Here is a 115,343-nt window from a genome sequence, read left to right as displayed (position 1 = left end):
ACCGGGGCCCCGGCGGCACTCTCCGCGGCCGCACCGCCATGCCGCCGACCGGGTAGTCCAGACTGGAAACGAGTACACACTACTGGTTTCCAACGGGCAGCTTTAGGGGAGCATGGGCCCATGAGAAGCTACGTCCTCGAAGCCAGGTCCTTGGAACATCGCTGCCAATGCTGCGGTGACTTTGCCGCAGCGGTGTTTTGCGAGGACTGCGATCCGCACGTGCCCCTTGGGGCTACGTCCGCCCGCCAACCCTCCGGCGCGCCGGTCACAAAGAGCGAACCCGCCCGCTAACCAGGGCCCGTGTTTTACGAGCCCGTGTTTTACGGGACCGTGTTTTTGCGGGACCCTGCCTCCACGGCGCCGTGTCCCTCGGCGGCGCTGGTGCCCGCCGCCGTAGGCTCAAGGGATGGATGCACACCCGATGGCGGAGCTGGACGGGCAGACCTCGATCAACGAGCTGCTTGACGAGCCCGTGGGCGCGTCGCCGGTCCAGTTGACGCTGCCAATCCACTTTCAAATGCCCGCAATCCGGCGGGAAAGTTCCGGTGCCTTCAGTTAAGGGAGCCTGCTCGGTCCGCTGGGCCGCTGCGGCACGCGCATAGACTGCGTGTTATCGACGAGAGCTACGTCGCCACGTCGACGATCACGATCGGTGCCACGCCGGAGCGGGTCTGGTCCGTGATCACAGATCCCGCGGCGATCAAAGAATTTATGTTCGGCACGGATGTTGTGACCGGCTGGACGGTGGGCGGACCGATCCGCTGGCGCGGAACCTGGCAGGGCAAAGACTACGAAGACAGGGGCGAGATTCTCGAACTGAAGCCCGGCCGCAGTTTGGTCACAACGCATTTCAGCCCGCTGACCGGCCAAGCCGACGTTCCGGCGAACTACCACACACTCACGTGGACGCTGGAGGGAGCCGCTGGCTCAACCCGGCTCACGCTCACCCAGGACAACAACGACAGTCCTGAAGCAGCAGCCCATTCCCAAGGCATGTGGGATAGCCTCGTGCGGGCCGTGAAGGCGATCGCCGAACGCGGCTAAGGCGACACCACACGATCCCGGAACGCCGCCAAGAGCGGTCAAATCCACAAATGCGGGCGGCTGGCTGGTAGCGGTCCGCCGGGCAGCCTGCTTTAGACCCCGTCCGGGAAGGTGAACGCCGCCGGCATAGGTGACGGCGCCACACCGTGGTGGAGGACGATTTCGTCGTGGGCTTTCAGGACGACGGCTTGGACGGGGGCTTCCTGCTTGGTGCCGTTTACGGTGACTGACCAGTCGGCGATAGCCGAATGGGCGGACCCCGGGGTCTGGTCGGTGCCGTCCAAGACGCCCCATTCGGCAAGCAGCTGGCTGAGCCGGTAGGTTTCGCCGGCGACCGGTGCCTCAATGTGGATGATGCCGGACTCGTCATGGGTGTGCAGGGACGAGATGCCGTCCGGTTTGCCGTCAGCGCTGAAGCTGAAACCGATGTCCGCGGGGATCGTAACGGGCTTGCCGTCCACATAAATATCCAGGTGGGCGTGGAAATGCTCGGCCGCACCTTCGGCGTTCAGCACTTCCAAGCCCGATGCGTTGATCCGATCGGCGCTGCCCTTTCTCTCCAGCTCCCAGCCGGTGGCTGCTGCCGCGGCGGCGGGGGACCCCGGTGTGGCTGCCTCGCCGGTAGTGGATACCGCAGTTCCGGGTGGGGGAGCCGCGGTTGAACAGCCGGAGACGGCAAAGGCGATGCCGGCCAGGGTCACTGCGAGCGGGCGGAAGTTCTGCACGGGACTGCTTTCGGTCGGGACCAGGGACGGACGCCCCGTGATCGTCCCGGCCCGGGCGGGTCGGACGAACATCGCGGCGGTCTGTGCGGGCCGGAAACGGCGTCGTTGGGACAACGGTTAGGGCCAGGTTCCCAGTATTGCCGGGTTTTGCCCCTGAGCTGATCCCCGGGGGCCAAGTCGGGCAAAAGAAAACCCCGCCCTAACGGCTTTTGGCCAGTTAGAACGGGGTTTTCTCGGTGGTGCACCCCCCGGGACTCGAACCCGGAACCCATTGATTAAGAGTCAATTGCTCTGCCAGTTGAGCTAGAGGTGCAGCTGTTGTTGGTGTTCATTGCGGGGTTTTTGTTCCCGCGTTGTTCTCCGCAACGACATGAAACTCTACACGACTTTGGGCAGGGTGTGAAATCGGCTGGTGTGGTGCGTCCCGGGGCTAAACTGGCAGCGCCAAAACCAGCACAAAGTCGGGGTTTTTATTGTTGCTGAGCACCCAGAGGCGGCCGTCCGGAGCCAGGGCGACGTCCCTGATCCTCCCGTACATCCCCGTGAAATAGCTCACAGGGTCGCCGGCGAACTCACCGTTCAGCGGCACCGCCCACACCCGTTGCCCCCGCAACGCGCCCAGATAAGCCGTCTCGCCGACGATTTCGAGCCCGCTGGGAGACGAATCCGCCGTCGAGGGCCACACCACCTTCGCGTCCAGGAAGCCGGCACGGTGCGGGGAGCCGGTGACCTCCGGCCAGCCGTAGTTGCCGCCGGGCACAATCAGGTTAAGTTCGTCGTCGACATCCGGGCCGAATTCGCTCGCCCATAGCCGGCCGGAGCTGTCCCAGTCGAGTCCCTGGACGTTGCGGTGGCCGAGGCTGTACACCGGGTTGCCGTCGAAGGGATTACCCGGGGCCGGTCGTCCGTCGGGCGTGATGCGCAGAATCTTGCCTCCGAGGGCCTTCGGGTCCTGCGGCTGGCCGCGGCGCTGCGAATCGCCGGTGCCGACGTACAGCTGGCCGTCCGGTCCGAACCGGATCCGGCCACCGTTGTGTGTGCTGGCCTTGGGAATTCCGGTGAAAATGACTTCCGGGACACCCAGCCGCAGGGCTCCGGTGTTGCCCTCAATTCGCAGCCTGGCGATCCGGTTGTCACTTTCGGCGGTGAAGTAGGCGTAGAGGTACCGGTCCCTCGCGAAGTCCGGTGACACAGCCAGGCCCAGCAGCCCGCCTTCGCCGCCGGGTACGACGTCGGGCACTTTACCCAGCGTGCCGGCCGGCCCGTTTCCGGCCCCGGGCGCGATGGTCCGCAGCAGGGCAGTGTCCCGTTCGGAAATGACGGCGGTTCCGTCCGGCAGGAAGACCGTGGACCACGGCAGCCGGAGCTCGGCGTTGAGCTGTCCGGCAACCGTCGGCTGGTCCGTTGTGGGCAGGGGCCCTGCCGGGCCGCTGCCGGCCGGCAGGCTGGAGCTGGACAGGGGAACCGTGCCCGCGGGAGCGGTAGGACCACTGTGGCCGGGCGTGCAGCCGCTCAGCAGGACCGCGACGCCCGCAGCCAAGGCCGCCCGATGCCATCCATGCCGTGGGCGGGCGGCCGGCGGAGCGGGGTGAGCGTACAGGAGTGCGTCCCGCCACACGCCGATCGCCGTCATCTGTGCCCCTGGGCCGGTTCCCTGCTTCTCACGTGCCCGGAGCTCGCTAGTGCCGAGTCCGTCGCGGAGCTCGGAAACCGGCCGCTTCGGCGTGCGCCGGGGACAGGAACCAGACCTCGGCGACGGTCTCCTCGAAGGACGGGCTGGTCTCGTCGTGATAGACCATCGACGAGGCGTTGCCCTTAACCGTGAAGCCCTCCGGGCCGCTGCCGTCCGGAGCCGGCGCTGCCGATCCCTCGCCATAGGGCTGATCGACAGCGAGATGGCCGGCTGGTTCGGCGCCATGGCCGGCAGCGGTTTCCGAGGCGGCCGAAGATGCTGCCGACTGGCGGGTGTCGGCCGCAGAAATGCCGGTGTCGGCCGCGGCAGTTAGGGTGCTGGCCTCGGCAGCAGGGGAACCGGCCGTTGACTGCGCAGGCGGCACTGCCGCTGGCGCCGGCACGGTGTGTGCCTCGGCTGCCTCGACGCTTGCCTCAGTTGCCTCAGCTGCCTCGACGCTTGCCTCAGTTGCCTCCGCCGGTTCCGCCGATTCAGTTGCTTCCGCCGCGGCCGACTCGGCGCCGGGGAGGGTAGGCGCGTGGGGTTGGGTGTATTCAGGGTGGTGCACGGGCAGGCTCTCGGCGACAGCCGAAGCCTGCGCGGCCAGGTGCTCGGACCTGGCACCTCCGGCTGCGTCCGGGTGCACCATGCTGTGCGGCTCGGCCGGCGGTGTCTCTGACCATTGGGTTTCCCAATCCGCGCCCTGCTCGGCCGGGACTGTTTCGGCGGCAGCTGCGGGCAGGTCCGGCAGCGCCGGCTTGGGGGAAGCCGGAGCGGGCTCCGCTGCTTTCGACCCGGCGGCTGCGTCGCCCTCGTTGGAGGCTGCAGCCGGCGCTGCGGTGGCGGAGGCTGCAGCCGGCGTTGCGGTGGCGGGCGCATTGCTGGCGGGCGCATTGACGGTGGCGCCGGACTTGCCGCGCGAGCTGTTGCGGCCAAGCAGCCACCAGACGATCGCGACAATAACTGCAATGACAACAAGCCAGATAATCCAATCCATAGCAGAGCCTTTCTGTCCATAAGGCAAGGTTGCCGTTGCTTGACGGTACGTCGGCCCTGAGGCGGCTGTCCACCCGCCAAGCCGCCGGCCTGTAGCCTCTTTTCATGGATTTCAAGAGACTGCGTATTCTCCGTGAGCTCGCCGACCGCGGCACTGTCGGAGCCACGGCCGAGGCGATGAAGGTGACACCCTCTGCCGTCTCGCAGCAGCTCAAGACCCTGCAGGAGGAGCTGGGCGTGGTCCTGGTCGAGAAGTCGGGCCGGGGAGTGCGCCTCACGGAGGCCGGCCTCGCGATGGCGGGGGCAGCTGCAGAGGTATCAACGGCCCTCGCCCGGGCCGAAGCCACCATCGACACCTACCGGCGCGGCTGGCAAACGCACGTCAAGGCAGCATTCTTTCCAAGCGCCGCCGAGATGTTCCTCCCGGGTCTCCTGCACCGGGTAAAAGCCATCGACGGGCTCCGCTTCCAAGCCCATTTCGAGGATCCCAACGTGGCCGGGTTTGCGGGGCTGACAGCCGACTATGACATTGTGCTGGCGCACAGCGTCGATGGTCCGGATGTTTTTGCCCGGCTGGGCCTGACAGTGGTGCCGCTGCTGGAGGAACCCCTCGACGTTGCCATCCCCGAGGGCCATGCGCTCGCAGGCAAGGCGACGCTGCGGGCGGAAGACGTTATCGGCTTCCCCTGGATGGGAGTGCCGGAGGGGTTCCCTTTTGATACTGTCCTCCGCCAGATCGAAGTGCAGGCCGATTCCCCCGCCGACCGCGCCCAGCTCTTCCCCGACCTGCGGGTCCTTGAGGCCCTGGTCAGCGCCGGGCACGGGCTGAGCCTGCTGCCGCGTTACACGGCGCTGAAGAACCAGGGCAGGGGCTTCGTTCTGCGTCCGCTGGAGGGGGTCAAAGCCAGCCGCAGCATCGTTGCCCTCGCGCGTCCCGACGTTGCTGTCCGGACCACCATCCGGCAGGTGCTCACCATGCTCCAGGCCGAGGCGCAGTCAGTCGCCGCGGCCCCGGAGCTGCGTGACGCCGCTCACCTCAACTGATGCGCCATGTCCCGAGTATCCGCATAATGAGACAGCGGTCCATTATTTGGTCGCAATATTCCTGTTTTTAGGCTTAATGCGCTCTTTCGGGTCGTTGGGCGCGGCGGCTGAGCCCTAGACTTTGACCCATGAGTGAGGACACCCAAACAGCAACAGCCACCAAGCCGGATATCAAGCCCCGCAGCCGGGTCGTCACCGACGGGATTCACGCCGCCCCTGCGCGCGGTATGTTCCGCGCGGTCGGGATGGGCGACGACGACTTCGCCAAGCCCCAGATCGGCGTCGCGAGCTCCTGGAACGAAATCACTCCCTGCAACCTGTCGCTGAACAGGCTCGCCTCAGCCGTTAAGGAGGGTGTCCACGCCGGTGGCGGATTCCCGATGCAGTTCGGCACCATCTCCGTCTCGGACGGCATCTCGATGGGGCACGAGGGGATGCACTTCTCGCTGGTGTCCCGCGAAGTCATCGCCGACTCCGTGGAAACCGTGATGCAGGCCGAGCGCATCGACGGCTCAGTCCTGCTTGCAGGCTGCGACAAGTCACTGCCCGGCATGCTGATGGCTGCCGCCCGCCTGGACCTCGCCGCCGTCTTCCTCTACGCAGGCTCCATCATGCCCGGCTGGGTCAAGCTGGAGGACGGCTCCGAAAAGGAAGTCACCCTGATCGACGCGTTCGAAGCCGTCGGCGCCTGCGCCGCCGGCAAGATGAGCATGGAAGACCTGACCCGCATCGAAAAGGCCATCTGCCCGGGCGAAGGTGCCTGCGGCGGGATGTACACCGCCAACACCATGGCCTGCATCGGCGAAGCGCTGGGCATGTCCCTGCCCGGCTCGGCAGCACCGCCCTCGGCCGACCGCCGCCGCGACGCCTTTGCACGCAAGTCCGGCGAGGCCGTCGTCGAGCTCCTCCGGTTGGGCATCACCGCGCGGGACATCTTGACCAAAAAGGCTTTCGAGAACGCCATCGCCGTCACCATGGCCTTCGGTGGATCCACCAACGCCGTGCTGCACCTGCTCGCGATCGCCCGCGAGGCCGAAGTGGAGCTCTCGCTGGAGGACTTCAACCGCATCGGCGACAGGATCCCGCACCTGGGTGACCTGAAGCCGTTCGGCCGCTACGTGATGACCGACGTCGACAAGATCGGTGGTGTGCCGGTCATCATGCGCGCGCTGCTCGACGCCGGCCTGCTCCACGGGGACTGCCTTACCGTCACGGGCAAGACCGTTGCGGAGAACCTTGCCGAGATCAACCCGCCGGACCTGGATGGGAAGATCCTCCGGGCCATGGACAACCCCATCCACAAAACCGGCGGCATTACGATCCTGCACGGCACGATGGCTCCCGAAGGTGCCGTCGTGAAAAGCGCGGGCTTCGATGCCGACGTCTTTGAGGGCACCGCCCGCGTTTTCGAACGCGAACAGGGGGCCCTGGACGCGCTCGACAAGGGCCAGATCCAGGCCGGCGACGTCGTTGTTATCCGCTACGAGGGCCCCAAGGGCGGACCGGGCATGCGCGAAATGCTCGCGATCACCGGTGCCATCAAGGGTGCGGGCCTTGGCAAAGACGTATTGCTCCTGACCGACGGCCGCTTCTCCGGCGGAACAACGGGACTCTGCATTGGCCACGTCGCCCCGGAGGCCGCCGACGGCGGCCCCATCGCCTTCGTCCGGGACGGCGACCGGATCCGCGTTGACATTGCGGCCCGCAGCTTCGACCTGCTGGTGGACGAAGCCGAGCTCGAAGCCCGCAAGGTGGGCTGGGAGCCGCTCCCGGCCAAGTTCACCAAGGGTGTGCTGGCCAAGTACGCCAAGCTCGTGCACAGCGCCTCCACGGGTGCGTACTGCGGGTAGCAAGCACGTTGAACACCTGAACCCAACTAGCTCGCAGCTGAGGTCGTTTTGGACGCTCAAAACGGTACTTAGCTGCGAGTCAGTTGGGAGAATGTTCAGCAGGTGGACAACGATGTCCACATGGTGAGACAGTGCCCGGACTCGTTGACACGTGTCTCACTCAGAGGGAAAACTGAATGCATGATCGCATTCGTTACCGCTGGCGCCGCTGCAGGTGTCGTCGTCCTTACCAAGCGCGTGGCTCCATAGCCTTCACTGGTAACGAACCGTCACGCGCGAACCCCTCGAAGAGCCATCCGGCTGAGGGGTTTTTTTATTTCCGCACCACCAGATCACCGAAGATCCAACCGAAGATCCACTAAGGAAGAGTCCGATGAGCAAAGGATCGCCGATCAGCCCCTCGCTGATGGCCGCTAAGTCCGCTGGAGCCACCAAGGCTCCGGAACGCGTCGAACGCCCGGCCGACGCCGGCGTCGACACTGCTGCTGTCTCTCCTGTCCTTGGACCGAACAACGTCGTACCCCCGACGGTGATGACCGGTTCACAAGCAATTGTCCGCTCGCTCGAAGAACTCGGCGTGGACGATATTTTTGGTTTGCCCGGTGGCGCGATCCTGCCCACCTATGACCCCTTGATGGCTTCAAGAATGAACCACATTCTGGTCCGTCACGAACAGGGAGCCGGCCACGCCGCGCAAGGCTACGCCATGGTTACCGGACGGGTTGGCGTTTGCATCGCCACCTCGGGTCCGGGTGCCACCAACCTCGTTACCGCCATTATGGACGCCCACATGGACTCCGTGCCGATGGTGGCCATCACCGGCCAGGTTTCCAGCGGGGTGATCGGCACCGACGCCTTCCAGGAAGCTGACATCGTTGGCATTACCATGCCGATCACCAAGCACTCCTTCCTGGTGACCGACCCCAACGACATCCCGCACGTGATGGCCGAAGCCTTCCACCTGGCTTCGACCGGCCGCCCAGGTCCCGTGCTGGTCGACGTTGCCAAGGACGCCCAGCAGGGGCAGATGACCTTCTCCTGGCCGCCCAAGATCGACCTGCCTGGCTACCACCCGGTGCTCCGGGGCCACAGCAAACAGGTCCGCGAAGCCGCCCGGCTGATCGCGGCGGCCAGCAAGCCCGTGCTCTATGTAGGCGGCGGTGTGGTCAAGGCGCACGCCTCGGCGGAACTGCTGGAGCTCGCCGAACTCTCCGGTGCCCCCGTGGTTACCACCCTGATGGCACGCGGCGTTTTTCCGGACTCGCACCCGCAGCATGTCGGTATGCCGGGTATGCACGGAACGGTCTCCGCCGTGACCGCCCTGCAGCAGTCGGACCTGCTCATCACGCTGGGGGCACGCTTCGACGACCGGGTCACCGGTGTGTTGAAATCGTTCGCGCCAAACGCCAAGGTCATCCACGCGGACATCGATCCGGCCGAAATCTCCAAAAACCGCACGGCCGACGTACCGATCGTGGGGTCGGTCAAAGAGATCATCCCCGAACTCAGCGATGCCCTGCGCGCCGTGTTCGCCGCCTCCGGAGCCCCGGACTACACCAACTGGTGGGCCTTCCTGAACAACCTCAAGGAAACCTACCCGCTGGGCTGGACCGAACCCGATGACGGCCTCAGCGCACCCCAGCGCGTGATCGAACGGATCGGAGCCCTGACCGGGCCCGAAGGCGTCTACGTGGCCGGCGTCGGCCAGCACCAGATGTGGGCCTCGCAGTTCATCAAATACGAGCGTCCGCACGCCTGGCTGAACTCCGGCGGTGCCGGCACCATGGGCTACGCCGTACCGGCCGCCATGGGTGCAAAAGTGGGCAACCCGGACCGCGTGGTGTGGGCCATCGACGGGGATGGCTGCTTCCAGATGACGAACCAGGAACTGGCCACCTGCGCGATCAACAACATCCCGATCAAGGTGGCCATCATCAACAACTCCTCGCTGGGCATGGTGCGGCAGTGGCAGACCCTGTTTTACGAGGGGCGCTACTCGAACACCGACCTTAATACCGGCCACGGCACCATCCGGATCCCGGACTTTGTCAAGCTGGCGGATGCCTACGGCTGCGCGTCCTTCCGCTGTGACCGCGACGAGGACATCGACGCCACCATTCAGAAGGCCCTTGCGATCAACGACCGCCCGGTGGTCATTGACTTCGTGGTGAGCCCCAACTCCATGGTCTGGCCGATGGTCCCTGCCGGAGTCAGCAATGACCAGATCCAGGTTGCCCGCAACATGACCCCGGAATGGGAAGAGGAGGACTGAACATGACCCGCCACACACTGTCCGTTCTGGTCGAAGACAAGCCGGGTGTGCTAACCCGCGTCGCCAGCCTCTTCGCCCGACGGGCCTTCAACATCAACTCCCTGGCTGTCGGGCCGACGGAAGTCCGGGGGATGTCCCGGATGACCGTCGTCGTCGACGCCGACGGCGAGCTGATCGAACAGATCACCAAACAGCTCAACAAGCTGGTCAACGTGATCAAGATCGTTGAGCTCACCGCCGAATCCTCCGTGCAGCGCGACCACATCCTGGTCAAGGTACGGGCGGATGCCGCAAACCGGCTGCAGGTCACCCAAGCGGCCGACCTGTTCCGCGCATCAGTGGTCGACGTCTCTACGGAGTCAGTAGTCATTGAGGCTACGGGCCACCCCGAAAAGCTCGCCGCACTGCTTTCGGTGCTTGAGCCATTTGGCATCCGGGAAATCGTGCAGTCCGGCACCCTCGCCGTGGGGCGGGGATCCCGCTCCATGAGCGACAGGGCCCTGCGCAGCGCGTAAGGCCCCGCGCAAAACACACCCCGCGGCCCGCCCGGGCCGCGGACAGGCCTTGCCGCAGCACCACCAGCTTTCAAGATGTTCCACCGACAAGCACCACCCTAGATTCCACTCAAAAGGAGACACCCCAGTGACTGAAATGTTCTACGACGACGACGCCGACCTGTCGATCATCCAGGGCCGCACCGTCGCCGTGATCGGTTACGGCTCCCAGGGCCACGCCCACGCCCTTAGCCTGCGCGATTCCGGTGTTGACGTCCGCGTCGGCCTCAAGGAAGGCTCGGCGTCCCGCGCCAAGGCCGAGGCCGAGGGCCTGCGCGTCCTCAATGTCGCCGAGGCCGTTGCCGAAGCCGACCTCATTATGGTCCTCACCCCGGACCAGGTCCAGCGCCACGTCTACGCCGAGGACATCGCTCCGAACCTGCAGCCCGGAGACGCACTGTTCTTCGGCCACGGCTTCAACATCCGCTACGGCTACATCAAGCCCCCGGCCGACGTCGACGTCGCCCTCGTTGCCCCCAAGGGCCCGGGCCACATCGTCCGCCGCGAGTTCGAAGCCGGCCGCGGCGTGCCGGACCTGATCGCCGTCGAGCAGAACCCGTCCGGCAAAGCCAAGGAACTGGCACTCTCCTACGCGAAGGCCATTGGCGGCACCCGTGCCGGCGTCATCGAGACGACCTTCACCGAAGAGACCGAAACGGACCTCTTCGGCGAGCAGGCCGTTCTCTGCGGCGGGGCCTCACAGCTGGTCCAGTACGGCTTCGAGGTTCTCACCGAGGCAGGTTACAAGCCGGAGGTCGCCTACTTCGAGGTGCTGCACGAGCTCAAACTGATCGTGGACCTGATGGTTGAAGGCGGCATCGCCAAGCAGCGCTGGAGCGTCTCCGACACCGCTGAGTACGGTGACTACGTTTCCGGCCCGCGGGTGATCACCCCGGATGTGAAGGAAAACATGAAGGCTGTCCTGGCGGACATCCAGGACGGCACCTTCGCCAAGCGGTTCATCGACGACCAGGACGCCGGAGCCCCGGAGTTCAAGGCGTTGCGCAAGAAGGGCGAGGACCACCCGATCGAGGCCACCGGCCGGGAACTGCGCAAACTGTTCTCCTGGATCAAGAACGAGGACGACTACACCGAAGGCTCAGTGGCCCGCTAGGCACTGACCGGCAGGGGAGCCGGACACCATTTCTGGGGTCCGGCTTCCTTGCTGTACAGATTCACCCGATTCACCAAAATCCCCACCTGAATACAAGAGAGCTAAAGAGGTCACCGGTGACAAGCACCAAACCTGTAGTACTCCTCGCTGAGGAACTTTCGCCCGCCACGATCGAGGCCCTGGGCCCGGACTTCGAGATCCGGCAGACCGACGGCGCCGACCGTTCCCAGCTGCTCTCTGCGATCGTCGACGTCGACGCGATCCTGGTCCGCTCGGCCACCCGGCTGGACGCCGAAGCCATCGCCGCCGCGAAGAACCTCAAGGTGATCGCCCGCGCCGGCGTGGGACTCGACAACGTCGACATCAAGGCCGCCACCCGGGCCGGCGTGATGGTAGTGAACGCACCCACCTCAAACATCGTCTCCGCCGCGGAGCTCACCGTCGGGCACATCCTGAGCCTCGCCCGGCACATCCCGCAGGCCAGTGCCGCACTCAAGGCCGGGGAGTGGAAGCGCTCCAAGTACACCGGCATCGAACTCTTTGAGAAGAAGATCGGCATCATCGGCCTGGGCCGGATCGGCGCCTTGGTCGCCGCCCGCCTCAAGGGCTTCGACACCAAGATCCTCGCCTACGATCCCTACGTGACCTCGGCCCGCGCCGCCCAGCTTGGTGTGCAGCTGGTGACCCTGGACGAACTCCTTGCGCAGTCGGACTTCATCACCATCCACATGCCCAAGACCCCGGAAACGGTCGGTATGCTCGGTGCCGAGGCCTTCAAGAAGATGAAGAGCACCGCGTACGTCGTCAACGTCGCCCGCGGCGGTCTTGTTGACGAGGAAGAGCTCTACGCAGCACTGGAGTCCGGCGAAATCGCCGGCGCCGGCGTCGACGTTTTTGTCACCGAACCCAGCACCGGCCTGCCGTTCTTCAAACTCGACAACGTGGTGGTCACCCCGCACCTGGGCGCGTCCACCGACGAGGCGCAGGAAAAGGCCGGCGTGTCGGTCGCCAGGTCGGTCCGCCTGGCCCTGGCCGGGGAACTGGTTCCCGACGCGGTAAACGTCGCCGGCGGCGTGATCGCCCCCGACGTCCGCCCGGGCATCGCCCTGATCGAAAAGCTGGGCCGGATCTTCACCGCGATGACACACGCCTCCCTCACCCAGTTCGACGTCGAGGTCGCCGGGGAAATCTCGTCCCTCGACGTCAAGGTCCTTGAACTCGCGGCCCTCAAGGGTATCTTCGCCGACGTTGTGACCGAACAGGTCTCCTACGTCAACGCCCCCGTTATCGCCGAGCAGCGCGGCATCAACGTCCGGCTGATCACCACGCCGGAAACCGAGTCGTACCGCAACGTCCTGACCCTGCGCGGCGCCCTGAGCGACGGCAGCCAGATTTCCGTCGCCGGAACCCTGACCGGGCCCAAGCAGATCCAAAAGCTGGTGGGGATCAACGGCTTCGAGGTGGAGATCCCGATCAGCGAACACCTCGTGGTTGTTGCCTACTCGGACCGCCCCGGCGTGATCGGAACCATCGGCCACATCCTGGGCATGAACAACATCAACATCGCAGGAATGCAGGTTGCGCGGCAGGACGAGGGCGGCCAGGTGCTGGCCTTGCTGACCATCGACAGCTCCGTTCCGCAGCAGGTGCTGGACGCCATCAAGGCCGGAATCGGCGCTGACGTGGTACGCGAGGTCGACCTCGAGGATTGATGACCTGAGGGTGCTCACGGCGGCGGTTCCGGCCGCCGCCGTGGCCACAAACACATGGCTGGCCTGCGTACAATGGCTAGGTCCGACTTTCGGATCCGGCCGGCAGTCCGGCCCTTACTTTTTTTGCACACCCGGCAGGGGACGCCTTCACTTCCGCAGGGAATGAACTTCGGTGTGCGCACGCAATCCAGCTTTCAGGAGCCCAATGAACGCCGTCCAGAGGTTCATCAGAAGCCGAGTGCTTCTGCTGACCGCGTCCATTTTGATCGTGGCCATGTGCCTTTCGGTCCTCGTGCAGGGACAGTCGCAGGCTGCCTTGAACCGCACCGTTGACCAGAACTCGCGCGGGCTCTATGACGTACTCGTCCAGGCCAAGGCTGACGATAACGGCGGGCTGATGCAGCCGGATATCGCCACCGGCCAGGGCGGCATCAGCTTCGAGCAACTGGACGCGCTCCGCAAGCTCACCGGAACCTCGGTAGCGGCCCCGATCAGCCTCGTCTCACGGGTCACCCAGAACCTTGAGGCCCCGCGCCTGGATGCCACCGACTACCTGGGCTACAACGCCGGGCTCGCCGGCACCGCCGGAGACCCCAGCGCCACCGATCCGAGCAAGTGGCCGGCCGCGGAATCGGTCCTGCCCGGCACGCCGAAAAAATACCGGCTCACCGCCAGCGCCGTCAGCTCCGACGGGCACTCCGAGGAGACCCTGTTCAAGACCACCGCCGAGGGATCCCTCGGCAAGGCGAAGCTCGTCGAAGAGGTAGTCGCCGGCGGCAAGAACGTCCGCATCGCAGGCCCCGCGGGTGAAACCGGCATCAAGTTCCCGGCCCCGGCTGGCGGTTCCGAGCACAGCCTCTTCGATCTTTCCGTCTCGCTGCCCGCCGCGCCCCAGGTGACGGAGTCCGTCGTCGCCGTTGACCCCGTCGCCGAACGTGCCCTGCTGGGCAGCGCCGGCGACTTCCTTGCTCCCCTGGAGAAGGCCCCGCCCGCCGACGCCCGCAATGCCGGCGCCATCGGCCGCCACTTCGAGAGCCTCTTCACCACCGGTATCGGCATGGACGAACTCAAGGAAGGCCCGGACTTCCTCGGCGTCAAGCTCAAGTACTGGGCCCCGCTGATGAGCCAGTACCAGCAGGCCAAGCGCAACGGACTGCTGACCGCGGACTCGCAGGCGATCCCGCTGATTGTCCGCTCCGGTACCTCCCTGGACCTCAAATACTCCGTCAAGATCGAAGAAATCGACGCCGCCGGCAACGTCACCAAGGACGTGGGCACCGCGACCCGTTCCCTGGACAAGGACTATCTCCCGTTCGTCTCCAAGGCGCCGTTCGCGCTCGACTGGCCCGGCTCCAAGGACCTGTCCCAGCTGCTCGGTGACACCGGAAGCTTCAGCCAGGGCCTGTACAACCCCGCCACCTGGAGTACCGACTTCGCCGCGGCCCCCAAGTACAAGGACGGTGCCACCGCCGGCAACGGCGCCGTGGACAAGACCGCGATCCCCGGCGACTGGGTCACCGTGAACCGGCTCCCCGAAAAGGCCGCCGACGGTACAGCGGTGGACCAGACGCAGCGCAAGCCCGTCGATGAGCGCTCCTACCGCGAGAACCTGGAGACCGGCAAGAAGCTCGCCACTCCGCTGGCGATGGTCTACGGCACGTTCGACGCCGAGCAGGTCAAGGCGGCCGCCGGCGACGTCAACCGCCTGCCGCTGGGCGGCTACGATCCCACGCCGTTCACGCTCACCAAGGATGCTGCCGGCAAGGACGCCGGGAACACCGAGCTGAAGCCTTCACTGAGTGCCACGGGCCTGGCGAGCCAGTCCGCCGGCGCCATCACCGACTACTACGGCCTCGCCGCCGCACGCGGCTACGAGGACAACGCCTCCGTCATCGACGCCGTGCGCATCAAGGCCAAGGCCCCCGGCAGCTGGAAAGAGGCGCAGCCGGAGGTGGAGAAGCTGGCCAACGAGATCCGGGACATGGGCCTGCAGGCAACAGTTGTGGCCGGCTCGGCCCGCGAGGACGCCAGCATCTTCGTCCCCGGCTACTCCAAGGACGACGCCGGCAAGGAGTCCCCGCTCGGCACCGTAGAGCAGTCGTGGGTGCGCCAGAACGCCGCGGACGCCGTCTCCGGCTCCCTCACCGCCACCAACCTGACGCTGCTCTTCCTGACCCTCTGCGGTGCCGCACTCCTGACCGGTGCCTCCACGGTCAGCTACGTGCGCAAACGCCGCAGCGAGGCCGGAACCCTGCGTGCCATGGGCTGGACCCAGCGCCGGATCCGGACCTGGGTGCTGGCCGAGTTCGGCGTCGGCGCCGCCCTCCTGGCCGTCGCCGGAATCGTCCTGAGCCTGCTCAGCTGGAATGCGGCCACCGCGATTGTCTCCGGCTCCGTGCTGGTGCTCTACGCAGGTGCGGCTTTCTTCGCCGCCCAGCAGTTGCGGCACCGCGAGGTGGTGGACCAGGAACCGCAGCACGATGAACGGCTGATCGCCGTGGACTCGCCGCTGACCTTCGCCAACCGGCAACTGAGCACCAACAAGTTCAACACGATTTCGCTGGCCGTCGCCGTCGGCGTCTTCGGTGCCGCGGTCGGCGGAATGGCCGCGCTGCTGATCGACATTCCCCGCGCCGCGGGGGCGAGTGCGCTCAGCGGCCTGGCCGCCGCCAGCATCGCTACCCCGAGCATCATCCTCGGGCTCTCCGGGGTGGCCGTGGGCTTGCTGCTGACCATGGTGACCGGCCGCTTCGAACTGCAGGCAAAGCGCCAGTACCTCGGCATCCTGCAGGCCATGGGCTGGAACCCGGACATGCTGGGGCAGGTCCGTTTCTTTGAAAATGCCATGGTGGGAACTGTCGCGCTGCCCCTCGGTGTCCTGGGTGCCCTGGGCGTGGGCCTCCTCCTGGCTCCCTATGCCGCGCTGTGGGCCGCTGTCGCCGGCTTTGTGGCTGTACTTTGCTGGATTCCAATTGCAACGAAAGTGGTCCGATGAACAACGACCTGAACCTTGACCGTGAGGCTCACGAGCGGATGACGGCGAGCACCCGCCGCGGTGCCCACCAGACGCGCGCCAACACGATCGTGAAGGCCGCGGACCACGCCACCCCGCTGGAGCTCAGCAACATCACCATCCACTATGGCGGCGGCAAAAGCGGTGCCGACGCTGTGAACGTGGTGGACGACTTCAACCTGACCCTGCACGCCGGCGAAATGCACTGCGTTGCCGGCCGCAGCGGTTCGGGCAAGACCAGCATCCTGACCGTCGGCGCGGGCCTGACCCTGCCGACGTCGGGCCGGGTGTTCTGGGAAGGCGACTCCCTCGAGACCATGGGCGACGACGAAATCGCCGACCGCCGCCGTGCCCTGATTGGCTACGTCGACCAGGGCGGTGCCTTGATCGACGGCATGAGCGCACTGGAGAACGTGCTGCTGCCCGCCGTGCCCGACGGCGAAGTGGACAAGCGCCGCGACATGGCCAAGGACCTCCTCGACCTCGTTGGCCTGGGCCGGCGGATGCGGCACCGCCCCGCCCAGCTCTCCGGCGGTGAGCGCCAGCGTGTGGCGATCGCCCGGGCCCTGATCCTGGGCACCCGCGTGCTGGTGGTCGACGAACCGACGGCCAGCCTGGACCGGTCCTCGGCCAACCGCATCATCAGCATCCTCAAGGACACCACCTCTGACGGAATCGCCGTCCTGGTTGCTTCGCACGACCACGAGCTTGTCCGCCAGAGCGATTCCCTCACCGAACTGATCTAGGCTGAAAACTGTGACAACTTCCGGGAAGACTCCCTTCTACATCACCACGGCCATCAGCTATCCCAACGGCGTGCCGCACATCGGACACGCCTATGAGGTCATTGCCACGGATGCGATGGCGCGCTTCAAGCGCCTGGACGGCTTTGACGTGTTTTTTATGACCGGCACGGACGAGCACGGCCTCAAGATGCAGCAGACGGCCGAGAAGGAAGGCATCCCGGTCAAGGAGCTGGCCGACCGCAACTCCTCCGCCTTCCGGCAGATGAGCGATGACCTCGGCATTTCGCTGAGCCGCTTTATCCGCACTACGGACTCGGATCACTACGCCGCCGCCACGGCGCTGTGGCAGCGGATGGAAGCCAACGGGGACATTTATCTCTCCAAGTACGCCGGCTGGTACTCCGTCCGGGACGAGCGGTACTTTGTGGCGGATGAGACCGAGGTGAAGGCCGACGGCGTCCGCTACGCCGCCGAGACCGGAACCGAGGTGACCTGGACCGAGGAGGAAAGCTACTTCTTTAAGCTTTCCGCCTACCAGGACCGGCTGCTGGCCCTGTACGCGGACCACCCCTCCTTTGGTGCCCCGCACAACCGCTTCAACGAGGTGGTCAGCTTCGTTAAGGGCGGACTGGAGGACCTGTCGATCAGCCGCACGTCCTTCGACTGGGGTGTCCCCGTGCCGGGCAACCCGGAGCACGTGATGTATGTCTGGGTGGATGCGCTGACCAACTACCTCACCGGCGTGGGCTTCCCCGACACCGAGTCGGAGGCGTTCCGGAAATACTGGCCGGCCGACGTGCACGTCATCGGCAAGGACATTTCCCGTTTCCACGCCGTCTACTGGCCGGCGTTCCTGATGTCCGCCGGGCTGGCACTGCCCAAGCGTGTGATGATCCACGGATTCCTGCACAACCAGGGCGTTAAAATGTCCAAGTCGCTGGGCAACGTTGTGGCGCCCGCGGACTGGGTGGCCCAGTACGGCCTGGACCAGGTGCGCTTTTTCCTGCTCCGCGAGGTGCCCTTCGGCGCGGACGGTTCCTACAGCCACGACGCGATCGTGGGCCGGATGAACGCCGACCTTGCCAACAACTTCGGGAACCTGGCCCAGCGATCGCTGTCGATGGTGGCAAAGAACTGCGACGGCGCCGTTCCCGTTCCCGGGGATCTCAGCGCTGCGGACGCAGCCCTGCTGGAGCAGGCCAACGGCTTGCTGGAGATCTGCCGCGCCGCGTTCGAAAAGCAGGAGTTCAGCCGCGCACTGGAGGCGGTGTGGGCTGTCCTGGGGGACACCAACGCCTACTTCGCCGAGCAGGCGCCGTGGGTGCTGCGCAAGACCGACGTCGAACGGATGAACACCGTCCTGTACGTAACGCTCGAGGTGCTCCGGATCGTCGCCATCCTCGCCCAGCCGGTGATGCCGGCAGCAGCCGGGGCCATCCTGGAGACCCTCGGCCAGCCCGAAGGGGAAGCTCGGGAATTTGCAGCGCTGGGCACCCCGATCGAAGCCGGCACCGCACTGCCCGCCCCGGCTCCGGTCTTCCCGAAGTACGAGGAGCCCGCCGAGGCGAAAGTCTGACCCCCTCCCGACGCTCCCGCAGATCCTGCGGTCATCGGGCCGACGCTCCCGCAGATCCTGCAGCAATTGGGGCAACGCTCCCGCAGGTCCTGCAGCAATTGGGGCAACGCTCCCGCACCTTCTGACCCGGAAGTGCGGGAGCGTTGCGCTTTCTCCTGTCGGAAGTGCGGGAGCGTTGCTGTTTTTCCTGCTGGAAGTGCGGGAGCGTCAGAAGAAGAAGAGGGCCGTTCGGATAATGAGACAACTTGACCAGCATGTGGATGACTTGGCTACGCTGGCACTATGAGTGCATCCACGATTGATCTTGCCGTTATTCCGGGCGATGGCATCGGCCCCGAGGTCACCGCCGAAGCCGTGAAAGTCCTAGAGAAGGCTGCCGCCGCCGAGGGCATTGTCCTGCGGCAGACGCAGTACCGGCTCGGCGCGCAGCACTGGCTGGAAACGGGGGAGACCCTGCCGGCGGAGATCCTTGCCGATCTGCGGACCCGCGATGCCATCCTCTTTGGTGCGGTGGGGGCGGCCCCGGGCGACACCAGGATCCCTTCGGGCCTGATTGAACGTGAACTGCTGCTCAAGCTGCGCTTCAGCCTGGACCACTTTGTGAACCTGCGTCCGTCCCGGCTGTACCCGGGGGTCGGCAGCCCGCTCGCTAGCCCCGGCGATATCGACTTTATTGTGGTCCGTGAGGGCACCGAAGGCCCGTACGTGGGCAACGGCGGGACCCTGCGCGCCGGCTCCCCGCACGAAGTCGCCACCGAGGTCTCGCTCAACACTGCCCACGGCGTGGAGCGAGTGGTACGGGATGCCTTCCGCCGGGCCAACGACCGCCCCCGCAAGAAGCTCACCCTGGTGCACAAGCACAACGTCCTGGTCTTCGCCGGGCACCTTTGGAAGCGCACTGTCGAGGCAGTGGCCCAGGAGTTCCCCGACGTGAGCCACGACTACCTGCACATTGATGCCGCCACGATCTTTATGGTCACGGACCCTGCGCGCTTCGACGTGATCGTCACTGACAACCTCTTTGGCGACATCATCACCGACCTTGCCGCAGCGGTCACCGGAGGCATTGGGCTCGCCGCCTCCGGAAACATCAACATGGAGCGCACCAGCCCGTCCATGTTCGAACCCGTCCACGGCTCGGCGCCGGATATCGCCGGCCAGCAGAAAGCAGATCCGACGGCGGCCATCCTCTCCGCCGCACTCCTGCTGGACCACCTCGGCTACGGCACTGCTGCCCGCAAAATCGAGGCGGCAGTTGTTTCCGACATCGCCGGCCGCGGCACCGCAGCGCGCAGCACCAGCGCGGTCGGTGACGCCATCGCCGCCGCCCTGTAGGCGCCCCCGGCCGGGCTCGGACGCGCCCCCGGCCCGGCCGGGTGGCTCCGCCAACGGGCGTAAGCTTGTTTCGAATCACCCATATGCTGCCGTGGTCCGACGCTGAACCACGTTCACACGCCAGGCAGCCGACCGTGGAGGAACCATGACTCAGACTGCCCATGGCGTCGAATTCACCCAGCAGCTCTCGGCAACCCCGAAGTCCGCTGAAGAACGTGCTGCCGTCCTGGCGAACCCGGGATTCGGCGACTATTTCACCGACCACACCGCCATCGTTGACTACAGCGTCGACGCCCAGGGCCAGGGCGGCTGGCACAATGCCCGGGTTGAGGCTTACGGTCCCATCTCCCTGGACCCCTCCGCGGCGGTGCTCCACTACGGCCAGGAAATTTTCGAAGGACTCAAGGCCTACCGGCACGCCGACGGCTCCGTGTGGACCTTCCGTCCCGAGGCCAACGCCGCCCGGCTGAACAAGTCGGCCCGGCGCCTGGCACTGCCGGAGCTTCCGGAAGAGTACTTCCTTGGCGCCATCCGCGAACTCGTCTCCGCGGACAAGGAATGGGTTCCCTCCGGCGACGGCGAAGCCCTCTACCTGCGACCGTTTATGATCGCCACGGAGGCCTTCCTCGGTGTCCGCGCCGCCCGTGAGGTCTCCTTCCGTGTCATCGCGTCCCCGGCCGGCAATTACTTCGGCGGCGAGCTCAAGCCGGTCTCCATCTGGATCTCCCGCGAATACGCCCGGGCGGGCCGCGGCGGAACGGGAGCCGCGAAGTGCGGCGGCAACTACGCCGCGTCGCTGATCGCGCAGCAGGAGGCCGAGTCCCACGGCTGCAAGCAGGTATTGTTCCTGGACCAGTTCAACGACAACGCCGTCGAAGAGCTCGGCGGTATGAACGTGTTCTTTGTGATGAAGGACGGCTCGCTGGTCACCCCGGCGCTGAGCGGAACCATCCTCGAAGGCATCACCCGTATGTCCGTCATTCAGGTGGCCAAGGACATGGGCCGGGAGGTCACCGAACGCAAGATCACGCTGGACGAGTGGCGCGACGGCGTAGCCTCCGGGGACATCGCCGAGGTCTTCGCCTGCGGGACCGCTGCCGTGATCACCCCGATCGGTGTGCTCAAGGACGAGACGGAGTTCATTGGCTCCGAGGCCGCCACGGCGGGTGTGACCACCATGGCCATTCGCGAGCAGCTCCTCGGCATCCAAACGGGCACCATCGAAGACACCCACGGCTGGCTGACCCGCCTCGCCTAAGCGGTAGCTGTCAGGCAACACGCAGCGTTCGACGGCGGCCCCCACCTTCCGGTGCGGGCCGCCGTCGGCGTTCACGGGCAGGCACGGCTGCGCCTCTGGCTGGGACTCGTAAGCGGCACGGTTCGGTGGCAAGATGGTGCGGTGATCCCGGACAACCCGCGCGCCATCGTGCGCAGCTCAGAGCTGACCCGCTTCAGGCTGGCCCCCAACCCGGGGCCGATGAGCCTGCACGGGACCAACTCCTACGTGATCGCCGGCCCCGGAGCGGCCGGCACTGTGGTGGTGGACCCCGGCCCGCTGGATGAGCCGCACCTGCAGGACCTGGCCCGGGCCGGCGCCGTCGAACTTATCCTGATTACGCACCGGCACGCGGACCACACGGCAGCCGCCGGCCGGTTCGCGGAACTGACCGGAGCCCCGGTGCGTGCCATGGATCCGGCCCACTGCCACGGTGCAAGCCCGCTGGTCGACGGCGAAGTTATCCACGCCGCCGGGGCGGAGGTCAGGGTGCTGGCGACGCCGGGCCACACCTCGGACTCGGTCTGTTTCCATTTGCCGCACGACGGCGCCCGGGGCTCGGTCCTCACCGGCGACACGATCCTGGGCCTCGGAACCACGGTCCTGGACTACCCTGACGGCACCTTGGGGGACTACCTGGCGTCACTGGACCGGCTCGAACGCCTGGGCCCGGCGACCGTCCTGCCGGCCCACGGACCCACGCTGCCTGCCCTGGACACGATCGTCCGCGCCTACCGGGACCACCGCGAAGACCGTCTCGGGCAAATCCGTTCGGCCCTCGAGAACCTGGGCCCGCACGCCGGCGTGGGCGAGGTGGCAGACGCCGTGTACGCCGACGTCGATCCCGCCGTGCGGTCCGCCGCGGAACTCTCCGTGGCGGCCCAACTCCACTACCTGCGCAGCTCACCCAACTAGCTCGCAGCTAAGGTCGTTTTCAGTCCTCAAAACGACCCCTGCTGCGAGTCAGTTGGGAGATGGCACGTGCGGCACCGTGACGAAGGGCGCGCGACCCGGCCTGCCGGAGACGGTACGCTTGGAGCCATGCGTATCGCCCGGTTTGTAGTCGATTCTGATCCCCTCTACGGCATTGTTGAAGGTGAGCCCGGCAGTGAGGAAGTCACTGTTATTAACGGCGACCCGTTCTTCAACGGCGTGGAACGAACCGCCGTCCGGCATAAACTGGAGGATGTGCGCCTGCTGGCCCCGATCATCCCGCGCAGCAAGGTCATCGGCGTCGGCCGCAACTACGCCGAGCACGCCAAGGAACTTGGCAACGAGGTCCCTGAGCAGCCGCTGCTCTTCCTGAAGCCCAACACATCCGTCGTCGGGCCCAATGACCCGATCGTGCTGCCGGAGTTCTCCGAAGAAGTCTCCTTTGAGGCCGAGCTCTGCGTTGTGATCGGCCGGATCTGCAAGGACGTCCCGGAGGAACGCGTCGACGACGTGATCTTCGGCTACACCTGCGGCAACGACCTCACCGCCCGCGACGTCCAAAAGACGGACCTGCAGTGGGCCCGGGCCAAGGGCTTCGACACGTCCGCACCGCTGGGGCCGTGGATCGAGACCGAGCTGAACACCGAGGACCTGCAGATCCAGGGCCGCCTCAACGGCGAGTTGCGCCAGGACGGCAGCACCAGTCAGATGATCCGCGGAGTCCGCGAACTCGTCTCCATCGTCTCGCAGGCCTTCACCCTGCTGCCGGGCGACGTTATTATGACCGGCACCCCTGCAGGCGTCGGGCTCGTGGAGGCAGGCGACCGTTTCGAGGTAGAGATCGAGGGCATCGGCCGCCTCTCCAACCCTGTGGTCCGCCGCTAGCCGGAGCTGAAACGCCGCGCTCCTAGACGGCGGACCAGCCGCCGTCGGAGGCCAGGACGGCGCCGTTGAGGTTGGTGCCGTCCTCGCTCAGCAGAAAGGTGATGGATGCGGCCAGCTGGGCTGCGGTGGCGGGCGCGGGAATGTTCGCACCCATCAGCGGCCCGAGGCGCTCGGCGGCCAGCTGGGAACCCCAGATGGCTTCTATGTTGGTGAGGGTGGCGCCGGGCGCGACGGCGTTGAAGCGCAGTCCCTTTGGCCCGTACATCACGGCGGAGTTCTTCGTCAGGCCAATAACGGCGTGTTTGGACGCGGTGTAGGCGGCTCCGGCGGCGGAGCCGCGCAGGCCGGCCTCGGAGGCGACGTTGACCACGGAACCGGAGCCTGCTTCCAGCATCAGGGGCAGTACGGCCCGGGTCAGGCGCATGGTGGCGGTGACGTTGATGCGGAAGACGCGCTCCCAGATGACGTCGTCCACCTCGTGGATCGGGGCGAAGTTGTCCATGATGCCCGCGACGTTGGCCAGGGCATCCACCCGGCCGCCCGCGGCAGCGACGACGGCGGCCACGGCTTCGTTCGTCGAGATGTCACCGGCCACCGGGACCAGGTCCAGGCCCGGGTTCCCGGCCACCAGGGCATCCAGGCGCTCGGTGCTGATATCCGCAGCGACAACCCTGCCGCCCTCCCTGCCGATGCGCAGGGCGGTCGCCTGGCCGATCCCGGATCCTGCCCCGGTAACGATCACCGTCTTGCCCTCGAAGCGGCCTGCCGTGATGGTTTCCTGCCATGATGCGTCGTTGCTCATGCTGTCCTCCCGGACGTCGATGGATCGCAATACCACCCACTTTATGACACGCTGTGTCATTATAAAAGGGTGAATACTGGTGTGATGTCCGGGGAAAAAACGCAGCCTGCCGTGCCGCGTTCCAGCGGGCGTCCCGTGCGGATCGACCCGGAGGCTGTCGCGGCGATCGCCCTGCGGCTGTTCGCCGGGCGGGGCTATGAGCGCACTTCCATGGAGGACATCGCCCGCGAGGCGGGAGTGGGCCGGAAGAGCCTGTACCGGTACTTTTCCTCCAAGGCCGATCTCATTTGGGGCGGAATGGAGCCGGTGGTCGAGGCGTCGGGACGGGTACTGGAACGGGCCGGGGCACTGTCCCCGTCCGACGGCGACATCCTGGCCGGGCTGCGGGCGGCCGCGGTCGCCGGGGTGGCGGTGATTCCGGATCTCTCCGTCTCGCGCGGGCGCCTGCGCCTGATCGCCGAGCACACCGAACTGGCAAGCCGGAGCTATGACTGCCTGAAACCCCAACGCGAGCGGGCACGGCTCTACCTCGTCGCCCGCGGCGTCCGCGCGGACACGGCGAACTATCTGAGCGCCGCCTACCTTGGTGCGACCTTTGAAGCGTGGATGCAGTGGGCGGCAGGAACTGACCCCGATCCCGTCCCGTATCTGCTCTCCGCCCTGGACGTACTGCGCTTGCCTGCCTAAGAATCACACCCGGTGGAGCCGGCAGCACCAGCGTTGGGTTGGTACCGAGCCAATCTCAACCAGTAATGTTGATAACACTATGATTACTCCCTCCGCGCCTGACGCCGTCTCCAGCTCCGCCCCCAGCGTGACCAGCGAAGTCACCGCAGACACTCCGGTCCGTGTCCGGTTCTGCCCGTCGCCCACCGGTACCCCGCACGTGGGCCTGATCCGCACCGCCCTCTTCAACTGGGCCCACGCCCGGCACACCAAGGGCACCTTCGTGTTCCGCATCGAGGACACGGACGCGGCGCGCGACTCCGAGGAGAGCTACCAGCAGCTGCTCGAGGCCCTCAAATGGCTCGGCATCACCTGGGAGGAGGGCGTGGAAGTCGGCGGACCGCACGAGCCGTACCGCCAGTCCCAGCGACTTGAGCTGTACAAGGACGTCGTTGCCAAGCTCGTCGAGGCCGGCTACGCCTATGAGTGCTACTCCTCACCGGACGAAGTCGAGGCCCGCCACCGCGCCGCCGGCCGCGACCCCAAGCTTGGCTACGACAACTTCGACCGCGAACTCTCCGCGGAGCAGCTGGCCGCGTTCAAGGCTGCGGGCCGCCAGCCCGTGCTCCGCGTCCGGATGCCGGACGAGGACGTCACCTTCACCGACATGGTCCGCGGCGAGATCACCTTCAAGGCCGGCAGCATCCCGGATTACGTGATCGTCCGCGCCGACGGCTCACCGCTGTACACCCTGGTCAACCCTGTCGACGACGCGCTGATGGGCATCACCCACGTGCTCCGCGGCGAGGACCTGCTTTCGTCCACACCCCGCCAGGTGGTGCTGATCCGCGCGCTGATGGACATCGGCGTCGCCAGCTACCTGCCGGTCTTCGGCCACCTGCCCTACGTGATGGGCGAGGGCAACAAGAAGCTCTCCAAGCGTGATCCGCAGTCCAACCTGTTCCTGCTCCGGGACCGCGGCTTTATCCCCGAGGGCCTGCTCAACTACCTCTCCCTGCTCGGCTGGAGCCTCTCCGCCGATGAGGACATCTTCACCGTGGAGCAGCTGATCGAGCACTTCGACGTCAACGACGTCCTGGCCAACCCGGCCCGTTTTGACATCAAAAAGGCCGAGGCCATCAACGGCACGCACATCCGAATGCTCGACGCCGAGGACTTCCGCTCCCGGCTCGTCCCGTACCTGCGCACGGCCGGGTTCGTCGGCGAGACCCTCACCGCGCGCCAGGGGGAGATCCTCGCCGAGGCGGCCCCGCTGATCCAGGAGCGCATCTCGCTGCTGGGCGAGGCCCCCGAGATGCTCGCCTTCCTGTTCAAGAACGACGACGCCATCGACGTCGCCGACGACGCCCGCAAGGGACTGCCGGAGAACCTCACCGAGGTGCTCGACGCCGCCCTGGCCGCCCTGGAACCGCTGGCCGACTGGACCGCCGATTCCATTCAGCCGGCGCTCAAGGAAGCCCTGGTGGAGGGACTTGGGGTTAAGCCGCGGCTGGCCTTCGGTCCGGTCCGCACGGCCATCTCCGGCCGCCGGATCTCCCCGCCTTTGTTCGAATCCATGGTGATCCTGGGCAAGGACTCGTCCCTGGCCCGGCTGCGCGCTTTCCGCGGCTGAAAATGAGCTCGCCTGAGGCAATCACCGGCGCCCGGACAGCCGCCCTGGCCGCCGGCCTGGACGGCATCCGCGGCGTACTCTTCGACATCGACGACACCCTCGTTGACCTCGAGTTCGCCATGACGGCAGCCCTTCGCGACGTCAGCGAACATCTGTTGCCCGCACTGGACCAGGCCGGGTGGGAGAAGTTCGGGCGGATTTTCACCCGCGAGACCACGCATTTTTACGACCGGTACCTGGCCGGGGAACTGACGTTCAACGAGCAGCGGCTGCTCCGGGGCCGGGCTGCGCTGGGACATTTCGGCGTGGAGCTGGCGGAGGGGGAGCAAGCCCACCATTGGGTCAGTTCCTACGCCAGCCGGCAGCACGGCTACATCCGCGCCTTCGACGACGTCACCCCGGTCCTGGATGCGCTGGATGCCGCCGGGATTCCGTACGGGGCAGTGAGCAATAACGTCCACGACTACCAGCGGGTCAAGCTGGACGCTGCCGGCCTGGCGCGCATCAGCGTGCTGGTGGGGACGGACACCGTGGGTGCGGCGAAGCCGGATCCGGCGATCTACCTGGAGGGGGTCCGGCGCCTCGGCTCCGGCGCCGGCGAGACGCTGTATGTGGGGGACAACCGCCTCCTCGACGCTGACGGTTCGACGGCGGCCGGCCTCTTGGGCGTCTGGCTGAACCGCGGCGGGGAGCCTGCCCCGGGCTTTGCCGGCCGCGAAATCGGGACCTTGCTGGAGCTGCTCGCGTAGCCGGCTCCCGCTAATTGCGGGAGCCGGACGGCCCGATTTGTACAGACGGAAAGTCTCGGGTAAAGTAATTACTCGTGCTGAGGCGCCGGGAGCGCGGGTTTTGACCCAAGGATCCGGCCCGAAAGTTCCATTGGGATATGGTGTAATTGGCAACACTACGGTTTCTGGTACCGTCATTCTAGGTTCGAGTCCTGGTATCCCAGCTCTGAAAAATCCTCGGAAATCCGCGGATTATCAGGGGTTTTGAACCGGTACGGCCGGTTTGAAACACTTGCTGAGTGTATGAAATAATTGCTTAGCGCGAACGGCAGCAATGCCGTTCTGGAGAGTACGCGGCCCCATCGTATAGCGGCCTAGTACGCTGCCCTCTCACGGCGGTAACGCGGGTTCGAATCCCGCTGGGGTCACAGATAGAACGGTCCCGGGCAACAGCCCGGGGCCGTTTTTCGTTGTCCGGGGCCCCAGCATCCGGGTAGCAAGGTCGGATGACTTGCACACGCCATGGCACGCCTACTTATATTTTGCAGGCTGTGGGTCCAGTTGTTGTGGGAGCTATGAGCCCACGTACTCTGACCGATGGTGGGCCCTCCGGGGGCCAGGCTGCATTGTTCGGACGATGCTCGTTCCAGACATTGACAACAGGGCAGACTTCCTTCCAAGGCGCGTATGATCCTGTCCGCTCTCATGCGCCGGCGTCCACGGGATGGCCGTGCGTAACCTAAGATTGAATGTTGCCGACGAGCCCGAGCTTGGTCGGTCTGTTCTCAATGCATGCGTTCCAGGAGCGCAGGTCAATCGTGTGTTGAGCAGTCTTGCTCACTTTGATGTTCTGTCATGTCAGGCGATCCCCTCAAGAGCTGGCTCCGTACGTCGAGCCGATATCGGGGAGAAGCCACTTCTGTCGGTGACGGCGGGGAGGTGGGTGAGGATGCCGCCTCAAAATCGCGATGTAGGTGCCAACTTCTGGCCTCGGCTATAAACAACGGCATCGCCCGGTGGCCGATCCGTGATCAATGGTCCAACGCGCGACCCGCAACCGTTGGCATGGCGTCAAAGCAGCGCCACTGTGGGGCGTTGAAGATATCGCGGTCGCCTCCCCATTTTCTATGGGACCCCGGCCCTCACGCTGTCGCACATTTGGCGCTGACTCGCGACGATTGGTCCGCTTCGCTTCGTAGCGTCCAGAGGGCAATGGCCAGTGTTGCGGCTCACCATCAAGAGCCGTCGCCACGGACAGTGTTTGGTCGCTGGTAGTCGGTCGGACGCGTGGGAAGCCCTTCCGGACCTACTTAGCTGGGTTCTCAGGCATCAGGGACTAGCCTGAGGAATCGTTCAATCGTCTGGCCGATGACGACGTCTGGTTTGATCTCCTCAATGAGCGCCCAATCAAAATCTGGACGCCAGACATGGTGAAATTCCTTGAAGAACTGCTTACCCCACCAAGCGAGTTGCCCCGGTAAGTCTCCACCTCCGAAGAATGAATTTCCGAAAACCAGCACTTTGAGCCGGCTGGGCGCAGAATCATTGGTCCATGAGAAACGACGCCCGATAAATCCGGTCGGCGGGAAGTACCGTTCCGTCACGGCAAGCTCGCGGTTGAAGTCCTCGAACTGCCCCGGGCTAGGATCCAATTTCTTCGAATATAGAGGCAGACCATAGAAGCGTTCGCCTAAGTCCCCGGTGCAGTAGCTGATCTCGTCCATGACGATGGCCTCCAGGAGGGGAACTACTGTGGGGTCAACAACGAGAGTCAATGAGGTGAACATCGCCTTCGCACCCGCCGCCGAGAAGTGCGTGTCGGTCGCCAGGAACGGGTCGTCTTTGTCTGACCACGACTCAAACGGCTCCACACCGCTGACATACCAGCTTTGGCCGTTTAGATGCTTCTCCAACTGGCCGTATAGGGGAGTTGGCCCGTCGACTTTCACCGGTGAACTTTCTCGCATCGCCGTCAACTTCTCCGGGATGACGGTTTGTACGAATCTGACTCCATGCGTCCGACAACCCTCTTCCCGGGTGGCAAATACGTCAAGCCACCTCGCCAGAGTGCCTTCCAGGCCCCCGTGACCGTAGTCGTAGTCGGAACCGTATTGAGCGAGCAGTGAGTTGCTGCCGTCCACAAGAAACAGATGCCCGTTTCTGCCGATCAGTGCCGACCCGTCCTCCGAACGCACGCCGACTGGGATCAGCATTGGCGACATTTGTCCGGCTGCGACGCCGTTTTGTACGGCCTCGACGTCAGCTCTGACTCGAGCGTCAACTCGAGGTAAGACAGGATAATCTGGGGACTCTGCCAGTAAGCCTTCAATGGCTGCATTAAGGAGCACCTTGCGGCCATTGACAGTTAGCTTCAATTTCAAGGACGAATCGCCATGTACAGCCCTGACTTCTCCGCGCCCGGATACGAAATCCAGCGCACTGATCGGCTCCGTACAATGGATCGTGAATAGTTCGCTCCCTGGCACAACCCGTTCTAGGTCTTCGCGGCTGCCAGTCGGCTTGGCCGAACCGATTCTGCTGCCATTCAGGTAAGCAACGACGGTGGACGCATGTAGGGCCCAACCGCTGATCGTCCCGTCGCTAAAGTTGAAAACCTCGGTGTATCCATTCACGCTTGCAGCTTAACCCGAAAACATGCCGGTTTTCTGACGGCCGCTACCTGGGGACAAAGTTCCGTCCGTGCCACTCGTGCTCCGACTCGGACGGTCGAGGCGTTCCACCACGAAGGTGACTTCGTTTCAACGCGGCGGTCGGCGCTCCCTTCCCCTGTATTGTCACGGATACGGCGTGACGCTGCCTTAGTTCCCAAAGTAAGTTGGCAATTGTCTGGTGTCAGCCAGATCTCGCGTGCTGTCTCAGCCATGGAGATACAAATACTTACGCCGATCCGACGCCTGCTCGCGGGTTCTATGCCCTCCTTGGCATTCGAGAACCATGATCGGTTGCAAGACAGAGCGCAGGCAAGGTCCTGTCAATGCAGAGTGGTTGGGAGCAATCGGGCCGCCCGGGGCGTCCTTGAACGAAAGTGTGGCCTTATGGTCACATGAAACCAGGTCAGGAACGCCGAGGCCGGGACGCGCCTGAACTGGCATGATGAAACCGTGAGCTCCGACAATACCTCCGGCCCGGCCATTGAACTGCTGGAAGCCGTCCGTCGCGGCCTGGCCGCGACGGAGCTGCCGCTGGCCCTGCCCGGCGCCGATGACGCCCGGCGTGACATCCGCAACGCCCTCGCCCAGCTCGAGGACTACATCCTGCCGCGCTACCGCAGCCTGGACGCGCCGCTCCTCGCCGTCGTCGGCGGGTCTACCGGTGCCGGGAAATCGACGCTCGTCAACGGGCTCGTGGGCCATGCCGTCACCCGCGCCGGGGCCATCCGGCCCACCACCCGCCAGCCCATCCTGCTGCACCACCCCGGGGACGGGCGCTGGTTCGAGGACCAGCGGGTGCTGCCGAGCCTGAGCCGGATCCGCGGCACGCTCAACCCTGCGCCGCTGCCCGCCACTCAGGCCGGTCCCACCCCGGACGCCGCAACGGTCAGCTCCCTCGTCCTGCTCGCCGACACGGCGGTGCCGCAGGGAATCGCGCTGCTGGACGCGCCCGACGTCGACTCGATTTCCGCTGAGAACCGCAAGCTGGCCAGCCAGTTGCTGGCGGCCGCCGACCTGTGGGTCTTTGTCACCACCGCCAACCGCTATGCCGACGCCGTCCCGTGGCGCCTGCTGCTGGACGCGGCCTCGCGGGACATTATGGTGGCAGTGGTCCTGGACCGGGTCCCGGCCCCCGCCGAAGCCGAGGTCAGCGCGGACCTGCAGTCCATGCTCAGCCGGGAAGGCCTCGGCGGGGCCCGCCTCTTTGTTGTACCCGAAGCGGAACTGGACCGGATGGGGATGCTTCCGGCCGCCGCCGTCGAGCCATTGCGGCGCTGGCTGCAGGAAATCGCCGCGGACGCCGCCGGGCGCGCCGGCATCGCCCGGCGGACCCTCAACGGGACTGTCAAGGCCCTGGCGGACCGCGTCGAGGCGGCGGCGCAGGCAGCCGAAGGCCAGGACCATGCCGCTGACGTCCTGGCAGGTGACGCCAGTGACGCCTACCGGGACGCCGTGGCCAGGATCCTGGAGGCCACCCGTGACGGCGCCCTGCTGCGCGGCGAGGTCCTGGCCCGCTGGCAGGACTTTGTCGGCACCGGCGAGTTTTTCCGGGCGATGGAGCAGAACATTGGCCGGTTCCGTGACCGGGCCACCGCGTTCTTCCGGGGCGAACCGGCACCGGCAGTGCGGGTGGAGACGGCGATCGAGACCGGCTTACAGGCCGTTATTATCGATGAGGCCGCCAACGCCGGCGATGACGCGGACGGGCGCTGGCGCTCCGATCCTGCCGGCCGCCAGCTGCTGGGCAGCGATGACCTCTCCGGCACTTCGGATGGCTTCGCCGAAAAGGCTGCTGCCGAAATCCGTGCCTGGCAGGGGAGCCTTATGGAACTGATCCGGACCGAGGGCCAAGGCAAACGCACGCAGGCCCGCTGGTTGTCCTTTGGCATCAACGGGCTCGGCGCCGCCCTCATGATTGTGGTGTTCTCCATGACTGCAGGGCTGACCGGGCTGGAGGTCGGCGTCGCAGGCGGTACTGCCATAGCCGGGCAGCGGCTGCTCGAAGCGGTGTTTGGCGAAGACGCCGTCCGCCGGCTGGCCAAGACGGCCCGGGAGGACCTCCACGCACGCTGCCAGGTCCTGCTCCGGGAAGAACAGCAGCGATTCCTGGACCGGCTTGACCTCTCCGGCGGAATCGATCCCGCGGTGCTCGCCGGCCAGGCCGCGGCGCTCCGCCGGCTGGCGGCCTCCGCATGAGCCGCCACGGCGCGGCCGCCGAGGCCACCCGGCTGGACCGCAGGCTTATGGCATTGAACGAAGCGCGCGAACTGGCAGCCGGGGCACTCCCCGAGGAGGTCCTGGACAGTGTGCTGCAGGTGCTGGAGCGGGCGAGCTCCCGGCGCTCCCTCTCTGTGGAGCACACAGTGGTCGGATTCTTCGGAGCGACAGGCAGCGGTAAGTCCTCCCTTTTCAACGCGGTCAGCGGGGAGGAAATTGCGACGGCAGCCGCCCGGCGGCCTACGACCTCCGAACCGCTCGCCGGCATCTGGGGAGCCGAGGGCAGCGAAGAGCTCTTGGACTGGCTGGAGGTCCGGAATCGGCACCACGCCAGCCCGGTCCCCGGTTTCGCCGACGAGGGCACGGGCCTGATCCTGCTGGACCTTCCGGACTTCGACTCCACCCGCGCTGCCAACCGTCAGATCGTGGAGCGGATGGTGGGACTCGTCGACGTCCTCGTTTGGGTGCTCGATCCGCAAAAGTACGCGGACGCCGCGGTGCATAACGACTTCCTCAGCCCCTTGGCCTCCCACGGCGCCGTCACCCTCGTGGTGCTCAACCAGATCGACCGGCTCCCGGACCGGGACATTGCCCCGGTGCTGGAATCACTCAAAGGCATCCTGGCGCGGGACGGGCTGGGGAAGGTGCAGATCCTTGGCGCCTCCGCCGTCGTGGGCACCGGTGTGGACGCAGTCCGGGCCGCCATTCGGCAGGTGGCCACGCAGCGGCAGGCCCAGTCGCAGCGCCTCGCCGCGGACGTTACGCGGGCAGCAGCGGTGCTTGCCGAAGCATCCGGGCAAGGCGGGGCGGCCGGGGTCAAGGCTGCGTCGACGTCCCGGCTGGCGGCGGAACTGGCAGTTGCCGCTAACGTCCCGGTCGTCGTGGACGCCGTCGTCCGGTCCTACCAGCTGGAGTCGACCCGCCGCACGGGCTGGCCCGTCACCCGCTGGCTGGTCAGGTTCCGGCCCGATCCGCTCAGGCGGCTGAACCTGCGCCGGGAGGGCGCCAGGCCGGATGTGAACCGCACCTCGCTGCCGCCGGCGGGCGCCCCGGAGCGGGCCCGCACTGATGCCGCGGTCCGCGAATTTGCCGATGCAGCATCCGACGGCGCCCCCGGCCCCTGGCGGGCCGTCATCCGCGGCGCGGCCCGTGAGGGCCGGGACCGGCTTCCGGACGCGCTGGACCAGGCCATCGCGGGAACCGAGCTGAAGGCCGGACGCAAGGCCTGGTGGTGGGTGCCGTTTAACATCCTGCAGTGGCTGGCATTGCTGATGGCGCTCGGCGGGTTCGCCTGGCTCGGCGTGCTCGCTGCGCTGGGCTACTTGCAGCTTCCCGTGCCGGCGGTTCCGCTGGTGCAGGGCTGGCCGGTGCCGACCGTGATGATCGCCGGCGGGGCGCTGCTCGGGATTGTCCTGGCCATCCTGGCGAAGTTCATCGCCGGCGCTGCCGCACGGGCGCGGGGCTCAGCGGCGCGGAAACGGCTCGAAGCTGCCGTCGCTGCCGTGGCGGCGGATCTGGTTGTTGAGCCCGTGGAACTTGAGGTTAGCCGACTGGGGTCTTTTAACAAGGCACTGCAGGCCGCGGGGCGCTAACCTAGTTCGATGGTTACGCCACCGCGCGAGGAGCATGCCGCCACCAGTCGTTGACTTCTACAGCACAGCCCAAGAAGCCGCCTTGCGAATTCGCGTTTGGCCTGTTGTCTGGTCGACGCAGGACGATCCGTTGCGGCCACCAATGGAAGCCCCGTAGACCGGACCCCGATATTCATGTGTGACTTCCGTGTTGCCTGTTTGTACAGGGGGGTTGGCGTTTTCGACTGGAGCGTCTTGGTAATAAATGTCGATGTTGACATTTGTGTAAGCACCGACGTCGGTGCCAACCGTGGTTGCCGAGTTAGTTCGCCAGGCTGCCTGCCCGCGTGAACATGTGACATTGCTGATATAGACATTCTTGGTAACGGTCTGCCTCGTGTCCAACTGAATGCACTGATTGGTGGATGATGCCGAGTCGAGGAAGCCGCCGGTCACACGAATGTCGCTCACTCCGGTCAAGGAATTGTCGGTACCGTCCTTGCCGATGAACATGGTGCAAGATTTGGTGTCCCTGAAATTGGGATTGGCGATGTCGAAGTGCCTTACGCCGGACAGGTAGAGAGCGATGTGAGCCGAGTACGACTTGTTCCGTTTGCGGACGACTGGAGCTACGAGCGCTACATTCTCACAAAAACCGTAGCTGAACTGGCTGAAGGCATTGATTCCGACTGCGCTTGTGTTCGAGTCTTCGGCCAAGCAGTTGATGTAGCGAATGTTGGAGTGCCAGTGGCCCACCACTCCCAAGGCTTTGAAGGCGCCGCCGCCGGTGGAGGCGTTCCCAGGTGCGTTTCCGGGATTGCGGCTGATGCAGTTGTTGTATGTGATATCAGTGACCGAAAATCCACCACCGATCCGGTAGGAATGTTCCGGGGCGCCGTCAACAGTCCAATCGTGGAACCGAAGACCATAAGTGTTGTAGTCGGCCGTGGACTCAATAAGCAACCCGTTCATGCCGTTATACGGTCCGGCTGAGGACGCCGCCGATGTGCCCGAGACAGTGGCGCGGGGGAAGCTGACGTTGGAGACGTTGTTTTGCAAGTACACGCCGACAATGAAGTTTCGAATATCGATGTTGGCGATGCACGAGTCCGCGAGGTTCAGTATCCGAACCGGGCGCTGGAAACCCGTAACCTCCAGCCTGTCGATACAGACGTTCGTGCGGGACGCAGCCGTCACGGCTTGAGCATTGCCGATCACAACGCCATTCAGGCCTGGGGTGTCGCCTTGTGAGGACACGACGCGGAGGTGGCCGATGTGCACATTGCTGCCAGCGACATAGACGCCTTGATCTGTTGCCGTGGCGTGTCCTGGGGTCTCGACATCCAAAACGGTTGCCTTGAACCCATCGTTCGTGATCAGAGCCCAAGCGCCGATGGTGTTCTTAACTATCCTTGAGCCATTGGACACCAACGTCATGTTCTTCGGCGCGTTGATGGAGGAAGAGATGACATACGTCTTTTCCTTGCCCAATACGAGGGTCGTCCCTTGCGCAGCTGTAAATGCGCTCTGCAGCGCAGCTGTGCCCTGCGCAGTTCCGTCACCGGCGCCGGCATAGTCATCCGCCGAGATCCCGTTCCCAGTATTAGCTACAGCGGCGGGGCGAACGGCCTGTATGCCGTAAGGGGCGGCACTTAGCCCGAGACCTCCGAAAATAATGGCACTTCTCCGTGTCACTGACATGATGTTCAGCCTTTCCCCGGCTACCGGCAATCCATGGCCATATTGGACCTGCGAGGTTGGGAAAACCTGTGGCTGTATCGGCCTTAGTCGCGCATCGGCTCACGAATGCTGCCTCGATTGCTTCCACGGACGTTGCCGCCGCCGAAGTCCCGGAGTCGTCTGAGATTCTTGATATATAAGTGGATCAGGTCTCCTGGGATGGTCGACTTCCAAATTCTGCAGAGGAGTTTATGAAGCGGAAGAGAGGTAGCCCGGGCCCGACGGTCAGACAGGCGAGCGCGGGCCTCTAATGCTTGGCCAGGGCTTTGCCGACGTGTGGAGCGTTTCAGATGCAAGCCGACCGTGACGCAGAGGGAAGCTCAGCCGCGCGGGAGCGCAGCGCCACGATCCGCCCCGCTGTTCGGGCGCGCGTGAGAAGACTTGGCGCCATACCGACGTCGCACTAATTGCCGTACAGACCGTAGCCGGTTGTTTCACAGCCGCCGGCAAGTACGGCTCGTAGTGTTCTGCTGCCGGTGCTGGGTCTGGCACTCCGAGAGGATCCGGCGGACGAGTTTCAGTCGCGGTTCAGAGGTGAGATCTACTGACGTGTGGGTCAGGTAAGTCCTGGGCCTCCAAACCGGAAGCCCTAACCCTTCACATCGCTCAAGGCTGCATACAACTTCCGTCAGAACTGCACCTAGTGAACGAACTCAAGTTGGAGAATCTCTTGGGAAAGCCAGACGGCGAATGCTGATTGCCCTGCGTCGTTAAGGTGGAGTTCGTCGAAGAATAGATGAAATTTGCCATCCAAATGTTTGGCGGCATCAATCAGCGGTACACCAGTGCGTGCAGCGACTTCTCGAACCTTTTCGGCGAGGAGCGCGCGGCGAGCTAGGACTGTGTGGAATACGTCTCCCTCAAGGTGATTGTCGAGCCAAGGATCCTCCCCGCAGGCAGCGGAACGGTATGGGGAGGTTGCCAGCACAAGGTTCATTCCTAGACTACGAGATGCCCCAACGATAATTTCCAAGATTTGCGCCGTTGAATTGAATCCACGCAACATTTGTGTAGCTTCTGGGGCAATCGGCGGCATGATTGGCGCATAGCGGTCAGTCGGATGCCAGTATGTGGCAGGGGCGCCAAAAATGTGAACGTCACTCTGTGGTGCAAACAAGATCACCGTGCCGCCCGCACCCACGAGTGGGTAGACCTTGTTAATCAAAACGTTCAGCAGCTGTAGCGTCGTGGCTCCGGAATACCCCCCATTTCGGCACGAGAAGTGGAAGCCGGCTTCATCGAGCAAATTCTCCGCACGGGAGACAAACCGACTCGCTTCGGCATTAAACATCGATTCCACGAACGAATCACCGAGAAAAACCATTGCTGGGTGGTTCTGCCTGTTTGGGTTGCCAGTCTCGATGAATCCATTGTGATCAGTCCGGCAAGTGAAGGGTCCCTTAGTGAGTGAGCCATCCGTCCCCCCCCAAATACGAGGCTGACGGACTTTGCTGCTTGTCGGTTGAGGGCTGGACCTCCTTAAGGCGTATGTAGCGTCCTGTAGCCATGATGCTCCGATGAATTGTGAAGTGACGGTTCCACTGAGAGTATCGCCTGAGGCAACATGTGGAAAAGTGCCATATGAGTCACGCTTCGCGTAGCAACGCGGACTGTGCGTGTCCCCCGCATCGTTTCGGATAGGACAATCGGCCGGTCTCAAAATTAGCTCAGATACTTGCGGCGGCGTCGCGGACCTTGATCATGGTGCGCAGGTTGCGCGTGGTGGTGGAGGCCTTGTACTTCGGCTTCGCGGACAGCTTGCTGAACGGACTGTCCAGGGTGCCGCCGGCGGGTGCCAACCACGCCAAGGCTTCCGGTCCCAGCGCGGTTAGCTGTGCGCCGTCCAGGGCCTGGCCGGCCTCATGCAGCTCGGCAAGCACCCCGAGGTCCGAGCCCAGCGTGAGATAGGTATGGGTGGATGCGTCGTCCGCGGGGTAGGGGCACGCCGCCACCAGCTCGCCCACGCGGTCCGCTGGCAAAACCACCACCCAGGCGTCATAGCCAAACGCCTCCCGGAGGCAGGCCTCGAATTCCGTTTTGACGCCGGCGGCGGGCAGCTCGCTTGAGAGCACAACATTTCCGCTGGCCAGGAGCGTCTTCACGTCCGAAAACGGACGGGACGCGAGGGCCTGCTTCAGCTCGGCCATTTTTATGGTGATGCCGCCGACGTTGACCCCGCGCAGGAACACCGCATAACTGCTCATGCGCACAGCCTATGCCGCTAGTCGCTGGTTTTGCGCAGCGCCTCGGTCAGCACCCGGGCGGCGTTGCAGACCACCTCGGCGTGCAGCCGACCGGGCTGGCGGGTCAGGCGTTCAATCGGACCGGAGATCGACACTGCCGCGATCACCCGGCCGGACGGACCGCGGACGGGGGCCGAAACGGAGGCCACGCCCGGCTCGCGTTCGCCGAGGCTCTGGCCCCAGCCGCGGCGCCGAACCCCGGCCAGGACGGTGGGGGTGAAACGGGCGGCCTGCAGACCTTCAAGGAGCCGGTCATGGTCCTCCCAGGCGAGGAGCACCTGGGCGGCGGAACCGGCCTTCATGGACAGCTGGGTGCCGACGGGAATGGTGTCGCGCAGGCCGATGGGCCGTTCGGCGGAGGCCACGCAGACGCGCCACTCACCCTGCCTGCGGAAAATCTGGGCGCTCTCACCGGTGGCGTCGCGCAACTGCATCAGGACGGGCCCGGCGGAGGCGATCAGGCGGTCCTCACCGGCCGCGGAGGCCAGCTCCACGAGGCGGCTCCCGAGCACAAAGCGGCCCTGGATGTCGCGGCTCACCAGCCGGTGATGGACCAGCGCCAGCGCCAGCCGGTGCACGGTGGGCCGAGCCAGTCCCGTGGCGGCAACAAGCTGCGCCAGGGTGGTTGGGCCTGCCTCAAGTGCGTCAAGCACATGGGCGGCTTTATCGATGACACCGACTCCACTAGAATTGTCCATGTAATGATATTGCCGTCTCATTATCTGAGATGCAAGTCAACGCGCTGGCGCAGGGCGCGGGCGGGCTGATTCAGTGGTGGGAACAAGCAGTTACGTACGAAAATACCGCAGTGAAGGGAGCAGGCCGTGGCAAAGACACTGGCCGAGAAAGTCTGGGGCGCGCACGTGGTGCGCAAAGGCGACGGCGAAGGAGTCAACGCCCAGCCCGACCTTCTCTTCATTGACCTCCACCTGGTGCACGAAGTGACCTCCCCGCAGGCCTTCGAAGGGCTCCGGCTGGCCGGGCGTCCGCTTCGCCGGCCCGATCTCACCATCGCCACCGAGGACCACAACACGCCGACGCTGGACATCGACAAGCCAATTGCCGATCTCACCAGCCGCACGCAGATCCAGACCCTGCGCAACAACTGCAAGGAATTTGGTGTCCGGCTGCACTCCCTGGGGGACGCCGAACAAGGCATCGTGCATGTGGTGGGCCCGCAGCTGGGCCTCACCCAGCCTGGCATGACAGTGGTCTGCGGCGACTCGCACACCTCCACCCACGGGGCCTTCGGCGCCCTGGCGATGGGCATCGGCACCTCCGAGGTGGAACATGTGATGGCGACCCAGACGCTGTCCCTGAAGCCGTTCAAGACCATGGCCATCAACGTCGAGGGCACACTGCGCCCCGGAGTGTCCGCGAAGGACATCATCCTGGCCGTCATCGCCAAGATCGGCACCGGCGGCGGTCAGGGCTACGTGCTCGAGTACCGCGGCTCCGCAATCCGGGCACTGTCCATGGAAGCCCGGATGACCATCTGCAACATGTCCATCGAAGCCGGCGCCCGCGCCGGACTCGTCGCCCCGGACCAGACGACTTACGACTACATGTTCGGCCGTCCGCACGCACCCCAGGGCGCCGAGTGGGATGCCGCCGTCGACTACTGGAACACCCTGCGCACGGAGGATGACGCGAGCTTCGACCTCGAAGTGGACCTCGACGCCGACACCCTGGAACCGTTTGTGACCTGGGGGACCAACCCGGGCCAGGGCGTATCCTTGTCCGCGAAGGTGCCCTCGCCCGAGGACTTCGGCGACGAGAATGCCAAGGCTGCGGCGGAACGTGCGCTGCAGTACATGGGCCTGGAAGCCGGCACCCCGATGAAGGACATCCGCGTCGACACGGTGTTTTTGGGATCCTGCACCAACTCCCGGATGGAGGACCTCCGTGCGGCCGCGGACATCATCCGCGGCCGCACCAAGGACCCCAACATCCGGATGCTTGTGGTGCCCGGCTCCGCCCGCGTCCGCCTCGAGGCCGAGGCCGAGGGCCTGGACAAGGTCTTTAAGGACTTCGGCGCCGAATGGCGCTTCGCCGGCTGCTCGATGTGCCTGGGTATGAACCCGGACCAGCTGGAACCGGGGGAGCGCTGCGCCTCCACCTCGAACCGCAACTTCGAGGGCCGGCAGGGCAAGGGCGGACGCACCCACCTGGTCTCCCCGGTGGTGGCGGCCGCCACCGCCGTCCGCGGCACCCTGAGCTCGCCGTCGGACCTAGAACCTGCGCCCGGGTCCGAGGCCCTGAGCGCCGATGCCGCGTAGCTTCCGACAGTCACTGATCCACACAGCCTAGAAGGATCCGCCATGGAAAAGTTCACCACCCACACCGGAATCGGCGTCCCGCTGCGCCAAAGCAACGTCGACACGGACCAGATCATCCCCGCCGTCTACCTCAAACGCATCACGCGCACCGGTTTCGAAGATGCACTCTTTGCCGGCTGGCGCAAGGACCCGGCGTTCATCCTCAACCAGGAACCTTTTAATGCCGGTTCGGTGCTGGTGGCCGGGCCTGACTTCGGTACCGGGTCCTCCCGGGAGCACGCCGTCTGGGCACTTAAGGACTACGGCTTCAAGACCGTACTTTCCTCACGCTTCGCCGACATCTTCCGCGGCAACTCCGGCAAGCAGGGCCTGCTCGCCGCCGAACTCGCCCAGGACGACATTGAACTGATCTGGAAGGAACTGGAGAACGCGCCCGGCACCGAAGTCACCGTGGACCTTGTCTCGAAGACCGTGATCTGCGGCAATATTGTGGCCCCGTTTGAGATCGACGACTACACCCGGTGGCGCCTGCTTGAGGGTCTGGACGACATCGGGCTGACACTCAAGCACGAGGAAGACATCACCACTTTCGAGGCGACCCGTCCCGCGTTTATGCCCAAGACCTTGCCGGCCAAGATGTCCTGACACGCCGAGCCCGACGCCGGATTCGAGTCCGGTGAACGGTGTGGCTGGGAAGGTGCGGCACACCCCGTATTTCAGATCGGTAACGCAAGCTCCTATGCTTAGCAGGTGCCTTTGGAAGGTTTTGGGGGCGAGTAGTCGTGAGGAAAGCCGTATATGAGTAGTGTTCTGACAATCCGCGGAGGCGTCCCGCTGACTGGCCGCGTCACCGTTCGCGGGGCCAAGAATCTTGTCCCCAAAGCAATGGTGGCTGCCCTGCTGGGCAATGAGCCATCCGTGCTGCGCAACGTCCCCGAGATCAAGGACGTTGAGGTTGTCACCAGCCTGCTCCAACTCCACGGCGTCACGGTTGAGAAGGACCCCATCACCGGGGACCTGACCCTCGACCCGAAGGGTGCCAAAACCGCCTCGAGCACCGCCATCGACGCCCATGCCGGCGATTCACGCATCCCGATCCTGCTCTGCGGGCCCTTGATCCACGCGATCGGCGAGGCCTTTATCCCGGACCTGGGCGGCTGCAAGATCGGCGACCGGCCCATCGACTACCACCTGAACGTGCTCCGGCAGTTCGGCGCCGTGGTGGAAAAGCGTCCCGGCGGCATCCACATTTCAGCGCCGGACGGTCTCAAGGGCGCCAAGATTTCCCTGCCGTACCCCTCCGTTGGGGCCACCGAGCAGGTCCTGCTGAGCGCCACAAGGGCCGAGGGCATCACCGAGCTTTCCGGTGCTGCCACCGAGCCGGAGGTAGTGGACCTCATCGCCGTGCTGCAGAAGATGGGCGCCATCATCAGCGTCCAGACCGACCGCACCATCCGGATCGAAGGCGTCCCGGACCTTGGCGGCTACAACCACCGTGCCCTCTCGGACCGCAACGAGTCGGCCTCTTGGGCCTCAGCTGCGCTGGTGACGAAGGGGGACATCTTCGTCGAGGGTGCCACCCAGCGGGACATGATGACGTTCCTGAACACCTACCGCAAGGTCGGCGGCGGGATGGACATCGGCGACGACGGCATCCGGTTCTATCACAAAGGCGGCAAGCTCAACCCGCTGGTCCTGGAGACGGACGTGCACCCCGGGTTTATGACCGACTGGCAGCAGCCTCTGATCGTTGCGCTGACCCAGGCCGAGGGCGTGTCAATCGTGCATGAAACCGTGTACGAGAATCGTTTCGGCTTCACCGACGCGCTGATCCGGATGGGCGCCAACATCCAGGTCCACCGCGAATGCCTCGGCAGTGTGCCGTGCCGGTTTGGCCAGCGCAACTTCCTGCACTCTGCCGTCATTTCCGGCCCCACCCAGCTGACCGGTGCCGACATTGACGTCCCGGACCTGCGGGGCGGATTCAGCCACCTGATAGCGGCGCTGGCTGCGAATGGCACTTCGCGGGTCACCGGAATTGACATTATTAACCGCGGCTACGAGCGCTTCACCGAAAAGCTCGCCGGCCTGGGCGCGGACTTCGACATCACTTCAGCCGGGTAGCGGGGACCACGTGAAGGAAACCGCCAAGAGCCACACCACCTTTGTCCTTGTTGCCGGAATTGTCCGGCCCGTCATGAACCTGTTGATGCGCAAGCAATGGATCGGGCTGGAGAAGCTTCCCGCCGGCGGCTTTATCGCGGCTCCCAACCACTGCACTGAAATCGATCCGCTGGTGGTGGGGCACATGCTCTACAACCAGAAGCGGATGCCGCACTTCCTGGCCAAGGCGGGCCTTTTTAAGGTGCCGGTGCTGGGATTCGTGCTGCGCGCCACTAAACAAATCCCGGTGGAACGGTCCTCGGCTGGTGCCAACCGCTCGCTGCAGATTGCCCGGGACGTTGTGAACGAGGGCGGTGCCATTGTGATCTATCCCGAAGGAACCCTGACCCGGGATCCTGAGTTGTGGCCGATGAAGGGACACACCGGCGCGGCGCGTATGGCGCTGGAAGGCGGGATACCCGTGGTGCCCATGGCTCATTGGGGAGCCCACGAGGTCCTTCCCCGCTACGCCAAGCGGTTTCATGTCTTTCCGCGGAAGACCTCCCGCCTGGTGGTGGGCGATCCCGTGGACCTCAGCGCCTTTGCTGGGCGGCCGCTGGACAAGGCCACCCTCGCGGAGGCGACCAACGTGATCATGGACTCCGTTACGGAACTCCTGGCCACCCTCCGCGGCGGGCAGCCCCCGCTGGTCCGCTGGGATCCTTCGGCGCATAACCAGACCGCGCACGGCCGCTTCGTTGACGGTGGCGCGGCAGGCAGCCGACCCGACGCCGGGACGTCCACCGACGCGGACGGCGCCGCATGACGGCGGATGCCCGCGCCCTGTCTTCCGCTAGCCGGGTGGCTGTCCTCGGAGCCGGATCCTGGGGGACCACGTTCGCCAAGATCCTCGCAGATGCCGCCTCGGCCTCCGGCGTTGAGCGGGAAATCCGGCTGTGGGGCCGCCGCAGTGCGGTGGTGGAACAGATTAACCTGAAGCATCGCAATGAGCAGTACCTCAAGGAAATTGCGCTTCCCTCCAGCATCACCGCGTTTACCGACGTAGCAGAGGTCCTCGCCGGCGCGGAGCTGGTGGTCCTGGCCGTACCCGCGCAGACGCTGCGGCCGCAGCTGCGCGAATGGGCGGCCCTGATACCGCCGGGCGCCCTGGTGGTGTCCCTGATGAAGGGACTTGAGCTGCACTCCGATGCCCGGATGAGCGAAGTAATCTCTGCTGAACTCGGCATTCCCGCGGACCGGATCGCTGTGGTCTCCGGCCCCAACCTGGCGATGGAGATCGCCCGGGAAGAGCCCACCGCCTCGGTGGTGGCCTGCTCGGACGCGGCGGCGGCCGGCTGGATCGCGCGCAGCTGCACGGCGCCGTATTTCCGCCCGTACACCACGGCCGACGTCGTCGGCGTCGAAATCGGCGGGATCGTCAAGAACATCATCGCCCTGGCCGTCGGAATCTGTGAGGGCAAGCAAATGGGGGACAACACCAAGGCGTCGGTGATCACCCGCGGCCTCGCGGAGACCTCCAGGCTGTCCCTGGCGCTGGGCGGCGAGGCGCAGACGATGGCCGGACTGGCCGGTCTTGGCGACCTCGTGGCTACTTGTTCCTCGCCGTTGTCGCGGAACCACACGGCCGGGCGGCTGCTGGGCAGAGGCCTGACCCTGGATGAGGTGGCAGCTGAAATGACGCAAACCGCCGAGGGGATCAAGTCGGCGCAGGCCGTTCACGAGCTGGCGGGTAAACTCGGCGTCGAGATGCCAATCACCGCGGCAGTAGTTGCCGTCCTGGCCGGAAAACTGTCCGTTGATGAACTGGGGCCGCTGCTGCTGTCCCGTGATCTGAAACCTGAAGGCGATTACTGAGCGTGACTGAAGAAGAAGTGAACACAGCGGGCCCGGGCGCCCGGCCCCGAGTGGCGGTGCTGTTCGGCGGCCGGTCCAGCGAACACGCGGTCAGCTGCGTGACCGCTGCCGGCGTGCTCGGCGCCATCGACCAGGCCAAGTACGAGGTCATCCCCATCGGGATCGCCAAGTCCGGCCAGTGGGTGCTGGCCTCCGGGGACACCCGCGACTGGTCACTTTCGGCGTCCTCCCTGCCGGAAGTCGCGCCGTCGGCCCGGACGGTGGCACTGGCCGAGATCGGCGGCGAACACCAACTGATCGTGGCCGCACCGAACACTGTCCCGCAGGAGCTCGGTGCGGTGGATGTGGTGTTTCCCCTGCTGCACGGCCCGTTCGGCGAGGACGGTACCATTCAGGGTTTGCTGGAGCTTTCCGATACCCGGTACGTCGGCGCCGGTGTGCTGGCGTCCGCCGTCGGGATGGACAAGCACTTTATGAAAGTGGTGTTTGAATCCGCCGGGCTCCATGTGGGTCCCTACATCGCGGTCACGGACCGGCAGTGGCGCAATGATCCGGAGACCGTCCGCAAGCGTGTGGACCAGCTCGGCTTCCCGGTCTTCGTGAAGCCGGCACGGGCCGGCTCATCCATGGGCATCTCCAAGGTGGATTCCCTGGACGGACTGGACGCCGCAATCGAGGCCGCCCGAGAGCACGACCCGAAACTCGTCATCGAAGCGGGCATCGTGGGCCGCGAAATCGAATGCGCAGTGCTGGAAGGCCGGGGGACTGACGCTCCCCGGACGTCCATGCCGGGGGAGATTGCCGTGGCCGGCGGCGGGCATGAATTCTACGACTTCAATGCTAAGTACGTCGACGACGCCGCCGAGCTCAGCTGCCCGGCAGACCTCCCGGACGAGGCCATCGCCCGGGTCCGCGAGCTGGCCGCCGTTGCGTTCGACGCCGTCGGAGCCGAGGGACTGAGCCGGGTCGATTTCTTCTACACGCCTGAGGGCGAGCTGATCATCAACGAAATCAACACCATGCCCGGGTTCACACCGAAGAGTATGTACCCGCAGATGTGGAAAGCCTCAGGCCTGGGCTACGCGGAGCTGATCGACGAACTGATCTACCTCGCGCTGCACCGCACCACCGGCCTGCGCTAGCCAAGGCGAACCTCAACCTTGCCAATTCTCGTGAACGGCCATGCGTCGGGTTAGATCCGCGATGGGACTCGTTTATTCCCCGAGGGTAGCGGAATAAGCGGTTGGGGACCGATACGAAGACTTAAGATTCGTAACCTTTGGCGATTCCAAATCCCAGGCCGCGAGACCAAAGCCCATGATCTCGCAGTCGCCGAAAAGACTGACAGACTGCCGTACTAGGGAGGTGCCAGACGGAATGCGGACGTACTTAAAGTATCCAATACCTCGATAGCTCGAAAACTGAAAGCCGGCTTGGTTCATCGCCGCGGTATCAGGGTGCGCTGGAACCAAGCAGAGGACTATGCCCTTCGCAGATTCTGCGCCGTCGTTGCGGATCTCAAACTCGAGATCCAATTTACCGTTTCCCGGCGACTCGATCCAGGTGACTGTCTGCGTCAGAGAGCGCTTCTTCCAACCCGCGGCTTCGCGGAGGTCCCAATGCGGAACCGCGTTGGTCTGGGGCTCGTCGGTTGACGGAAGACGGACGTCGACTACCTCACAGGGAAGTTGAGACATCGCTTTGAGGGTTTGTATCATGACAGGACTTGGCTGGACGGCGTGGCCTTCGGGGCGCGGCGTTTGGTGAACGGATGTTGGTCCGACGGAGGACATGGTCGGAGCGATTGAGTTGACTGACGCCAGAAAGTCCAAGGCTTCGGAATGCGCGCTGTCCGCACGATTGGTGATGAGAGTAAATGGAGGGATCCGGCCACTGTGACGGAACCGGGCGAGGACGTTTACACGCTCGGGGTGCTTATCTTCGATGTTTCGAAGGGACGTTCCAGCGAGCGCCAGCCGCTCTACATCTGCTAGCGCTTCAGGGTCTGGATACTGCAAAAGGTCCAGTTGGGGGACCTCCGCGACCGCGCGCGCGCCCGGGAGGGAAGCGGCGATCATTAAGGCGCCGAATCCACCCATTGAACTGCCATACAAGGTGACCATGTCCATCGGGATCCCTCTGAGTTCACAGAGTTCTTCAAGGAAACCGGCAAGCTCTTTGGTTATGTCCGGCCCAGTACTGACGAACCAAGAAGCGTGTAAGGCAGGGGCGGCATGGAGCATCGGGTCGCTGAGAGATACGACATCCCATTCGTCAAATCCCGAAGCCCAAGACCACCTCGGAAAGAAGGGGACCTGGGGGTCCAAGGACCGAGGTTGCGCAGAGGGAAGTAGGCACAGCAAACGTTTGGGTTCATCAGCAAACTTGACAAACGCTTCGATTGGAAGGCCATCCGAAGTTTTTCCGTAAATAACGCGACTAATGCTCGAAAACTCAGCAGAACGGCGGACCTCGGAAAGTGGCCGACGCCCATTCCTTGCGGTATCCAGGACGGATGACATCAGCGGCCTCTACTATCCAAGTCAAGTTCAAATCAACTCAACAATGATAGCAATAAAATGCAACCCCAAAATCCGTGTTCTCACGAGAACGCGTGCTGAAAAAATTCGTGAGAAAAAGAGACGGACTCCCGTCCGGCCATCGACTCCGATGAAATTTCTACTGGCCTTGCGGGAGGTTCTGCAGGTCCGCCTGGCCCACGCAGTTCCGTGTCGCTGGCAGTTTCGATGCGGAAGACGCGAGGTCCGCGAGCACGGTGGCGGAACTGATCTTGTTCGGATCCAGCAGGATTTCGGTGGCTGGTTCCCGACCGAAGGTGGTCAGGGTCCATACCGGGTCGCCTTCCTTGATCACCCAATCGACGCCGTTCACGCTGACGCAGCGGTCCGTCGTTGGCCCGGGAACGTTAACCCCGCAGCGCAGGACCAGCAGGGACGGGTCACCCCAGGCGGCGGTGGCCTGGCTGTTGGTCTTGCGCAGCTTGGCGTCACCAATCGCATCCGGCAGTGCCACCATCATGGGGGCGCACGCGGGGTCGGCAGCATCCTTGGCGGGCGCGACGTCCACTACCGGGGAGCATGCGCTCAGCAGAACCCCCGCGATGGCCGCCGCGGCAAGAATTCGGAGCGGACGTGCCGGGGCCGGGAAACGGAAGTGCAGCATTGGTTAAGCCTATCCCGGTGTAGGGGGTCGCTTGGAACCGAGAGATTCTGGAGTCGGTGACACCCTTGGCCAAGATACTTCTGTCCGCTGAGGTAAGAGTTGGGAAGCAACTTAACAGTCTTTGTCGCCGAAAATGGGGCTCCTTCTGATGTGCCCCGGCGAACCCGGACGAAGACGAATTGAACTCCGCGGAATGTGCTCCTCGGCGTCGTGGCGTCGGTTCTCGTTGCGGCCACAGGAGCAGGGGTTTCAGCCTCTAACGTGGCCAGCAGCTTCAACTCAAAGTCCCAGAAAATGGAACAGGCGGTCCCCGCAGATGCTGCACGGCCCGCTTAAGTGCAGACAGGTGCACCAACTTCTTGCTCCTGGCAAGCGACAGCCGCTCCTCGGCGTAGGGGTCAGCTGAAGCCGAAGACTCACCAGACCAGCGATCCGACACCATGATGTGGGTCCACATCCCGCGCACCACGAGACCATTCACATGTTGTCGATCATGCGCGACACCTGGGTAGATGCCCGGACATGGTGAGGCCAAGATGAATTCCGCCATTGCATTGGGCGGCATTCCATTGGTGGTGCAGACCTTTTCGGGGATGTTCGCCACCAGACTCGCCACGTGGCCGTCATTGACTTTGAAGGGCTTTAATGCGACGACGGATGCCCTGGGCGGGGTCAACATCAACGTACCCGCGGCATTTAGCACGCAGAAGTTCACCTTCCCAGAGGCCAAGCAGCAACCGGCGGCGAAAAGGCGCTTGCCTTCGTCCGGGGGCGCACAGCGTTCAGCGACGGTGACGATCAGCGCGTCAAGAGCCAACAGCTCTTCCTGAAAGCATTCACGACCAAATTCCTTCCGGCGGAGACCCTGACCCACCTCAGAAAATCTGGAGCCTGGTGGATACCGTCTCGCCCTAAATCAGCGCCGCGACGCCGCTGCGGCCCTGGCGATCGGCTCCGCGACGTCCGGGGTTCAGATGTGGGCAGCTTCACTCTGCCGACCCTGTGGATTGGCACCTCGAACGAAGGCCAGACAATTGTCCTCCGCGGCGACGCGGCTATCGAGGCGATAGGCAAGGCGCTGGCCGACGATTCTTTCGTTTACTGCGTGTAAGGCGCCGGAGTCCCTAGTAAGCGCTAGGCGGACAGGTGCGGGTGGCGCTAGCGATGTAGAGTGCGGCCGCAGGGCTACGCGAACAGGTATGATTACACGTTGGCGTTACTATCTCACTGCGGCGCCTAATCAAGGTTCGAGGACCAACACCACAACGTAGCGAACCGGATTGGCTTTGGGGGAGCACTTGAAGACATCACATGGGGCACGCCCCCGGCGTTTATCTGCGACTGGGCCGGCAACGGCTTCCGCGCTGACGGCCGCGCTTATCGTAACTTTGAGTCTGGGTGCGCCCGCGGCTCACGCCGAAGATGCCACCTCTCCGGATCCCGTCCAGACTATCGTCGTGTCCCCTCCTGTGATGGTGCCGCCCCTGGAGCCCCCAACATCAAATCCAGTCGCACCACCCACGGATGACACATCGACGCCGCCGGCCATCGGACTGCCCCCGCCGCCCGCCGCCACGGAACTGCCAGCCACAGGGGTCCCCGTAGCTCCGCCATCCGCCGAAGTGTCACCCCAAGTCTCCGTTGCACCGCCGGCAGTGGAAGGTCCTGGCGTTGGATCGGTTGCACCAATGCTTTTCCCCGTAGCTCCCGACCAGTCCTTAGCCCAGCAGGACAATCTGCAGTTGACCCCCGAGCCGCCAGCGGCAAGCATTGCACCATCAGCTACAGCTACAGCTACAGCTACAGCCACCGTGTCTGCGGCCGGGAGGGACGAGCCGGCAGCTCCCGAAGCTGGGACGGAGATTCAAGCTGCCGTGGTCGCGGCAACAGGTAGTCCATTCACTATCCAACTGCTGACTGTCCTTGCGCTATTGGGCGCGGGACTGGCCTATTTCCGGGCTTTGGGGTCCAAAGGCTTCCGCCCTGCCGCTAAGACCGGGAAATAGGCCGGCATGCAGCAGGACCGAGTCCTCATGCTCGAACAAGACGACACGGCCGCCAGGGCCCGGGGGGCGCGCGTGACACTTCTCGCTCACTCGTACTGGCCGGAGAACAGCCCCCCTCAGCGACGCTGGACGGCCCTGCTGAGGGAATTCTGCGCGTTTGGCTGGGAATTTGATGTGGTTACCCCGGTGGCGCACTTCCCAGCGGGCCGGCGCGAGCTTCCCCGCGAAATTGCCGGCAGTGCCTTCCGGAGGCAGGAAGGTCAGTTCACCGAGCTGATCAGGCGGGTACCGTACTTGCCGCACGGCAACTCGCACCTGGCTAGACTGTTTGACCAGTGTTTTTCAGCCGCACTGTCGGTGCCCTTGGGTCTGCTGACGCGGCGGCCCGACGTGGTGATCGTCACTGCGCCGAGCCTGCCGATCCTTGCCGCGGGTTATCTGCTGGCCCGGCTACGGCGGGTTCCCCTGATTGTGGAAATGCGCGACGCCTGGCCAGACCTGGCCCGGGATTCCCGGATGGTGCGCGGTCGCGTCAAGAGCGTGGTTGAAACGGCGGTGGAGTTTGTCCAAAAGCATGCCGATCTGGTGGTGACGGTAACAGAGGGATTCGCCCACACATTGCGCTCCCGTGGGTTGCAAAACGTCGCGACTGTGAGCAACGGACTCCACGTTGACACCATCCCTGTGATGGGACCCCCGGCGCCGGAGCGGGATGTGTTTGAAGCGCTCTACCTCGGAAACCACGGCGAAAGCCAGCGGCTAGACGTGGCAATCCGGGCCAGCGCCCTGGTGGGTGATGCCATGCGCCTGCACCTGGTGGGACACGGAACCCAGAGCCCGGCGTTGGAAAAACTGGCAGCAGAACTTGGAGCGCCCGTAACATTCCACCCGCCGTTGCATGGCCAGGACGTGATGGACCGCTATGCCTCGGCGGACACTTGCATCGTCTCGCTGCGCGATGACTGGAAGTCTTTCGAGACCACCATCCCGTCCAAGACCTACGAGGTTCTGGCCGTCGGCCGCCATGTAACGGCCGTCGTCAAAGGTGAGGCAGCCCGCATCATTGAGGACGCTGAGGCCGGCGATATCGTGCCCAGCAACCCTGAGGCCGTGGCCGCGCTATGGCGTGAACTGGCCGCCGACCGCTCCCGGCTGGTCCGTTCCGAGGCCAGCCGCCAATGGGTGAAGGAGCACGCAGACTATACGCAGCTGGCGGCGAGGTACATGGAACTCATTTCAGAACTCTTGGTGAAATCGCCAACAACGCAACGATGATCCAGCTCTTTAGAAACCTGCGCATGGCGGTCGGTGTGGCCGGAGCGCACTTGACAGACGATCCAGTCCTGCTTCTTCAGCAAATCTCCCGCAGGCTCCCGGCAAGGGTGGTTCAGCCTTTGGCGGCTGGGATGGGAATGATCGCCCGGCCGCGGTCAACGGCCGTGCCGGTGCTGCTGGCCGCGCTGCTCAGGGGCGACGCCGGCGACCTCGGGCGCCGTCTCAACCTCGCCGTGGACGGAAATCCGAGCAAGGCTCGCGCCGGGCACCTGACGGATATCGCGGTCGCCGCGAACTTACCCGAACTCGCCGATCGATTTCTAGCGATGACGGAAGGCACGCCTCGGCTTAAGCGTGCTCTGGCGCGGCGGTTCTGGTACGACGGCGCACTCACGGCCGGTATTGATTCTCTGAATGGTGCGGGGCGAGGTGGCCGCCGCCAGCTGGCTCATTTTTCGGCCGAGGCGTCTGTTCTTGAGGACTGGACCCCGGTCCTTGAAAGGCGGAGCTATGAGCCGGTGCGGGGAAGGGTTCTACATCTGCTAACGAACTCCCTGCCGCACACGGCAAGCGGCTATGCGCAACGCTCACATTCAATCCTGCGCGCCCAGCAGGATGCGGGTTGGGAAGTCATGGCCGTTACGAGGATCGGCTACCCGGTCCAAGTAGGCAAGTTGCTTGCCAAGTCACTGGATCTGGTGGACGATGTCAGTTACCGACGCCTGCTCCCTTCCAAGCTGGCAGCTACTGCCGATGCTCGGCTCCAGCAGCAGGCAGAGGAGTTGCTCAACGTCGCCCTAGAGTTCAAGCCGAGTGTTCTGCACACCACCACGCACTACATCAATGGGCTGGTGGTCCGCGCAGTGGCAGAGGCGCTCGGCATTCCTTGGGTATATGAGGTCCGCGGACAGCTCGCGGATACCTGGGCGTCCAGCAGGGGCCCGGCGGCCCGTGAGAGCGAAAAGTACCGGCTGTTCCAGAAACGGGAAGTCGAGATCATGCAGGACGCCGACTTGGTGGTGACCCTTGGGGAAACCATGAAGGCAAATATTATTGCGGCCGGAGTTCCGTCGCGGAACATTCTGATTGCTCCCAACGCCGTCGGGGAGGGCTTCCTTCAGGAGCCCCCGAGCGCTGCCGCCGCTCGTTGTGAGATCGGCCTCCCAGCAGAGGGACAGTTCATCGGAACCGTTAGTAGCTTGGTACCCTATGAAGGGATTGACGACCTCATCGGTGCCTTTTGCCTGTTAGCACGGAGCAATCTTCATCTGCGACTACTGATTGTGGGCGACGGCGCTTCTATGCCGTCGTTGGTTGAACAGGCACAGCAGAGCGGCTTTGGCCCCCGTATCCTGTTTACGGGCCGCGTTTCCCGCGATGAAGCGATCCGGTACCACCAGTCCTTGGACGTTTTTGTGGTTCCCCGCAAGGATCTTGAAGTCACGCGGTCGGTGACGCCGCTGAAGCCTGTTGAGGCATTGGCTTGCGGCCGTCCCGTAGTTGCCAGCAGGCTGCCTGCCCTGGAAGAGATCGTTCGAGACCAAGTGAATGGGTTGCTGGTATCAGCCGAAAGCCCGGAAAGTCTGGCGGCCGCCTTGGGGCGAATATTGGCGGACGAACCGTCCCGTCAGGCCATGGGGCGAGCAGGACGGGAGGACGTTCTGAGAACCCGAACTTGGGCCGCTAACGCACAGTTGCTGGTTGCGGCCTACCATCATTTGGAACATGAAGAGTACTGATGAACGACGAGGAGAACCAGCGAGTGTCCGCAGATACGGCATCCATTCCCGCCCCCGTGGCTGTGCAGCCACTGTCCGTCGATCTGCGAAAGCTAACACGAGTCGGATCGAGGCCCTCCTTTCTTGACTATCTGGTGCAAGTCTGGAACTTCCGCCAGTTTATTTTCTATGACGCAAGGGCGCGGGTCCGCAGCGGTACTAGACGGGACCGACTAGGCAGCGCGTGGCTGCTGCTGAATCCGGTTTTCAATGGGCTCACCTATTACATAATTTTTGGTATTCTGCTCCAGACCAGCGGGGGGATAGAAAACTATATAGGCTACCTGGTTACTGGTATCTTTGTCTTCCAGTTCAGTGCGGGGGCAATAACGTCCGTCGCACGGTCCGTTCAAAGCAACCGGTCCGTAATCCAAGCGTTTAACTTTCCCCGCGCCGCGCTTCCAATTGGTGCGAATCTACGTGAGGAGCTTTCGGGGGTCCCACTGATAATCGCGATGCTGCTGATTGTGGTCGTGCTGCCGCCAGTCGAGTTAATTGGGCCTTTGTGGCTTCTGATCATTCCAGCCTTGGCCCTTATGTCAGTCTTCAACCTTGGCATTGGTCTGATTCTCGCGCGGATAATATCGCGCGTAAATGACGTATCGCACCTTCTGCCCTTTACAATTCGCTTGTGGATGTATGGCTCTGCCATTTTCTACTCGTACGATCGTTTTATCACTCATCCCGTACTACTAGAACTTGTGAAATTGAACCCCCTATTCAACGTGATCAATATCGTGAGAGATTGTGTTCTCTACAACAGGCTACCGGAGTGGCAATCGTGGGCAGCCCTCGCGGTTTTCGCCCTCGGTTCCCTTATGGTTGGCCTCGTATTCTTTTGGCAGGGGGAGGAAAACTATGGCCGCGACTGAGGATACGGTCTTCCTCGACGGGAACCCTTGCGTGGTCCTCGACTCGGTGAGGATGAGCTATACGGTTTCTTCCACTGCGGTTTCTCCTCTCGATGATGCACCTCTGTTTCGTCGTATTCTCAACAAGAGCCTTGGGCGCCAGAGCAATGTTCGAGTTGATGCACTCAATGAACTCTCGCTTGTTGTGGAGCGCGGAGAGTCTGTTGGCATCATCGGCCGCAATGGTTCAGGCAAGAGCACGATGATGAAGCTGATCAGCGGTCAGGAGAGCGCAACCTCTGGGGCCGTGTACGCATCTAGCACTCCCATTATGCTCGGTGTGAATGCTGCCTTGGTGCCCGATCTTTCTGGGGATCAGAATGTAATTCTCGGGTGCTTGGCCATGGGGATGGAAAGGTCGGTGATCGATGAGAAGTTCGACAGTATTGTCGAACTCTCCGGGTTGGAAAAGTCAATTCATCTACCGATGAAGTCGTATTCCTCTGGGATGGGGTCCCGACTTCGATTCGCTATTGCGGCGGCCGTGAACCCCGAGATCTTGCTCGTGGATGAGGCTTTGAACACCGGCGACGCACAGTTCGTGGATCGAAGCCGTAAACGCATGGACGAGCTTCGGCGGAATGCTGGATGCGTGTTTTTGGTGAGCCACAGCCTCTCAACAATTGAAGACATGTGCTCTAGAACTATCTGGATTGATCAGGGCGATCTGATTATGGATGGGGAGCCAAAGGAGACTACGCGCGCTTATAAGGACTTCACAGATCAGCTTGCCAAAGGCAACAACAAATCTGCGGCAAAGCTAAAAGCTGAGGCGCGCTCCAAACTCACCCTCACCGAGATCCGCCCGCGGGTGCAGGGCCGGCGCGTTGGGTCATCATCGTGAGGTCCTTCCGGCAGGTACGAGCTGCTCTCTGGCACTTTCGTCAAGGAGGCTTCAGCCAGATGCGTCAGTGGCAACTCCGGCGTTTGGCCGAAGCCGGCCAGCATGTCCCGGCCAATATCAGAGGAGCGGAAGGCGGTTGGCGGGGCAGGGGCCAGCGACGCCGACTGACCTTCGTCCCTTTCGAGATGCCAACGATGAAGCCGCGTCGAGAAGACCTGCGTGTTGGGGTTATACTCGATGATTTCTCGCAGGCAGCTTTCGGCTTCGAGTGGAACATGGTGCCACTGTCGCGCACCGGGTGGCGTGGAGTGCTCGAATCGTTCCCAGTGGACTTCCTATTTGTTGAATCTGCGTGGAACGGCAACGGCGGCGAGTGGCAGCACCAGTTGACCGGAACCTCTGGCCCAAAGCAGGACTTCTTGGCCTTGTTGGAGTGGTGTCGGGACAACGGGATACCAACCGTCTTCTGGAATAAGGAAGATCCTCCACACTACGGTGACTTCTTGGCAGCTTCAAGGTTGTTCGACGCTGTCTTCACGAGCGACTCCAACATGGTTCCTGATTACCGCGAGGCGCTGGGTCACGACAAGGTTGCTGTCCTCCCCTTCGCGGCGCAGCCTGCCTTGCACAACCCGATCCGACCCCGGCACGGGTTCCATTCCCGCGGCGTCGCCTTTGCTGGCATGTACTTTCTTCACAAGTATCCGGAACGGCGTCAACAGATGGAAATGCTCCTGGGAGGGGCGTCCGATGCGGCCGAGAAGGACGGATTCAAACTTGAGATCTTTTCGCGACAGCTGGGCGGCGACCCCAACTATCAATTCCCTGCGCCATTTAGTAAAAGCGTCGTGGGGACGTTGACATACCCCAAGATGCTAACTGCATACCGCTCGTACAAGGTCTTCCTCAACGTCAACTCCGTCGTAGATTCACCGAGCATGTGCGCGCGGAGAGTATTTGAGATCACCGCGAGCGGTACCCCCGTCGTTAGCTCCCCATCCGAGGCAATTCAGCATCTGTTTTCGCCCGATGAGGTGCTTATTGCGGCTACCCGTGCCGAGTCGGAAGCCCAGATTCGTGTCCTGGCCGCAAATGCGGACTACAGGGACAGGGTTGTGCACAAAGCTCAGCGTCGGATCTGGTCCGGTCACACCTATGCCCATAGGGCTGAACAGGTCGTTGCGGCGATACTTCCGGAGCGCGTGAGACCACCCGTACTGTCGCCTGTCAGTGCCCTGGTTAGCACTTTCAGGCCACACCAGCTAGAACATGTCTTTCAGACTGCCGGGTCACAGCGCGGAGTGAACCTTGAACTGGTAGTGCTTACACACGGATTCGAGGTTCCCCTAGACAAGCTCGCGGACCTCGCCCAACGCCACGGCGTTCATAATTACATTGCACTTTCGGCTCCACGGGAACTGACGTTGGGGGAGTGCTTAAACCTTTGTGTGGCGGCGTCGTCAGGGAAGATCTTGTCGAAGTTTGACGACGACGACTTCTATGGTCCGGACTACATTCTGGACATGCTTCATACACTCGCCTTTTCGAAGGCGGCCGTGGTCGGAAAACAAGCCCACTATATGCACTTTCTGACTAACCAGGTGACTATTCTCCGCTCATCGGACAAAGAGCACAGCTTCAGCCGCCTAGTCGCTGGGCCCACCATCACAGCAGCGCGTGCCGTGTTCGAAGATAACCCTTTTGAGGCAAGAAACCGCGGCGAAGACACTCGATTTCTGCAGTCTGTTGCCGTCAGCGGCGGGGCGATTTACTCGACGGACCGTTTCAACTACTGCCAGATAAGGCGGGGGACCGGCCACACCTGGGACATAGCCGACGAAGAACTTCTCACGTCCGGACCTATCAAGTTTTTTGGCAGTCCAATTGAAAACATCATCATCTAGGGGATTTAGTGAACAGCATCAAACGTGTTGCAGTCATTGGTTTGGGCTATATCGGATTGCCCACCGCGGCCATTCTGGCCACGAACGGACTTCAGGTTATCGGTGTCGACGTCAACCGGGGAACGGTTGACGCTGTCAATCGCGGCGAAGTTCCATTTGTTGAACCGGACCTCGGGATCCATGTGGCAGGCGCTGTGAGTCAAGGCAAGCTCCGGGCCACCGACCAAACTCCCAAGGCTGACGCCTACATCGTTGCGGTGCCGACGCCATTCAAAGGTGACAGGTCAGCTGACCTCAGTTACATCGAGGCGGCAGCCCGTGGGATTGCACCGCAGCTTGAGGGCGGCGAGCTCATAATCCTAGAGTCGACATCTCCTCCGAGGGCAACACGGCACCTAGGCGAATACATCCTTAGTCTCCGTCCAGACCTCTCACTCGACGGTGTCGATGGGAAGCCGGCGATCCTGCTGGCCCATTGTCCCGAACGAGTTTTGCCGGGTCGCGTGATGATTGAACTGGTCACAAATGATCGGATTGTCGGTGGAGTTACCCCGGAGGCAGCTGAGCTTGCCAAGAGTCTCTATACGACCTTCTGTCAAGGGGAGATTCATGTCACCGACGATGTGACGGCCGAGATGGCGAAGCTCGTGGAGAACTCCTATAGGGACGTAAACATCGCCTTCGCTAACGAGCTCTCCGTCATCAGCGACGGTTTAGGCATCGACGTCTGGGAATTGATCACTTTGGCTAACCACCATCCGAGGGTCAACATACTTCAGCCAGGGCCCGGAGTCGGGGGGCATTGCATTGCGGTCGATCCATGGTTCATTGTGGCTGAAGCACCGGAGCATGCGAAACTAATCAGAACCGCCCGTATGGTCAACGACGCGAAACCGCTCTGGGTCGTCGACAAGGTCCTCAACGCCTTGCGTGCTGCTCCAGCTGGCACTGAGGTGGCTGTCCTGGGCCTCGCCTTCAAGGCGAATATTGATGACTTGCGGGAATCGCCCGCGATAGAGGTCACGAGACTGATCTCCCAGGCTGCAGCGGGGACCCAACTGAACGTCGTTGAACCTCACGTCGAAGAGCTTCCGCGTCAGCTACAATTCCTCGAGAACGTGAAATTGACAGGACTTACTGACGCGCTGAGCAACTCTGGTGTTGTTCTCGTGCTTGTCGACCACGATGATTTCAAAGCGATTGATCTGACCGACCTCGAGAACAAGCGCCTTATTGATACCCGAGGAATTCTTTCGGTGTGATCACCGACGAGCGGCTAATCTTTGCACAAAACACCACTGCTTCCTCCGTGGTGACGAAAAATCTTAAGGGACATCTAGCATGGGTTTCATCGGACACACACGGTTCAGCCTTTTTAATCCCGATTCGCCCGCTTGGTTGGCATCCAACGGCAGTCGATTCCGGACCTCGGAAGAATACCGCGACTACCTTTATTCACCAGAAAGGCTCGATGTCAGGTGCGAGATATTTTTTGGCATCTCGCTTCCGCAACTGAAACTGGCGTCCGAAGGGGAGGACTACCGACACGTCGTGTCCTACTCTGACACGCTGCCCGTCAGGTACCAAGAAAAAATTGAGAAGGCCGCGCGTGACTTCGACTTTCTCGTCCTGGACCGTCACTCGTCCGTTGGGGGTAGCCGTTCTCTATTCGGAGTGGCGCGGGAGATGTTCGGGCCGAATATTCAGGCAGGTAAACAGGGACGCCCATTTGGCTGGTTCCGATTGGATGACGACGACCTGTTGGCGACGGATTATTTCCAACAAATGAAAATCTATATCACGGATGCTAACGCCGGTATGCAGGTGAGCTTGGGGACCGGTGTGACTGGCTTGTTCCAGGGTGGGACTTTCTACAATCCCCGGGTCACGCATCATCCGCTGATAGCCATAGGTCTCTTGAACGTATGCAAATTTGACGGTCATGGAGCGCTAATCAAGCCAAATGATGCGCCCCACAATCGCTCCGACCGATTCAATCCCGTGATTTTGGACTCCCGCAAAGTCAGCTATCTATGGGTGCGGCATTTGAGCCAGGACACTGCACTGAGTGCCCCTCAGGATACGGATCAGTCGGCGCGGACCCTCCAGGACATGTCACGCTTTCCTCGGGTGCGCTCAGTGGAGGACTTGAAGAAGGGCTTTCCAATCCTCGCCGATCGATTCTCCTCGGCCCCTAGCCCTGAACTCAGCCTGATCGCCAGTACGCCGAGTGGGTCTCCTCTTGACGAAGAGGGAATACGGATCGAAGTTGGTTCGGCCAGCGGAGTCCTGCAGCTGGAGTTCACTCTGGATTGCGGGCTCGGTGCCGTTCCGGGGAACGCTCTAATTGGTCTGAGCCTGACGGATGACGATGGGAATACCCTTGGCCCCAACGACATGCAGGCAGAACTCCGCGAGCAGGGACTTCTATTCTCGCCAGCTTCGGGGATCGGCCATTTTCGCTATGTGAATACCAAGCCAGGCCAGGCGGACTATTCCATGACGTTTAGTCTGCCCCGGGGCCTGCTCTGCACCTCGATTATGCTTAGGCGCTGGAAAAATAGCGAGCTAAGTGTTGACCTCACGCGCTGTGACGTCTTTGGGGGTTCGAAGCTAACTGGTGTCAAGGGACCGGTCGCTAAGGTGTTCGTATACGGCAGTTGCGTCTCTAGGGACCCCTTTGAGCTAGAAACAGACGTCCAACTCGTCGATTACAGGTCTCGCTCGTCCGTGGGTAGCGCCTTCGCCCAGCCCCCCTTGGGCTGGGAGGCGCACTTGGACCTCGGCTCAGTTACTAGCCCGTTTCAACGCCGTATGGTTACGGCAGATGTCACGAAAACATTGGCGGATGACCTCCGCGAAGCTGATTTTGATGCTCTAGTCTTGGATTTCATTGACGAACGGATGAGCACCGTAGAAATCGGTGGCTCCGTCGTGACCGATTCGCCGGAGCTAGCGGCCACTGGTTTTGTGGCTGATCCCGAATGCATGCACGAACCTTGGACTCCCGAGGGCTGGCTGCTCCGCAAGGCCGGCATCACTGCCCTTCTTGGTGTTGTCGATCCCACCCAGATCATTGTTAATCGCGCCTACTGGGCGACTAAAGATGACGCCGGACAGGATTTTGCGCAGATCTCTTGGATCGCGAAGAACAATGCTTTCCTGCGCGAATTATACGAAATTTTCGAAGCGGTGCCAGGCATCCGCTTTATTGATTACCCTCCAAGCTTGCTGGTGGCGGATTCCGTGCACCGTTGGGGCCGCCAGCCGTACCACTACATCACGGCATTCAACCACCACTTCGTGCGCCAAATGGAAACTATGCTCGCCGAGCGTTGAAACCGATAAGTACAGAATGAAGGCTCTGGTGCGAAGGATGTTACCTCCGCACCAGAGCCTTTGTTGCATCTATCTATATCGAAGCGATCAGATCGGTGAAGTTCTCCGTGAATCCCCCCAAGGAATAGTTGCTGCGAACGTACTCCTGGCCGCCGGCTCCGCTGGCCTGAAAGGCCTCTTGCTCACTGTTTTCCAGAATATAATCTCTCATGCTGTAGATATCAGCGTGGATATAGTCCCTAGGGTAAAGAAACTCTACACCGCGCCATGGCAGGAAGAGCGCCTGGTTTCCCGCGGCAAACGCTTCGGCAGGCGCCACATGGAAGCTCTCAAAATCGCTCAATGAAAGAACGAACCCGATGTTTGCCAGTTCGCTGGCTGTGTCCACCCAGCCAGCGTAAGACACTGCCTCGGACAATCCGTGGTCGACGATGAACCTGTCGCAGGCCTCGTAATACCGTCGCTCGTCATCATCCTTGATCACCCACGGCAGTTCCTCGGGACGTTTACCGTAGATAGTGAGCGTGTAACGTCGATCTTGGAGGCGCAGGCTGTACAGCAAGTGGAGCGACTTCATTAACCCCTTACGCTTGGGCACCGGGCCCACAAGACCCAGCCGGAAAAGCCTCTCGGCTCCGGAGCCCTGGGCGTATTTGTCCTCCACGATGAAGTTCGGGATGACACGCACCTTGGTGCGGTCCACCTCGAAGGTGCGGATCATGTCCTCCGCGGTGTGCGCACTAACCGAAAAGAAGCAGTCGACAGCGGATTGTTTGATCTTGCGACCGAAATCGCGCGTCAGCTCGAAGAGGTGCAGCCGCACTACGAGTTTTTGGTAAGGCTTCTTGTGTTCTGCATACCAGACCGCGTTGCCGAGTAGCCATTCGCACAGAATGACGTCCGCCCAGCCCAGAAGTTCCGTACTCCGGGCCTTGTCGTGAATGTCATGTCCAGGCCATTCATCGATACGGATTTCGTAGAATTCCTCAAGAGCCGGAATAGCAGCTTTGATGAACTTCAGGTCGTTACCGGCGATCAGCAGGCGCAGTTTCAAGTTTTTGCGGATCTGGGCTAGATCTCCGAGCTCGAGAGCTTGAAGCGTCTCACGGATCCGCGGACGAACACTTAGGCTGGTGATTGCGGCGGAATGCCGCCGCACAAACGCCGAAAAGTCTAACAAACTGGAATCGGGTAATTCTCTTGCATTGAACTTGTACAGCTGATCGATGGCGTGGCGGATCCCAACGGCACCCCGCAACTCTAGGTAACTCAAGCCGACAGTAGACAGAATTTGCTCTGCCTGCTCCCACACCCTTAGGTGGGATGCCAGGTCTCGAGAGTTGTATTGCTGAGTTGCGGAGCGCACAACGCTTACGGTCTTGTGGTAGACGATACCGGGTTGATCGAGATATGAGACTCTCCGAGCATGCGTCAAAACCTTCAGCAAAAAGACGGTGTCCTCGCCCATATGCAGATCCTCTGGCCACCAGACCGCATTATCTATCAGGACAGAGCGACGCACAAGCGACGAATTCGTGGTGCTCTGCTGACGGACTATCTCGGTCATCTGTGCGATTCGCGAATCTCCTCCCGGGAAGTTAACAATGCGGTTAACAACTACATTGGGTTTCCCGAGTTCGGCCAGTTCGAGGGACGTGCGCACCAAGTCGGCGGATTCGGCAACGGCGAGATTGTACTGCGCGCGAAGCGCAGGCGCATATATCTCATCGTCGGGATCCAAGAAGAAGACGAATTCACCCCTCGCTGCGGTCACACCAACATTTCTGGGCTGTGAGGGGGATCCACTGTTACCTTCTAGAGCGACAATGCTCCAGTGGGGATTGTGAACCTGATTTTCTCGGATCTTGTCAACAGTTCCGTCCGTAGAGCAATCATCTACAAATATAACTTCAAAGTCAGTCTGTCCGAACACCTGGCCAACTCTTTCCAACGACGAAAAACATCTGCCGATTTTAGTTTCGACGTTGTAACAGGGGACAACAATGCTGACTTTCATGCTCGTGACCTCATTCCTTGAATTTATCGCAGTATTAGTAGATATTCTATTTTCGGGATCAGACATTGTAGAAATTGCCGCTAATCCTATCTCCGGCATTCTGTAAAACCCGTTCAATGTAATCCCGTGGCGCGACAAGATCAGCCACTTTGTGGGCAGAAGAAAATTCGTATTTAATTTCCGAGCGTAGAGCGATCGGACTGTCGACATAACTGGTGTGGAGCATGGCGCGTCTGATCTCTTCGGATGTAATTCCGGTATTGGGGGAGAGCAGGACGAAATGCGTCGTGGGAATCAGTGACTCTGGCCGGACCGCTTGGCTCTGGGCCAGGGCAGCCGAGACAACCATTGCACCGTACTTATTGAAATCGGAGTAGAACTCCCGAACTTCTTCATTAGGGAATTCCGAGGACAGGAGCAACAGGACTCCTTGGGCCACAGACGAAAAACCGCTGAACGATGAGAGTGCAGCCCAAGCTTCACTTCTGTTTGAAACCGGATATACGACGGTGAGTCTGTTATCGGGATGCTCGTAGTTGGCGCCCACAGTGTCGAGAATTTGTTGGAAGCGTGCTCGGTATGTGTGATGTTCTAGTACATTGTGCAGCGCGCTGTCGCGCTTCCGCTCAATTTGATCACGTGTGAGTTCCTTGAGCGTTCCTCGGTGTCGGCCGACTATTGCCAATGTATCTCCGAAAAATTCGTCTGCGGCGGCAAAGTCGTTGCTGAGCACTAGGGTATTGCTGGACATGAGCTCAAATATTCGCCGAGCGAACATCGTTGGGGAATCTGTGACGGTGTTGATGTTCAAGCCAAACGTACTGGACTTGTACACATGGGCGAGCTCTGAATGGGAAACTGCCGGAACTGTGTGCGCAAGCAGTTCTGGCGGGAAGGCGTGCAACTCATCAGACGAGCCGAAGAACCGGTCGTATATCTTGACCTTCCGGCCAGTTGCCATAATTTGCCGGAATATGGCCAGCATTTCTGCGGACCGGTCTTCATGGTTCGCGTACCAGCTTCCGGCGAAGACGACGTCCTCTGTCCGCGATGAGGAGCCAATAGGGTTGAACAGTTTCGGCTGTGTGGCGAAGGGAAGGCAGTGGACACTGGTGTGTCCATAGTCTTCGCGGTATTTTTCGACGCAATTTCGGTCGGTGGTGAATACGTGATCGAATTTTATCGCTGTATCGACGAAGTCATGTTCTCTGTCAGGGTAATGGGTCGGATCCTCTTTATTCCAGAAGGCCGTCGGAACATTTTCGACCTTGCACCAATGCAAGATTCCCAACAACTCGCGGCGATTTTCCGCGGCAAAATTCTTGCTGGCGTAAATTCGGCCCTTCCACGGGCGTGTATTGGAATCAACTCCCGACCAGGCTGATTCGCAGAGGAAAAGGTCGGGTCGTTCTTTTTCGAGTTGTTTTTGCCAATTGTTTGGCTCAAGAACTATGGGATCGAACTCGAATTTGAAACTATTGAATGTGAATTCGTCGCAGATAATTGCAACTTTGAATTCCCTAGGGGGCTTTTGACCGGACTCGTTAGCGGTATGGATCACTTGGCGCCTGGCCGGCCTGACGTTGGTGACCGTAACTCCTTCGAGCTGCAGCTCGTTGGCGAGGCGTAGCTCTCCCTCTGCTTCCTCCCAAGTTTGTGCGGCTACTCGCAGTTCCACAACGGAGGGGGATACGCTCACTTGGAACGCCCTGGCACCCGTAGTTCGCGCATCGAGGTAAGCGTAGGCCCCGTACTCCTGTGAGTGCTTGAGGCCCGCTACGCCTTCAACTTTACCGTTGGCCGCGACGCCTTCGACCCGCAGGAGACCGCTCTTCGCAGAATCGAGACTCGTGGCTTTCACAACGTCCAAGGTCAGCCTGAAATTCTTCTGGCCGTTGGTCGCGATGCGAATCCAGGTCGGAGTTTTGCTAGGCGTGAACACAGCGGCTCGGGCCGTTTGACGGTCGAAGACGAGGCCATTGTGGTCCGTTTGGAGTGGTCCCAGGCCTGGCGGGAGACCGTCAGCGGTGGACGGATTAAGGGCCGTGAAGGTTATGCCGTTCCGGATTGGCAAACGTTGTGTACTGGCATTCCATGCTGCGAAGCCGAGTTGAATGAGAACGCAGTCGTCTGGCGCATGTAGCCGGAAACTGAAGCATCCCTCATTGTCCGTATTGATATAAAAATAGTCGCCCAGGGCGCCTGTTGCGATTTCCACCCTAGAAGAAACTTCGGTACCGAACTTGTCGAGGAACTTTACAATGACGACGCCCGCCTTTGGCGCGCCAAATGCAGCAGGGTCAACGACCTGAATCTGTGCCTCAAGGTCCTTGATGTCTTGGACCGAGACCGCGCACCACACGGGTGACTTATCCAAGACGAGGGACGAATCTGCTTCTACATCGGGCGAAATAACCATTCGGGCGGGTAGCCGGTGGCCTTGGCTGCCAGTCTTTAGTGGCAGCGGCCGGGACACGGTTTGGTCTACAAATATCCCGTTTCTTAGGCTGATCGAACCCGGGTTAGCTTTCCAGGATGCAAACCCAAATGCCACGGATGAGCAACCAGTGGGTGTGCGGAGGGTAAAAGCTGGGACCCCCTCCTCGCTCGGGACTAAATATACGTAATGCCCGTTCTTCCCGGATGCCAGCTTCGCCTCACTAGGGAGCTCGTGGCCGTCACGATGGTAGTACCTGATCCAGATGACACCGGCCTTGGCTGCATGGTGTTCAGGGCTGAAAGAGAGGTCTACCTTGACGGTGAGTTCGGAGTTGCCGGCGACCTCCACCTCTAGCCAGCGGGAACGCTTGATGAGGGAAATAGATGAGTCGGCCGAGAGCCGTGGATTGAGTCGGAACTCCCGTCTGGGCATTCCTGAGGGCGAGTCGTGCCATGTGCGCTGGAGCTCGGCGCGAGGTTTGTCGAGAATAGTCCGAAACATGCAGTTTTCTCCAAGTAGCTGAAAGCCGTGTTAATCTACGATGCCTTGACGACAGGGATTAGACAGCGAAGTCTTTGATCCTCAGGCCCAGACCCATTAGCTGCATAAGCGCCGCCACGGTGCGGTCAGCAGCGCGGCCGTCGCCGTAGGGGTTTACCGCATTGGCCATAGAATCAAAGTGGGTCTGGTCCTTGAGTAACCGCGTCACTTCGTGAACAATGCGATCCTCATCCGTGCCAATGAGCAGAACGGTTCCGGCGGTGACGGCTTCCGGGCGTTCCGTGTTCTCCCTCATGACCAGCACTGGTTTGCCAAGGCTGGGGGCCTCTTCCTGAACACCGCCGGAGTCCGTCAACACGATGTGAGCCATGGCCAGCATTCGGGTGAATTCACCGTAGGCCAGAGGTTCAGTGACGGTGATATTCGTCCGGCCTTCTAGGGCTGGAAGGACCGCCTCGCGGACGACAGGGTTCTTGTGGACCGGGAAGACGATTTCGACGTCTGGGTACTTATCGGCCAGCCGGGCCAGGGCCCGTCCGACTCCCCGCATGGCATCTCCTTGGTTCTCGCGGCGATGTGTCGTAACTAAGAGAATGCGGCGTCCGCTTCTCGCCAGCGTTTCCAGCTGGTTGTCTGAAAATGGCACATGCTTGCCTGCGGTCGCCAAGAGGGCGTCAATGACGGTGTTACCTGTGATGGCTATATCGTCGGGGTTTATGCCCTCAGCTACCAAGTTCGCCTTGCTGATGTTGGTCGGAGCTAGGTGAAGGCTGGCGATCTGGCTAGTAATTTTGCGGTTGGCCTCCTCCGGGAAAGGAGAGAACAGATCGCCGCTGCGAAGGCCAGCCTCCACGTGCACCACAGGGATTCCGTGGTAGAAGGCCGCGATTGCACCTGCAGTGGAGGTTGTCGTGTCTCCCTGGACAATCACGGCGTCGGGCTTAGCAGCGCTGAACAGCCGTTCGAGGCCGTCAACAGTCCGCGTCATGATGCCTGATAATGACTGCCTATGTTCCAAAATATTGAGGTCGTGATCGGGAACAATACCGAAAAGCTCATTGACCTGGTCGAGCATTTCTCGGTGTTGTCCGGTCACGGTTACAACACACTCGAAGTGTTCCGACCTCTGCAGAGCGGCAACTATCGGGGCCATCTTGATGGCCTCCGGTCGGGTGCCGAAGATTGGCATGATGATGGGCATGGTGCTTCCTCCCCCAAAGGAATAGCGGATGAGTTCCCTGCGATGCTACGGGAACTCCGTCAGGTGCCGTGAATTGGTTGGGCCACCCGTGACGACAAGGAATGGTCTGCTAGCCCGCCAAGACTAGCGCCAGTACTAAAATGGGTATCGTCAGCGAGACCAGGACCACAATGGCAAGGGCCACGAGTCGTTGCCTCTTTAGAGGGTCGTCGCTGACGTCTTTGCGGGGCTCGCCCATCGCATTCTTAGACAGCCCCGTAACGGTAGGCAACGAATATGGCTCCACGTCCGGAACCAGCAGCGTGTCCGGAACCTCCTCGTGGAAGGTGCGGCGCCGCAGGTGGCGCGGGGCGGCAACCAGCGGGGGAGCATCGTCGGCAGGATCACCCAACAGCCGGTCCTCCTCGCCTCGATATCTCGTCAGTAGGCTGAGGGACTCAGCCTGATCGGCTTCAATTCTTACATTCCTCAGCGCTGATCCGAACATTCCGGCCGCAGGGAGACATCAATAAGGCCCCCGGTCTCAATGACAAACCGCCGCAGCCACTGTCCCACGCTCAAGTCAGGGTGTGAATTCACCACTTGGACGTCCGCCGTCGTGCATTGCTCCAGCAGCCGCTGCGCCCGGGCGACGTGGTAGCTGGAGGACACGACGGTGATGGATTTCCAGCCGTTCTCCGCGGCAATCTTGCCGATGGCACGCGCCTCCCCGCGGGTGTCGTACTCATCGGGGCGGAAACACAGGAGCCGGGCGCTGGGAAAAGCGGCGTTGTTGCAGACGGCATCGGCGGCCGTATTGCCGGGGGTATCCGTGTGGGAGAGGACCAGGACGGGGATGCCGTAGTCGTGTTGCAGCTGCTCCGCGACCGGCAGGCGCTCGGCCGCGGCTCCGCCGAGCATAATAACGGCATCGGTGCGGTGGACAGTCAAGGGATCCACGTTCACAAAGAGTTGAAAGGCGAGGACCAGCCACAGTAGTACAGCCCCTGAAATCCACCCAAGAATCCGGGCGCCCAGGGGATTCAGGGCGGGCAAGGGCAGGGGCATGCGTATGAGTCTTCCATGCGGCCGGTGTGGCAGGGAAAACGGGCGGAGATCGTGCAGCCGGCGAATGGCACTCCAGCCGCCGGGATTCGCGGCAGCCGGCACGCCGCGTCCCGCTGACCCGGACACGCGCCCGCCGCCGTCGGACCCCCGCGGTAGCGTTGTGCTGTGCCTGAACACGTCCCTGACCACGTCCCTGACCACGTCCCTGACCCGCTGACCGTCGCGGAGCTCTCCGAGTCCCAGCTCCTGGAGCGGATCTTCCCGCGCCTGCACTACGGCCAGGAGCACAGCCCGTCCCTGATCCTGGGCCCCGGCGACGACGCCGCGATTGTGGCCGCGCCGGATGGCCGGACGGTCCTCAGCATCGACACACAGGTGGTGGACCAGGACTTCCGCCTGGAGTGGAACAACGGCTACCGGACCACCGGCTACGACGTCGGCTGGAAGGCCGCCGCACAAAACCTCAGCGACATCAACGCCATGGGGGCACGGGCCACCTCCCTCGTCGTCAGCCTCACGATGCCCCCGGGAACCCGCGTTGCCTGGGTGGAGGATTTCGCCGACGGGCTCTCGGCCGGCATCCGGGGGCTCGGCGCGCCGGACTGCGCCGTGGCGGGCGGAGATCTTGGCCGGGGCCGGGAACTCGCCGTCAGCGTCGCCATCCTCGGCACCCTCGACGGACATGCTCCGGTGCTGCGCTCCGGCGCCCGACCGGGGGACACCGTGGCATTGGCTGGCACCCTCGGACGCGCCGCAGCGGGCCTTGCGCTGCTGGAATCGGCAGTCCCGGTCGGCGACCTGAGCCGGGACCAACGCGCTTTGGTGGACGCGCAGTGCCGGCCCGTGCCGCCGCTCGCGGCGGGACCGCTGGCCAGGGACTGCGGGGCCACGGCCATGATGGACATTTCCGATGGGCTGGTCCGCGACGGCAACCGGCTGGCAGCTGCCAGCAACGTTATGCTGAACATGGACGCGTCCGTTTTGAAGGTCCTGGCCGGCCCGCTCCGGCCGGCCGCCGAACTGCTCCGCACAGATCCGCTGGACTGGGTGCTGGGCGGCGGAGAGGATCACGGATTGCTTGCCACATTCCCGCCGGGCGTTCAGCTGCCTCACGGTTTCACTGCGCTAGGCTCGGTAGAGGCCCTTGCACCAACGGACAGCACGGGCGTGACAATAGCGGGCAGGCCCGCTGACACTGTGGGATGGGATCACTTTGCAGACTAAAATTGCCGCCAACGCGCAAGCGATGAAGCGGTGGTTGGGCAAGGCAGAAACGACGCTTGGAAACCACAGCGACCGCCTAAACGCCATCAACATCTTTCCGGTCGCCGACGGCGACACCGGCACGAACCTCTACCTCACGGTCCGGGCCGCGGCCCAGGCACTGCACTGCCTGGACACCTCCGCGCTGCCCGTGATCAGCGCGGATCCGGCGATCCACTCCTTCGGCCCGCCGGACCCGGCGCAGAACGACGTCGGGGCCGTATTGTCCCGCGCCGGCCTGGCCGCCATGGAGCAGGCCCGCGGCAACTCAGGCACCCTGTTCGCCGTGTTCCTTTGCGCCGCAGCCGAGCCGCTTGCCGGTCACCACCGGCTCAGCGCACCGCTGTTTGCTGCTGCGTTGAACCGCGCCCAGCTCCGGGCCTGGTCCGCGCTAAGTGATCCGGTTCCGGGAACCATGCTTTCCGTGATGGAAGCCGCCGCCCGCGCGGCCGCGACAGTGGACGCCGAGCATAACGGTGACGACAGCAACCACGCCCTGGGCCTGGCCCTGGATGCCGCAGTCGAAGCGGCGCTGGCGGCTGTGGTGCGCACCGAAGGGCAGCTGGAGGCCCTGCACGCAGCGCACGTGGTGGACGCCGGCGGCGTGGGGATGCTGCTGATCCTCGATTGCCTCCGTTCCGCCGTGCTCGGCGAGGAACTCCAGGACCAGCTCCTGGACGGCCTGCACGGCTACGACGTGCAGGCCCCGCACATCCATGCCGGTATGCCGCGGGACGAAGGTGTGGAAGTTATGTGCACCATCACGCTCTCGCCGCTTGACGCTGCCACGATGCGGCAGCGGCTCGACGAAATCGGCGAGTCCGTCATCATGAGCCAGGCCGGCGCTACCGCCGACGCAAACGGGGCTTACCGCTGGCGGGTCCACGTCCATGTGCCCGAGGCGGCACCTGCCATGGCCCTGATCCGGTCCCTCGGCGAACCCTCCGATATCAGCGTGTCAGAACTCGCCCTGCCGGAGGCCGAATTGGAGGCCGAACCGCACGACGCCGGTCCCCGGAAACCCGCAGGACAGGCCGCCGACGGATATGAACGCTAGACTCGGCACCGAACCGGGCACCACCGAACCGGGCGCCACCGAACCGGGCACCACCGAACTGGGGCTGGGCCTGGAACGCCGGATCGGCAAGCGTTCGGCGACGGTGATCGAAAAGCATCTCGGCATCACCACGGTTGGCGGTCTGCTGAACTACTTCCCCCGCCGCTACCTGGACCGCGGCGAACTCACCCCGATCAGTGAGGTCCCGCTCGACGAGGACGTCACCCTCATCGCCCGGGTCGTCTCCAGCACCACCCGGTCGATGCGCGCCCGCCGTGGTTCCCTGACCGACGTCGTGATTTCCGACGACGCCGGGACCGGGCTCCCCGGCACCCTGAAGGTAAGTTTTTTCAACGGTTTCCGGGCCAAGGCCGCACTGCTGCCGGGCCGGCGCGCCTTGTTCTCCGGCAAGGTCACCCGCTACGCCGGTGCCCTGGGGCTGACCAACCCTGATTTCCTGCTGCTGGACGAGGACCCGGAAGCTCCGGGCAAGGATCCGGAAAAGCTCGCGGCCATGCCTATCCCGGTGTATCCGGCCACCGCCAAGCTCACCAGCTGGTCCATCCAGAAAGTCATCGAGACGCTGCTGGACACCGCAGACCTCGATGCAGTCCCGGACCCGTTGCCGGCGGAGATCGTGGACCGGGAGCACTTCCTGCCGATCGCGGAGGCCTACCGGCTCATCCATGCGCCGCAAGGGAACGTGGACTGGCAGCACGCACAGGACCGGTTCCGCTACCAGGAAGCGCTGGTGCTCCAGTCCGCGCTCGCCCGACGCCGCGCCCAGCTCGCCGCGGAGGAAGCCACCGCCCGCCGGCCTCTCGCGGACGGCCTGCTGACAGCCTTTGACCGGCAGCTGCCGTTCACACTGACCGCCGGCCAGGCCACCGTCGGCAAGACGCTGGCCGCGGAGCTCGCCCAGGACTCGCCGATGAACCGCCTGCTGCAGGGCGAAGTCGGCTCCGGAAAAACGATTGTGGCCCTGCGCGCCATGCTGCAGGTGGTCGATGCGGGGGGACAGGCTGCCCTGCTGGCGCCCACCGAGGTCCTCGCCGCGCAGCACTTCGATTCGATCCGCCGCACACTCGGCCCGCTGTCCCGGGATGGGCTGCTGGGTGGCACGGACGCCGTCCAGGTCACCCTGCTCACCGGCTCCATGCCCACGGCCGCCCGGAAACAAGCCATGTTGGATGCCGCCTCCGGGAACGCCGGGATCATCATCGGCACCCACGCCCTGCTCAGCGATAACGTCTCCTTCTACGACCTGGGCCTGATCGTGGTCGATGAGCAGCACCGCTTCGGCGTCGAACAGCGCGACGTGCTCCGGTCCAAAGCCAGCAAACCCCCGCACCTGCTGGTAATGACCGCCACGCCCATCCCGAGGACAGTGGCCATGACAGTGTTCGGCGACCTGGAAACCTCCGTCCTCGACGAACTACCGGCCGGCCGCGCGCCGATCACCACGCACGTCGTCGGGCTCGCCGAGCACCCGGCCTGGGCCACGCGGATCTGGACGCGCTCCCGGGAAGAGATCGACGCCGGCCACCAGGTCTACATCGTCTGTCCCAAAATCGGCTCGGACGACGACGGCGACTTCAGCCCCGGCGAAGCCGAACCGTCCGATGCTGACCTCGCGGGCGACAACGGCGCACGCGAACTGGCATCCGTCACCGGCGTCGTCGAACAGCTCCGCGACGAACCGGCCCTGGCCGGGGTCAGTGTGGCGCCGCTGCACGGCCGGCAGGACCCGGTGCTCAAGTCCGGCACCATGGCCTCTTTCACCGCCAACCAAACCAAGCTGCTGGTCTCCACAACAGTGATCGAGGTGGGTGTGGACGTGCACAACGCCACCCTTATGGTCATTCTTGACGCGGACCGCTTCGGTATCTCCCAGCTCCACCAGCTCCGCGGCCGGGTGGGCCGCGGCGGGCTCCCGGGTATGTGCCTGCTCGTGACCACGCTGGAACCGGGCCATCCGAGCCGGCGCCGCCTCGACGCCGTCGCCGCGACCACCGACGGCTTTGAACTTTCGCAGGAGGACCTCAAGCTGCGCCGGGAGGGCGACATCCTGGGCGCCTCCCAGTCCGGCGGCCGTTCCACGCTGAAGCTCCTGCGGGTCCTGGAACACGAGGACGTGATCGCCCGGGCGCGGCAGGACGCGTGGCGTATTGTCGGCGCCGACCCGTCGCTGGAGTCCCACCCCGACCTGACCGCGGCAATCGACGAATACCTCAATCCGGAAAAGGAGGCGTTCCTTGAACGCGGCTAAGAAAATCCAGGCGTCCCCGGCGGCACGGCCATGAGCCGCATCATCGCCGGCGCCGCCGGTGGAAGCACCTTGGTCAGTGTCCCGGGATCGTTGACCCGGCCCACCACCGACCGGGTCAAGGAAGCGCTCTTCTCGCGGCTGGACGCCTTCGAGGTGATAGCGGACGCCCGCGTGCTGGACCTCTACGCGGGATCCGGTTCCCTCGGTGTGGAAAGTGCCAGCCGGGGCGCGCACAGTGTGGACCTGGTGGAATTCGACGGCAAGGCCAGCGCGGTCTGCCAGCGCAACGCCGACCTCGTTAATACCGTGGTGGGGCGCAAAGTGGTTTCCGTGCACCGCTCGAAAGTCGATTCGTTCCTTGAACGGACCCAGGAGGGTGCCCGCTGGGACCTCGTCTTCCTGGATCCGCCCTATCCGCTGGACGAACCGGGGCTGGCCGCGGTGCTCGCGCAGCTGGTCCCGCAGCTGGCCGAAGGTGCCGTCGTCGTGGTGGAGCGTTCATCGCGGACCCCCGAGCCGTCCTGGCCGGCGGGGATGGAACGCTTTGCGGAACGCAAGTACGGGGAGACGAAGCTCTGGTTCGCCGAACCGGGCGTGGAAGAAGAAGTCCTGGCGGACACGTCGGGGGCACCAAAAGCGCCGGAGGCAGAAGCCGAACCCGACGGCGACTAGGGCGCGGGCCCTCCTTCTTTGAGCCGGAGCGTGATGGCTCGAAGGACGGCGCCGCTGGTGCCGGCCGGCCGCCGGCGTGGATGAATCGGCCCGCCGAAGCGACGCGCAGGAAGTCGGTCACACGCTTTGGGTCAGACGGCCACGAACCGTCCGTTCGCCTAGTCGCTCAGGGCGTCCAGCGCGACCCCGGACAATACCTTCGCCGGGTGCGGCCCGCGGGCGGTAAGCGCTGCAGTCCACACCTCCGGCCACGGGCCCCGGGTGCCGGCCAGGATGATGTTGCCGGGATAGCGGCCGCTGAACATGCCGGTCTCAGCGCAAGCGGCGACGTCGGTCATGGCCCGGCGCAGCGCGGCCACCTGGCTTCGGACCAGGGTGAGCCCGGGTTCGTCGCCCACGTTGACTACCAGGACGCCGCGGGCAGTGAGCTTCGCCGCGGCCTCCCGGTAAAACTCGGTGCAGGCGAGGTGTTCGGGTGCCTCGGGCCCGGAGAAAATGTCCAGGATCACAACGTCGAAGCTCAGTTCCGGCGGCAGCTCGGCCAGGGCCGCCCTGGCGTCGCCGATCAGCGGGTGCAGCTCCGTGCCGTCCGGCAGCGGGAGCTGCTGCAGCACAAAGTCCAACAGCTCCCGCTCCAGCTCCACCGCGTACTGCACCGAGCCCGGCCGGGTGGCCTGGATGTAGCGGGCAAGCGTCAGCGCCCCGGCCCCAAGATGGAGCGCTGTGATGGGTTCGCCCCACGGTGCCGCGAGGTCCACCACGTGGCCGATCCGGCGCAGGTACTCGTAGAAAATATCCGCGGGCTCGGCCAGGTTGACGTGCGACTGTTCCGCCCCGCCGATGCTGAGCACAAAGCCGCCGTCGGTAAAGGCATCGGGTTCGATCGTGGCGTGTTGGCCGGTGGTCCGCAGGAAGCGGGTGGCCGCGGGAGTGTCCCGCATCAGAGCCGGTCGCGGAGGGTCGCAAGCCGTTCGGCGGCTTCCTGCAGGACGCTAATCTTCTTGCAGAACGCGAAGCGCAGCAGGCTCCGGGTGCGTTCGGCGCCGACCGGGTGGCAAAAGACCGCGACCGGAATGGCTGCGACACCCACCAGGGACGGCAGGCGGCGGGCCAGCTCCACGGCGTCGGAGATGCCGAGCGGAGCCGTGTCCACGTTGACGAAGTACGTTCCCTGCGGTGTCAGCACGTCGAAGCCCGCGGCCCGCAGGCCGTCACTCAGGACGTCCCGTTTGAGCTGGAGGGTATCGGCGATTCCGGTGTAGAACTCATCCGGCAGGCCCAGCCCGGCCGCAATGGCGCTCTGGAACGGCGTACCGGAGCTGTAGCTCAGGAACTGCTTGACCGTGCGGGCGGCGGCGACCAGATGCTCCGGTCCGCTGAGCCAACCGATCTTCCAGCCGGTAAAAGAAAAGGTCTTCCCGGCGGAAGAAATGGTCAGCGTCCGTTCCGCGGCGCCCGGCAGCGTGGCCACCGGGATGTGTCGGGCACCAAAGGTGAGGTGCTCGTACACCTCGTCGGTGATGATCACGGCGTTGTGCCTGGTGGCGAGCTCGACGACGCGTTCGAGCACCTCGAGCGGGAACACCGCACCGGTGGGATTGTGCGGGTTGTTCACCAGCACCACCTTGGTGCGGCTGCTGAACGCTGCCTCGAGCGCGTCCAGGTCCGGCATAAAGTCAGGGGCCAGCAGCGGTGCGGTGACGTGCCGGGCACCGGAGAGGCCAATAATCGCACCGTAGGAATCGTAGAACGGCTCGAAGGTGAGGACCTCGTCGCCCGGCCCCACGAGCGCCAACAGCGAGGCGGCGATGGCCTCGGTGGCGCCGGTGGTGACAATAATTTCGGTTTGCGGATCCGGGGCCAGCCCGTAGAAGCGTTCCTGGTGAAGGGAAATCGCCTCCCGCAGCTCCAGGATGCCCTTCCCGGGGGCGTACTGGTTGGCGCCGGCAGCGATGGCGGCCTGCGCGGCAGCCTTGATTTCCACCGGGCCGTCTTCGTCCGGGAAACCCTGGCCGAGGTTGATGGCACCCGTCTGCAGGGCGAGGGTGGTCATTTCCTCGAAGATGGTGACGCCGAGGCTGCCGTCGGGGGAGAGCAGGTTCGCTCCTGACGCGGTCCGCTGCCAGGGGGACGGTTGGGGGAAGTTCATCAGCTGCCCGTCTTCTGGCCGCGCCCGGTGAACTTGTCCATTGTGGCGTAGATCCCGAACACCTTCCCGCCCACGAAGTCCCAGGCCCGCACCGGCAGTATGCCGCGCAGCACCTTGCCCAATTGCGCAGCCGCCGGGGCGATCAGTTGCGGCCGGCCGGCGGCAGCGGCCCGCCAGGCGCGGTCAACGGCGTCGTCCGGGGTCATCAGCGGCGTCAGCAGCGGTCCGCGGGCGCCCTCGAACATCCCGGTGGAAATGTAGCTGGGGCAGAACGTCGTGACGGCGAGGTGGCGGAAGCCTTGCTGCTCGAGCTCCAGCCGGAGCGAATCGCTCCAGCCGATGACAGCCCACTTGGACGCGGCGTACACGCTCATCCGCGGATTGGAGACGGTGCCGGCGGCCGAGGCGATGTTGAGGATCCGGCGGGGCCGGCCGGCGTCGGCCATCATGGCAGGCAGGAACGCGTGGGTGACGTACATCGGTGCCAGCGCGTTGATATCCATGGTCAGCGCGATGTCCCGCTCCGGGTTGTGGTCCCAGAAGAGCGCGCCGCGAACGATTCCGGCGTTATTGACCAGCAGGGTCAGCGGACCTTCCTCCCGGCACGCCTCGGCGGCGTCGGCAATCGCTGCGCGGTCGGCGAGATCCACCTCCCGGACGACGGCGCGCGCTCCGAGGGCGGTCACCTCGGCGGCGGTCTTGGCGAGGCCGTCGGCGTCGACGTCCCAGAGAATTACGACGGCGGCGCCCTCGCGGGCCGCCCGCAGGGCGTACAGGCGGCCCATGCCCATGGCGGCCCCGGTCACGAGAACCGCGCCGCCGGAGACGGTAAAGGGAATGCTTGATGCTGACATTCAGCCATGCTATCCCGGCCGGTGCCGGCAATACGGTAGGTTCGGAGCATGAGACGCGCCGTATGCCCTGGCTCCTTTGATCCGATCCACAACGGCCACCTGGAAGTCATCGCCAGGGCCGCCGGTCTCTTTGACGAGGTCATTGTGGGCGTCTCCACAAACTACGCCAAGAAATACCGCTTCACCCTCGAGGAACGCCTTGATATGGCCAGGGAAACCCTGGCTTCCCTGCGCGGCATCGTGGTGGAACCGGTAGGGGAGGGACTGCTCGCGGAGTACTGCCGCCAGCGGGGGGTGTCTGCCATCGTCAAGGGCCTGCGTTCCTCCTCCGACTTCGACTACGAACTGCCGATGGCGACGATGAACCGCCAACTCACCGGCGTCGAGACGGTCTTCCTTCCGGCCGAAAGCCACTACCTGCACTTGTCTTCGACGCTGATCAAGGAAGTGTTTTCCCTGGGCGGCAATGTGTCCGAGTTTGTGCCCCGCTCCGTGCTGAAACGGCTGCGCGGCGGCGATCCGGTCCAGGACCAGCCGCGCAGAGGGTAAGCTTGATCGGTACTCGGCGGCCTGCTGCCGGTTGCGCGGCCGAAACCTAAGCGGCCTGCGGTGTGAACCGCGGGTGTGCCCCCCGGTTTGAGTCCGCCCGGAAGATCAGGCTAAGATAGTACGTCGGTCATATGTTCAACAGGAGTTCTCATTAAACGAGATGCTAGTTCGCCCTTGGCGTTCGACGTCAAGGACCTCGGACGCAGTCCGGGAAGCATGCGGACGCTGAAGGAACATGTACCCGCACCAGAAGATCTTGGTGTGGCGCTCATTGGTGTGCAGCAAGGCTCGGATGTCGAGCTGGATCTGCGGCTGGAGGCCGTACACGAAGGAATTTTGGTATCAGGAACCGCGCACGTAGAAGTTACTGGCGAATGCGGCCGATGCCTGGATCCCCTTGCGTATGACCAAGAGGTCGATGTGCAAGAACTTTTCTTCTACGAGGACGCAGAGTTCTCGGATGAAGAAGACGAAGAAGAGCAACGTCGAGTCGAGCACGATCTGATCGATCTTGAACCGGTGTTGCGGGACGCAGTTGTTACCATACTGCCGTTCCAGCCGGTGTGCCGGGAAGACTGCCAGGGCCTTTGCTCCGAATGCGGAGTTCGCCTGGAAGACGAGCCGGGGCATCACCACGAGGTGGTAGATCCTCGCTGGGCTGCCCTAGCTGACTTGGCTAAGCCTGACCGGCAAAACTGATTTGTAAGTGTTGGACTAGAGAGAAATGAGTTAGCCGTGGCTGTCCCGAAGCGGAAAATGTCTCGCTCGAATACCCGCGCCCGCCGCTCCCAGTGGAAGGCAACCGCCCCCCACCTGGTGAAGACTGTCGAGAACGGCCAGGTTACATACAGCCTGCCGCACCAGGCAAAGGTCGTTACCGACTCGGCTGGCACCGCGCTGTTCCTTGAATACAAGGGCCGCAAGGTCGCAGACGTCTAATCCGCCAACTGGCTGACTAAGATGTCTTCAACTGAAGAGCTTCTGAAGCGTCTCGGTGTCTCTATTGACGCCGGGACGCTTCGTCTTGCGCTCACACACCGTTCCTACGCCTACGAAAACGGCGGTATCCCCACCAACGAACGTCTCGAGTTCCTGGGCGACTCCATTTTGGGGTTCTCGGTCACCGACGCGTTGTACCGTGACAACCCCACCCTGCCCGAAGGGGACCTGGCCAAGCGCCGGTCCGCCGTCGTGAGCACCCGTGCCCTCGCGGGCATCGGCCGCAGCATCGGGCTCGGGGAGTTCATCTACCTGGGGCAGGGCGAAAAGCTCACCGAGGGTAAAAACAAAGCGTCCATCCTTGCGGACACCATGGAAGCGCTGATCGGCGCCACCTATATCTCCAATGACATTGAAACCGCACGCCAGCTGGTCATGCGGCTGATCGGGCCGTTGCTGAAGGACGCCGCTGCGCTCGGCGCGGGGACCGACTGGAAAACGAACATCCAGGAGCTGGCGGCCGCCCGCCAGCTCGGGACGATCAACTATGCAGTGGAGGGTTCCGGGCCGGACCACGCCCGCACGTTCGAGGCCATCCTGCGGATCGGCGGCAACGACTACGGCAACGGCTCCGGAAACTCCAAAAAAGAGGCCGAGCAGGAAGCTGCAGCGGACGCCTGGCGCAGGCTCTCCGCACCGCCGGCGGGTGAACCGGCAGCGGCGCCCGTCGAACCCGCGACGCCCGAGGGGCAGCAACTGCAGTCCCAGCCCGGCGCCTAGGCACGCACCGTGCCTGAACTGCCCGAGGTTGAAGTGGTCCGCCGCGGACTGGTGGACTGGGTCCGGGGCCGGACCATCACCGCCGTCGAAGTGGTGGACCCGCGCTCCATCCGCCGGCACACGCTCGGTCCGGAGGACTTCGCCGGAAACCTTGAAGGCGCCCGCGTCCTGGACGTCGTCCGGCGGGGCAAGTTCCTCTGGCTGCCGCTGGCGGACACGCCCGACGTCGGCCGGTCCGAGAGCGGCAGGCCCACTGTAGCGTTGATGGCGCATCTGGGGATGTCCGGGCAACTGTTGATGCAGGAATCCTCCAGTGCCGACGAGAAGCACCTGAAAGTGCGGCTGCGGCTCAGCCCGGCCGACGGTATGCCCGAACAGCTCCGCTTTGTGGACCAGCGGATCTTCGGCGGCCTGTTCCTCACCTCGCTGATCCCCACGGCCGACGGCGGTCCCGGCGGCCTGGCCGAAACGCCGTTGCCGCTGATTGCTGCGGAAGCCTCCCACATCGCGCGGGACCCGCTGGACCCGGAGTTCTCCTTCGAGGAGTTCTACCGGCGCCTGCGGGCCCGGAAGACGGGCCTCAAACGTGCACTGCTGGATCAGGGGCTGGTCTCCGGGATCGGCAATATCTACGCGGACGAGTCTCTTTGGCGGGCGAAGCTGCACTATGCCCGCCCCACCGACACCCTGCGCCGGGCTGACGCCCTGCGGGTCCTGTCTGCTGCACGCGAGGTCATGACGGATGCCCTGGCCGCCGGCGGGACAAGTTTTGATTCGCTCTACGTCAACGTCAACGGGGCCTCGGGCTACTTCGACCGCGCGCTCAACGCCTACGGCCGCGAAGGCCAGGAGTGCAAGCGCTGCGCCGCCGTCGGCCTGGTGAGCCTGATGAAGCGCGAACAGTTTATGAACCGTTCCTCCTACACCTGCCCCGTCTGCCAACCGCGGCCACGGAACGGCCGCTGGTAACTGAGCCCGCGGACGGGCGGGCACCGGGACACCGCGAGGTCTAGTGCCGGCCGTAGTGCCGGGCCAGCCGCGCCAGGCCCTCGTCCAGCGTCACGGCCGGGGTCCAGTCGAGGAGTTTGCGGGTCTCGCGCTGGTCAAACCAGTGGGCAGTGGAGAGCTGCTCGGCAAGGAACCTGGTCATGGGAGGCTCCGCAGTCCGGCCGGCCCGGGTCCAGAGCTTTTCCACCAGCGATCCGGCCGCCCGCGCGAGGCCGCCCGGGACCTTCCACGACGGCGCCGGGACGCCGCCCGCGGCGCAAATGCCCGCCAGCAGCTCACCGACCGGCCGGGGTTCCCCGTTGCTGATGACCAGCGCCCGGCCGTGAATGTGCTCCATCCGATGCAGCGCGGCAACGATCGCCGAGGCGGCATTGTCCACATACGTGGTGTCAATCAGGGCCGCCCCGGAGTCGAGCAGCGGCAGCCGGCCGCGGCCGGCGCGGTCCAGGACCCGTTCCACCAGCTGTGTATCCCCGGGACCCCAAACGATGTGCGGGCGCACCGCCGCGACCCTGAATTCCGCCGAGTCCGCGGCCAGTGCCAGCAGCTCGGCCGCGGCCTTGGTGCGGGAGTAGTCGCCGTGCGCGCGGGCCGGGTCGGCCGGATCGGCGCCCAGCCCGGCGATGGCAGCGCCGGAATTTGCCACGGAGGGGGAGGAGACGAACACCACAGACCGGACCCCGGCCTCGCGGGCCGCACCGAGCAAGCTGCCGGTGGCCGCGACATTCACCGCATCGAACTCCGCGGCCCGTCCGGTGAAGGAGACCTTCGCGGCCAAGTGGATGACGCCCTCGGCGCCGGCGACGGCGCAGCGGACGGCGCTCGGATCCGTGATGGACCCGGTCAGGTCGGCCGCGCCGGCGACGCCCGAGGGGCGGCGCTGGAAGGTGGTGACGTCGTGGCCCTGGCACACCAGCTGCCGGGCCACTTCCCCGCCAAGCAGGCCGCTCGCGCCGGTCACGAGCACCCTCAAGGTGTGCCTGCCCGGCCGCCGGCCAGGACTGCGGATGCCCACCGGGCCAGGCGGGTGCGGTCGATCTTGGCATTGTGGCGGATGTCCGTCGGCTGGGCCCGGACCACCAGCACGGCAGCGACGTTCACGCCGTCTGCCCGGGCGGCCGCCCGGACCCGCGCTGCCAGTTCCGGTGCCGCGGGGCCGGACCGGCGCGCGGGCGGGACGGTCTCGACGACGGCCACAACAGCCTGCGTTCCCGCCGGGCCCACTCCGACGAGGGCGGCAGGCCCGACGCCGTCCAGCCGTTCAAGGGACTGCTCGGTGCCCACGGGGGTGAGAACGGCATCCGGGCCCGTCACAACGTGTGCGAGGCGGCCTTCCACCCAGAGCCGGCCCGCGGCGTCGAAGTGCCCCACATCGCCGGTGCGGTGCCACCCGGCGGTGCGGGCACTCTCGCGCTGGGTCAGCCAGAGCCTGTCGTAGCTCGCTTTTACGTGCGGGGCGCTGACCAGGATCTCGCCGGTGACTCCCGGTTCCGTGACCGGGTTGTCTCCGGGGGCGGTGCCGTCGGCGGCGAGCGGGATCAGGGCCACCCGGGCGCCATAAACCGGCTGTCCCACACACACGCCGTTGCCGGCGCCGGCCATGGTCCCGGCAGCCGCGTCCGACCCGGCGTCGCGGATCTGTTCGAAGCTGATGTCCGTGACGGGCAGCGCTTCGGTCATTCCGTACGGGGTATGCAGCGAGGCGTGCGGCAGCAGCCGCTGCACGCCGGCCAGGAGGGCTTCGGCAACGGGGGCGCCGGCGGAGAGCAGCAGCTCCACACGCTCCAGCGCCCGGAGCCCCGCGGTGCCCAGGCCGTTCCGGGTGGCGAGGACATTGCGAAGCGCCGCCGGGGAAGCGAAGACCACTGTGGCGTCGATGGCCGCCGCGGCGTGTGCCAGTGCCTGGGCGGTCAGCGTGCCCGGAGCCGTGACGTCCATGGCGGGCGTTACGGAGACGGCTCCCAAGGCTGGTCCCAACAGTGCGAACGGCGCAAAACCCGCCACCAACCGCGCGCCCGGGCGGATCTCCAGCGTCCTGGCCACGGTGTCCCGCATCGCGGCCAGGCGCCGGTGCGTGTAAAGCACGCCCTTGGCGGGGCCGGTGGAGCCCGAGGTGAAGAGCACCGCCGCGGGCGCGTCCGCATCCGGTGCCTGCGGTGCTGGCATCCCGGACAGTGCATTGCCCCGGCGGGTGAGCGCGGGGAGGGAGGTTTCCACGGCGAGGAGCCGGCGGCGGGCAGCCGGCAGGTCACGCACGCTGATCCGCCGTCCAGGCCAGCCGAGCACGGCGGCGGCGGCAAGGGCCTTCTCGATTCCGATCAGGAAATCCGGGGTAGCGCCCTTGACGGCGCGGCTCAGGCCGCGGGTGCCGAGGCCCGCGTCGGCCACCACCACCACGGCGCCCAGCCGCAGGCAGGCGTACAGCACCACCGTCAGGTCCACGCCCGGCGGAACCATCAGGCTGACCCGGCTGCCGGCCCGGACGCCGGTGTCCGCCAGTCCTGCGGCGGTGGCTGCGACATGCTGTTCCAGGTCCCGCCAGTTTAATGCCCGTGCCACGGTGCCGTCCGCGGCCATCTCCGCGACGGCGGTCCCGGCGCCGTCGGGTCCCGCCGCGAGCTCCGTGAGCGGCGCCCACAGGGCCGGGGCCGGGATGCTGTGGGCCGGCGTCGCGGCAGGCTGCGCAGCGCCAGCCCCGATCGGGCCAGCCGCCTCGGCGTCTGCCGGATCGCTGTTGGCGCAGTGCCCGGCGAGCCACTCGAAGATGGGCGTGGCGATGTCCCGGTCCTCGGCCACCAGGTGGCCGGCGCCCTCGAAGCGGTGGACTTTTGCGTGCGGCAGCCGGCCCAGCAGGTCTTTGAGGTACCGGTCGGAGAAGATCGGGTCCCGGGGTCCCCAGAGCATCAGTGCCGGCACGCTCAGCCCGCGCAGGCCCTCGGCAACCCGGTTGAGTGCGGGAAAGCTGGGATGGGACGCATCGACGGGAATGTCCGCGACGAAGTTTCCCACGCCGTCGCGGCGGCCGGCGCCCCGATAGGGGGCCAGGTAGGTGCTGCGGACGTCCGCGGCCAGCGGCGGGTGCGCCAGGGAGTGCGTCACCCGCAGGAAGGCGTCCGACGTTGTGGTTCCCCAGCGGTGCACGGCCGGGTGCAGGGCAAGCCGCAGCGCCGGCGGGATGGGCGAGTCCGCGGGCTGGTGCACGGCGGTGTTCGTCAGGACAACGCCGGCGAGCTGCTGCGGATGGGCCAGGGCCCAGCCGAGGCTGATCACACCACCCCAGTCGTGGCCGACGGTGACCACCGGACCGTCCAGGCCGAGCGCGGCGGTGAGGTCGCCGAGATCACTGATCCTGTCCGCCAGCCGCCGGAACGTGCCGGTGCGCTCGGAGAAGCCCATGTCCAGCTGATCCACCGCGACCACCCGCCAGGGGTGCGCGGGGTCAGATCCGGCGGCCAGCAGGGTCCGCCACAGGTAGGACCAGGTGGGGTTGCCGTGCACACACAGCACGGTCCCGGCCGGTGTCAGCCCGCGGCGGGAGAGCTGCGCGCCGTTATCGAGCAGGTGCCAGCGGCGCACCGTTCCGGGCGGATCAGCAGCTGAGCCGGACGCCACCTCGATTTCGCGCGACCATTCCGGGTCGACGCCGGGCCAGCCGCCGGCTACCAAACGATTTCCACCATCGCGGTGTTGAGGCCCGAACCGACGCCCATGCACAGCACACGGTCACCGGATCCAAGGTTCTGCGCCTCGGCGGCCAGGGTCATCGGGAGGGAAGCCGGTCCCACGTTGCCCCAGTGCGGGAACGTGATGGGCACCTTATCCGGATCCAGGTCGATGGCGTCGATGATGGCCTGGGTGTAGGCGGTGCTCACCTGGTGCGTGACATAACGGTCCATCGAGCCCCAGTCCCATTCCGGCTGCGCCTCATGCCAGGCGTCGACTACCAGCTGCAGGCCGCCGTCGAGCAGGCCCTTTGTATCCGTTGTCATACCGTCGATGCCGCCCACACACAGCTCGTGGTGCTCTGTTCCGGCGCGCATCACGCCGCCAAGGATCCGGTGCGCCCCGGGGTGCTCGTCCGCCGGGCCCAGGACTGCCGCAGCGGCGCCGGAACCGAGGGTCAGGGTGGCAAACTCGCGGTTGAAGTCCGCGCGGGTGGTCTCCGGCCGCTGCAGCCGGGCCAGGGTGGCCTCCTGCGTAGCCTGGGCGTCCTCTCCGTTGACAATCACCGCGTACTTGATCTGGCCGGAGTCGATCATGTTGGCCGCCAGTGTCATGCCGTTGACAAAGCCGAGGCAGGCGTTTGCAAGGTCGAAGTTCATGGCGGACGACGGCAGGCCGAGCCCATGGTGGATTTTCACCGCGACCGACGGTTCGAGGTTCCGCCGCGTCACGGAGGTATTGATTAGCAGGCCCACCTCGGTTGCTTCGATGCCGGACTCGGCCAGGGCCTTTGCGCCCGCCTCGATGGCGGCGTCGTCGAACGATGTCCCGGGGGCCCACCACCGCCGGTGGGTGACGCCGGCAACGCGTTCCAGCAGCTTTGGCGGGAATTTCAACCGGCGCAGTGTGGCGGACAGTTTGTGGTCGAAATCCGTGGAACTGATGATCCTCGGAGCTTCGACGCTGGTCACCGAAAGCAAGGCGGTGTTGCGGTGCCGGAATGTTGCATTCCCTATCAATTCAAGCCTCTGTTCGTGTGTGTCCTGCGCTCAGGCGGGTGAGTGCACCTTCAAGCGCAAGCCCAAGAGCTTAACTACGTCCGGTGTCAATCCATTCCTGCATCTGCAGATTGAGAGGCATCTGCGCCGTGGTTGCGGGCCGCTGCACGGAAATGTCACGGCCCCGCAGTAGATTGTAGGTATCCGCGGCTGTCCCCACCATCCGCGTCCGCCGAGCAGGAGACCCGAAACACCTTGCACCTGAAAAGCCTGACCGTCCGGGGATTCAAGTCTTTCGCTTCGGCGACGACTTTCGAATTCGAGCCAGGCGTCACTGCCGTGGTTGGCCCCAACGGCTCCGGCAAGTCCAATGTGGTGGACGCCCTGGCCTGGGTGATGGGCGAGCAGGGCGCCAAGACCCTCCGCGGCGGCAAGATGGAAGACGTGATCTTCGCGGGGACGTCCGGGCGCCCGCCGTTGGGCCGCGCCCACGTCTCGCTCACCATTGACAACAGCGACGGCGCCCTGCCGATTGAATACAGCGAAGTCACGATTTCCCGCACGCTCTTCCGCACCGGCGGCTCCGAGTACGCCATCAACGGCGCCGGCTGCCGGCTCCTGGACATCCAGGAGCTGCTCTCCGACTCCGGACTGGGCCGCGAAATGCATGTGATCGTGGGCCAGGGGCAGCTGGACAAGGTGCTGCACGCCACCCCGGAGGACCGGCGAGGTTTCATCGAAGAGGCTGCCGGTATCCTCAAACACCGGCGCCGCAAGGAAAAAACGGTCCGCAAGCTCGAAGCGATGCAGGCCAACCTGGCCCGCCTGAGCGACCTCACCGGCGAGATCCGGCGCCAGCTCACGCCATTGGGAAAACAAGCCGAGGTGGCGCGGCGCGCCCAGACCGTCCAGTTTGAGGTCCGGGACGCACGCTCCCGGCTGCTCGCCGACGACCTCGTCCAGCTGCAGTCGGCCCTGGCCCGGGATATCGCGGACGAGAGCTCACTGAAGGCCCGTCGGGGCGTCATCGAACAGGAACTCGAGCTCGGCAGGCAGCGGCAGGCCGGCCTCGAACAGCGCGCAGCCGAAGCCACACCCGCGCTCAACGCCGCCCGGGACACCTGGTATCAGCTCTCCGCCGGGCGCGAACGGCTGCGCTCGCTGGGTTCACTCGCCGAGGAACGGCGCCGGCTGCTCGGCGATTCCGACACAGTGCCTGACACCGGGCGGGACCCGGATCAGCTCGACCGCCAGGCCGCCCGCGTCCGCGCCGAACAAACCGGGTTGGAGCACCAGATTGTGGAGCGCCGCAGCACCCTGGACGCCGCCACCGCCGCCAAAATCGGCGCGGAAAGTGCCGCCTCCGTCGAAGACAAACGGCTCGCAGCCTTGCTCCGGGCCGCCGCTGACCGCCGAGAGGGCCTGGCCAAGCTGGCCGGGCAGGTCGGCGCGGCCCGCTCCCGGGTCGAGTCCGCCCAGGCCGAACTCGGCCGGCTCCGCGACTCCCTCACGGCAGGGGAGGAACGCCGCCGGCATGCCCACAGCGAATTCGCCGCCCTGGAATCCCAGGTAGCCGGCGTGGAGGACGGGGAGGAGCGCCTCGACGCCGAGTACGAGGATGCCAGCACAGTGCTGGACAACATCACGGCGGAGATTAACGCCTTGACGTCGGCCGAACGCGACGGCGAACGGGAACGCGGTGCCCTGCTGGCCCGTCGAGAGGCCCTCCAGCTCGGATTGAACCGCAAAGACGGCTCGGCCCACGTCCTCGGTTCGGGAGCCTCCGGGGTGATCGGCTCGCTGGTGTCCATGATCACTGTGGAAGCAGGCTTCGAGACCGCCATCGCGGCCGCGCTGGGCGCCGCGTCCGACGCCGTTGTGGTGCAGGACAGCGTTGCTGCGGCCACCGCCGTCCAGCTGTTGAAGGACGACGACGCTGGCCGGGCCACCCTGCTGCTGGTTGGGGAACGCACCGCCCGCAACGAATCCGACGGGAAGCTGCCCGCGGGTGCCCGGTGGGCGTCCCGGATGGTATCGGCCTCCGGCGCCGCGGACGCCGCCACCGGCCTGCCCCTGACGGAGCTGCTGGCGGGCATCGCCGTCGTCGAGTCCCTGGCGGATGCAGCGCAGTTGATTGCAGGCCGCCCTGAACTGACCGCGGTGACCCTTGCCGGGGACGTCCTCACCGCGCTGACCGTCAGCGGCGGCTCCGCAACGGCACCGTCGCTGATTGAGGTGCAGGCCGCCGTCGACGACGCCGCCGCTCGCCTCGAGAGCGTCACCGCCGAGCTGGAGCGCCAACGGTTCGCCCTCGCCGCCGCGCAGGCCCGGCGGGCAGCGGCGCAGGACCGCGCCGATGCCGCCCTGGAAAAACTCCACGATTCGGACGCCCGGCTGGCGGCAGTCGCCGAACGGCTGGGACACCTGAACTCCGTGCTGCGCAGCGCCGTCGGCGAAAGCGAACGCCTCGCCGCCGCACTCGCAAAGGCAGAGGCCAACATCGAAAGCGAACAACTCGCGCTGGAAGCCGTAGCCGCCCGCCTCGCCGCCGCCCAGGAGGCGCCGGCCGAGGAGGAACCCTCTCCGGCGCACAGGGACGCCCTGGCCCTGGCAGCGTCGCTGGCCCGCAGCACCGAAATGGAGGCCCGGCTTGCCCTGCGCAGCGCAGAGGAACAACTCACGGCCACCGGCAACCGGGCAACGGCGCTCGAACGCGCAGCCGCCACCGAGCGCCGCGCCCGCGAAGAGGCAGCCGAACGGGCACGCCGCCGGCGGATCCAGGCCAAACGCGCCGCCGCCGTCCGCGCCGCGGTCACCCAGGTGATGGGCTTCATCGACGTGTCCGTGGAACTTGCCCGGCAGGAGCAGGACGCCGCGGAGGAACGCAAGGAACAGTTCGACGGCGAACTCGCGGCCGTGCGCACCGGCAACGATGCCCTCGCCCGCGAACTGGCCGACCTGACGGACTCCGTGCACCGCGACGAGCTGGCACGCACCCAGCAGCGCCTCCGGATTGAAGCCCTTGAGCTCAGAAGCGTTGAGGAACTCGGACTCACCGCCGAGCAGCTGGTCGCGGACTTCGGCCCCGGGCAGCCCGTTCCCGCGCCCGCCGGGGAATCGGCGGACAAATGGGCTGCCCTGCGCGCCCCGGTGGACGAGGACGGCCGTGAGATCGTGGCCGGCAAGCCCTACGTCCGCGCGGAGCAGGAGAAACGGCTCAAACGCGCGGAGCGGGACCTCTCCGCGCTGGGCCGGGTCAATCCGCTCGCGCTGGAGGAATTCGCCGCACTGGAGGAACGCCACCAATTCCTCAGCACCCAGCTCGAAGACCTTAAGTCCAGCCGGAAGGACCTGCTGGACATCATCAAGGAAGTCGACGAGCGCGTCCAGAAAGTCTTTGCCGAAGCCTTCGAGGACACCTCGGCGCAGTTCATCCGGATCTTCGCTCGGCTGTTCCCCGGCGGCGAGGGCCGGCTGGTCCTTACCGACCCCTCGGACATGCTCACCACCGGCATCGAGGTCGAGGCGCGTCCGGCCGGCAAAAAGATCAAGCGGCTCTCGCTGCTTTCCGGCGGCGAACGTTCGCTGACCGCTGTGGCCCTGCTCGTCGCGATCTTCAAAGCCCGGCCCTCGCCGTTCTACGTGATGGACGAGGTGGAGGCAGCCCTGGACGACACCAACCTGGGCCGGCTGATCACCATCTTCGAGGAGCTGCGCGAATCCAGCCAGCTCATCATCATCACGCACCAGAAACGCACCATGGAAGTTGCCGACGCCCTGTACGGCGTCACCATGCGAGGCGACGGAGTCTCCACAGTGATCAGCCAGCGGCTCGGCGCCGAGGTCTGAGCGGCCCGAACCTGAACGGTGCCGGCCCCTGTTTCCGGTCCCCGCTAGGGCTGTGGGGTTTGTGAGAAGCTAGGGGAGTGAACGACATCCTCCCTATTCTGTTGCCCATTCTCGCCGCCCTGGTGGTCCTCGGCGCGCTCATTCCGGTCCTGATGAAGACCCGGAAGAACGTCACCAGCTACCCCGGGAAGCGGGATGAGAACGATCCCGTGAAGCCCGGTGCCGGCGGTGGAACCCTCCTTGAGGACCGTCCCGCACCCCCGGCTGAGCGCAGCGCACCGGACTCCGTGGACCTGGCGGGCCTGGAGACAGTCGACGTCCCGGACAACGTCGCCGGGCTGGAAACCGTTCCGGTAGACACCCCGCTGCCGGTGGCCGGCCGCCTGATCCGGCTGCGCGAACGACTCGTGAAGTCCAACAACATCCTCGGCAAGGGCCTGCTGGCTTTGCTCTCCGCCGACAAGATCGATGAGAACGTCTGGGACGAGGTGGAGGAGACCCTCCTGCTCGCGGACCTTGGCACCGAGCCGACCCTGCAGCTCGTGGACGCGCTCCGCGAACGCGTCAAGGTGCTCGGCACCCGCTCGCCGGAACAGGTCAAGGCCCTGCTGCGCGAGGAGCTCATCAAGCTCGTCGACCCGACGATGGACCGGGCGCTCCGCGTCGAACGCCACGCCGACAAGCCCGCCATTGTGCTGGTCGTGGGCGTCAACGGTGTTGGCAAAACCACCACGGTGGGCAAACTCGCCCGGGTGCTCGTGGCCGAAGACAAGGACGTCCTCCTCGGCGCGGCGGACACCTTCCGCGCCGCCGCCGCCGAGCAGCTCGCCACCTGGGGACAGCGGGTCGGCGTGGCCACGGTGAAGTCCGACGTCGACGGTGCAGATCCGGCCTCCGTCGCCTACGAGGCGGTCAAGGCAGGCATCGACCAGGAGGTCGACGTCGTGATGATCGACACCGCCGGGCGCCTGCAGAACAAGACCGGCCTGATGGACGAACTGGGGAAGGTCAAACGCGTTATCGAGAAGCTTGCCGAGGTCGATGAGGTACTGCTCGTCCTCGACGCCACCACCGGACAAAACGGCCTGAACCAGGCCAGGGTGTTCGCCGAGGTCGTCAACATCACCGGCATCGTCCTGACGAAGCTGGACGGAACGGCTAAGGGTGGAATTGTGGTCGCCATCCAGAAGTCGCTGGGCGTCCCGGTCAAGCTCATCGGCCTCGGCGAGGGAGCGGATGACCTCGCCCCGTTCGACGCCGAGAGCTTCGTGGACGCCATCCTGAACTAGTCCCGCAGCCACAACGCCGCTTAAATCCAACTGGCTCCCAGGTGGTGTCGTCCGGGTTCCGGCAACGACACCAGCTGGGAGCCAGTTTTTTTGTGGACCTAGTACGTGAAGTTCAGGACCGTGACAGTGCCCGCGGTCAGCTTGAATTGCTGGGTCGGTGAGCCGTACGCGAAACCTTCGACAGTGGCGCGCTCTGCAATCGGAACCGGCTCGGACTTGGCGCCGTCGATCACTGTGCTGTCCTCAGCGCCAAAGCTCGGCCCGGAGAGCTGGGTCATGGTTCCGGTCAGCGCCTTCCCGGGCAGGGTGAGGGTGACGGCTGCCTGGGCGGCCTTCTCCGGATTGTTCTCGTTGACCAGGACCACTGTGGTGCTCCCGTCAGCGTTCTGCAGGGCGTAGCTGAACATCAGGCCGCCGCCCGTCGAGTCCAGTTTCAGGAACTTCCCGCCTTCCATCTCGGCAACCATGGACAGGCCAAAGAAGTTGGCCCGGCCGGTGATGACGCCGTCCGGCTTCAGGTAGGGGCCGCCGCTGCAGATGACGGACATGGGCGGACCACCCTTGCACGTCTGAAGCGAGCTGTGGAAACCGATCCGGGTAATGCCCAGTTGTGCGGCGTTCAGGGCATAGTCAGCGGTCCAGAGGGCCGAGCCGTGGGTGCGGGAAGTCTCGTTGGACCCGGGACAGGCGGCAATACCGGTCTCCGGAAGCCACACTTCCAGGCCCGCATCGCGGCCGGCCTTGAGCGCGGCCTGCTGGTAGTCTGCCGCGCGGTCATGCATCAGTTTGCTCATCAGGTTGGCCATGGTGGGCGACGCCAACGGATCCACTTTTCCGTCGCAGCTGTACATCGGATAGTTGTGGAAGGACAGGATCTTCTTCTGTGGAATGTCTGCATCAATGAAGGGCTGCCACCACTTCTGGTCGTAAGCGCCCGGACCGGAAATCGGAACGTTCGGCGCCACGGCGTTCATCGCGTTGGCGTAGGCCTTGAGCTCCGTGACGTACTTCTGAACGTTGTAGTCCCCCGGGCGGACGCCGTTGGAGCCGAAGCCGTTGGGTTCGTTGCCGACAGTAAAGCTCAGCAGCCGGGGTCCGAAGATCTGCGCCGCGTGCTTGGCCATATCCGCAGCGCGGTTCGGGTCGTAGTGGCCCAGATCGACGGTGAGGCTGACCGTTGCGTCTGCGGCCACCAGCAGCGTATTCAGGCGGCTGAGGTCCGCGGGTCCGACGGCACGGACCGGGTGGGCGGCATCGCCCTGGTAGCTGGCGGGAACCGGCTCGTTGCTGGAGGTCCAAAAGAACCGCCGGTCGACGGCGTTGCCGCCAAATCGCAGCACCGGCTGGTCGGCCTCTTTGAACAGCTTGACGATCGAGGCGTTGCTGCCGCTGAGGACGGGATCACCGAGGTCGGTGGCCTCGAGTGAGATGCCGACCAATCCCTTGCTCAGGGACGTGCCCACCTGATCCTTGGCAACCGTCACCTTCAAGGGTTCCACCGCTTCCAGCGGTGACCCGGCGCCGGGTCCGGGTTGTTTGTAGTAGGTGACGGCCGGAGCCGGCGGCAAGCTAGTCGAGGGTGTCGACGCCGAACTGGCTGTCGGGGAAGGTGCCGCCGCCGCGTCGCCGTCCCCAGCCGGCCTGAGGAAGAGCACCAGCGAGGCGATTACGGCCAGGACCGCGATGACCGACACCACGGCAGCGGGCCGGATTTTCCTGTGCTTGCTCCCGGCGCCGGCCTCAGGTCTGTCGTCGGGGGCGTTCTCGGTCGAATGTTCTTGGGGGGGCATAACAAACTTCTCCGGCTTCTGGGTGGGGACTGGCACCAGCCTAACGAAGTCCGCCGGTGAGCGTTGACGCGGACCCGGCAGCGGTCCGGAAGCCCTAGCTGGGATCAGGCGCCGCGCGCCGCCGGCCGCTGGAACGTTTCGCGGGCCAGCAGCCAGCCTGCGGCAGCCGCGATGAGGACACCGCCGGTGACCCCAAACGCCCAGCCGTAGCCCAACCGGTCCGCGAGGAGACCGGCCAGGACCGGGCCGATGATCGCGCCGCTATCGGAGGTCATCTGGAAGATTGCCAGGACCCTTCCGCCGGAGCGCTCGTTGCCGATCACATCGGCCATGGCGGCCTGCTGGGCCGGGCCCAGCAGGCCTGACCCGATTCCGGCGGCCGCGGTGGCGGCGAGGAACCACGGCAGCTCGTGCGTGAACCCGATCGTTGCCGTGGCGGTCCCGGTGACCAGCAAGCCGGCGATCATCATCGGTTTGCGGCCCAGGCTGTCCGCGAGCCTGCCGGAGAACGTCAACGCCACCGCGTTGGCGCCGGCGAACATTGCCAGCGCCCAGCCCGCAGATTCCGGGCCGGCGTTCAGGGCGGCGACAGCGAAGAGCGGCACCGTGGCCATCCGGACGCCAAAGGTTGCCCAGCCGTTCGCGAAGCTGGAGAACAGCCCGGCCCGGTAGGCGCTGTCCCGAAGCGCCGCCCCGAGCTCCATCGCCGGCAGCGCGTTCCCGTCCCGGCGTGCGGCGGCCGGCACATGACTTAGCTGGGTCTGCACCACGAGGGCTGCCAGGATCAGGGCAGCCGCGTAGACCAGAAACGGTACCCGCAGACCAAAGCCGGCCAGCAGCCCGCCCACCACCGGGCCGCACACGTTGCCGATCAGGAACGCCGAGGCGTAGGCGCCGGAAACCCGGCCACGGCTCTCCGGCGGCGCCAGCCTGACCACCAGGGCCATCGAGGCCACCGTGAACATCACCGAGCCGGCGCCGCCGAGGCCCCGGAAAACCAGCAGCTGCCAGTAGTCCTGCGCGAAGGCGCACGCCGCCGTCGACGTTGCAACAATCAGCAATCCGGCCACATAGACCGGCCGTTCGCCGAGGCGCACGATCAACGCGCCGCCGGCAGGTGCGAAGACCAGCCGCATAAAGGCGAAAATACTCACGATCACAGCGGCCGCCGTCGCGCCGACGTCGAACGTGGTGGCGAACTGGGGGAGTACCGGCGCCACCAGGCCGAAGCCCAGGGCGATCAGGAAAGCGGCCACCAGCATCACCTTGATGTCCCGGGGCAGCACCGCCTTGCCGCTGTTCAGTGTGTCGGCCCGGGGCGGTGATCCCGCGGGGCGGGGGGACTTACTCATGGTGGTGGCTTCCTGGGGAATCGGGCGGGGGAGGGCGCGCGGTGGAACGCGTGAAACATAACCGTAACAAGAAGGATTTGCACCATTTACTTCCGGGAGGTTCTTGTAACGCGCCGGCAATCTAAATTCTCTGCCGGCGAAACACGCTCCCGCCAAGATCTTCTTAGAACGCAAACCGCGTTGAGGCACGCGGAGAATTCCGCAACATTAACTTTCCGACCGCATCCAAGCAAGGAGGACGTGCACCATGGAACTTACCGCAGGTCACGTATGGCTAATGGTGGCAGCAGCACTCGTGCTGTTCATGACACCCGGACTCGCATTCTTCTATGGCGGCATGACGCGCGCCAAGGCCGCCCTGAACATGATGATGATGAGTTTTATCTCCATCGGCATGGTTGGTGTCGTCTGGGTGCTCTGGGGCTCCTCGATGAGCTCCGGCGAGGGCTTCCTGCAAATAGTAGGGAATCCTTTTGCCACTTTCGGTCTGGAGGGCATCAACACCCCTGACGGGCTCATCAAGGTCGGCTACGCAGCCACCTTCGCGATCATTACCGTCGCACTGATCAGCGGCGCAATTGCTGACCGCGCCAAGTTCGGCGCCTGGTCCGTCTTCGTCCCCGTCTGGGTCACCCTGGTGTACGCGCCGCTGGCCTACATGGTCTGGGGCGGCGGGCTGTTCAGCGCGGACGGCGCCATCGGCAAGGCCCTCGGCCCGGCAATCGACTTCGCCGGCGGCACCGTGGTCCACATCAACGCCGGTGTAGCAGCACTGATCCTCGTGCTGATCATCGGTAACCGCAAGGGCTTCGGCAAGGACCCCAACCACCGCCCGCACAACATCCCCTTTGTGATGCTCGGTGCCGCCATCCTGTGGTTCGGCTGGTTCGGCTTCAACGGCGGCGCAGCAACGACGGCGGAACAGGGCGGCCTGATCTGGGTCAACACCCTGGCGGCCCCCGCCGCGGCAATGCTCGGCTGGCTCGTCACGGAACGGATCCGCGATGGTCACCCCACCTCACTCGGCGCAGCCTCCGGTGTGGTCGCCGGCCTCGTCGCCATCACCCCGGCCTGCGCCAATGTCAGCCCGGTTGGTGCGCTCTGCCTCGGCGTTGTGGCCGGTGTGGCCTCCGCGCTCGCCGTCGGTCTCAAATTCCGCTGGGGTTTCGACGATTCGCTTGACGTTGTTGGTGTCCACCTTGTCTCGGGCATCATCGGCACCGTGGCCCTGGGCTTTATCGCCCTCCCGGCTGATGGTGTCGGCGGCGGCCTCTTCTACGGCGGCGGCTTCACCCAGCTCTGGGCCCAGCTCGCAGTGGCCGGCATCGCCATCACCTACTCCGCAGTGATGACTTCGATCATTGCGTTTGCGATCCACAAGACCATGGGTTTCCGGGTTTCCCCGGAACAGGAAGTGGTGGGCGTGGACCTGAGCCTGCACGCCGAAACGGCCTACGAATTCGGAGTCGGCGGGCACGGCGGAAGCTTCACGCCGCTGCACGAACTCATTACCGGCAAGGCCCAGGCCGCAGCGGCCCCGGCCGCCCGGACGGTGGACCCGGCAGCCAACGGCAAAACGACCGCAGCAGCGGGTAAGGAAAGTGTGGAGGCATGAAACTGATCACAGCAATTGTCCGGCCGGAAAAACTCGACACTATCCGTGAAGGGCTTGAAGCCTACGGCGTGCAGGGCCTCACGGTCAGCGCAGCAAGCGGCTACGGCCGGCAGCGCGGCTACACCGAGGTGTACCGCGGCGCCGAGTACAACGTGGACCTGCTGCCCAAGATCAGGGTAGAGGTGCTGGCGACCGACGAACAGGCAGACGACATCCTCGATGTCATCATCGCCAGCTCGAACACCGGCCGCGCCGGTGACGGCAAGGTCTGGACGATGGATGTGTTCGAAGCGGTGCGGGTCCGCACCGGGGAACGCGGAGCGGCGGCAATCTAGCCGGGCGCTCAACAAGAAGCGGGCCGGGAACCTGGAAGGGTACCCGGCCCGCTTCTTCTCTGTCCCGGTGGCTCCGGCGGGAAGCACAGCGGCGGCCCTCAGGCCAGCCAGCCCTCCGGTCCGCCGCTTCCGGCTGCGTACTCTTCAAGCGGTGCGCTGTCCCGGTCCCAGGCCTTCAAGACCGGCCCCAAGATGCGCCAGCAGTCTTCGGCGGTATCGGCGCGGACCGAAAGCAGGGGGTCCCCGGTCAGGACCCCTTCGAGCACCTCCCCGTACGGCAGCAGATCGGAGGCGCTGAGCTCAGCCTTGAGGGTGGCGCGGTCCAGGCTGAGGACGTCGCCGGGGCCGTTTACATCGACGTCGAACTGGAGTGTGTCCGGTCCGAAGCCGATCCTGAGCTGGTTGGGGGAAGCCACCCCGCTGAAGCCCTTGGGCAGCTGCGGGACCGGGCGGAAGGTCACCACGGCTTCCTTGCGTTGGGTGCCCAGGGCCTTTCCGGAGCGCAGGATAAAGGGGACACCCTGCCACCTCCAGTTCTCGATCTGCACCTCGACCTCGGCCAGCGTCTCCGTGCCCCGGGACGCGTCTACGCCGTCCTCCTTGGCATAGTCCGGTACCTTCCGGCCGTCGATCGATCCCGCGGTATAACGGGCGCGGCGGGTGCTTTTCGCGAAGGGCGCCTTGATGCTGCTGGCCCGCAGCACCGTCGCCACGGCATCGCGGAGATCGCGTTCATGTACCGAGGCCGGTGGCTCGATCGCCATCAATGCCATGATCTGCAACAGGTGGCTCTGGATCATGTCGCGCAGGGCGCCGGCGCCGTCGTAGTAGCGGGCCCGGCCCTCCAGCGCGAGGTCCTCGTCGAAGACAATCTCGACCCGTTCGATGTGCTCGCGGTTCCACACCGGCTCCAGGAAGGCGTTGGCGAACCGGAGCCCCAGGATATTTAGAACCGTCGCCTTGCCCAGGAAGTGGTCCACCCGGTGAATGTGGTCCTCCGGGACCAGCGCGGCCAGGGTTTCGTTGAGGTGCCGGGCTGACTCCTCGCTGGAACCGAACGGTTTTTCCATCACCAGGCGGGTCCCCGCGGGCACCTGGCCGGGATCCAGCGCCTCGCACGCCAGCTGGCTGATATGCGGCGGCAGGGCGAAGTAGACCGCCACGGGCCCCTGCAGCTCCGCCAGCAGGCCGGCCAGTTGCCCGGCCGCGGTGACGTCGATCCGGCGGTAGCTGGTGGTGCCGCGGATGCGCTTCAGCTCCCGCCGGCCATCTGCACCGGCCTGGGAGTTCGCGTCGGCGAAGGACTCTTCGAGGCGTTCGGCCCATTGGTCCGGGGTCCAGGGATCCGAGCCGGCGCCCACCAGGGTCAGTCCGCCGGCACGTCCCCGGGAGACGAGCCGGGCGAGACCCGGCAGCAGCAGCCTGCCGGTCAGGTCGCCCGAGGCGCCCAGGATGAGCAGGGTCTTTACTGAATTTTGACTGGTCACCTACGTCAGCATGCCATCATCAAGGCGCGTCTTGGTACCCTAGATAGTCGAGTCCCGTTGTCGAGGCGGTTCGTTCAGGCGAACCTCAGTCGCGACACTGGCGAGCCGGACCGGCCGCCAACTGTAGATCCACTGAAAGAAGTGCACGGCGCGTGTTCAATTCACTCTCTGACCGGTTGACAGCAACCTTCAAGAACCTCCGTGGCAAGGGCCGCCTGACCGAGGCGGACGTTGACGCTACGGTCCGCGAAATCCGGCGCGCCCTCCTGGACGCCGACGTCGCCGTTCCGGTGGTCCGCGAATTCACCGGCAGGGTCCGCGAGCGGGCCCTCGGAGCGGAAGTCTCCGCAGCGCTGAACCCGGGCCAGCAGATCGTCAAGATCGTCAACGAGGAGCTCGTCGAGATCCTGGGCGGCGAAACCCGCCGGATCCGCCTCGCGAAGACCGGCCCCACGATCATCATGCTGGCCGGTCTCCAGGGTGCCGGCAAAACAACGCTGGCAGGCAAGCTCTCCAAGCACCTCAAGGCGCAGGGCCACAGCCCCATGCTGGTGGCCTGCGACCTGCAGCGCCCCAATGCCGTCACGCAGCTCCAGGTGGTGGGCCAGCGTGCCGGGGTGCCGGTCTTCGCCCCGCACCCCGGCGCCACCTCCACCGAGCTGGACCACCCGGCCGGCGACCCGGTCGCCGTCGCCCGTGCCGGCGTCGAAGAAGCAAAGCGGACGCTGCACGATGTTGTGATCGTGGATACCGCCGGCCGGACCGGCGTCGACGCCGAGATGATGGAACAGGCACGCCAGATCCGCCGGGCCATCGTTCCGAATGAAGTGCTGTTTGTGGTCGACGCCATGATCGGCCAGGACGCCGTCAACACGGCCATGGCCTTCGACGAAGGCGTCAACTTCACCGGTATTGTGCTCTCAAAGCTCGACGGCGACGCCCGCGGCGGTGCCGCGCTTTCGGTAGCCTCCGTCACCGGCAAGCCGGTGATGTTCGCGTCCACCGGTGAAGGCCTGGACGACTTCGAGCTTTTCCACCCGGACCGGATGGCCTCACGCATCCTTGATCTCGGTGACGTGCTGACCCTGATTGAGCAGGCGGAGAAGTCCTGGGACAAGGACGAAGCTGCCCGGATGGCGAAGAAATTCGCCGACCAGGAAGACTTCACCCTGGACGATTTCCTGGCCCAGATGCAGCAGATCCGCAATATGGGTTCCATGAAGAAGATGCTCATGATGATGCCGGGAGCGCAGAACATCCGGCAGCAGCTCGAGCAGTTTGACGAGCGCGAGATCGACCGCGTCGAGGCGATCGTCCGTTCCATGACGCCGCACGAACGTGTCGCACCCAAAATCATTAACGGTTCCCGCCGGGCCAGGATTGCGCGCGGTTCCGGTGTGCACGTGTCCGAGGTCAACGGCCTGCTGGAACGCTTTATGCAGGCGCAGAAGATGATGAAGAAGATGGCTGCCGGCGGCGGCATGCCCGGAATGCCGGGGATGCCGGGGATGGGTGGCGGCGGGGCCCGCAAGGGCGGAAAGAGCGCGCCCAAGAAAAAAGCCCGCTCCGGCAACCCGGCCAAGGCCGCCCAGGAGCTCAAGGACGCCCAGGCCCGCCGGACCGAGGGTGCCAAGGCACTGCCGACCGGTGCCTCGTTCGGGCAGCAGGGCACAGACTTCGACCCCTCCCAATTGAACCTGCCCAAGGGTTTTGACAAGTTCCTCGGCGGCGGCAAATAGGCGCTGGCGGCAGCGATGTCGGCGGCCCGTTGTCGGACCGGTGCCATAGGGTTAGACCATGTTCAAGCAGCGCGTAGTCTTCGTCCACGGGGCGGGCAGTTTCGGCGCTGCCGCGTGGCCGAAACAGCATGGTATGGCGCTGAGCTACGACGCCCTGTTCCTGCGCCGGCACGGGTATGACCCGGTCGAGGAGCCGCTGGAAACGGACTTCTGCGCCGATGCCGCCATTGTGCTGCGGGCCCTGGCCGACGACGGCCGCGGCCAGGCCGGCGGACACGTTGTGGCACACTCCCAGGGGGCCATCGCCGCGATGATGGCCGCCGTCGAACGGCCTGAGCTGGTGCACTCGCTGACCCTGGTGGAGCCGGCCTGTCTGTCACTCACCGCGGAGCTGCCGGCGACGGCAGCGCACCGGGCGCTGATGCAGCCGCTCTTCGAGGTCCGCCAGCACCTAAGCGATGAGGACTTCCACCGCGAATTCGTCCGCCGGGTGTTTGCGGCCCAGAGCCCGGCCCAGGCGGGCCTCGGTGACCCGAACCCGGAAGACCAGCGTGAGGCGTGCCGCCTGCGTCTCCAGGCTCCGGCCTGGGAAGCTCCGCTGCAGATCGTCCCCGGTGTCCCCACTTTGGTGCTGACCGGCGGCTGGGAACCGCTGTATGAAGAGATCGCAGGCTATTTGCGTGACACCGGTGCCGTGCACCGCACAGCGGCGGGCGGGCACAGGCCCCAGGACTCGGCGGAGGGAAACCGGCTGATCCGGGCGTTTATCGCCGATGTCGGCCGGCAACAGCACGCCCATGCCTCCTAGCCGTTTCCGGAAGCGCCCTGCGCAATAGGCTTGATCCCATGACCCGCATCATCGAGTTCACCGGACCCATCCTTACCGGCCCCGACCGGGAACGCCGGGGCCTCTGGTCGGTCGACGGCCTGCTGACCTTTGACCGTCCCGCACTCGCCCCGGACCTCGTTCTCGACGGCTGGGTCATCCCCGGGCTGGTTGACGCGCACTGCCACATCGGACTGGGTCCGGGCGGGGACGTGCCGGCGCAGCTGGCGGAGGAACAGGCCAGGACCGACCGTGACGCCGGCACCCTGCTGGTCCGCGACGCCGGAGCCGTCCACGACACCCGCTGGCTCCAGCACCGGACGGAGCTACCGCGCATCATCCGTTCCGGCCGGCACATCGCCAGGACCCGGAGGTACCTCCGTGGCTTCGCCGTCGAGGTGGAGCCCCGGGAGCTGGTGGAAGCCGTGCGCAAGCAGGCGCGCGCCGGCGACGGCTGGGTCAAGCTGGTGGGGGACTGGATCAACCGCGACGACGGCGACCTCGCCCCCTCGTTTCCCGCGGCGGTGCTCAAGGACGCCGTCTGGGCCGCCCACGATGAAGGCGCCCGGGTCACGGCCCATTGCTTCGCCGAAAGCACCCTGGATGACATGCTGGACGCCGGAATCGACTGCATCGAACACGCCACGGGCCTGCTGCCGCGGCATCTTCCGAGATTCGTCGAACAGGGTGTGCCGATCGTCCCCACGCTCATTAACATCGCCACCTTCCCCGACATCGCCGCACAGGCCGAGGCAAAGTTTCCCCGGTACGCGGAGCATATGCGCGCCTTATGGGAGCGCCGGGCAGAACGTGTCCTTGAGGCCTTCGAAGCCGGCGTCGCCATCTATGCCGGGACGGACGCCGGAAGCGTTATTAGACATGGGCGCATCGTTGATGAAATCCAGGCGCTGCACGCAGCCGGGCTGCCGGCCCTTGCGGCGCTCGACGCCGGCGCATGGGCCGCCCGGGACTGGCTGGGCGCGCCCGGTATCACCGACGGCGCCAGCGCCGACGTCCTGGTCTGCACAGAGGATCCACGCGGCAACCTGGCCGCACTGCAGGAGCTGAGGCACATCGTGCTGCGCGGCGAACCGGTCCGTTAGGGATAAACCCGGCTCACTTGGAATAAGTTGAAGCTTCAAGTACTTTAGATATATATCTAGGTCATCGAGCGTCGGTGGCCCTCAAAGCACCGGAGTGATCACATGACCGCAGAAGCCAGCACCCAGGATCTCCTTCCGGCCGCCCTGACGATGGGCGCCGTGATGCTCAAGGTTGGCGACCTGAAGCTTATGACCGACTACTACCAGCGCGCCCTCGGCCTGGACATCGTGGCCGAGCAGGACGGCGGCCTCTACCTCGGGCGCCGGCAGAAGCCGCTGGTCCACCTCGCGCCGGCGCCCGGACTGAGGGCCGCGTCCCGCGGCGAGGCCGGCCTCTTCCACACCGCGTTGTTGTTCGAGGACCAGCAGTCCCTCGCCGCCACCGTCGCCAGCGCCGCGCAGTACCAGCCGCAGTCCTTCAGCGGCAGCGCCGACCATCTGGTCAGCGAAGCCTTCTACTTCACGGATCCCGAGGGCAACGGGATCGAGCTGTACTGGGACCGCCCACGTGACGCCTGGTCCTGGGACGGCAAAAACGTGATGATGGACAGCCTGGCCCTCCCGCCACAGCGCTACCTGGAAGAGTTCCTCACCGAGGAGTCCGTGGCCGGGCAGCGCGAGGCCAGCGCCGGCGTTGGGCATGTCCACCTGCAGGTCGGCGACGTCCGGTCCGCCGAGGATTTTTATGTCGGCACCCTCGGATTCGAAAAAACGCTGGCCATGCACGGCCAAGCACTGTTCGTCTCGGCCGGCGGCTACCACCACCACATGGCCATGAACGTCTGGAACAGCCGGGGCGCCGGACCCCGCCGGGACACCCTGGGGCTCGGCGAGGTGCTGATCGAAGTACCGGCCGGAGACGACGTCGGGGCCCTCGCGGACCGCCTCAAGGCTGCAGGGGTCCAGTCCCACCACACCGGGGCTGAACTGCGCTTCGAGGACCCGTGGCGGAACCGGATCCGCGTCGCCGTGCGCTGAGCGCGGAAGCGGGCTGGGCAAGGCTCTGGACATGTCCACTGGTGGCCGGCAGGGGAGTTGGACGTGTCCACTGGTCGCGGCCGGAAGTGGGCATAGCGGGGATATGTCCAGTGGTTGCGGGCGGCGGAGGGCATGTCCATCCCGGGCGCGGCTGCAGTGAAGCGGTTAGGCTGAAGAGACGCCAGCAATGCGGCCCGGCGCCGCCAGACAACTAAGGACGAGCTCCATGGGATTCACCGAAGTCTTTGTCTCCACCCACGATGAAGCCCTCAAACGTGCAGCCGCACTCGACGGCGGGGCTGCAGCCATTTCCGCGGCGGTGCGGATTGCCGAGATTACCGACTTTGAAATAGAGCGCCTCGGCGACCTGGCGGGAACCGCCGTCCACGCAGCCGGCGCCGACTACGAGCTGGCCATGGTGGACGTCGCCAGCGATTCCCTGCTCGGGGTCCCGCCGGCGATGGTCCGCGCGCTGGCGGAACTGCTCAGCTATGAGACCGAAGGTGAAGGCGAAATCCTCGACGACGTCGCCGAAAGCTGGGCGGCCGAGGAGGACATGCCCTTTGGTGCGGAGCAAGCCGTCCGCTATGTCCGCCAGCTCGCCGACCTTGCCGCCGCCGTCGACCCCGCCAGCAAGTCCGGGCTCTACGTCTGGACGTCCTGACGCGCCGGATGTCCTTTGACCGGACCGGTTGCGGGTGTCAAGTCGAAATCCCCGCGCTGATCTGGCACAATGGACAGGTACTTGATCTGCGTGGCCCCTCTCTCCGCGTCCGGATCTTGTCCTTTTAGAACCCCCTAGTACGGCCCGCCCCACGGGTGCAGAACGCCGGGCTCGACCCCGTTTCAGAAACAGGAGTGACCACAAAAGTGGCCGTAAAGATTCGCCTTAAGCGCTTTGGCAAGATGCGCGCACCGTACTACCGTATCGTCGTCATGGACGCACGCTCCAAGCGTGACGGCCGTGCCATCGAAGAGATCGGCAAGTACCACCCGACCGAAGAGCCCTCGTACATCGAGGTCGACACGGACCGTGCCCAGTACTGGCTCGGCGTCGGCGCACAGCCGTCCGAGCAGGTCGCCGCGATCCTCAAGATCACCGGTGACTGGCAGAAGTTCAAGGGTCTCCCGGGCCAGGAGGGCACCTTGAAGACCAAGGCTCCCAAGGCTGCCTTCGTTACCCCGGAAAAGGGTTCCGTGATTATCCCGGAAGCCATCACCAAGAAGGCCAAGAAGGACGACGCAGCCGAGGCCCCCGCCGACGCAGCAGCAGAGACCACCGAGGCTGAGTAAATTGCTGGCAGAAGCGCTCGAACACCTCGTCCGCGGGATCGTTGACAGTCCTGAGGATGTTAAGGTCAGTGCGAAGAACAACCGCCGCGGGGACACCCTCGAAGTGCGCGTTCATCAGGACGACCTCGGACGGGTGATCGGCCGCCAGGGCCGCACCGCACGCGCCTTGCGCACTGTGGTGGCGGCGCTGACGGACGGCGAACCGGTCAGGGTCGACGTCGTCGATACCGACCGCCGCCGGTAACGCTTTCAGCAGCATTTGTCTTGAGTCCGGCCCCTTCACCAGATAATGGTGGAGGGGCCGGACTGTTTTCCCCCTAGATCCACATCCCCATTTACCCGAACAGAGGAACAGATGCAGCTTCAGGTGGCACGAATCGGCAAGCCCCACGGCATCCGCGGCGAAGTGACTGTCCAGGTGCTCACCGATGCGCCCGGCGACCGCTTCGTCCCCGGGACCCAGTTTGTGGTGGAGCCGGCCACAACAGGGACGCTCACCGTCCTCAGTGCCCGCTGGAACAAGGACATTTTGCTGCTGGCGTTCGAAGAGATCGAGACCCGCAATGAGGCGGAGACCCTCCGCGGCGCCAAACTCTTTGTTGAAACCGAAGAACTCGACGATGATGACGATGATGAAGGCTGGTACGAGCACGAACTCGAAGGCCTGGAGGTGCGCGTCGGGGACGCGGTGGTCGGCAAGGTCTCCGGCCTCCGGACCCTTCCGGTCCAGGACCTGCTCGTAGTCACCGCTGCCGACGGCACCGAAGTGCTGATCCCGTTTGTGGAGCAGATTGTCCCCGAGGTCAATGTCGGGGAAGGCTACGTCCTGGTCACCCCGCCGCCGGGACTCTTTGAGGTCAATGCCGAGGACGAGGCCAAGACCGGCGACACGCCGGCGTCCGCCCCCGCGGCGACCAATGCTGCCGGGTCCGCCACCGCCCCCGCGTCGTCCGCTGCGGCAGTGTCCGACGACGCAGGAGACGTCGCCTAAATGAGGGTCGACGTCGTCAGCATCTTCCCCGAGTACCTGGCACCGTTGGAACTGTCCTTGATTGGCAAGGCCCGCCAGGACGGGCTGCTGGAGCTCAACGTCCACGACCTCCGCGGGTTCACCGCGGACCGGCACCGAACCGTTGACGACACCCCGTACGGCGGCGGAGCCGGCATGGTCATGAAGCCCGAACCTTGGGCCCAGGCCTTGGCCGCCGTCGCTGCGGACCGGCCGGTCGGCGCAGCGAAGCCGGTCCTGATCGTGCCATCGCCGGCGGGGGAGCGGTTCAGCCAGGCCACGGCCCACAAGCTGGCGGAGGAAGACCGGCTGGTGTTCGCCTGCGGACGCTACGAGGGCATCGACGAGCGCGTGATGGAATGGGCCGCCGAACACTTCGACGTGCGCCCCATGAGCCTGGGCGACTACGTGCTCAACGGCGGCGAAGTGGCGGTCCTGGCGATGGTGGAGGCCATCGGACGCCTGTTGCCCGGCGTCGTCGGCAACCCCGAATCCCTCGTCGAGGAATCGCACTCGGACGGGCTGCTCGAGTACCCCGTCTACACCAAGCCCGCCAGCTGGCGGGATCGTGAGGTTCCGGCGGTGCTGCTCAGCGGCAACCACGGCAAGATCGCCCAGTGGCGCCGGCACGAACAGTACCGGCGTACCGCCGAACGCCGTCCGGACCTGCTTGCGGAGTTCGACGCCGGCAAGCTGCCGCGCGCGGACCGTACCGCTTTCGCGGACCTCGGATACAACGTCGTCGACGGCCGCCTGCTGCGCCGCGCCGACGCCGGCGGCCAATCCGATTGACCGGATTGGCTGGATGGCCCCGGGTGTGGCAAAATTAGTCCTTGTGCCTGCTGGGTTGCGAACCTGCCACAGGGGGAGCGTCACCAACAGCGCGGCACCCCGGCTCCGTCAATTCCTGACAGGGCCGGAGCGACACTTTTTCGGCGGGAATTTCCGGGCCGCTCTTGCGCCCGGGCTTGGCCGCCGTGACCTAACGTGAAGGACCTGTGGCGTTCACCAGGAGTGAATCAATGCATATCCTCGATTCCGTAGACGCAGCCTCGCTGCGCACCGATGTTCCGACGTTCCGCGCGGGTGACACCCTCAAGGTTCACGTGAACATCATCGAAGGCAAGAACTCCCGTGTCCAGGTATTCCAGGGCTTTGTCCTGGGCCGCCACGGCGACGGTCTCCGCGAAACCTTCACCGTCCGCAAGGTCTCCTTCGGCGTCGGTGTGGAGCGTACCTTCCCGGTGCACTCCCCGATCATCGACAAGATCGAGCTCGTCTCCAAGGGCGACGTGCGCCGCGCCAAGCTGTACCACATGCGCAACCTGCGTGGCAAGGCCGCGAAGATCAAGGAAAAGCGCGACTTCCAGCCCGCAAAGTAAGTCCTTCCGGACTACTAGTGGTCCACCGACCGTGTCCGGCCAGCGCCGGAACATCCTTGACAGCGCTGTTTGCGTCATAAATGCGCTGGAGGATACGGATCATGGAACACACACAACGCCAGCCCAGGAAACTCGGCTGGCGTTTTGTGTTGCTGGCCGTGTTGCTGGCCGTGCTCATCAGCGGCCTGGTCCGCTCAGTCTGGCTCGACGTCTACTACATCCCCTCCGCGTCGATGGAGCCGCTCCTGCGCGAGGGGGACAGGATCCTGGTGTCCCGAACGGACTTCCGGGCCGAGCCGGTGGGCCGCGGCGACGTCGTTGTCTTCGACGGCCGCGGCTCTTTCGCCCCGCTCAACAGCGGCAACGGCCCGGTGCTGGACTTTCTCAGCGGCGTGGGGCACTGGGTCGGCGTGTCAGGTGCAGATGAAAGCTACGTCAAACGCGTCATCGGCCTTCCCGGTGACCACGTGGTCTGCTGTGACGCCGGCGGCCACCTCACAGTGAACGGCCAGCAAGTTGCGGAACCCTATCTGTACGGGGGGGACGCCCCAAGCGAACTGAAATTCTCCGTGCTCGTTCCGCCCGGCCGCCTCTGGCTGATGGGGGACCACCGCTCCCTGTCCGCCGATTCCCGCAGCCTTCTGGGCGCCCCAGGCGGGGGCATGGTGCCGCTGGAGCGCGTGATTGGCAGGCCGGTTCAGATCATTTGGCCGCTTGATAGATTTGCAGCAGTAGCTCGGCCGTCCGCGGCCACCACCACGACAGCGAAGAACGGACAGTAGATGCCCGAGACCGGACCCCGGAATCCCGATCCGCAGGGCCAGGACGAGCCCTGGGTTTCCTCGGCAATCCCAGCCAGGGAGCACGCTGCGGATCTTCCGGCCGCGGGCGGACCCGCCCATGCGGGTCGCGCGTCGAAGCGTGCCCGCAAGGCGAAAGCCCAGGAGCGGCACAGTCCGCTGTTCCTTTGGGTGAAGGAAGTGGCCACCGTGGTGCTCGTCGCCATTGTGCTGTCCTTCCTGATCAAGACCTTCCTCTTCCGGGCCTTCTACATTCCGTCCGAGTCAATGGTCAACACCCTGGACGTCAACGACCGCATCTTTGTGAACCTTCTGGTCCCGGAACCGTTCGCCCTGGAGCGCGGCGACGTCGTGGTGTTCAAGGACACCCAGGGCTGGCTGGTTCCTGCGGCACAGAAGGCGGCTGGTCCGTTCAGCTGGGCGCAGGACAGCCTGACATTCATCGGTCTGCTGCCGGACAACTCGGAGCAGCACCTGGTGAAGCGCGTGGTGGGGCTTCCGGGCGACCACGTGGTCTGCTGCGACGCCGGGGGCCGGCTGATGGTTAACGGCGCGCCGCTGGACGAGTCCTACATCAACCCCGCCGAGGTGCCCCAGGCCCGCGACTTCGATGTTGTGGTTCCCGACGGCAAGGTTTGGGTCATGGGCGATAACAGGAATCATTCCGCCGACTCGCGCGCCCACCCGGACAGCAACGGAGGCTTCGTCAACATCGCCGACATCGAAGGACGGGCGGCCGTCATTGCGTGGCCGCTGAACCGCATCGGCGGCCTCGACAACTACCCCGACGTGTTCCGCGACGTACCCGCGCCGGCCGGAAAGTAGCGGCAGCAGCGATGTCCCAAGCCCCCACCCTCGACTACGAGCGCCGCTTCCGAAATGCGGGCGCCCGACTCGTCGCGGGCGTTGACGAGGTGGGCCGCGGTGCCCTCGCCGGACCCGTCAGTGTGGGAATCACTGTGGTGGACCTCGAGCAGCAGGTGCTGCTCGCCGACGTTAGGGACAGCAAGCTGCTCAAGGTGGCGGACCGTGAGCGGCTGGTGCCGCTGGTCCGGAGCTGGAGTGTGGCCAACGCCGTTGGGCACGCCACAGCGAAAGAGATCGACGACGTCGGCATCGTCGCGGCGCTGCGGCTCGCCGGCACCCGTGCCTGGCTCGCCGTCCTCGCCGCCGGGGTCACCCCTGACGTTGTGCTGCTGGACGGCAGCCACAACTGGCTCTCGCCGGTGGCCCAGCCATCCCTGTTCGAGGACGGCCCGGTGGAACCGGGCTGCGACGCGCCGGTGCACACACTGGTCAAGGCGGACATGCAGTGCCTGAGTGTCGCGGCCGCATCCATCCTGGCCAAAGTCGAACGCGACGGCATCATGCGCGGGCTGCACAGCGAATACCCGGCCTTCGGCTGGGACGTCAACAAGGGCTACGGCACGGCCATACACAAGGATGCGCTCCGAGCCGCAGGGCCCACGCCGTACCACCGGGTGAGCTGGCAGCTGCTCTAGTCACCGCCCCGGCGCCGGTTATCAAACTTGCCGCCGGGGCGACTGCGGGACCGCCGGGGAGGGTCCGGGGCCCGCCGCGGGACGGACCGTGGCGCGCGGGCCACGCCGGATGGTGCAAGATGGAACCATGAGTGCCGAGGACCTTGAAAACTATGAAACCGACATGGAGCTGCAGCTTTACCGCGAATACCGCGACGTTGTCGGCCTGTTCAGCTATGTGGTCGAGACCGAACGGCGCTTCTATTTGGCCAACCATGTTGACCTGCAGGCCCGCAGTGCCGACGGCGAGGTCTATTTCGACCTGACGCTCCAGGACGCCTGGGTCTGGGACGTTTACCGCTCCGCCCGCTTCGTCAAGAGCGTCCGCGTAATTACCTTCAAGGACGTCAACGTCGAAGAGCTCCCGCGCAACGAGGAGCTCGGCCTTCCCAAGGTCGGCGACCTGGGGAACTGACCCGGTTTACCGGCGATGACCGCGGTACTGCCGGGGCGGCAGCGCACTCCTCTGGCCAACGCTTTCGCCGCCGTGGTTTTCCACATAGCGTCCTGACGCCCTAGGCTGCCCCGCGCCGCCGCCGCACGCTGGTTACATGAGAGCTAAAGACGTGCTGGGCCGGCGGGGCGAGGAGTTCGCGGCCGGATACCTGGAAGCCCGCGGCATGCGGATCCTGGACCGCAACTGGCGGTGTTCCGAGGGCGAAGTAGACATTGTTGCCCTCGACGGCGACACCTTGGTCATCGCAGAGGTGAAGACTCGCAGCTCCCTGGACTATGGGCATCCTTTCGAAGCCGTCGGCGTGGACAAACTGGCCCGGCTGCACCGCCTCGCTTCCGCGTGGTGCCGCGACCACAGCCGGCGGGCACCGCTGCGCCGACTGGATGTGATTGCCGTCCTCGACGACGGCATCGGCGAGCCCACTATCGAACACCTCAAAGGGGTGGGGTAGGTGGCTCTCGGGCGGAGCTACTCCGTGGCGCTTGTGGGGCTCAACGGCTACATCGTTGAAGTCGAAGCCGACATCGGCCAGACCCTCCCGGCGTTCATCATTTTGGGTCTGCCCGACGCGTCCCTGAACGAAGCGAAGGAACGGATCCGCAGCGCCGCCCAGAACTCGGGCATTCCGCTGAGCCGGCGGAAAATCACGGCCAACCTCATCCCGGCGTCGTTGCCAAAACGCGGCTCCGGCTTCGACCTAGCCATCGCCATGGCGGTCCTGCTGGCTTCCAATGATGTGCGTTCCACCGGCCGGACAGTGTTCATCGCGGAACTGGGGCTGGATGGCCGGCTGCGGCCCGTCCGCGGGGTTCTTCCCGCCGTGATGGCTGCGGTGCGGGCAGGCTACTGCGACATTGTTGTGGCGCGGGCAAACGCCGCCGAAGCTGAACTCGTGCCCGGCGCGCGGGTGCATGGTTACGCCACCCTGGCCCGGCTGGCCTTCGATTTCGGTGCTGATCCGCAGGATTTGGCCCTCGACTTCGAGCCCGATCCCGGGACCGGCGAACCTCGGGCCGAAGCAGAGGGGCCGAGCCTCACACCACCGGATATGTGCGACGTTTCCGGCCAGGCGGATGCCCGCAGGGCCCTGGAAGTCGCCGCCGCCGGCGCTCACCATCTGCTTTTGACCGGCCCGCCGGGAGCCGGGAAAACGATGCTGGCCGAGCGGCTTCCCGGCCTCCTGCCGGACCTTGGTGACGCCGAGGCAATGGAAGTCACTGCCATCCATTCGCTCTGCTCACTGGCCTCGTCCTCCCTGCAACTGGTGCGCAGGCCGCCGTATGAGAACCCCCACCACACCGCCACCTCAGCGGCCATAATAGGCGGTGGCTCCGGGCTCCCACGGCCCGGGGCCGCTTCCCGGGCGCACCGAGGTGTGCTGTTCCTCGATGAGGCGCCGGAATACGAGCGCCGGGTCCTGGATGCGCTCCGGCAGCCGCTGGAGAGCGGCGAACTCGTACTGCACCGCTCGGCTGGGACAGCGGCGTACCCTGCCCGCTTCCAGCTTGTTCTCGCGGCTAATCCGTGTCCCTGCGGCAAGGCCACAGGCAAAGGAATTGACTGCATTTGTACCCCGACGATGCGCCGGCGGTATCTGGCCCGGATGTCCGGGCCACTGCTGGACAGGGTCGACATCCAGCTGCAGGTGGAGCGGGTGTCGTTGGCCGATTTTGGCCAGCCCGGGGTGGAGGAGGATACCGCCACCATTGCGTCCCGTGTCCGGGCTGCCCGGACACGGCAGCTTCAGCGGCTGCTGCCGTTCGGCTTGGAGACTAACGCCCAAGTGCCCGGTCGTGTACTCCGGGGCGCCCTCCGCCTCAGTGCTCCCGCAACCCGGATCCTGGACCATGCCCTGGAGCGCGGGATGCTGACCGCCCGCGGTTACGACCGGGTGTTGCGCCTGGCCTGGACCGTGGCGGATCTGGCCGACCACGACATCCCGGCAGCAGACGACATCGGGCTGGCACTCAGCCTCCGGCAGGCAACCCCTGCTGCCTGAGCGCCCCTGCCTGCCGGCACGGTCAAGCGGCAGCCCCTATCCAGCCATCGTGTAAAAGGACGCCACCATGACAGAGAATGAACGGACCGCCCGGGCGGCGTTGTCGCGGCTTTTTGAGCCGCAGGACTGCACCGGCCTGGCTCTGGTGCGCATCGCCGGCGCTGCGGATGCGCTAAGAATTGCCACCGGTGAGATTCACGCCGGCACGGAACTGGAGCGTGACATATTTCTCCTCCTGGAGGAGACCGGGTCCGCCGGCGGCTGGACGGGGCTGGCGACGGCCCGGAAGCGCTGGGCACCGCGAGTCCAGGACCTGGCCCCCGAACGCGACCTTGCCACCATCCTGAGGCTTGGCGGGCGCCTGGTCATGCCCTCCGACGAACTATGGCCCCGCCAGTTGGCAGACCTCGGACTGCAGGAGCCGATCTGTCTGTGGTGGCGAGGAAATGAACAGGAGCTGCCGCCGCCTGCCACATCCGTTGCACTGGTTGGCTCGAGGGACAGCACCTCCTACGGCGCCTCCGTAACAGGCGATCTCGCGTATTCACTGGCGCAGCGGGGGTTCACGATTATCTCGGGCGGCGCCTACGGGATCGATGCACACGCCCACCGAGCCGCCCTCGCCGGCGGAACCGACGGCGGCCTGCCTACCATCGCCGTGATGGCAGGGGGAGTGGACCGCTTCTATCCCGCCGGCAATGAGGACCTGCTGCGGACCGTCGCGAACCAGGGGGCAGTCCTGGCCGAGGTTCCGCCCGGTTCTGCCCCGACGCGGTACAGATTCCTGCAACGGAACCGGCTGATCGCCGCGCTGGCCTCGGTCACGGTTGTGGTGGAGGCCCGGTGGAGGTCGGGGGCGCTGAACACGGCACACCACGCGGAAGCGTTGGGCCGGGCAGTCGGGGCAGTTCCCGGCTCGGTGCACAGCGCCAACTCCGCAGGTTGCCATCGGCTGCTCCGGGAAGGCGGTGCAGTCTGCGTCACTGACGCGGGAGAGATTGCGGAGCTTGCCTCTCCCAGCGGCGAATCGTTGCCCGAGGACAAGACCGGCCACGCAGCAGTCCAGGATGGGCTGACTCTGGAGGACCTGATCCTGCTCGACGCGCTGCCGCTGCGAACCACAACCTCGGTGGACAAGCTCACCACCGTCGCGGGACTCAGCCTCGATTCCGTCCGCGCGGGCCTGGGCCGGCTCGGGCTCCTGGGACTGGCCGAAGCGCACCGCGGCGGCTGGAAGCGGTCCGGGAAGGCCGGGTGAGGGTCCGGGGACATGGCCGGGAGTGCCACGGAGGGCAGCCGACCAACGGCTCGCCGTCGGGCTCCCTGACCACCGGGCGATTACTGCGAGAGTAGGGGAGTGTCCACTCAGCAGATCCCGGCCGTACTGGCCACCGCCGGCCAGCGCTTCGGCCGTTACCTGGAGGCCGAACGCGGGCGATCTCCCCATACGGTGCGCGCCTACCTCTCCGACGTCGGTTCTCTTCTGGAGTATGCCGCCTCTGAAGGAGTGGAGGAGCTGCGAGGATTGGAGCTTGGCACTTTGCGGCGCTGGCTCGGAGCCCAAAGCGAAGCGGGCATCTCCCGTGCCACCTTGGCCCGCCGGTCCGCCACGGCCCGCGCCTTCACCGCCTGGGCTGTCCGGGAAGAACTCATCGTCGCTGACCCCGCGCTGCGGCTGAAGGCGCCCAAACGGGAGAAGTCGCTGCCCGGGGTGCTGCACCAGCAGCAGGTCCTTCGGCTGGTTGGAAATGCGGAATCAGCGGCAGCGGAAGGCGGACCCGTACCGCTGCGCAACCGGGCCATGGTTGAGCTGCTCTACGCCACCGGCATCCGGGTCGGTGAGTTGGCAGGCCTGGACGTGGACGACCTCGATCCCGACCGCAGGACCTTGCGGGTACTCGGCAAAGGCAACAAGGAACGGACAGTGCCGTACGGGCTTCCCGCTGCGCTCGCCGTCGACGACTGGCTCCGCCGCGGCCGTCGCGTCCTAGCCACTGACGCCTCCGGTCCCGCGCTGTTCCTGGGGGCGCGCGGTAAACGGGTCGACCAGCGGCAGGTCCGCAGCGTCGTCCACGACCTCTTGGAAGCTCTGGGGGACACCGCAGCCACCGGACCGCACGCCCTCCGGCACTCTGCCGCCACGCACCTGCTCGACGGCGGGGCCGACCTCCGCGCCGTGCAGGAAATTCTGGGACACAGCAGCCTGGCCACCACCCAGATCTACACCCATGTCTCCGTCGAGCGGCTTCGGCAGAGCTATCAGCAGGCCCATCCGCGCGCCTGATCCCGCCGCCGCACGTCGGCCCGGCTAGCGGGACCGGTCCCTGAGGTTACGCTGCGCGGCGCGCCGGGAAAGACGCGCCGCGGTGCACTGGCGTAATGCGGTAGCGTACGGCAGAATGAGACTCACGCCCGGCAACTTTCAAGTGCCGCTTGAAGCTCTTAGCCTCCAGCAGCACCAGGAACCGGGCCCTAATTTAATAGTCTGGCGAGGACCATCCGCAGCGCGGAACCGAGCAAGAGACACACATCCAGGCAGAGGTCGTTGGGGAAGACGTACCTACAGCTATGGAGGATGGAATGTCTGTTGCACTAACCCGCGGTGTGTTGTTTGTTCACTCTGCCCCAACTGCCCTGTGCCCCCACGTTGAGTGGGCCATAGGTTCCGTTGTGGACAAGCGGACGGATCTTGAGTGGACTGCTCAGCCAGCAGCGCCCGGAATGTTCCGGGCTGAACTTTCGTGGACCGGAAACCCGGGCACGGGGGCGCAATTGGCGTCTGCTCTTCGAGGCTGGGCGCACCTGCGCTACGAAGTCACCGAAGAACCCAGCCAAGGCGTTGATGGCGGCCGCTGGTCACACACACCCGAACTTGGCATCTTCCACGCCGTCACCGACGTGCACGGAAACATCATGGTCTCCGAAGACCGAATCCGCTACGCCTACGAATCCGGTGCCGGCGACCCTTCTGCGGTTTACCATGAGCTCTCCCTGGCCCTCGGCGAAGCCTGGGACGAAGAACTCGAACCCTTCCGGCATGCCGCCGAAGGTGCACCGGTACGCTGGCTGCACCAAGTCGGCTAAGACCCGCCAGCCAGGAGTCACCGCACCACATCCCCATAGCTCCGCCGAGATGACAGATGGCGGCAACGTTCACTAAGAACATTGCCGCCATCTGTCATTTCGGCGTGCTGCGGGCAGTTGGAGCTAGACGCTCCGCACCGCGATCACGGCGTTGTGGCCGCCGAAGCCAAAGGAGTTGCTCAGTGCCGCAATGCTGCCGGAGGGCAGGTCGCGGGCTGTTGTAACTACGTCGAGGGGGATTTCCGGGTCCTGGTTCTCCAGGTTGATGGTGACCGGGGCTTTGCGGTCATACACGGCCATCACGGTCAGCACGGCTTCCACCGCACCGGAGGCGCCCAGCAGGTGCCCCATCTGCGACTTGGTGGCCGAGACCGCGACACTGTCCAACTGCTGGCCCAAAGCCGCCTTCAGGGCCGCGTACTCGGGCTTATCGCCGACCGGAGTGGAGGTGGCGTGCGCGTTCACGTGCACCACGTCCTCGGGCTGGATACGCCCGTCGAACATTGCAGCTTTCAGCGCGCGGGTGGCGCCGAGGCCCTGGGGGTCCGGGGCGGTGATGTGGTAAGCGTCTGCGGTGACCGAGGTGCCCGCGAGTTCTGCGTAGATGCGGGCACCTCGGGCCAGCGCGTGTTCCTCGGCTTCGAGCACGAGGGCGCCGGCGCCCTCGCCCATCACAAAGCCGTCGCGGTCACGGTCGTAGGGGCGTGAGGCGTGCTCGGGATCGTCGTTGCGGCGCGAGAGGGCCTGCATGGAGGCAAATGCGGCAATCGGCATCGGGTGGATGGCGGCTTCGGCGCCACCGCACACAACGACGTCGGCCTTGCCGGAACGGATCAGGTCAAGGCCCATGTGAACAGCTTCGGTGCCGGAGGCACACGCGGAGACCGGAGTGTGTGCGCCGGCGCGGGCACCCAAGTCAAGGCTGACGGCGGCGGCCGGGCCGTTGGGCATCAACATCGGCACGGTCATGGGCAGTACGCGGCGGGGGCCCTTTTCGCGCAGGGTGTCCCAGGCGTCCAAGAGGGTCCAGACGCCGCCAATGCCGGTGGCGAATGCCACGGCCAGGCGGTCGTGGTCGATTTCGGTGATGCCGGAGTCGGCCCACGCTTCGCGGGCGGCGACAACAGCGAACTGCGTGGACGGGTCCATGCGCTTGGCCTCGACCCGGCTCAGGACCTCCGTGGCGGGGGTGGAGGCGCGGGCGGCGAAGTGGACGGGCAGCTCATACTTGGCCACCCAGTCGTCCTCGAGCGTATGCGCGCCGGAGACGCCCTTCAGCGCGTTCTTCCACATCGTGGGGACATCGCCGCCAATGGGTGTGGTGGCACCCAGACCGGTAATGACTACTTTGCGTGCCATGGGATCACTCTCTGTCGGTGCGCCTGCCGTGTCCGGGACTTGGGTAAGGCTGCCGGGGCCTGCGTTGCGAAAAACGTTGGGGGGTGGAGCGGGTGGTGGTGCACATGGCGCGGTCCGGGGGTGCACTTGCGCCCCCGGACCGGCCGGGGCCGGAACTAGGCCTGTGCGTTCGCGATGAAGCTGACGGCGTCGCCGACGGTCTTGAGGTTCTTGACTTCTTCGTCCGGGATGCGCACGCCGAACTTCTCTTCGGCGTTGACGACGATCGTCATCATCGAGATGGAGTCGATGTCCAGGTCCTCGGTGAAGGACTTGTCCATTTCGACAGCCTCGGTGGCGAGGCCGGTCTCTTCGTTGACGATTTCAGCCAGGCCGGCCAGGATCTCTTCGTTGCTAGCCATGATGGCTCCTTTTCTTGTTATTGCCGTGGGCTGCCGTTGTGCCGGCAGCTTCGGGCGGGAATGACTCAAACCGAGGGTTCGGCTTGTTGTGGGATGTGAAGACGGGGGAATGTGGCGGAACCCGGGGGCTCAGGGAAGCACGATGACTTGGGCACCGAAGACCAGTCCGGCACCGAAGCCGATCTGCAGTGCCAGGCCGCCGCTGAGCTGCGGGTTTTCCTGCAGCAGCCGATGGGTGGCCAGGGGGATGGACGCTGCGGAAGTGTTGCCGGCGTCGGCGATGTCCCGGGCGATGATGACCGTCCCGGGAAGCTTCAGTTTTTTGGCCATCTCGTCGATGATCCGCATGTTCGCCTGGTGCGGAATGAAGGCCGCGAGATCGTCGGCGGTGATGCCGGCGGCGTCCAGCGCCTGCTGCGCGACTTTGGCCATCTCCCAGACTGCCCAACGGAACACCGTCTGGCCGTCCTGGCGGAGCGTCGGCCAAAGCGCCGGATCCGCGACGGCGGCTTCCCCGGTACCGGGAGCACCGCCCTGCGCTCCCGCCGAGGCCGGACCGCGGAGATCCAGCATGGAACCGGTCATGCCGATTGCGTCCCACTTGCTGCCGTCCGAGCCCCAAACCGACGGGCCGATGCCCGGGGTCTCGGACGGGCCGATCACGACGGCGCCGGCGCCGTCGCCGAGCAGGAAGGAGATGGTTCGCTCGGTGTTGTCGATGACGTCAGAGAGCTTTTCCGCGCCGACCACAAGGACGTAGTCGGCAGCGCCGGACCGCACCAGCGCATCGGCTTGGGCGATGCCGTAGCAGTACCCGGCGCACGCGGCGGAGATATCGAAGGCGGGGGCCGGTGTGGCACCCAGACGGTCTGCGAGGCTCGCCGCAGCGGACGGGGTGGCATAGGGGTGCGTCACGGTGGAGACGATGACGGCGCCAAGCTGGGAGGCCTCAATGCCGGCCTTCTGCAGGGCTTCTCGGGAAGCGCCCTCAGCCATGTCAATCACGCTGATGTCAGCGGAGGCGCGGTGCCGGGTGATGATGCCGGTCCGCTGGCGGATCCACTCATCGGAGGAATCAATCCACTGGCAGACGTCCTCATTGGTGACGATCACGTCGGGACGGTAGGCTCCGACTCCCATAACGCGGGTGTTCTCGTGCAGCGGGGCCTGCTTTAATGTGGGCACACTCATGCCTGTCCTTCCAGTTCTGCGAATAGGGCCAGGGCGGCGGAGAGGTCGTCCGGGGTCTTGACGGTCACGGTCTTCACACCCGGCATACCCCGCTTAGCGAGTCCGGCGAGTGTTCCGGCCGGAGCCAGTTCAATCACGCCGGTCACGCCGCGCTTCACGAGTGTTTCCATGCAGAGGTCCCAGCGGACCGGGCGGGAAACCTGTGCGATCAGGCTTTCGACGGCGGCGGCACCATCGGTGATTTCCGCGCCGTCGAAGTTGGACAGCAGCGGCACCTGCGGGTTCCGCGGGTGCAGCGCGGGGCGAAGGGCCCGCAGCGCCGCGACGGCGGGGGACATGTGCGAGGTGTGGAATGCGCCGGCCACCTTCAACTGGATCACCCGGGCCTTGGCCGGCGGGTTCTCCGCGAGGGCCTTGAGCTGGTCCAGGGTGCCGGCCGCGACGGTCTGGCCGGCGCCGTTGACGTTGGCGGCCGTGGCGCCGCAGGCCTCGATCGCGGCCAGGACCTCGGCCGGGTCGCCGCCCACCACCGCGCTCATGCCGGTGGGGGTTGCCGCGGCGGCAGCTGCCATGCTGTTGGCGCGTTCCCGGACAAACGTCATGGCTTCGGTCTCCGTGAGCACACCAGCCAGGGCGGAGGCAGTGATTTCGCCGACAGAGTGGCCGGCAAGGATAACCGGGAGGGTGGCCAGCTCGACGTCGAACAGCGACTGGGCCGCCACCAACCCGGCGGCGACGATCAACGGCTGGGCAACAGCCGTATCCTTGATGGTCTCCTCGTCCGACGTGGTGCCGTGGGCGGTGAGGTCGATCCCCGCGATCTCGCTGAGCGAGGCCAGATGGCCTGCGACGGGCGGCAGTTCCAGCCAAGGGGCCAGAAAACCGGGGGTCTGGGAGCCCTGTCCAGGGCAGACGATTGCAAGCACGTATCCAGCTTTCCAAACTACGGCGTGATTATCGGTGTATTCGTGCACCAAGCTCACAGGGTCACTTTGTAGGAAGTCTACAACTGCTCAGGGGCTGTTGCGCGACGGCTGACGTTCCACGGCGGGCTTCGGCGGGGTCGCCAGCCGGCCAACGACCAGAGCCGTCTGGAGCACAAAAGCCTCCCGGGGCAGCAACGGATCCCAGCCGGTGACGTCACAGACGCGCTTGAGCCGGTAACGCACGGTGTTGGCATGGACGAAGAGTTCACGGGCTGTGGCCTCGAGTGAATGCCCAAGCTCGAGGTAGGTCCCGAGAGTCTCGACGAGGCCGTTGGACGCCGCGATCAGGGGACGGTAGATGTTCTTGACGAGGGAGCGGCGCGCCGCGTCGTCGCCGGAGATGACTCTTTCCGGCAGGAGGTCATCTGCAGCAACCGGGCGCGGCGCGGCTGGCCAGGCACGGGCGGCGGTCAGCCCCGCGAAGGCGGACTGCGCCGAGCTGCTGGCCTCCAGCAGGGAGCCGGCTTCGGCGCCGTAAACGACCGGCCCGGGCGCGAAGAGTTCAGCCAGCTTCAGGTACGCGGTCTCCCGGTCGTGGACCCCGCCAAGGATCAGGATAAGACGGTCGCCCTGGATTCCGACAAGGGCGTCTTCGGCGAAACGCCCGGCCGTGCGGCGCAGTTCGCTGACATAGCTGGCATTGGGTTCGGACGGAGTGTTGCCCACCATAACTGTGAAGCGCTCCTGCGCTTTCCAGCCCAAGGCGGCAATCCGGGACCGCAGGGCGTCGGTGTTTTCACCGCGCAGGATGGCGTCCACAATGAGTGCTTCCAGCCGGGTATCCCACGAGCCGCGGGATTCGGCGGCCCGCGCGTAGACATCCGCTGCGGCGAACGCGACCTCGCGGGAGTACCGCAGGACCGCCTCGCGCAGCGCTCCCTGGTCCGCTTCCGGTGCGATCACCGGCACTTGGTCCTCCACCACTTCCACCACAATCCGGATCAGCTGCAGGGCTTTTTGCAGGCTGATGGAGCGGGTGAGCTCGGTCGGCGCGGTGCCGAAAACGTCGGAGAGAATCCACGACGGCGAGCTGGGACGTTCGAACCAGGTGACGAACGCGGCAATGCCGTTTTGCGCCACCATGCCCAGTGCCGAACGTTCGTCCGAGTTCAGCCGGCTGTACCAGGGCAAGGACTTCTCCAGCTGGCGCAGTGTCGTGGTGGAGAGCTGGCCTACACTGGCCCGAAGTTTCTTGAGCGTCTCAACCTTCTCCGGAGACATCGCCCTTGAGGCAGGCTTGCGTTTTGCGGCAGTGGTGATCGGCTCGGACATGCATCGAGCATACGGGGCCTGCCGCCCAAGCTCCATTTGTGCAAAGGCTACAACGGCCTTTGTGCTGGATCACAGTATTGTCCGCCGCCGGGGGTGTCCGGGTTCCCGGGCGTTAGGCATTAACGACGACGGCGGTCCCGCCTTCCGGTGGGGACCGCCGTCGTTCCGTGCTGAGCTGACTCTAGGAGTCGCCGCCCGCGTTGCCGGTGGTGCCGGCATTGACGTTGTGCAGGCGGTATTTTTCGATTGCCTGGGCGGGTGCTTGGGCGTCTACTTCGCCGCG

At 64.8% G+C, this 115,343-nt stretch carries 97 protein-coding genes and 3 tRNA genes; 68 read left to right on the top strand and 32 right to left on the bottom strand.

Annotated elements, in window-relative coordinates:
• Positions 1–406 precede the first annotated feature (406 nt).
• A complete protein-coding gene (locus QK287_RS13295) occupies positions 407–559 on the top strand; it encodes a hypothetical protein (RefSeq protein ID WP_226776226.1) in 153 nt (50 codons plus the stop codon).
• A gap of 26 nt (positions 560–585) precedes the next feature.
• Positions 586–1,044 carry an SRPBCC domain-containing protein gene (locus QK287_RS13290; RefSeq protein ID WP_348774848.1) on the top strand — a complete coding sequence of 153 codons (459 nt, stop codon included), beginning with the start codon at positions 586–588 and terminating at the stop codon, positions 1,042–1,044.
• Between the two features lie 92 nt (positions 1,045–1,136).
• Here QK287_RS13290 and QK287_RS13285 read toward each other — a convergent pair whose 3' ends face one another.
• The 4 genes from QK287_RS13285 to QK287_RS13270 all read right to left on the bottom strand — a co-directional run bounded on the left by QK287_RS13285 (position 1,137) and on the right by QK287_RS13270 (position 4,438).
• Positions 1,137–1,841: a hypothetical protein gene (locus QK287_RS13285; protein WP_282360385.1), complete on the bottom strand. Its 705-nt coding sequence runs from the start codon at positions 1,839–1,841 to the stop codon at positions 1,137–1,139.
• Between the two features lie 165 nt (positions 1,842–2,006).
• Positions 2,007–2,082, bottom strand: a tRNA-Lys gene (locus tag QK287_RS13280).
• 117 nt (positions 2,083–2,199) lie between these two features.
• On the bottom strand, positions 2,200–3,402 hold the full coding sequence (locus QK287_RS13275; RefSeq protein ID WP_282360384.1) for a PQQ-dependent sugar dehydrogenase: 1,203 nt from the start codon (positions 3,400–3,402) through the stop codon (positions 2,200–2,202).
• A gap of 46 nt (positions 3,403–3,448) precedes the next feature.
• Positions 3,449–4,438, bottom strand: a complete 990-nt coding sequence (locus QK287_RS13270; protein ID WP_282360383.1) for a hypothetical protein — start codon at positions 4,436–4,438, stop codon at positions 3,449–3,451.
• Positions 4,439–4,542: 104 nt separating this feature from the next.
• On the opposite strand from QK287_RS13270, the gene QK287_RS13265 reads away from it, so the two are divergent.
• From QK287_RS13265 to QK287_RS13205, 13 genes are all read left to right on the top strand, one after another.
• Complete coding sequence (locus QK287_RS13265; RefSeq protein WP_226776223.1) at positions 4,543–5,481, top strand: LysR family transcriptional regulator; 939 nt, start codon at positions 4,543–4,545, stop codon at positions 5,479–5,481.
• A gap of 128 nt (positions 5,482–5,609) precedes the next feature.
• Positions 5,610–7,331: a dihydroxy-acid dehydratase gene (gene ilvD / locus QK287_RS13260; RefSeq protein WP_282360382.1), complete on the top strand. Its 1,722-nt coding sequence runs from the start codon at positions 5,610–5,612 to the stop codon at positions 7,329–7,331.
• A gap of 373 nt (positions 7,332–7,704) precedes the next feature.
• Positions 7,705–9,603 carry an acetolactate synthase large subunit gene (locus QK287_RS13255; protein WP_226776221.1) on the top strand — a complete coding sequence of 633 codons (1,899 nt, stop codon included), beginning with the start codon at positions 7,705–7,707 and terminating at the stop codon, positions 9,601–9,603.
• A 2-nt stretch (positions 9,604–9,605) separates the two neighbouring features.
• Positions 9,606–10,118, top strand: a complete 513-nt coding sequence (ilvN, locus tag QK287_RS13250; RefSeq protein WP_226776220.1) for an acetolactate synthase small subunit — start codon at positions 9,606–9,608, stop codon at positions 10,116–10,118.
• 127 nt (positions 10,119–10,245) lie between these two features.
• Complete coding sequence (gene ilvC, locus QK287_RS13245) at positions 10,246–11,271, top strand: ketol-acid reductoisomerase (protein ID WP_226776219.1); 1,026 nt, start codon at positions 10,246–10,248, stop codon at positions 11,269–11,271.
• A gap of 116 nt (positions 11,272–11,387) precedes the next feature.
• Positions 11,388–12,983: a phosphoglycerate dehydrogenase gene (serA, locus tag QK287_RS13240; RefSeq protein WP_282360381.1), complete on the top strand. Its 1,596-nt coding sequence runs from the start codon at positions 11,388–11,390 to the stop codon at positions 12,981–12,983.
• Positions 12,984–13,188: 205 nt separating this feature from the next.
• Positions 13,189–15,978: an FtsX-like permease family protein gene (locus QK287_RS13235; RefSeq protein WP_282360380.1), complete on the top strand. Its 2,790-nt coding sequence runs from the start codon at positions 13,189–13,191 to the stop codon at positions 15,976–15,978.
• Between the two features lie 38 nt (positions 15,979–16,016).
• A complete protein-coding gene (locus tag QK287_RS13230) occupies positions 16,017–16,742 on the top strand; it encodes an ATP-binding cassette domain-containing protein (RefSeq protein ID WP_226776242.1) in 726 nt (241 codons plus the stop codon).
• A gap of 10 nt (positions 16,743–16,752) precedes the next feature.
• The gene (metG, locus tag QK287_RS13225; protein ID WP_226776216.1) at positions 16,753–18,318 is read left to right on the top strand and encodes a methionine--tRNA ligase; all 1,566 of its coding nucleotides are present in this window, start codon (positions 16,753–16,755) and stop codon (positions 18,316–18,318) included.
• A 282-nt stretch (positions 18,319–18,600) separates the two neighbouring features.
• A complete protein-coding gene (locus tag QK287_RS13220; RefSeq protein WP_282360378.1) occupies positions 18,601–19,653 on the top strand; it encodes a 3-isopropylmalate dehydrogenase in 1,053 nt (350 codons plus the stop codon).
• Positions 19,654–19,798: 145 nt separating this feature from the next.
• Positions 19,799–20,911, top strand: a complete 1,113-nt coding sequence (locus tag QK287_RS13215; protein WP_282360376.1) for a branched-chain amino acid aminotransferase — start codon at positions 19,799–19,801, stop codon at positions 20,909–20,911.
• A 141-nt stretch (positions 20,912–21,052) separates the two neighbouring features.
• Entirely contained in the window at positions 21,053–21,844 is a 792-nt protein-coding gene (locus QK287_RS13210) for an MBL fold metallo-hydrolase (protein ID WP_282360375.1), read from the top strand.
• Positions 21,845–21,970: 126 nt separating this feature from the next.
• The gene (locus QK287_RS13205) at positions 21,971–22,747 is read left to right on the top strand and encodes a fumarylacetoacetate hydrolase family protein (RefSeq protein ID WP_226776212.1); all 777 of its coding nucleotides are present in this window, start codon (positions 21,971–21,973) and stop codon (positions 22,745–22,747) included.
• A gap of 22 nt (positions 22,748–22,769) precedes the next feature.
• Here QK287_RS13205 and QK287_RS13200 read toward each other — a convergent pair whose 3' ends face one another.
• The gene (locus tag QK287_RS13200; protein ID WP_226776241.1) at positions 22,770–23,549 is read right to left on the bottom strand and encodes an SDR family NAD(P)-dependent oxidoreductase; all 780 of its coding nucleotides are present in this window, start codon (positions 23,547–23,549) and stop codon (positions 22,770–22,772) included.
• 84 nt (positions 23,550–23,633) lie between these two features.
• Here QK287_RS13200 and QK287_RS13195 point away from each other — a divergent pair, with 84 nt between their 5' ends.
• The 5 genes from QK287_RS13195 to QK287_RS13175 all read left to right on the top strand — a co-directional run bounded on the left by QK287_RS13195 (position 23,634) and on the right by QK287_RS13175 (position 27,004).
• Positions 23,634–24,236, top strand: a complete 603-nt coding sequence (locus QK287_RS13195) for a TetR/AcrR family transcriptional regulator (RefSeq protein WP_282360374.1) — start codon at positions 23,634–23,636, stop codon at positions 24,234–24,236.
• A 79-nt stretch (positions 24,237–24,315) separates the two neighbouring features.
• Positions 24,316–25,848, top strand: coding sequence for a glutamate--tRNA ligase (gene gltX / locus QK287_RS13190; RefSeq protein WP_282360373.1), 1,533 nt, complete (start codon positions 24,316–24,318; stop codon positions 25,846–25,848).
• Positions 25,849–25,850: 2 nt separating this feature from the next.
• Positions 25,851–26,597 (top strand): HAD family hydrolase, encoded by a 747-nt coding sequence (locus QK287_RS13185; RefSeq protein WP_282360372.1) that lies wholly within the window; start codon positions 25,851–25,853, stop codon positions 26,595–26,597.
• 131 nt (positions 26,598–26,728) lie between these two features.
• Positions 26,729–26,800 (top strand) — tRNA-Gln (locus QK287_RS13180).
• 131 nt (positions 26,801–26,931) lie between these two features.
• A tRNA-Glu gene (locus tag QK287_RS13175) sits at positions 26,932–27,004 on the top strand.
• Between the two features lie 894 nt (positions 27,005–27,898).
• Here QK287_RS13175 and QK287_RS13170 read toward each other — a convergent pair.
• Positions 27,899–29,209: a hypothetical protein gene (locus QK287_RS13170; protein ID WP_282360371.1), complete on the bottom strand. Its 1,311-nt coding sequence runs from the start codon at positions 29,207–29,209 to the stop codon at positions 27,899–27,901.
• A 489-nt stretch (positions 29,210–29,698) separates the two neighbouring features.
• Here QK287_RS13170 and QK287_RS13165 point away from each other — a divergent pair, with 489 nt between their 5' ends.
• Together QK287_RS13165 and QK287_RS13160 are read left to right on the top strand one after the other, a co-directional pair.
• A complete protein-coding gene (locus tag QK287_RS13165; RefSeq protein ID WP_282360370.1) occupies positions 29,699–31,444 on the top strand; it encodes a dynamin family protein in 1,746 nt (581 codons plus the stop codon).
• A complete protein-coding gene (locus QK287_RS13160; protein WP_282360369.1) occupies positions 31,441–33,057 on the top strand; it encodes a GTPase in 1,617 nt (538 codons plus the stop codon). The genes QK287_RS13165 and QK287_RS13160 overlap by 4 nt, the downstream gene beginning before the upstream one ends.
• 57 nt (positions 33,058–33,114) lie before the next feature.
• Here QK287_RS13160 and QK287_RS13155 read toward each other — a convergent pair whose 3' ends face one another.
• The 4 genes from QK287_RS13155 to QK287_RS13140 all read right to left on the bottom strand — a co-directional run bounded on the left by QK287_RS13155 (position 33,115) and on the right by QK287_RS13140 (position 37,717).
• On the bottom strand, positions 33,115–34,737 hold the full coding sequence (locus QK287_RS13155) for a hypothetical protein (protein ID WP_282360368.1): 1,623 nt from the start codon (positions 34,735–34,737) through the stop codon (positions 33,115–33,117).
• Between the two features lie 679 nt (positions 34,738–35,416).
• Positions 35,417–36,100: an SGNH/GDSL hydrolase family protein gene (locus tag QK287_RS13150; protein ID WP_282360367.1), complete on the bottom strand. Its 684-nt coding sequence runs from the start codon at positions 36,098–36,100 to the stop codon at positions 35,417–35,419.
• A gap of 343 nt (positions 36,101–36,443) precedes the next feature.
• Positions 36,444–36,980, bottom strand: coding sequence for a DUF1697 domain-containing protein (locus tag QK287_RS13145; RefSeq protein WP_282360366.1), 537 nt, complete (start codon positions 36,978–36,980; stop codon positions 36,444–36,446).
• A gap of 17 nt (positions 36,981–36,997) precedes the next feature.
• Positions 36,998–37,717: an IclR family transcriptional regulator gene (locus QK287_RS13140; protein WP_226776205.1), complete on the bottom strand. Its 720-nt coding sequence runs from the start codon at positions 37,715–37,717 to the stop codon at positions 36,998–37,000.
• Between the two features lie 126 nt (positions 37,718–37,843).
• Here QK287_RS13140 and leuC point away from each other — a divergent pair, with 126 nt between their 5' ends.
• From leuC to QK287_RS13110, 6 genes are all read left to right on the top strand, one after another.
• Complete coding sequence (gene leuC, locus QK287_RS13135) at positions 37,844–39,298, top strand: 3-isopropylmalate dehydratase large subunit (RefSeq protein ID WP_282360364.1); 1,455 nt, start codon at positions 37,844–37,846, stop codon at positions 39,296–39,298.
• A 42-nt stretch (positions 39,299–39,340) separates the two neighbouring features.
• Entirely contained in the window at positions 39,341–39,943 is a 603-nt protein-coding gene (gene leuD / locus QK287_RS13130; protein WP_282360363.1) for a 3-isopropylmalate dehydratase small subunit, read from the top strand.
• Positions 39,944–40,096: 153 nt separating this feature from the next.
• Positions 40,097–41,422, top strand: a complete 1,326-nt coding sequence (murA, locus tag QK287_RS13125; RefSeq protein ID WP_253032501.1) for a UDP-N-acetylglucosamine 1-carboxyvinyltransferase — start codon at positions 40,097–40,099, stop codon at positions 41,420–41,422.
• Between the two features lie 10 nt (positions 41,423–41,432).
• On the top strand, positions 41,433–42,227 hold the full coding sequence (locus QK287_RS13120) for a lysophospholipid acyltransferase family protein (protein ID WP_282360362.1): 795 nt from the start codon (positions 41,433–41,435) through the stop codon (positions 42,225–42,227).
• Complete coding sequence (locus QK287_RS13115) at positions 42,224–43,276, top strand: NAD(P)H-dependent glycerol-3-phosphate dehydrogenase (protein WP_253032503.1); 1,053 nt, start codon at positions 42,224–42,226, stop codon at positions 43,274–43,276. The genes QK287_RS13120 and QK287_RS13115 overlap by 4 nt, the downstream gene beginning before the upstream one ends.
• Positions 43,277–43,278: 2 nt before the next feature.
• Complete coding sequence (locus QK287_RS13110) at positions 43,279–44,418, top strand: D-alanine--D-alanine ligase family protein (protein WP_253032504.1); 1,140 nt, start codon at positions 43,279–43,281, stop codon at positions 44,416–44,418.
• A 72-nt stretch (positions 44,419–44,490) separates the two neighbouring features.
• Here the strand turns inward: QK287_RS13110 and QK287_RS13105 are convergent, their stop codons facing one another.
• From QK287_RS13105 to QK287_RS13095, 3 genes are all read right to left on the bottom strand, one after another.
• Positions 44,491–45,405 (bottom strand): hypothetical protein, encoded by a 915-nt coding sequence (locus QK287_RS13105; protein WP_282360360.1) that lies wholly within the window; start codon positions 45,403–45,405, stop codon positions 44,491–44,493.
• A 550-nt stretch (positions 45,406–45,955) separates the two neighbouring features.
• Complete coding sequence (locus QK287_RS13100; RefSeq protein WP_282360359.1) at positions 45,956–46,459, bottom strand: DUF3515 family protein; 504 nt, start codon at positions 46,457–46,459, stop codon at positions 45,956–45,958.
• 274 nt (positions 46,460–46,733) lie between these two features.
• Positions 46,734–47,333, bottom strand: coding sequence for a hypothetical protein (locus QK287_RS13095; protein ID WP_282360357.1), 600 nt, complete (start codon positions 47,331–47,333; stop codon positions 46,734–46,736).
• Between the two features lie 102 nt (positions 47,334–47,435).
• On the opposite strand from QK287_RS13095, the gene QK287_RS13090 reads away from it, so the two are divergent.
• The 8 genes from QK287_RS13090 (at position 47,436) to QK287_RS13055 (ending at position 58,516) form a co-directional block, all read left to right on the top strand.
• Positions 47,436–47,570: a hypothetical protein gene (locus tag QK287_RS13090; protein WP_282360356.1), complete on the top strand. Its 135-nt coding sequence runs from the start codon at positions 47,436–47,438 to the stop codon at positions 47,568–47,570.
• Positions 47,571–48,537: 967 nt separating this feature from the next.
• Entirely contained in the window at positions 48,538–49,740 is a 1,203-nt protein-coding gene (locus QK287_RS13085) for a glycosyltransferase family 4 protein (protein ID WP_282360355.1), read from the top strand.
• On the top strand, positions 49,737–51,479 hold the full coding sequence (locus QK287_RS13080; protein WP_282360354.1) for a glycosyltransferase family 4 protein: 1,743 nt from the start codon (positions 49,737–49,739) through the stop codon (positions 51,477–51,479). The genes QK287_RS13085 and QK287_RS13080 overlap by 4 nt, the downstream gene beginning before the upstream one ends.
• Positions 51,479–52,390 (top strand): ABC transporter permease, encoded by a 912-nt coding sequence (locus QK287_RS13075; RefSeq protein ID WP_282360353.1) that lies wholly within the window; start codon positions 51,479–51,481, stop codon positions 52,388–52,390. The genes QK287_RS13080 and QK287_RS13075 overlap by 1 nt, the downstream gene beginning before the upstream one ends.
• Positions 52,377–53,273, top strand: a complete 897-nt coding sequence (locus QK287_RS13070; protein WP_282360352.1) for an ATP-binding cassette domain-containing protein — start codon at positions 52,377–52,379, stop codon at positions 53,271–53,273. The genes QK287_RS13075 and QK287_RS13070 overlap by 14 nt, the downstream gene beginning before the upstream one ends.
• 194 nt (positions 53,274–53,467) lie before the next feature.
• On the top strand, positions 53,468–55,177 hold the full coding sequence (locus QK287_RS13065) for a glycosyltransferase (RefSeq protein WP_282360351.1): 1,710 nt from the start codon (positions 53,468–53,470) through the stop codon (positions 55,175–55,177).
• A gap of 8 nt (positions 55,178–55,185) precedes the next feature.
• The gene (gene wecC, locus QK287_RS13060; protein ID WP_282360350.1) at positions 55,186–56,439 is read left to right on the top strand and encodes a UDP-N-acetyl-D-mannosamine dehydrogenase; all 1,254 of its coding nucleotides are present in this window, start codon (positions 55,186–55,188) and stop codon (positions 56,437–56,439) included.
• A 79-nt stretch (positions 56,440–56,518) separates the two neighbouring features.
• Complete coding sequence (locus tag QK287_RS13055) at positions 56,519–58,516, top strand: DUF6270 domain-containing protein (RefSeq protein ID WP_282360349.1); 1,998 nt, start codon at positions 56,519–56,521, stop codon at positions 58,514–58,516.
• A 73-nt stretch (positions 58,517–58,589) separates the two neighbouring features.
• Here the strand turns inward: QK287_RS13055 and QK287_RS13050 are convergent, their stop codons facing one another.
• The 5 genes from QK287_RS13050 to QK287_RS13030 form a co-directional block, all read right to left on the bottom strand.
• On the bottom strand, positions 58,590–60,533 hold the full coding sequence (locus QK287_RS13050; RefSeq protein ID WP_282360348.1) for a glycosyltransferase: 1,944 nt from the start codon (positions 60,531–60,533) through the stop codon (positions 58,590–58,592).
• Positions 60,534–60,591: 58 nt separating this feature from the next.
• Positions 60,592–63,474, bottom strand: coding sequence for a glycosyltransferase (locus QK287_RS13045; RefSeq protein ID WP_282360347.1), 2,883 nt, complete (start codon positions 63,472–63,474; stop codon positions 60,592–60,594).
• A gap of 58 nt (positions 63,475–63,532) precedes the next feature.
• Positions 63,533–64,675: a UDP-N-acetylglucosamine 2-epimerase (non-hydrolyzing) gene (gene wecB, locus QK287_RS13040; protein ID WP_282360346.1), complete on the bottom strand. Its 1,143-nt coding sequence runs from the start codon at positions 64,673–64,675 to the stop codon at positions 63,533–63,535.
• 109 nt (positions 64,676–64,784) lie between these two features.
• Positions 64,785–65,066: a hypothetical protein gene (locus QK287_RS13035; protein ID WP_282360345.1), complete on the bottom strand. Its 282-nt coding sequence runs from the start codon at positions 65,064–65,066 to the stop codon at positions 64,785–64,787.
• Between the two features lie 77 nt (positions 65,067–65,143).
• Positions 65,144–65,722, bottom strand: a complete 579-nt coding sequence (locus QK287_RS13030; RefSeq protein WP_282360344.1) for a YdcF family protein — start codon at positions 65,720–65,722, stop codon at positions 65,144–65,146.
• Between the two features lie 165 nt (positions 65,723–65,887).
• Here QK287_RS13030 and QK287_RS13025 point away from each other — a divergent pair, with 165 nt between their 5' ends.
• Genes QK287_RS13025 through rsmD form a run of 4 tightly spaced genes read left to right on the top strand, consistent with a single transcriptional unit; the run spans position 65,888 to position 70,983 of the window.
• Positions 65,888–66,946 (top strand): thiamine-phosphate kinase, encoded by a 1,059-nt coding sequence (locus QK287_RS13025; protein ID WP_282360343.1) that lies wholly within the window; start codon positions 65,888–65,890, stop codon positions 66,944–66,946.
• Between the two features lie 22 nt (positions 66,947–66,968).
• Positions 66,969–68,042, top strand: coding sequence for a DAK2 domain-containing protein (locus QK287_RS13020; RefSeq protein ID WP_282360404.1), 1,074 nt, complete (start codon positions 66,969–66,971; stop codon positions 68,040–68,042).
• A complete protein-coding gene (locus tag QK287_RS13015) occupies positions 68,032–70,311 on the top strand; it encodes an ATP-dependent DNA helicase RecG (RefSeq protein ID WP_282360342.1) in 2,280 nt (759 codons plus the stop codon). The genes QK287_RS13020 and QK287_RS13015 overlap by 11 nt, the downstream gene beginning before the upstream one ends.
• A gap of 30 nt (positions 70,312–70,341) precedes the next feature.
• A complete protein-coding gene (gene rsmD / locus QK287_RS13010; RefSeq protein ID WP_282360341.1) occupies positions 70,342–70,983 on the top strand; it encodes a 16S rRNA (guanine(966)-N(2))-methyltransferase RsmD in 642 nt (213 codons plus the stop codon).
• 158 nt (positions 70,984–71,141) lie between these two features.
• On the opposite strand, the gene QK287_RS13005 is transcribed toward rsmD, so the two are convergent.
• The 3 genes from QK287_RS13005 to QK287_RS12995 are packed head-to-tail and all read right to left on the bottom strand — an operon-like array spanning position 71,142 to position 73,986.
• Positions 71,142–71,924 (bottom strand): fused MFS/spermidine synthase, encoded by a 783-nt coding sequence (locus QK287_RS13005; RefSeq protein WP_282360340.1) that lies wholly within the window; start codon positions 71,922–71,924, stop codon positions 71,142–71,144.
• Positions 71,924–73,132 carry an aminotransferase class I/II-fold pyridoxal phosphate-dependent enzyme gene (locus QK287_RS13000; protein WP_282360339.1) on the bottom strand — a complete coding sequence of 403 codons (1,209 nt, stop codon included), beginning with the start codon at positions 73,130–73,132 and terminating at the stop codon, positions 71,924–71,926. The genes QK287_RS13005 and QK287_RS13000 overlap by 1 nt, the downstream gene beginning before the upstream one ends.
• Positions 73,132–73,986, bottom strand: a complete 855-nt coding sequence (locus QK287_RS12995) for an SDR family NAD(P)-dependent oxidoreductase (RefSeq protein WP_282360337.1) — start codon at positions 73,984–73,986, stop codon at positions 73,132–73,134. Before QK287_RS12995 ends, QK287_RS13000 begins: the two co-directional genes overlap by 1 nt.
• A 48-nt stretch (positions 73,987–74,034) precedes the next feature.
• On the opposite strand from QK287_RS12995, the gene coaD reads away from it, so the two are divergent.
• The 5 genes from coaD (at position 74,035) to mutM (ending at position 77,223) form a co-directional block, all read left to right on the top strand.
• Positions 74,035–74,535, top strand: coding sequence for a pantetheine-phosphate adenylyltransferase (coaD, locus tag QK287_RS12990; RefSeq protein ID WP_226776188.1), 501 nt, complete (start codon positions 74,035–74,037; stop codon positions 74,533–74,535).
• Between the two features lie 174 nt (positions 74,536–74,709).
• Positions 74,710–75,234: a YceD family protein gene (locus tag QK287_RS12985; RefSeq protein ID WP_226776187.1), complete on the top strand. Its 525-nt coding sequence runs from the start codon at positions 74,710–74,712 to the stop codon at positions 75,232–75,234.
• 36 nt (positions 75,235–75,270) lie between these two features.
• Complete coding sequence (gene rpmF / locus QK287_RS12980; RefSeq protein ID WP_009356569.1) at positions 75,271–75,474, top strand: 50S ribosomal protein L32; 204 nt, start codon at positions 75,271–75,273, stop codon at positions 75,472–75,474.
• A 21-nt stretch (positions 75,475–75,495) separates the two neighbouring features.
• Positions 75,496–76,254, top strand: coding sequence for a ribonuclease III (rnc, locus tag QK287_RS12975; RefSeq protein ID WP_282360336.1), 759 nt, complete (start codon positions 75,496–75,498; stop codon positions 76,252–76,254).
• A 9-nt stretch (positions 76,255–76,263) separates the two neighbouring features.
• Entirely contained in the window at positions 76,264–77,223 is a 960-nt protein-coding gene (gene mutM, locus QK287_RS12970; protein WP_282360335.1) for a bifunctional DNA-formamidopyrimidine glycosylase/DNA-(apurinic or apyrimidinic site) lyase, read from the top strand.
• Between the two features lie 40 nt (positions 77,224–77,263).
• Here the strand turns inward: mutM and QK287_RS12965 are convergent, their stop codons facing one another.
• Genes QK287_RS12965 through QK287_RS12955 form a run of 3 tightly spaced genes read right to left on the bottom strand, consistent with a single transcriptional unit; the run spans position 77,264 to position 81,944 of the window.
• A complete protein-coding gene (locus QK287_RS12965) occupies positions 77,264–78,235 on the bottom strand; it encodes an NAD-dependent epimerase/dehydratase family protein (protein WP_282360334.1) in 972 nt (323 codons plus the stop codon).
• Positions 78,232–80,928, bottom strand: a complete 2,697-nt coding sequence (locus QK287_RS12960) for an alpha/beta fold hydrolase (RefSeq protein WP_282360333.1) — start codon at positions 80,926–80,928, stop codon at positions 78,232–78,234. Before QK287_RS12960 ends, QK287_RS12965 begins: the two co-directional genes overlap by 4 nt.
• The gene (locus QK287_RS12955) at positions 80,922–81,944 is read right to left on the bottom strand and encodes a 3-oxoacyl-ACP synthase III (RefSeq protein WP_226776181.1); all 1,023 of its coding nucleotides are present in this window, start codon (positions 81,942–81,944) and stop codon (positions 80,922–80,924) included. The genes QK287_RS12960 and QK287_RS12955 overlap by 7 nt, the downstream gene beginning before the upstream one ends.
• Before the next feature lie 234 nt (positions 81,945–82,178).
• On the opposite strand from QK287_RS12955, the gene smc reads away from it, so the two are divergent.
• Both smc and ftsY read left to right on the top strand, forming a co-directional pair.
• Complete coding sequence (smc, locus tag QK287_RS12950) at positions 82,179–85,772, top strand: chromosome segregation protein SMC (protein ID WP_282360332.1); 3,594 nt, start codon at positions 82,179–82,181, stop codon at positions 85,770–85,772.
• A 77-nt stretch (positions 85,773–85,849) separates the two neighbouring features.
• Positions 85,850–87,061 (top strand): signal recognition particle-docking protein FtsY, encoded by a 1,212-nt coding sequence (ftsY, locus tag QK287_RS12945; protein ID WP_253032528.1) that lies wholly within the window; start codon positions 85,850–85,852, stop codon positions 87,059–87,061.
• Positions 87,062–87,159: 98 nt separating this feature from the next.
• Here ftsY and QK287_RS12940 read toward each other — a convergent pair whose 3' ends face one another.
• Positions 87,160–88,851, bottom strand: coding sequence for a hypothetical protein (locus QK287_RS12940; RefSeq protein WP_282360329.1), 1,692 nt, complete (start codon positions 88,849–88,851; stop codon positions 87,160–87,162).
• Between the two features lie 104 nt (positions 88,852–88,955).
• The gene (locus QK287_RS12935) at positions 88,956–90,203 is read right to left on the bottom strand and encodes an MFS transporter (protein ID WP_226776238.1); all 1,248 of its coding nucleotides are present in this window, start codon (positions 90,201–90,203) and stop codon (positions 88,956–88,958) included.
• Between the two features lie 247 nt (positions 90,204–90,450).
• Between QK287_RS12935 and QK287_RS12930 the strand changes: the two genes are divergently transcribed.
• Together QK287_RS12930 and QK287_RS12925 are read left to right on the top strand one after the other, a co-directional pair.
• Positions 90,451–91,818 (top strand): ammonium transporter, encoded by a 1,368-nt coding sequence (locus QK287_RS12930; protein WP_282360328.1) that lies wholly within the window; start codon positions 90,451–90,453, stop codon positions 91,816–91,818.
• Positions 91,815–92,153 (top strand): P-II family nitrogen regulator, encoded by a 339-nt coding sequence (locus QK287_RS12925; RefSeq protein ID WP_175320845.1) that lies wholly within the window; start codon positions 91,815–91,817, stop codon positions 92,151–92,153. Before QK287_RS12930 ends, QK287_RS12925 begins: the two co-directional genes overlap by 4 nt.
• 98 nt (positions 92,154–92,251) lie before the next feature.
• Here the strand turns inward: QK287_RS12925 and QK287_RS12920 are convergent, their stop codons facing one another.
• Positions 92,252–93,640, bottom strand: coding sequence for a glucose-6-phosphate dehydrogenase (locus tag QK287_RS12920; protein WP_226773367.1), 1,389 nt, complete (start codon positions 93,638–93,640; stop codon positions 92,252–92,254).
• Positions 93,641–93,792: 152 nt separating this feature from the next.
• Here QK287_RS12920 and ffh point away from each other — a divergent pair, with 152 nt between their 5' ends.
• From ffh to QK287_RS12825, 19 genes are all read left to right on the top strand, one after another.
• Complete coding sequence (gene ffh, locus QK287_RS12915; protein WP_226773366.1) at positions 93,793–95,379, top strand: signal recognition particle protein; 1,587 nt, start codon at positions 93,793–93,795, stop codon at positions 95,377–95,379.
• A 58-nt stretch (positions 95,380–95,437) separates the two neighbouring features.
• Complete coding sequence (locus tag QK287_RS12910) at positions 95,438–96,187, top strand: alpha/beta hydrolase (protein ID WP_282360324.1); 750 nt, start codon at positions 95,438–95,440, stop codon at positions 96,185–96,187.
• Between the two features lie 38 nt (positions 96,188–96,225).
• Positions 96,226–97,308, top strand: coding sequence for an amidohydrolase family protein (locus QK287_RS12905; RefSeq protein WP_282360322.1), 1,083 nt, complete (start codon positions 96,226–96,228; stop codon positions 97,306–97,308).
• A 102-nt stretch (positions 97,309–97,410) separates the two neighbouring features.
• On the top strand, positions 97,411–98,286 hold the full coding sequence (locus QK287_RS12900) for a VOC family protein (protein ID WP_226773363.1): 876 nt from the start codon (positions 97,411–97,413) through the stop codon (positions 98,284–98,286).
• Positions 98,287–98,512: 226 nt separating this feature from the next.
• Positions 98,513–98,950: a hypothetical protein gene (locus QK287_RS12895; RefSeq protein WP_226773362.1), complete on the top strand. Its 438-nt coding sequence runs from the start codon at positions 98,513–98,515 to the stop codon at positions 98,948–98,950.
• 206 nt (positions 98,951–99,156) lie between these two features.
• Positions 99,157–99,579: a 30S ribosomal protein S16 gene (gene rpsP, locus QK287_RS12890; RefSeq protein WP_104175432.1), complete on the top strand. Its 423-nt coding sequence runs from the start codon at positions 99,157–99,159 to the stop codon at positions 99,577–99,579.
• A gap of 1 nt (position 99,580) precedes the next feature.
• Entirely contained in the window at positions 99,581–99,823 is a 243-nt protein-coding gene (locus QK287_RS12885) for an RNA-binding protein (protein ID WP_253032537.1), read from the top strand.
• 111 nt (positions 99,824–99,934) lie between these two features.
• Complete coding sequence (gene rimM, locus QK287_RS12880; protein WP_282360321.1) at positions 99,935–100,570, top strand: ribosome maturation factor RimM; 636 nt, start codon at positions 99,935–99,937, stop codon at positions 100,568–100,570.
• A complete protein-coding gene (gene trmD / locus QK287_RS12875) occupies positions 100,571–101,380 on the top strand; it encodes a tRNA (guanosine(37)-N1)-methyltransferase TrmD (protein ID WP_282360319.1) in 810 nt (269 codons plus the stop codon).
• A gap of 230 nt (positions 101,381–101,610) precedes the next feature.
• Entirely contained in the window at positions 101,611–101,970 is a 360-nt protein-coding gene (rplS, locus tag QK287_RS12870) for a 50S ribosomal protein L19 (RefSeq protein WP_282360318.1), read from the top strand.
• A gap of 101 nt (positions 101,971–102,071) precedes the next feature.
• Positions 102,072–102,752: a signal peptidase I gene (gene lepB / locus QK287_RS12865; protein ID WP_282360317.1), complete on the top strand. Its 681-nt coding sequence runs from the start codon at positions 102,072–102,074 to the stop codon at positions 102,750–102,752.
• Positions 102,753–103,595: a signal peptidase I gene (gene lepB, locus QK287_RS12860; protein ID WP_282360316.1), complete on the top strand. Its 843-nt coding sequence runs from the start codon at positions 102,753–102,755 to the stop codon at positions 103,593–103,595.
• Positions 103,596–103,606: 11 nt separating this feature from the next.
• Complete coding sequence (locus tag QK287_RS12855; protein WP_282360315.1) at positions 103,607–104,272, top strand: ribonuclease HII; 666 nt, start codon at positions 103,607–103,609, stop codon at positions 104,270–104,272.
• A gap of 127 nt (positions 104,273–104,399) precedes the next feature.
• Complete coding sequence (locus QK287_RS12850) at positions 104,400–104,726, top strand: DUF2469 domain-containing protein (RefSeq protein WP_226773354.1); 327 nt, start codon at positions 104,400–104,402, stop codon at positions 104,724–104,726.
• Between the two features lie 136 nt (positions 104,727–104,862).
• Entirely contained in the window at positions 104,863–105,219 is a 357-nt protein-coding gene (locus QK287_RS12845; RefSeq protein WP_282360314.1) for a YraN family protein, read from the top strand.
• Positions 105,220–106,767 carry a YifB family Mg chelatase-like AAA ATPase gene (locus QK287_RS12840; protein WP_282360313.1) on the top strand — a complete coding sequence of 516 codons (1,548 nt, stop codon included), beginning with the start codon at positions 105,220–105,222 and terminating at the stop codon, positions 106,765–106,767.
• Between the two features lie 67 nt (positions 106,768–106,834).
• Entirely contained in the window at positions 106,835–108,025 is a 1,191-nt protein-coding gene (gene dprA, locus QK287_RS12835) for a DNA-processing protein DprA (protein WP_282360312.1), read from the top strand.
• Between the two features lie 99 nt (positions 108,026–108,124).
• On the top strand, positions 108,125–109,051 hold the full coding sequence (locus tag QK287_RS12830) for a tyrosine recombinase XerC (protein ID WP_282360311.1): 927 nt from the start codon (positions 108,125–108,127) through the stop codon (positions 109,049–109,051).
• 296 nt (positions 109,052–109,347) lie between these two features.
• Positions 109,348–109,851 (top strand): DUF3145 domain-containing protein, encoded by a 504-nt coding sequence (locus QK287_RS12825; protein WP_056426723.1) that lies wholly within the window; start codon positions 109,348–109,350, stop codon positions 109,849–109,851.
• A gap of 123 nt (positions 109,852–109,974) precedes the next feature.
• Here QK287_RS12825 and fabF read toward each other — a convergent pair whose 3' ends face one another.
• The 5 genes from fabF to QK287_RS12800 all read right to left on the bottom strand — a co-directional run bounded on the left by fabF (position 109,975) and on the right by QK287_RS12800 (position 115,060).
• Positions 109,975–111,210, bottom strand: coding sequence for a beta-ketoacyl-ACP synthase II (fabF, locus tag QK287_RS12820; protein ID WP_282360310.1), 1,236 nt, complete (start codon positions 111,208–111,210; stop codon positions 109,975–109,977).
• A 155-nt stretch (positions 111,211–111,365) separates the two neighbouring features.
• Positions 111,366–111,611 (bottom strand): acyl carrier protein, encoded by a 246-nt coding sequence (locus tag QK287_RS12815; RefSeq protein ID WP_018773434.1) that lies wholly within the window; start codon positions 111,609–111,611, stop codon positions 111,366–111,368.
• A 129-nt stretch (positions 111,612–111,740) separates the two neighbouring features.
• Positions 111,741–112,802: a beta-ketoacyl-ACP synthase III gene (locus QK287_RS12810; protein WP_253032544.1), complete on the bottom strand. Its 1,062-nt coding sequence runs from the start codon at positions 112,800–112,802 to the stop codon at positions 111,741–111,743.
• Entirely contained in the window at positions 112,799–113,728 is a 930-nt protein-coding gene (locus tag QK287_RS12805) for an ACP S-malonyltransferase (protein ID WP_282360308.1), read from the bottom strand. Before QK287_RS12805 ends, QK287_RS12810 begins: the two co-directional genes overlap by 4 nt.
• Positions 113,729–113,815: 87 nt before the next feature.
• Positions 113,816–115,060 carry a helix-turn-helix domain-containing protein gene (locus tag QK287_RS12800; RefSeq protein WP_282360306.1) on the bottom strand — a complete coding sequence of 415 codons (1,245 nt, stop codon included), beginning with the start codon at positions 115,058–115,060 and terminating at the stop codon, positions 113,816–113,818.
• Positions 115,061–115,343 lie beyond the last annotated feature (283 nt).

Source organism: Arthrobacter sp. AL05 (assembly GCF_029960715.1).
GTDB lineage: Bacteria > Actinomycetota > Actinomycetes > Actinomycetales > Micrococcaceae > Arthrobacter.
Note: the sequence above shows the minus strand (reverse complement) of the source record. Positions and strands in the feature narration are given on the sequence as shown.

Excerpts from the sequence above, each read along its gene's own strand:
- QK287_RS12800 (WP_282360306.1), bottom strand. The coding sequence starts at position 115,060 with ATGTCCGAGCCGATCACCACTGCCGCAAAACGCAAGCCTGCCTCAAGG.
- QK287_RS12935 (WP_226776238.1), bottom strand. The coding sequence starts at position 90,203 with ATGAGTAAGTCCCCCCGCCCCGCGGGATCACCGCCCCGGGCCGACACA.
- murA (WP_253032501.1), top strand. The coding sequence starts at position 40,097 with ATGAGTAGTGTTCTGACAATCCGCGGAGGCGTCCCGCTGACTGGCCGC.
- rimM (WP_282360321.1), top strand. The coding sequence starts at position 99,935 with ATGCAGCTTCAGGTGGCACGAATCGGCAAGCCCCACGGCATCCGCGGC.
- QK287_RS13220 (WP_282360378.1), top strand. The coding sequence starts at position 18,601 with ATGAGTGCATCCACGATTGATCTTGCCGTTATTCCGGGCGATGGCATC.
- QK287_RS12910 (WP_282360324.1), top strand. The coding sequence starts at position 95,438 with ATGTTCAAGCAGCGCGTAGTCTTCGTCCACGGGGCGGGCAGTTTCGGC.
- QK287_RS12815 (WP_018773434.1), bottom strand. The coding sequence starts at position 111,611 with ATGGCTAGCAACGAAGAGATCCTGGCCGGCCTGGCTGAAATCGTCAAC.
- QK287_RS13080 (WP_282360354.1), top strand. The coding sequence starts at position 49,737 with ATGATCCAGCTCTTTAGAAACCTGCGCATGGCGGTCGGTGTGGCCGGA.
- QK287_RS13015 (WP_282360342.1), top strand. The coding sequence starts at position 68,032 with ATGAACGCTAGACTCGGCACCGAACCGGGCACCACCGAACCGGGCGCC.
- ilvN (WP_226776220.1), top strand. The coding sequence starts at position 9,606 with ATGACCCGCCACACACTGTCCGTTCTGGTCGAAGACAAGCCGGGTGTG.
- QK287_RS13005 (WP_282360340.1), bottom strand. The coding sequence starts at position 71,924 with ATGCGGGACACTCCCGCGGCCACCCGCTTCCTGCGGACCACCGGCCAA.
- QK287_RS13235 (WP_282360380.1), top strand. The coding sequence starts at position 13,189 with ATGAACGCCGTCCAGAGGTTCATCAGAAGCCGAGTGCTTCTGCTGACC.
- rnc (WP_282360336.1), top strand. The coding sequence starts at position 75,496 with ATGTCTTCAACTGAAGAGCTTCTGAAGCGTCTCGGTGTCTCTATTGAC.
- QK287_RS12905 (WP_282360322.1), top strand. The coding sequence starts at position 96,226 with ATGACCCGCATCATCGAGTTCACCGGACCCATCCTTACCGGCCCCGAC.
- QK287_RS12850 (WP_226773354.1), top strand. The coding sequence starts at position 104,400 with ATGAGTGCCGAGGACCTTGAAAACTATGAAACCGACATGGAGCTGCAG.
- ilvD (WP_282360382.1), top strand. The coding sequence starts at position 5,610 with ATGAGTGAGGACACCCAAACAGCAACAGCCACCAAGCCGGATATCAAG.
- QK287_RS13215 (WP_282360376.1), top strand. The coding sequence starts at position 19,799 with ATGACTCAGACTGCCCATGGCGTCGAATTCACCCAGCAGCTCTCGGCA.
- coaD (WP_226776188.1), top strand. The coding sequence starts at position 74,035 with ATGAGACGCGCCGTATGCCCTGGCTCCTTTGATCCGATCCACAACGGC.
- QK287_RS12925 (WP_175320845.1), top strand. The coding sequence starts at position 91,815 with ATGAAACTGATCACAGCAATTGTCCGGCCGGAAAAACTCGACACTATC.
- QK287_RS12825 (WP_056426723.1), top strand. The coding sequence starts at position 109,348 with ATGTCTGTTGCACTAACCCGCGGTGTGTTGTTTGTTCACTCTGCCCCA.
- trmD (WP_282360319.1), top strand. The coding sequence starts at position 100,571 with ATGAGGGTCGACGTCGTCAGCATCTTCCCCGAGTACCTGGCACCGTTG.
- QK287_RS12855 (WP_282360315.1), top strand. The coding sequence starts at position 103,607 with ATGTCCCAAGCCCCCACCCTCGACTACGAGCGCCGCTTCCGAAATGCG.
- rsmD (WP_282360341.1), top strand. The coding sequence starts at position 70,342 with ATGAGCCGCATCATCGCCGGCGCCGCCGGTGGAAGCACCTTGGTCAGT.
- wecB (WP_282360346.1), bottom strand. The coding sequence starts at position 64,675 with ATGCCCATCATCATGCCAATCTTCGGCACCCGACCGGAGGCCATCAAG.
- QK287_RS12940 (WP_282360329.1), bottom strand. The coding sequence starts at position 88,851 with ATGCCCCCCCAAGAACATTCGACCGAGAACGCCCCCGACGACAGACCT.
- QK287_RS13000 (WP_282360339.1), bottom strand. The coding sequence starts at position 73,132 with ATGAACTTCCCCCAACCGTCCCCCTGGCAGCGGACCGCGTCAGGAGCG.
- leuD (WP_282360363.1), top strand. The coding sequence starts at position 39,341 with ATGGAAAAGTTCACCACCCACACCGGAATCGGCGTCCCGCTGCGCCAA.
- QK287_RS13020 (WP_282360404.1), top strand. The coding sequence starts at position 66,969 with ATGAAGCGGTGGTTGGGCAAGGCAGAAACGACGCTTGGAAACCACAGC.
- QK287_RS13030 (WP_282360344.1), bottom strand. The coding sequence starts at position 65,722 with ATGCCCCTGCCCTTGCCCGCCCTGAATCCCCTGGGCGCCCGGATTCTT.
- QK287_RS13255 (WP_226776221.1), top strand. The coding sequence starts at position 7,705 with ATGAGCAAAGGATCGCCGATCAGCCCCTCGCTGATGGCCGCTAAGTCC.
- QK287_RS12995 (WP_282360337.1), bottom strand. The coding sequence starts at position 73,986 with ATGTCAGCATCAAGCATTCCCTTTACCGTCTCCGGCGGCGCGGTTCTC.
- QK287_RS13200 (WP_226776241.1), bottom strand. The coding sequence starts at position 23,549 with ATGAGCAACGACGCATCATGGCAGGAAACCATCACGGCAGGCCGCTTC.
- rplS (WP_282360318.1), top strand. The coding sequence starts at position 101,611 with ATGCATATCCTCGATTCCGTAGACGCAGCCTCGCTGCGCACCGATGTT.
- QK287_RS13160 (WP_282360369.1), top strand. The coding sequence starts at position 31,441 with ATGAGCCGCCACGGCGCGGCCGCCGAGGCCACCCGGCTGGACCGCAGG.
- QK287_RS13065 (WP_282360351.1), top strand. The coding sequence starts at position 53,468 with ATGAAGCCGCGTCGAGAAGACCTGCGTGTTGGGGTTATACTCGATGAT.
- QK287_RS13140 (WP_226776205.1), bottom strand. The coding sequence starts at position 37,717 with ATGGACAATTCTAGTGGAGTCGGTGTCATCGATAAAGCCGCCCATGTG.
- QK287_RS13100 (WP_282360359.1), bottom strand. The coding sequence starts at position 46,459 with ATGCTGCACTTCCGTTTCCCGGCCCCGGCACGTCCGCTCCGAATTCTT.
- lepB (WP_282360316.1), top strand. The coding sequence starts at position 102,753 with ATGCCCGAGACCGGACCCCGGAATCCCGATCCGCAGGGCCAGGACGAG.
- QK287_RS13070 (WP_282360352.1), top strand. The coding sequence starts at position 52,377 with ATGGCCGCGACTGAGGATACGGTCTTCCTCGACGGGAACCCTTGCGTG.
- QK287_RS12900 (WP_226773363.1), top strand. The coding sequence starts at position 97,411 with ATGACCGCAGAAGCCAGCACCCAGGATCTCCTTCCGGCCGCCCTGACG.
- QK287_RS13045 (WP_282360347.1), bottom strand. The coding sequence starts at position 63,474 with ATGTTTCGGACTATTCTCGACAAACCTCGCGCCGAGCTCCAGCGCACA.
- gltX (WP_282360373.1), top strand. The coding sequence starts at position 24,316 with ATGATTACTCCCTCCGCGCCTGACGCCGTCTCCAGCTCCGCCCCCAGC.
- QK287_RS13050 (WP_282360348.1), bottom strand. The coding sequence starts at position 60,533 with ATGAAAGTCAGCATTGTTGTCCCCTGTTACAACGTCGAAACTAAAATC.
- QK287_RS13150 (WP_282360367.1), bottom strand. The coding sequence starts at position 36,100 with ATGGTTTTTCTCGGTGATTCGTTCGTGGAATCGATGTTTAATGCCGAA.
- QK287_RS13295 (WP_226776226.1), top strand. The coding sequence starts at position 407 with ATGGATGCACACCCGATGGCGGAGCTGGACGGGCAGACCTCGATCAAC.
- QK287_RS13055 (WP_282360349.1), top strand. The coding sequence starts at position 56,519 with ATGGGTTTCATCGGACACACACGGTTCAGCCTTTTTAATCCCGATTCG.
- QK287_RS12895 (WP_226773362.1), top strand. The coding sequence starts at position 98,513 with ATGGGATTCACCGAAGTCTTTGTCTCCACCCACGATGAAGCCCTCAAA.
- QK287_RS13145 (WP_282360366.1), bottom strand. The coding sequence starts at position 36,980 with ATGAGCAGTTATGCGGTGTTCCTGCGCGGGGTCAACGTCGGCGGCATC.
- QK287_RS13230 (WP_226776242.1), top strand. The coding sequence starts at position 16,017 with ATGACGGCGAGCACCCGCCGCGGTGCCCACCAGACGCGCGCCAACACG.
- QK287_RS12845 (WP_282360314.1), top strand. The coding sequence starts at position 104,863 with ATGAGAGCTAAAGACGTGCTGGGCCGGCGGGGCGAGGAGTTCGCGGCC.
- QK287_RS13115 (WP_253032503.1), top strand. The coding sequence starts at position 42,224 with ATGACGGCGGATGCCCGCGCCCTGTCTTCCGCTAGCCGGGTGGCTGTC.
- QK287_RS13270 (WP_282360383.1), bottom strand. The coding sequence starts at position 4,438 with ATGGATTGGATTATCTGGCTTGTTGTCATTGCAGTTATTGTCGCGATC.
- QK287_RS13185 (WP_282360372.1), top strand. The coding sequence starts at position 25,851 with ATGAGCTCGCCTGAGGCAATCACCGGCGCCCGGACAGCCGCCCTGGCC.
- fabF (WP_282360310.1), bottom strand. The coding sequence starts at position 111,210 with ATGGCACGCAAAGTAGTCATTACCGGTCTGGGTGCCACCACACCCATT.
- QK287_RS13275 (WP_282360384.1), bottom strand. The coding sequence starts at position 3,402 with ATGACGGCGATCGGCGTGTGGCGGGACGCACTCCTGTACGCTCACCCC.
- dprA (WP_282360312.1), top strand. The coding sequence starts at position 106,835 with ATGACAGAGAATGAACGGACCGCCCGGGCGGCGTTGTCGCGGCTTTTT.
- QK287_RS13195 (WP_282360374.1), top strand. The coding sequence starts at position 23,634 with ATGTCCGGGGAAAAAACGCAGCCTGCCGTGCCGCGTTCCAGCGGGCGT.
- QK287_RS13105 (WP_282360360.1), bottom strand. The coding sequence starts at position 45,405 with ATGGACATGGTCACCTTGTATGGCAGTTCAATGGGTGGATTCGGCGCC.
- QK287_RS13205 (WP_226776212.1), top strand. The coding sequence starts at position 21,971 with ATGCGTATCGCCCGGTTTGTAGTCGATTCTGATCCCCTCTACGGCATT.
- QK287_RS12930 (WP_282360328.1), top strand. The coding sequence starts at position 90,451 with ATGGAACTTACCGCAGGTCACGTATGGCTAATGGTGGCAGCAGCACTC.
- QK287_RS13265 (WP_226776223.1), top strand. The coding sequence starts at position 4,543 with ATGGATTTCAAGAGACTGCGTATTCTCCGTGAGCTCGCCGACCGCGGC.
- QK287_RS13075 (WP_282360353.1), top strand. The coding sequence starts at position 51,479 with ATGAACGACGAGGAGAACCAGCGAGTGTCCGCAGATACGGCATCCATT.
- lepB (WP_282360317.1), top strand. The coding sequence starts at position 102,072 with ATGGAACACACACAACGCCAGCCCAGGAAACTCGGCTGGCGTTTTGTG.
- QK287_RS12810 (WP_253032544.1), bottom strand. The coding sequence starts at position 112,802 with ATGAGTGTGCCCACATTAAAGCAGGCCCCGCTGCACGAGAACACCCGC.
- QK287_RS13155 (WP_282360368.1), bottom strand. The coding sequence starts at position 34,737 with ATGTCAGTGACACGGAGAAGTGCCATTATTTTCGGAGGTCTCGGGCTA.
- QK287_RS13285 (WP_282360385.1), bottom strand. The coding sequence starts at position 1,841 with ATGTTCGTCCGACCCGCCCGGGCCGGGACGATCACGGGGCGTCCGTCC.